The following is a 115343-nucleotide window of genomic DNA, read 5'->3' as shown; positions in this document are numbered from 1 at the left end:
AACGCTCGATTACGCGTGATCTTCGCGTCGTCGTAGCCGCGGACAGCGGCGGCGGCGAGGGCAGGGGAGAGCTGTGGGGACGTGAGGTCGCCAGGCAGCTCGATCTGCAGGGCGGCGAACTCACTCGGCTTCGGATACTCCCGTGCCAGCTGATCTCGCGCCTCGAAGCTGATCAGATCGAGATTACGCAGCTGGCTGACGAGGGCCGTCCACGAGATCTGATACGTTCCCGCGACGCGAATCGCGCGGGTGCGCTCGGAGTCGCCGGGGTGGGCATACCAGAGTCTGCTCACGCCTGTTCGAGGAGCAAGGATATGGACTGCAAGAGATTTCACCATTGTCTCCGAATCGGAGCTGTGACGGTCGTACACGTCTCCGACAAGACGATGCGCGAGCTCGTGAATCGCGGTCATCCGGACCCTGGCGATCGGCTGACTGCCGTTAACCACGGCGGCAGCTGCGGACGCGACTGATCCAGTCTCCGCGCGGTCATCGGATTCGATGTCGACGCATGCACCGTCGCCGTTGTCCTTCCCGTACTGCGCAAAGTAGATGTACATCCCGAACTTCTCGCACGTCGCGCCGACGTTGCTGATCGGCTCGTCACCCATCCCCACGGATCGGCGGGCTTCCCGGGCGATTCGCTCGGCGTCAGCGTGCGTGAGCGGGGGGCTCCATCGGTGGAAGTGCACCATGAAGTTGAGCAGCTTCTTACGCTGCAGGAATCGAACGTCATCGGCCAATAGACTGACGTCTTCATCCAGGTGTTTCGTGATCTCAGGGTCGTACCCTGCGTCGGTCCGGCGGCTGATCAAGGCAGGGACTGGCTCTGCAACGAACCACTGGAGCGGTCGGTTCAGCAGTTCCGCCAGTGCGAACATTTCGACGGCGGTCACTCGACGATCGCCCGACTCGATCCGGCTTACCGCCGTGCGGTCACCGAGATCCAGGTACTTCCGCACATCCTCCTGCGACACGCCTGCTGAAACCCGGGCTTCCTGGATCCGCTTGCCCAGTCCCTTCGCGTCCATGTGTGTGATTTTCGCACACATGCGCCTCCCCATCAACGATGAAGCCCCTGACCAGTCTGATCAGGGGCTTCATCGTCTACTGACTCAGTTCACGCATCACCCGACGGCGTATCCGCGGAACGGACGCTGCTGGGGACCGTCGCCCTCCTTCGGCTGTTCCGTGGCGGGCTGCTGCGGCTGGACCTTCGCGTCGTCACCTTGCGGCACGTACGCGGAGCTCGGGGGCGGGCCCGCGACCGGAGCGTTCGGCTGCTGTGCGTGCTGCCCCGACCCGGCCTGGCTACCGCCGCTGTCCGGCTTGGCCGCGGTGTCGGCCTGCGTCTGCTGCGCCGGGGGAGTGCTCGGCTGCTCACCCGCCTGCGGACCGCCGGGCTCACCAGGAGCGGGAGCACCGGGCGGAGGCTTCGGCTTGCCGTCGTCGCCCAGATCCTGCTGGCCCTGCGGCGGCTGCTGTCCGCCGCTCTGGCCCTGACCGCCGTCGCCCGCGGGCTTGGCGGGCTGGTCGCCACCGACCGCACCCTGTTCGCCGATCGGCTTGCCGGTGGCCGGGTCGACCGCGGGCACCTGGTGCTGATCGTTGGGCCGGGCCTGCCCGTTGTCGTGTGCGGTGAGCGAGTCCCGCTGATCCTGCGTGAGGTCGACCTCCTTCGGCAGATCCGGCAGCGGGGTCTCGTAGATCTTCCCGTTCGCGTCGAGCAGCTCCTGCAGCGGCTTGACCTCGCCGGTACCCATGAGCACCTTGTCGTCGCCGATGTACATGCCCGAGCCCTTCTCGGAGACCACGGTGTCGCCGATCCGGATGTCCTTCTTGTCGACCTCGTCGCCGAGCTCGTCGACGTTGATCCCGGCCTCACGCAGCGCCTCGATCACCGACTTCGGATCGTCGGGTGTGCCGTCCTCCAGGTTCAGCATGACCTCGCCGAGGCGGGCATCGTCGAGCTTGATGGGCAGGTCCGGCGAGACGTCGAGCTTCATCTCGAACGGTCGGCGCGTCAGCTCGGACATCGGGATCGCGCCCTTGTCGACCTTGCCGTCCTTGTTCCGGTCGACCGGCGTACCCGTCGAGTCCAGCTGGTGCTTACGCGGCTGCTCGCCGGTCTTCGGGTCCCCGTTCGGCGATGCCGGAGTGGCCGTGCCGATGGGCGAGCCGGGAGCGGGAGCGTCCTTCTCCGCGGCCTTGCCCGCCGGGGTCTTGTCGAACTGCGGCTTGTCGACGTCCGGCTTCTTCTCCGCCTCCGGCTTGACCCCGTTGAGCAGATCCTGCAGCTGCTTCTGCTGCTGCGGAGTGGTCTGCGCGAGCGGGTTCTGCTGGCCCTGCCCCGTCTGCGGCATCGTCGGCATCTGCGGAGTCTGCGACTGCTGCGGAGTCGCCTGCTGCGGCTGGCTGCCCGCACCCTGCAGAGCCTGCAGGAGCGTGTTCGGGTCGATCTTGCTGCCCGGCTTCTCCTTCGACGGCGATCCGCCGGGAGCCTCCTTGCCGCCGGGGGACGGGGTGCCAATTGGTTTGGGACCCTTGGCAGGGTCTCCGGGCGGCGCGCCACGGTAACGCTCGGCTCTGCCGGTCGGCGTTCCGCCGCCGCGTACCAGTGGGAGCCCGCCGGCCTTGAACTGCGGTCGCATCGATGGCACGGGGCGCAGAGCATTGGTTACCGCGTCGATCGCGAGGACCGCCGCGCCGATGTCCTTGCCATCCAGTGCGATCTGCACCGGAGGTACCTCCGCGAAGACGCTCGAAGTGGCATCCTTCCCCTTGGTGTACCGCTCGTCAGCAGCTTGTGCAATCAGCCGTCGCTGCTCACGGAGCTTGGCGCGGAAGGTCGCGAACAACGCGGCTCCGCCTCTGCCTATTTCCGTGATCCTCGGCGACACCTGTGATGCCAGCGCGATCGCTTCGGTGGCCGAATCCAGCGTCTTTAGGGGCTTCTCCATCTCGCGCTGAATGATCGGTTCGTCGGACCTGCACGCTTCACGGAGTGCGTCCACTGCGACCTGGATCCGCTGCTGCGACTCGACGAGCGACATCGCGGTGTCCCACAAGCGGGGGATGGACCTACCCGTTGGCAGCTGAGCGCCGGCAGGCTTCCATGCGTATGCCGCGGGCACCGCAAAGTGGGCCTGATTCACCTGCTCGATGGCCTTGTCCATCCCCGTGAGTAGGTCGGACTCGATCGGCGTGACCTCGGCGGCGAGATCGCCCTGCAGCCAGATCCTGCCGCTGCCAGGAGGGAGATCGCCGCGCCCGCCGAGGGGACCGTCGTCCGTGGCCCTCGCTGGTGTATCAGGCGGTGCGGGCGGGGAAGCCGGCTTGTCCTTCGAAGTGGCGGGCTTGACGGGCTTCTCCACGGGGTAACCCGCTTCGCGCGCGAGTCGGTCGGGATCAATCGACGTCTTCCCCAGGGCTTCGATGTAGCGCTCGGCTGCACCGCGGTCACCGCCAAGAGCGACAACCGATTCGAGGATCTTGTCACGGTTGTGTCTGAGCTGCGTTGCCGCTTCGGGGCCGGGCGTCCCGCTCGCCCGGTTGTACTTGTACAAAGCAGTATTCAGCTGCTCGCGTGCTTCATCGGGCGTCATGCATACGAGTCAACCTGATGATCTACGCAATCGCCGTGTGTGACGCGGAAAGCTGTTCTTCAGCAGGATGATTCAAGCTGTGTACGATTCAACTGATGGAATCTTGTTGGCAGAGGACAGGATCTGACCTGATCTGATTGTCAACTGGGGCGGTACCGCGAAATCAACCTGAGGAGACCCGCTTCATGCCCGCACCCAACTTGTTCCTGATCTACGTCCGCGATGCGCAAGACGCTACCGGGTTCTACAGCGACCTGTTCGAGATCGAGCCGACCTTCACCAGTCCCCACTACGTGGCTTTCGAGGTAGCCCCCGGCGTCCTGTTCGCGTTGTGGACAGGCGGCGGCGAACACGCGGTCCCGACCACCCCTCGCACGAGCGAAGTCGGGCTGATGGTGCCGGGAGGACGGCCCGCGATTGACAAGATCTTCACGAGCTGGGTCTCGAAGGGAGTCCATGTGGTGGAGGAACCGTTCGACGCCGTCTTCGGCCGAACGTTCGTGATCACGGACCCCGACGGCAACCTCATCCGAGTCTCGCCGGTGGACTGAGCGGGCGGCTACTACTGGAATACCTTGGGAAGCACTCTCTTCCAGTTCCTGAGGTCCCGCTCGTATCTGCGATTTGCCTCTGTGGCCTCGCGCAGCACGGCCGGTTCCACGCCAGCAGCGAGGAGTAGGCGCACCGTAAGCATCCAACGGAGTGAACGGTTCACTGCGTGCATAGTCGCCATGTCCGTGTCGTCGTTGCGAAGCCCGTGAGCGAGGCCGACTCGTTGCGCAGTGACGACCTGCTTCCACCGATTCAAACGGCCGATGCACGATGGAACTGCGGCGAATACTGGTTCTGCCAGGTCGGCCATGCGCGACGGGAATGAGGGCTCGAAGAGATACGTCCCCAGGGCATCGGACAGGATATCGTGCACATCGCTCGGGAGCGTCGCATCAACGAGTCCAGCCAATCCTTGTTCGACTGTCGCGCTAGACAATCTGCGGGCGTCCGGGAACAGGCAACGGTGCAACGTCTCCGCCGCTGTACAGAGACTCAGAGCCTCCGTCTCGACTGTCATGAACTCACCGGCGTATGCGGCGGCGAGGATCTGCGGCACAGGTGACGTCTGCTTGACGATGGCCAGCCAACGACCGATGAAGTCGGGGCCACCCGCGGACGTGACGGCTAGGAGAAGATCCTTCGTGTCGCGTGGAGCAGAAGGATCGACGACGTACCCATAGACGGCCGCTGACCTGTCCTCACCGTCTTCAACCCTCAGGCCCCGTACCGAACACTCCTCGCCCGTGAGGATCGTCAGCAGGCTAGCCATCGGAATCGCGAGGTCGGAAACGACCTCGGGTAGTCGTGCGCCCTGATCCAGGCCGAACCGGACCACCGTGTCAGTGGTGATCTGAACGTCCCGTCGGCCGGGTGGTGACGACCTCACCGCGGGAGCCAGAGTGACGGACCCCTTGTGGGGAATCTCGGTGCTTCCGACTACGGCATCCGGGGGATCGAGGACCCACCGCATCGGAAACAGGCCTTGCTCCGGCAGCTCAGGGTGGACGCTCGGCAGATCCGCGAAGCGATGCAGCCCCGTCACGTCGAGGGTCACCGAGGTGAAGCCGACGTCTTCATCCGGGAACTGGGTGCCCATGAGGCACCACTCAGCGGAGAGGACTTCTCGTCCTGCCTCCTCCCGGCCCGGAGAAGAGAAACCAATCATATTGCGCCGCAGGGAGTCGATCTGCCACAGAGAGACTCCCTGTGGACTGCTGACAACGGTTCCCAAGATCACGGCCTCGTCGGTGATGAGTTCGTCGTTCGACGTTCCTGTGAAGCGCCCTGGGGTCGACTCCGTCCACTTGGTCATGGGGTTGAAGGACGGACTGACTTCGAGTTCGACCCGACCGGGGCGGTAGCGCAAGACTCCGGTCCGAACGACCTGGCTCTTGTCGGGGTCCGTGCCGTCAGGCAGCTTCGGAACGACTACGAACTGGCCGATCGACTCGCTGTCGGTGGTGGGAAACTGGTCAGCCATCGCTCGAATCTAACCTGGCCGGCTCCAAGAGATCGGTCTTACACCAATAGCGGTCACGATGCGTCAGCGGTGGCCCTCAGGAGAAAGGCTCGCAGCGCGTCGGTGATCTCGGTGACGTCGGAATCAAGGTCGAGTGTGTACTTGCCGTACGTGACGACGTTGTCCGTGATCAGCGACGTGTGCTCGAAGATGGTCGCCGCGTCTTCATTTGGTTCGTTCCGCACCCTGCCTAGCGCGCGGTCTTCGATGTGCTCGTACGCATTGCGGATCTCGGTTACCGCAGCTATTCGGGTGCTGACAGCGTCCGGAACGGGCGTAGCCACGCCGATCAGCTTGCTCATCCGAATGCACATGTCCATCGCGCGGCTCAGGGACACTACGGCGAGCTCGACGATCCCGATCATCTCAAAGAGCGCCCTCCGGGTGGCGGGCCAGTGCGTGGGTTCGAAGTCGAGCGCGCTCGCGGCCTGAGTGAAGAGTGACTGTGCTCGGTCAAGTCTGCGCGCGGCGGCAAGCAGGTAGCGCGACCGTTCCTCTGGCACGTCGGGGACCGTCGCAAACCAGGTGAAGAGAACTGGGGTGATCGGCACGTACCCCTCGTTACCTCGCGACTCCAACTCGTTGATCGCGAGCAACTCAGCTACCGGCTCGAATGTCACCTGTCCGCCCGGACGTACATGGACCCTGCGGCCGTCGTCGTGCTCGCCGAAACGTAAGACGCGAGCGTTGTTCGATCCCGGCCCGTCGTCGGGGACCAGGCGTGAGGAGAACATCAGGTTGTCGCCGGTCTCACCTGAGTAGACAGCCGAGTGCGAGATCGGTGTCATCACGACGATCGTCTCGCCGTCATAGACCGGCGACAGTGTCGGCGGTGGGTCGCAGGGATCAGTCTCGCGGACGTACACGGTGTCACCCTCCCGCTCAACGAACATGAGCTCGACCTGCTCGTCGGTGTCGTCCTTCCGGGCGAGCCACGGCAGGTAGGCAACAATCGAGCGCTCATCATCCATGAGGTGATTCTTCCGGATCTGGTCCGCGTTCGAGCGGCGCCGGCTGACTCGGTTCATGCATCGAGGCATCCACGTTGGCAGTGACAGCAGTGAAACCGCGCGTGCCACAAGAGTGACTCAGTTCAGGTACCGCAGGCTCATGCCTCCGCTAGAAGGTGATGAAAGTAGTGAAAGTGGTGAATCGACTCGCCTCGATGCGACCCAGTTTCACCACTTTCACTACTTTCATCACTGCCCTATGTCCTCTCCAGGCGGCGATACTGGCCACGCGCGACCTTCTCCAACCGCCCAGCGGCGACAGCCGCGTTCAGCACGTTGCTGACCGACTTCGCGTCGAGTCCGGTCTGAGCGGCGACTTCGCCTGGTGTGATCGCGCCATCGCTCGAATTGACGATGTCGAGAATGCCCAGGGAACGGCCGCCGAGCTGACCACTAGCCTCCCGCGTAGAAAGAGCCCGCTGAGCGGCGTCAAGCGATCCGCCGTCGAGCGTCCAGAGTCCGTCCGCCGTTGTCAGTGCGACCTCGCGCTCGGTGACGTCTCGCCCCGTGATCGAAAGCTGCCCGGCAGACGTTCCGCGCTTCCGGCTGAGCACCAGGACGAAGTCGGCCGCACCAGCCAGTCCGTGCGTGCCGCTCACCGCGTCGACGAAGTCGCCCCCGGTCCCAGATCCGGATTTCCGTGTGTGGTGCACGATCAGCATCGAACTGCCGGGCAGCCCGTCCACCAGTGCCTTGAGCTCACTCATAGCGTGGTAGTCGTGCTGATACGCGCTCGCCCCCGGACCGGGGCCAGTCCCACGAGTCTTGCCGAGCGTGTCCACGATGATCAGTGGCTGCGCGTCGCGGTGGCGATCCAGCCAGGCGGAGATCGTCGCAGCAGCCATGCCCGGCTGGATCGCGGTCATATAGTCGAACCCGCTGGGCAACGGAGCCTTGCCGTGCAGCTGTCTCATCCGGGTCTGGAGGCGACGGTCTCCGTCCTCAAGCGCCAAGTAGAACACCGGACGCTTCTCGCAGGAAAGGCAGCCGAGTGCTCGTCCACCGGCGGCGACGGCGAGCGCTACGGCGAGTACGAACCACGACTTGCCAGCCTTGGGGGGCCCGACTATAAGCCCGCACCCTTCGGTAACGACTCCGGGCACCAGCTCGACGAGGGGAGCAAACGTCTGCTGATCGAGCCATTCCGCGCTGCGGATACTGGCGAGCAGATCCAGAGCCGCTGAAGGCGTCGGCTGGGTAGTAAAGATGGCCGGGAGCGGAGTGACGGAGGCGAGAGCAGGTCGCGCCGCGGCAGCGGGAACATCGACGCCGCCGACCGCTGCAGCGAGCGGAGCGCGGTTCGGGGTGGATTCCACACGCACGCCGCCAGCCGGGACCACGCCGTCCGGCAAGATCATCGGCTCGGGTTCGGACCAGCGCTTCGGCCACTCGACACCAATCTGCTCGGCGAGCTCGTCCATCGACTCGCGGATCGAATGACCCCGCAGGGCCGCGGCCAGCCGGAGCCGAGAGCAATGGTCGGTATCGAGTCCGAGGTCCGCCTTCATCGTCGAACTCCACACGGCGGCGGCCGATCCCACGGAGGCGCAGTCATGCAGGACCGCGGAGCGCGCGTTTGCCGATCCGGCCCAGCTATAGGTCGGGCAGCCGCACGCATCGGCTCCGCTTGGGCTCAACCGGGCATCGCCGTCGACGACGGCGTCCCACGGAATGCTGTCGACGACGACATCGAACTCGTCAGAGTCCCCGGCCGTCTCACGGGCAGGACGCTCCGCCAGCTTCCCGACCATCGGACCAGCCCCGGCAGGAGCGGGAACACTCGCCTCGAGCAGCCAATCGGGCGCATCCTGGATCATCGGCGCGCCACCGGGATCGAGCGGACTACCCGCGATCGGCGCGTACGAGCGACTGTTCAAGTTGGTCGGGGGGAGGACGGCGAACCGTCGACCCGCAAGCACCTCCAGCGTCCCTCCATCCCCGACCGGAAAGCCCGGAGCGGTATGCAACTCGCGGTCGATACCTGTCGGTACGCGGAGGTACACGTGGCGGCCACCGAACTTCTCGGACTGGCGGTCCTGCGAATTGGCCGTCGCCACCGTCGGCGCGAATCCGAGCTTGACGAGGTAGTCCGTTGCGGCAGCGTCCTCCGCGTCGAGTACCACCAAGCGACTGGCGCCGAGATTCACACCCAGGCCGCCGCCGCGCGCAACCCACTCGGTGGCCGCTTCGGCAGTCATCCGCGGCGCGTCGGGCCACCCTGCCTCAAATGGTGCCTTCGAATCCGGACGGAGCGGCAGCAGGTGGAAATCGAGCTCGAGCAGTCGGTTGACGGTATGCGCTACAGTCATGGTGGTGTTCCTTCGTCTTGGAGAGGATGGGGGGAACGAATCTTGAAGGGGCGGACCCGCGACGGTCCGCCCCTTCGTCCGTTTCAGAGTCCGGCGGCGGCCGCCGTCGCGAGCAGCCGGTCGCGACAGAGCTCGTCGAAAACCGTCGTCGTCGGCATCGTGTCGACGACGCGGAGTGCGAGGTCGAAGAAGCGTCGCCGCTCGGCCGGCGTCAGCCGCAGGAACTCGCGATCACTGAGAAACGGGACCGGTAGGTATGCGAGCTCTACGAGCGGATCGCCGTCGTCGAAACGAACCTGCCATCGCACAGTAAGTATGCTCATCGTGGTGAAGCCTTTCCTAGAGGGGATTTCACGGAGGGGGTGGCCTGCACCGGCCACCCCCTCGTCACGTCGCCGCGGAGAGAACTCCCGCAGCGAGGTCCAGTGCGCACGCGGTCGCCAGTCGCTCGCCCTGATCGGCGGAGTCGTCGGCACCCGACAGCATCCTGTCGGCCAGCGATCGGATCTCGCTCGTGGACATCAGGCGACTCGCTCCCCAATCGCCGTCCGAATCGCGAAGCTCGACCCACGCCGCGCCGTCCGAGACCGATCGAGCGTCCGCGCTCAGCCGCATCAGTGGCCGAGGCAGTGCTGCGAGACAGGCCGCGCGCATTGCGGCGATCTGCTCGGGCGGGTATCCGCCCGCCTCCGCCTGACGCGCGAGCTGGATCTCTGCGCTCGCAAGCTCGAGCGCTATGCGCGTCATCGGAGAGCCGCCACTGCGTGATCGAGGGCCACGGCGGTAGCGAGTAGCTCGGGGCCGCGCTCTGGATCTCGATCGGCCATCGCCAACGCCGTGTCGGCCTGCGCACGGAGCGCATCGAGCGTCATCAGAACCGACGCGCCGTCGTCGCCGTCGCTATCGAGCAGCACGATTCGCGCACCGCCACCTTCCGTCCGCATCAGCCGCATCAGGGGACGCGGGAGGGCGGCGAGACAGGCCGCGCGCATGGCGGCGATCCGCTCGGCCGGATAGCCGGCGGCCTCCAAAAGTCGCGCGTGCCGGATCTCATCAGCGACATCCGTGTCGACTCGCACACGGTCGACCACCGTCGTCGCGCCGTCCTCCGTCACCGTCACGCCACGACGGATCAGAGAGACGGTCCCCGGCTCGGGGGAGTGCAGTTCGGCGGGCCGTGCATCTCCGAGGTCGACGGCGGCGACCGGTTGCGCGAGCGGGATCCGGATCATCGGGTCACCTCCCTGATCAGGCCGCCGTCCGCGCCGACCGGCACGCGGAGACGTCCGCCGATCCGCACTGTGGGGAGATCGCCGGCCTCGGCGAGCTGATACGCGCGGCGGGCGCCGACGGAAAAGAACTCGGCGCCCGCCTCGGGGACCCCTCGATATTTGACCGCCGCATCCTGGTCGCTGACGCGCGGTTCAGGAACCCTTCTGGGTACTCCCATCATTCCTCCATCTGAAATGCGTGAATGAAACGTTGTGAATCAATCAATACACACATTGGAAGGTGGTTGCAAGCGGCATTGGGGGACCGTCTATGCAGGTCAGAGTGGAGTTCAGGGACAATGTAAGTCATGGAAGATGATGTTGAAGTGGGGTCGCGTAGATAGAATTGTGTAAGATTCAATGCCTGATCTACGTGGACCGGCGGGAATGTCACCGCGTGGGTCGCTTCGTTATTCTTTTCGGCGCGGCGTTGTGGATCGTTGGCGCGGCTTGTGGTCACCTTCGAGATTGGTCAACTGATTTGATCGCCGCATGCGGCGAGGCGTTGCTGTAGGTGTTGCCGACCTTGCCGCGTGCGCTCCGCGTCGCCCGATCCGGACGTCTCGTCTGTCGTCCTCTGGCGACCACCCCCAAGTCAGTGGAGGGGGGTCTGTGCGTCCCGGCTGATCGCTAGTCCCGAGCGGCGGGCACTGGGCCGAATTCAGCGCATACAGCTGCTCGGCCCGCGCCCCGGGTCAGCCGGGGACACGTATCCCACACCGAGCCTCTGCTCAGCCGGGGGCGATTGCCCCTCTATGGTCCCCCAACGCGCGTGCGTACGGGGCAGATCGGTAGGTGAGTCAGAATCCCACAACTCGCGCTACACGTGCCGCTACGGCGATCGCTACGAGATGCCCCACGATCCCACACCCCATCCCACAGGACGGGGCACAGGAAGCGCTCCAGTGGCAGCTACAAGTAGGGCCACAGCTGGCGATACGCAGCGGCGAGCGATCCTACAGAGTGTGGGCGCCGGCACGGCATCGGTCCTGGCTCCCCGGTGACGGTCCCCTTGTACGCTCAGCGAGACAAATCGTCCGTCGGCGCGGGAGGCAGCACGGGTATGGGGTCGATCCACGAGGTGATGGAGGCGTTCCGACAGGCACCGTCGAACTCGGAGCGGGGCACAAGGTTCGAGAAGTTGATGGTCCGGTACTTCGAACTCGACCCGCTGTTGAGCCAGCAGTACGACGCGGTGTGGAGGTGGATCGACTGGCCGGGCCGGCAAGGCAAGCCAGACACTGGCATCGACTTGGTCGCCCGCGAACGCGACACCGGCGAGCACACGGCGATCCAGTGCAAGTTCTACGAGCCGACGCACACGCTTCGTAAGGAGGACATCGACTCCTTCTTCACCGCGTCGGGTAAGAACCCGTTCACGAACCGGATCATCATCTCGACGACGGACCGATGGGGAAAGAACGCCGAGGACGCGCTTGAGGACCAGACGATCCCGGTGCAGCGGATCGGCCTCGCAGAGATCGCGGACTCGCCGATCGACTGGGACGTCTCGCTCATTGACGGTGAGGTCGAGGTGGATCTCACCGAGGCTGTCCGACACGAGCCGCGCCCGCACCAGGCCGAGGCGATCGAGAAGGTCTTCGCTGGCTTCGGTGAGGGGCACGATCGCGGCAAGCTGATCATGGCCTGCGGCACCGGCAAGACGTTCACGGCGCTCAAGATTGCGGAGCGCACCGCAGCGGAGAACGGGGGCAGCGCCCGGATCCTGTTCGCGGTCCCGTCGATCTCTCTGCTCAGTCAGACCTTGAGGGAGTGGACCGCACAGACGCAGCTGGACCTGCGAGCGTTCGCGGTCTGCTCGGACACCAAGGTGTCTCGTGCGGCAGAGGACATCAGCAGCTACGACGTCGCTGTTCCGGTGACGACGAACGCTCCGAAACTGGCCGCGGAGATGGCGCACCGCAAGCGAGCGAAGGGCCTCACCGTCGTCTTCACGACTTACCAGTCGCTGCCCGTAGTTGCGCAGGCACAGGAAACCGGGGTCGACCCGTTCGATCTGGTGATCTGCGACGAGGCGCACCGCACCACCGGCGTGACGCTCGAAGGTGCCGATGAATCGAACTTCGTCCGCGTCCATGACGCTGACTACATCCACTCCGCGCGCCGTCTGTACATGACCGCGACACCGCGGATCTTCGACGAGACGGTCAAAACCAAGGCCGACGAGCACTCTGCCGAGATCACGTCGATGGACGACGAGGCCAAGTACGGGCCCGAGTTCCACCGTCTCTCCTTTGGCAACGCCGTTGACCGCGGCCTGCTCACCGACTACAAGGTCCTGGTGCTCACCGTCGACCAGGAGCTGGTCGCGCCCGCCATCCAGAAGCAGTTCGCCGGCCCCGACGGCGACCTGCGGCTCGACGACGCCACCAAGATCGTTGGTGCCTGGAACGGTCTTGCCAAGCGCGCTGGGCGCACACCCGACGGCACCGGATTCACGCCGGGCGAACCGCCCATGCGGCGCGCGGTCGCCTTCGCCAAGGACATCAAGGCCTCGCAGCAGGTCGCGACGATGTTCCCGCTCGTAGTCGACACCTACCGGGAGATGCTCACCGAGTCCATCGACGATGGCCAAGACATCAACACCACGAACCTCGATCTCGGTGTGCAGGTCCGGCACGTTGACGGCACGTACAACGCGCTCGAACGGAACCGGGAGCTGCAGTGGCTTAAGGCGCCGCTGCCCGAGAACGAGTGCCGCATCCTCACCAACGCCCGCTGTCTCTCCGAGGGCGTCGACGTCCCCGCGCTCGACGCGGTGATGTTCCTGCACCCCCGTAACAGCGTCGTCGACGTGGTGCAGTCCGTAGGTCGGGTAATGCGCAAGGCGCCGGGCAAGGACTACGGCTACATCATCCTCCCCGTCGCAGTACCGGCAGGCCTCGCGCCCGACCAGGCTCTCGCAGACAACCGCCGCTTCAAGGTCGTCTGGCAGGTCCTCAACGCCCTCCGCGCGCACGACGACCGGTTCAACGCGATGGTCAACTCCATCGCCTTGAACGCCGCGAACCCCGGCGCCGACACTGGGAAGGGATCGGACCAGCTCCTGGGCGGGCACATCGGTCCCACCAAGGAGAACCCAGAGAGCGTCGGCAATGGCGAGCCCAGCGGCACCAGCGGCGGTGGCGGTGGCAGCGACCCGGACGCGGCCACAGGTGTCGCTGATGAGGACGGCAGTGGCGGCGGGAACCTCGCCGAGCAGATGGCCCTGTTCTCGCTGTCCGAGTGGCAGGAGGCGATCTACACTCGGATCGTCGACAAGGTCGGAACCCGAACCTACTGGGAGGACTGGGCGCACGACGTCGCCGACATAGCCTCCGCCCTGATCACCCGCATCACGTCCCTACTCGACAGTGCAGATCCAGCGATCACGGCCGCATTCGCGAAATTCCACAAGGGCCTGCAGGACAACCTCAACGACTCGATCACGCGCGACGACGCGATCTCGATGCTCGCGCAGCACCTGATCACCGCGCCGGTCTTCGATGCCCTGTTTGCGGGCCATGAGTTCGCGGCACACAACCCGGTCTCCCGCACGATGCAGGCGATGGTGGACCAGCTCGGGGGCGCCGGCCTCGAGGCTGAGACCGAGCACCTCCAGGGCTTCTACGACTCCGTGCGCGTGCGCGCCACGGAGGTCGCCAACGCCGACGGTAAGCAGCAGGTCATCGCCGACCTATACGAGAAGTTCTTCAAGATCGGCTTCGCCAAGCAGGCGGACGCCCTCGGCATCGTGTACACCCCGGTCCAGATCGTCGACTTCATCCTCCGCGCCGCGGACCATGCCTCCCGAGAGTCGTTCGGCCGCGGGCTCACCGACGAGGGTGTGCACATCCTGGACCCGTTTACCGGGACCGGCACCTTCATGACCCGGTTGCTGCAGTCGGGGCTGGTCAAGCCAGAGGACCTGGCGAGGAAGTACGCCAGCGAGCTGCACGCTAACGAGATCATGCTCCTCGCGTACTACATCGCCGCAGTGAACATCGAGAGTACGTTCCACGCTCTGACCGTTACGGAGTACAGCCCGTTCGAAGGGATCGTGTTGACTGACACGTTCCAGATCACCGAAGTCGACGACTCCATGGACACGGAGATGTTCCCGCAGAACAACTCCCGCATTGTCAAACAGCTTGCCGCGCCGATCCACATCATCGTCGGCAACCCGCCTTACTCCGTAGGTCAAGACTCGGCGAACGATCTGAACGCTAACATGGCCTATCCGACGCTCGATGCAAGGATCGCCGACACCTACGCCAAGCGATCGACCGCGACGAACAAGAACAGCCTGTACGACTCATACCTACGCGCTTTCCGTTGGGCCACCGACCGCATTGGAGACCAGGGAGTCGTCGCGTTCGTCTCCAATGGTGGATGGATCGACGGGAACACCCACGACGGGGTGCGCCTGTCGTTCGCGGACGAATACAGCCGCATCTACGTCTACAACCTGCGCGGGAATCAGCGGACGTCTGGAGAACTGTCCCGCCGCGAGGGCGGCAAGGTGTTCGGCTCCGGTAGCCGCAACACCGTCGCCATCCTCATAGGCGTCAAGGACCCTTCGCATGCCGGGCCCTGTGACGTGCAGTATCGCGACATCGGCGACTACCTCACCCGCGAGCAGAAGCTCGACGTCGTTGCAGGCGGTGACCTGGACTCTGTGCCTTGGCAGGCAATCAGTCCCAACGAGCACGGCGACTGGGTCAACCAGCGCAGCGGCGAGTTCACATCGTGGCCTGCGATCGGCGAGAAGGGTAACGGGGTGCGAGTCTTCTCCACCTACTCGGGCGGCCTCAAGACGAACCGTGATGCGTGGTGCTGCAACTTCAGTCGCGACGCGGTCACAAACAACATCGAACGCATGATCTCCTTCTACAACTCGCAGGTCGGTGACTTCGATCTGTGGTGTGACAAGAATCAGGTCGCGAATCGTAAGGCTGCCGTCGACCGATTTATCAACTCCGATCCCCTTAGGATCTCGTGGTCAGGAAGCCTGAAAGCCCAACTCGCTCGCGGTGTGCGGCTGTCACTGCAGACCGGTGCCGTCGTTGAGGCCGGATACCGTCCTTTTCAGCGGCAATGGACCTACTTCGATGCGAGGCTCAACGAGCGTCGCTACCAGCTCCCGCTAATGTTCCCGTCTGATCGTCACGAGAACGTCGGCATCCTGCTTACGGGCCCGGCATCCCATTTCGACTTCACACCGCTGATGACGAACCTCCTTCCGAACCTCCACCTCCTCGATACCGGACAGTTCTTTCCCCGCTGGACGTACGAGCTGGCTGAGCCAGAGGACGGCACTCTTGATCTCGCAGGCGGTTCTGGGGAGATCGACGACTACGGCTACCGCCGCATCGACAACATCGCCGACGGTCTCCTCGACACGTACCAGGCCGCGGTCGGCGATCAGGTCACCAAGGACGACATCTTCTTCTATGTCTATGGCCTGCTTCACGATCCTGTCTACCGCCGGACCTACGCCGCGGATCTGAAGAAGATGCTGCCGCACATCCCCACTCCGGAGAGCGTCGAGCGGTTCGAGCAACTCGCAGTCGCCGGCCGGGCGCTTTCAGACCTCCACGTCGGGTACGAGGAAGTGGAGCCGTACCCGGTCGATGTGCAGCTCAAGCCAGGCGCGAATCCGGACGACCGCGAGACGTGGCGGGTCTCGAAGATGAAGTGGGCCAAGCGGAAGGATCCCGAGACCGGAAAGAGCGTCAACGACGTGACCACGCTGATGTACAGCCCGAAGGTCACCATCACCGGCATTCCGGAGGAAGCTGAGCGGTACATGCTCGGGTCCCGTTCGGCACTGGCCTGGATCATCGACCGATACCAGGTCAGGACCGACAAGGCGTCTGGGATCGTCAACGACCCGAACGACTGGTGCGACGAGCACGATGACGCGCGGTACATCGTTGACCTGATCGCGAAGGTCACCACGGTCGCGGTCGAGACGATGAAGATCGTCGACAGCTTGCGGGAGCAGTGACAGATCGCCATGAAGGTGTCGTTGCCGGAGAAGACCTTGGAGCACTGGGCGTCGCAGTACGTGACGCATCGCTACCGAACCCGTGCAGCGCTATGGTGGCCGACTGCTGGGCAAGATATTGAGGTTGGACGCTATCCCAATCGGTTGGGTAAGGCGATCCAGATCGAGCTCAAGACATGCAAGCACCACCGTACGAAGACGACCAACTACCAAATCGTGCAAATCGACCTTGGGCAGCTGTGTGACTACCTGAGGCGCCCACTGTGGGAACAGCCGTTCTACGCGTTCCCGCGGGCCGCTTGGGTTGGCGACCTTGAGGAGTACACACACCGTCACGGCGGGCCCGCCGTGACGGATCACGCGTACAGGCGAAGCGAGGAATGGTGGTTCGCTCACTGGCTCGTAGTCATGACAGCGCGAGATGTGGCGGCGGTCCTCGATGCCGAGGTTCGAGCTCAGCTTTCGAATCCTCCGCCTCGCGGTTCGTTTGCCCGTGGCCACCGGGTTGAATTGGTCCGCTACGAGGTCCACCACCGCCGGGGACTAGTGCGCACCTCGTGGCGAGATGGATCGAGTCCGACGTATCTTGGCTGGCGCGACTTTTGGTCGAAGCTTGAGACGTGCGGAACTTCGTCATGGCCGCAGGTGGTCTGGCTTCCGGAACCGCCACGCGAAGATTCAGCCCGTGGCATCGGACCCGGGGATGGAATCCCCTACAGCGAAGTGATGCCGTTGATCTGGGACGCCGTTTCGCCGACAGTCGTTGAGCCGAATCAGGGAACCGACGAGCGTATATCTTCGGTCAGGCCGGATGAGGATGACGCAGGTGCTCTGAATGACGTTGTTCCTTACGGCATCGGAGACGACGGAGTGTTCCGGCCTATTGCCACAAGGGAAGGAGTTCCCTCCACGTCGCCCGGAACCGACCGCCGTGTTGGAGTCGCGCTGGACTTCGAGCTGTTGTAGCGGCGTTCCGCCGCGATGGACGCACTGGCCGGTGTGGGCGGTGGTCACAAACGGTCGATTGTGACCGTCGCCAGTGCGACGGCCCGTCCGCGGGTCGAGCTCAGTCACAAACCTGTGTCAAAACGTCCGCATCCCAAGCGCGTTCAGAACTCGTGTTGTGGACATGTTCTGACACAATCGATGCGTGGACACAGACAGAGCTGCCGAGGCAGGGCGTCGGCTCGGGTACGCGCGAGTGTCGACCGATGGTCAGGACGAGGCGCTGCAGATCGCCGCGCTCGACCGAGCGGGAGTTGACGCGCTCTACGTCGACCATGGGGTGAGCGGGGCCGCAACGTCCCGGCCGCGGTTCGACGCGATGCTCGCCGATCTTCGGCCTGGCGACACCGTCATCGTCTACTCGCTCTCACGTCTCGGTCGCGGGATGAAGCACCTCGTCGAGCTCGGGGAGAGGTTCGCCGCGGAGGACATCGGCCTCGTATCACTCACTGAGTCGATTGACACGAGCACCGCGATGGGAAGATTCATGTACGCGATGCTCGCGGCACTCGCTGCCATGGAACGCGACCTTCTCCAAGAACGCACCCGTGCGGGACTTGAGGCTGCACGGGCGAAGGGCAGGTTCGGTGGGCGCCCCGCGAAGCTGACTGCTGATCAGCGACGTCACGTCGTGATGCTGTGCCGTGGAGGAGAACGTCCAGCAGAGGTAGCCGAGACTCTCGGTGTCAGTGAGTCCACCGTCCGTCGCGCGTTGCGGGAGGCTGCGTGACTGAGAACCTTGTTGTTGCTGCAATCGACGTTGGTAGCGTCCGGAACATCGGCTGGTGGCGAATCACTGGCTCGAATGCTGGTGGCGGGCGTGACCTGGACGAGCTCGTTGATCTGCTAGTGGCAGACCTCAACGCCGGCCGTCAGGTGGCGCTCGGAATCGAAGCTCCGGTTTATGTCCCTGCTCCTGTTGCTACTTCGGGCTTGGGACGCGCTCGTGTGGGGGAGGGGAACCGTGCTTGGTGTGCGAGCGCTGGGACCAGCGCGCTTGGGTTCGGGGTGCAGGAGACCAATTACGTGCTGCGGGCGATAGCACGGCACTCTGGTCGACCGGTGCGAGGGGGAATCGATGTCGACGGGTTCCTGGCGGGTGCGCTCGACCTGCTGGTCTGGGAGGCGCTCGTCACCGCTGGGGCGAAGGACCGGCTCGCGCCGGAGCCACACATCGCAGACGCACGCGTGGCCGCGGAGGAGTTCGCAACGCGCGTCGCGACCGGCCGCGTCGAATCCGATCTCGAAGGCGGAGAGGTCTTCAACCTTGCAGCGGCCGCGATCATTGCCGTGGGCATGAGTACGGAGACCTCCATGCTGCGCGCGCCTTGCGTAGTGGTTCGTCCTCCTGCTCTCGCGTAGAGCGGGAATGAGCACGAAATGAGCACACATTCGCGTCAACGCAGGTCATCAACCGTCACACGGCGTCAACAGAATCACCAGGCCGGGGTTGGTATTGCCGCCTTCACGTGGGGGTACGAAAGAGTTCGAGTCTCACCGGGGGCACCACATCGCCGCAGGTAGGCGGCTTGCCGGGCGGCTTCTGTGGCTCGAGTCTTCGCACCGTGATGCTCCGGCACGCCACGGAAGTGCGTGACGTAGACGCAATATGCGTCATTTGGACGTAGCTACGCTAGGATCCGATTGGTGAGCGATCCGCAAGCAATTGACAGCATTTCAGGCGGCTTTCCGATGAAAGTGGCTTCTTTTTCAGAAGATCGAAAGACGTTAACTGTCCGCGCTAAAAATGGGTTCTTTAGTATCCTCAAATGCACATCGGCGGTCCCTGACGAATATTTCGTGGGATGTATCATCTTAGCCAACGACACCGGATTCATCTTGGGCGAGTCGTGGATGTTTGACGACGTCGACGCAAATGAGTCGACGGTAGAGGTTGATCCGACAGCGGAGGTTCACCTTGAACCAGGCGACGGTGGTGAAACTGAAACTCGCGATCCCCGAAATCAGAAATCTGGGAACTTGGCCGTTGTCGTCACGGTCTCGTACGAGAGGCGCAGGATAGATGTGGTTTTCGCCGATGGCAAGTCGGGCTATACGACGACTGAAGGGCTTGACTTCGACTTGCAGCCAGGAGATGTCATCATGCTCGATGAACATGGTGGAATCTCGAAAGAAGATGAAATTCCTTGGCCTGAATCGATTAAGGTTGGTGTCGTGCGCGGTGTGTATCAAGACAAGGTGCTAGTCGATGACGGATTCAATTTTCACCTGATACCGAGTCGAGAATCAAACCCGGCAAATGTTGGGCATACGGTTGCGTTCAGTTCCGCTGTTGGGATTCGATCTGAACTCGAAGAGTTTCCCGTATTTCCCCGGAATAGTGTTGACGAATTTGACATCGAGCGGTATTGCTGGAAGGTTGACCCGGATCAGCGGTTGCGGTTCGAGGATTTCGGTGGATATCCCGAAGTTGTTGCGAGGGCGAGAGAGCTCATTGAGGTGCCGTTGCTCCATGCGGACAAACTAGACAGTATTAACGCCCGGCCGATTCGTGGAGTCTTGTTCACAGGGCCACCGGGCACGGGGAAGACCTACTTGGCCCGGATAATCGCAGATAGATCAGACGCGGCTTTCTATTCCATCAGTGGCCCAGAGATTGTCAGCAAGTGGGTTGGCGATAGCGAAGGCAACCTCCGGAAGATATTCGATGATGCCGCCTCCAAGGATCGCGCAATAATATTCTTCGACGAAATCGATAGTATTGCCGAAGAACGTACTGATAGCTCGCATGAGTCATCGAAGCGAGTGGTGGCACAGTTGCTGACGCTCATTGACGGATTCAGAGAGCATCGAAGCAAGATTCTGGTAATCGCTGCGACGAATCGTCCCGATGAAATAGACCAAGCGCTTCGCCGGCCAGGTCGATTCGATTGGAGTATAGAGTTCGGTATCCCGACTGAGTCCGATCGGAGGGACATTCTTCGTGTCTCCATGGAACGAGTTAGTTTCGTGGATCCTGGTGCGATTCCGGTCGCCGAATTGGCACGTAGAACTGATGGATGGTCGGCAGCTAAACTGACGTCGATTTGGACAGAAGCCGCTATCATAGCAGCCAATGATCAGCGAGGTGCGCTTCATGTCGAAGATGTCGTAGCGGCATACGAACGCATGAGTTGTCGTTAGAGGGAAGAGGGTATGGGGCGATGAGGCGAAACTATTTCGTTCGATCTTGGAGATGGTTAACGAGGTCCAGGTCGCGGGAGGCAAAGCACTCCCTGTTCACCGAGTTTATCTACCTCGACGAGATTAGCGTTGTCAGCTTGCTTGTATCTCGTGAGGGTGAGCTCACTGAGCAAATCCAAGAGGGTAGGGCATATGAGGAGTCTGCGGGGTCGGAACTTGGCGGTGGTATTGCATTGAAGGACTCACCTTCAATCAGCGCGAAGTCTAGTTTCCAATCAAAAAGTAGCCAAACGGTGCAGGCGACTCGCAAAGCAAATATTCAGTCGCAGTTCAGACGGCTAAAAGGGCAGGTTGCTGAAACTGGTCTTGTGTATCCTGCGAAACAGTCTCGAAAGCTGCGGAAAGTCGATGATCTTTTGAAGGACGGCGCAGTTTCACGACCGGTATCTTCCTTGAGCCGTGGAGATCTCTTAGAGCTAGACGTCCGTCTTGAAGCCGATGAATCCTATGCGACAAATTCGGTAATGAGGGAGATCGCCTCGCTGAGTGAGGACATACAGATTCCTGGCTTGGACTCGAGTGACCCGATGATATCTGAGCTGAAGTCGTACACTAAGCTGGTCGACCACTTCATGGCCGGCCTGGTTCCTATACGGTGTAAAGTAATAAATGTTCGACTGCTCGATCGTGAAGGTGAAAAGTATCTCGTCGAATCCGGCTGCGCTGACAGATTTGAACTTGAAACCTCCGAGGTGGAACTGGTGGCAGTGCTCGACAAAGAATGCTTTTGGAAAGATATTCGAAGGGTGCTGTTCTCGAGTGTCAAGGTAACTGTTCTCGGTCGGGTTGTAGTTGGGGGTGTTCGAGATTCTTGGACGCCGGTCAAGCTGTTGGATCTGTTTGCCGACACGGTTCCTGGCGGTGATCAAGTAGTTTCGGCGTTCTCGCAGCTGCGTTTCGGCGACATGACGGGAGGACGGAGTGAGGAAGATCGTGGCGCCAACGCTTTCGTCGTCGCTTTAGAGAAATATGTGGAGCTATGGAGTGCCGCTTCTGATGTTTCAATCTCGGAAGAAGACAGGGCTCTGATCGATCTCACGACTCTCGCTCTTGCCGGCGAGTGGCGGATCGCCGATTCAAGGCGCGAAGCATTCGGCGCTCTAGCGGCGTGTTTGTCGGACGCAGGGGTGACAATCGTTCCTGAGCAGGACGTTGAGGTTCGGCAGGCCGCTATTGATTTTGCAAAGATTTCGGTCTTTGGCGTTCCCGAGCGTGATGACAATGATGCTGACACGCCGAATAATCATGCTGGCGAAGCGGCTCAACTCTTGGAAGTTGATGTTATTGCGATATATTGGTAGACGGCGGATGGCCGATCGGCACAGTTCGAGATTGAGTACTAATGATATCCGCTAGTGAGCGATGAATGTGGTTCGCGAGATTTGGTGGGTGCCGCAGAATTCGTGGGTGAAGATCGATATGGGTACCACGCGTAGGCGCGCGAATCGAGAGCGAGCACCCTAGTTCGATCGGGCGGCGCATTCCGACGTCCCTCGAACCGGCGGAGTGAACGAGCTGGATACGACAGAACCGGCGACTGGGAACAATCCCAACTGACGTTCTAGTATTCAGGTCGCACTTGCCGAAGGTCAGCGCGACGTCGTCAGCGTCGAAGCCGAATGAGTTGTTAAGGGCGCGCTTGTGACTACCCTTGCGTGCCTTGTCGTGCAAAGCGTCGAGGTCCATCTTGGGATTGAAGTTCAGCGTCGGCGGGATGACGCCGTGGCGCTGTGACAGCCCGCCAGCGCAGCGCCGGGGGCGCTGACCGCGTCGATCGAGTAACCCAGTCCCCGTTGGGGGCGTAAATCGCTGGGCCGTTTCCGATATTGGTGGTCTTTGCCTCAGGGATTCCTTCGTGACGCGCGCGTTCGTGATGGAAGTCCGCAGTGGAGCGGGGGTGCGGAGTCCCGGCCGAGAGCGGGCAGAATCCGAGTGTTGCCCGGGGGCACAGCGAAGCTCTACCAGGCGATGTCGCTAACGCTCCACAGCGGCGTGTGCTCGGCGAGACTCTCCCGCGCGTTGTAGGTTTCACCGCTGTGGAATTCGTCCGGGAAGCGCAGCTTGGTCCGGTCCTCAATCGTCGGCAGGCTCATCTGATAGGCGCGGAACTCATCGAGTTCGAGGGCCTCGAGCCGGTCGAGGTTCCGGGTGAGCAGGAACCCTCGGGCCACGAGCTTCCCTCGTCGGCGAACGCGACGACCTTGAAGAACTCGCGGGGGAGCGCGACGCCCCGGTACGTGCGGTCGTCGTCGCCGAAGACGGGTCCGCCGACGGCGCTGACCCTGAGGTTATCCGCTTCGGCATCGGAGAGGAGCGCGTCCGTGGAGACGGGAGGGAAGGGGCATCCTTGGCCTTCTCGGTCGACGGTGCGGCGGGCTTCCGTTTGTTTCGGACATAGCTTCAACGGCAGGCGAAATCGCCGAAGCAGGCGGGGCGAGTGGGTGGGACGGTGGAGGCGGGGGGCATACGATTCGACGTACTCCTGGTGGGGCAACTCACGTAAGCGCTGCATCGTCTAATAGGTCGCGCCACGGATCCCGCGCTCATTGATCGGTCGAGTCATATCGATGGGGCGCCGAATCGGATCTCGGCCCCCCGCCAGCTCACGAGCGTGTGGATCGGGTCGAGTTGTTCGAGTCGCGACGTGTCAGCTTTCGCGGAGTCCTCTGAGGAATGCGGCGAGTACGGGGCGGATCGGCGCACCAGTGTCGACAGCTGTGCGATAGAAGGTCAGTGAGTCCGCAAGACGAATCAATGTGTCGACGTCACTGCTCGACGTGGGGAGCCCGGCGAGGTCCAGTGCGGACGAGATGACGGCATACCCAGTCCGGTGGACCTCAGACCCGGTCGTCAGTTTCGCGTGCAGTGTGGGCGAGTTGTGAAGTTCGAGGATCAATGCGTACCGCGCGCGCATGTCGTCGCGCCGGGAAGCGAGCGATTCGACGAGTGTCGTCAACAGCTCGGCAAGCTCGTCGATCGTGAGGTTGCCGCGATCGGCAAGGCGTGCCAACGACGCTGCGGTGTCATCGGAATCGGTAAGAGTCCGTTCGGCGAGCGTGTTCACGACCAGCGTCAAGAGCGCTTCGCGGGTCCGGGCCACACGGGACGTGGACCCTGGCGGCAACCCTGCGGCAGCGTCGACCGCGCGATGGGTCAGCGCTCGGACTCCCTCTCTGGCGAGGATTCGGATAGCGCTAGCGCTGATCACGTCCCGCCGGCTCGCGATCGCTGGCGAATCTCTGACTTCGTCGGCCACAGCATTCATGCTACAGGTGTAGCCTCAGGCGTAGGCTACACCTGTAGCACGTCGTCGAGGGAGGCTCCGTCATGCATGTCGAGTTCACACCTGATCACGATCTCTTCCCGTTCGAGGCACGGTGGTTCACGACAAGTATGGGCATGATGCACTACGTCGACGAAGGGCGCGGCCCCGTCCTCCTCTTCTGCCACGGAACCCCGACGTGGAGTTTCGTCTATCGCCGGATCATCGGCGCGTTGCGGGGCAGCTATCGCTGTATCGCGGTTGACCACCTCGGGTTCGGGTTGTCGGAGCGGCCTGAAGGATTCGGCTACACCGTCCCCGAGCTCTCGGCGGCCCTCGGAGAACTGGTCGATCATCTGGGATTGGTTGATTTCATTGTGGTCGGACACGATTGGGGCGGTCCGATAGCGCTCGGTGCAGCTGTGGAGCGCTCCGACCGGGTCCGCGGGAGCGTGCTGGCGAACACGACCTATTGGCCGAACACGGCTCTGGCGAAGCGACTCTTCAGTGCGGTCATGAGCTCAGGCTCGATGCAGCGTCGCATCGTCGACAGGAACCTGATGGTCGATCGGATTCTCGTATCTAAGGCGGGGCGGGTACTGACGCCTGCGGAGATCGAGCACTATCGCGCGGTGCAGCCCACACCCGAGGCGCGCCGAGCTCTCGCGGTAATGCCGCGCGAGATCCGTGAAGCGGAGCCGTTTCTCGCGGATCTGGCGACATCGGTTCCTGGGAACCTGGGGAGCAAGCCCGCGCTCGTGATTTGGGGTATGCGCGACAGGGTTTTCAGGCCGAGCGACTACTTTCCGGGGATCGCCCGCGACTTCACAGATGTCGAGTTCGTGGAGGTCGCAGGGGCTGGGCACTTGGTGCAGGAGTTCGCGCCGGAGGAGTTCGCCGCAGCCATCGCCACCCGGTTCCCGGCTTGACCGGAGTCTCCTCCTCTCACCCGATGATCGGGCGTCGGTGACGGGTCTGGCGGTCGAGTTCGGTCTGCATCGCGGTGCGAACCCGGTCGGCGTAGTCGTCGTCGGTTTCGGCCGGGACGGGGTGCATGGCGGGCAGGAAGGTGGTGCGGAGCTTGGTGGGCAGCGGCACGTACGGGAGCAGGCCGACGGTGCCGATGTTGATCCCCCAGGGGATGGAGACGGTGATCGGCAGGCGGTGCAGGCGGAATCGCTCGCGCGCGCCGGTCGCCTCGGCGAGGGCGGCACCGTCGTCGAGGACGATGACGGATTCCCCGCCACCGCTGGTGACCACCGGCACGATCGGGACGCCGGCCTCCCGTGCGAGGCGGGCGAAGCCCGCCCGGCCCGCGAACATCACCGTGTTGCGGTCCTTCCAGGACTTGAAGGCGTCGATGTCGCCGCCGGGGAAGACGAGGACGTGCTTGCCGTCAGTGAGGGCCTCGTCGGCGGTCGCGCGGCCAGCGGACCGGGCGCCGAAGGGTTCGAGGAGCTTTCCGACGCCGAGTTGCCAGGCCACCTGGTGCGTCAGCGCGATCACCGGCCGGTCGTCGCCGCTGGCGCGGTGGGCGATGCCGAACGCCACGACGTTGAGGTCGAAGACGCCGCCGAAGCCGTGATTGGCCACGAACGGCACCGGCTCGTCGGGGATCGGCGCCGCGATGGTGGTCTCGTGCCGGTTGTAGAGCGCGACGGCCGTCTCAAGGGCGCGCGCGATCCGGTCGCTCCAGTCCGTCATCTCCCGATCGCGTTCTTCAGCCGTGGAAGCTGCTTGAGCGGGTTGTGCCGTTCGATCTCCAGACGCTGCTCGGTGGTGAAGGTCTCGCTCAATCCTGGCGCGGGGTCGCGGTCGCCGTGCTGGTCCAGCACCAACGCGGAGAACGGCCAGTCGCTGCCGAAGACGACGTGGTCACGGCTCGTCGCGGCGAGCACGCTGTTCATCGCGGTGGGGGCCGCACTCAGCGCGGTGTCGTAGTACATGCCGGCGACTTGCGACTGGACGTCGAGCAGAGAGATCTTCGGTAGAGGTAGTCGACCGAGGCCGGTTTGCGAGGCGACGCCGATGCGGTGGGTCAGGAACGGGAGGGTGCCGCCGGCGTGGGAGAGCTGGAACCGGATGTTCGGGTAGCGCTTGGTGACACCGGTCGTCATCATCAGCATCGCTGCGCGGGTGGTGTCGAAAGTGAACTCGGCGAGGAAATCCGGCAGCGGCAGGTGCGGTTTGGCGTCGTCGGGGATCGCGGCGGGATGGACGAACACGTAGGCCGAGCGTCGGTTGAGTTCCATCATCAGCGGCTCGAAACGCGGGTCGCCGAGGTAGACGCCGTCGTACGCGCTGAGCAGGGTGACACCGTCGAGGTGCAGTACGTCGAGCGCGTGGGCGAGCTCCGCGATCGACGCGACGATGTTGGGCATCGGCAGGACGGCGAAGCTCCCGAACCGCTTGGGATGGCGCTTGATCAGGTCCGCGGCGTAGGTGTTGCAGTACCGCGCGAGGTCCGCGGCCTCCTTGCCCGGGAGGAACGAGACGCCCGGATCCGAGACGGCGAGTACGCGGGCGGAGATGCCGTAGTAGTCCTGGAAGGCGATGTCGGCCTCGGGTGACCAGGTGGGCGTGGGATAGCCGCCGATGGTGAAGTGGCCGTGCGAGAGCAGCGCCGACCGGTACTCCGGGGGAAGGAAGTGCGCGTGCAGGTCGATCCGGTACTGCCCCTTGGGCGCGGTGAACTGCTTCGCGGGTTCGGCGTTGGCCGAGGAAGCGCCGAGGGCGCCGGCACCGAGAGTCGCTGCGCCGGCGGCGGTCGCAACGCCGGCGAGGAGGTTGCGGCGGTTGATCATCGGGTCGATCCGTTCGTCAGCGGGGAGGTGGCAGGCAGTGGCGGTTCGGGTGCGAAGTCGACGACCGCGGCGCCGATCGTCTCGTCGCCGAGGACGATCCGTGCCTCGACATGGTCGCCCGGGCCGACGGCGACCATGGGGCCGAGTGCTCCGGAGAGGATGACGTGGCCGGCGCGCAGCGGCTCACCGAGATCGCGAGCCGTCTCCGCGAGCCACAGCACCGCGTTGAGCGGGCCGCCCAGGCAGTCCGTCCCGTAGCCGGAGGACGCGGTCTCGCCGTTGACGGTCATCGTCATCCGCACCGACGAGGGATCGACCCCGGCGGGGAGGCGGTCGCCGAGCACGTAGACGCCGGCACTGGCGTTATCGGCGACGGTGTCGGCGTAGCTGATGTCCCACTGTTCCACCCGGCTGTCGACCACCTCGATGGCGGCGTGGCTGCGAGCGACGGCCCGTCGGACCGTCTCGACCGTGAAGTCGCCGACCAGGTCCTCGCCCAGGACGAACGCGATCTCCGCCTCGACCTTCGGCTGCAGCAGCGCCGCCCGTGGGATCGGCCTGCCGGAGTAGTCCATGTCGGCGAACAGCACCCCGAAGTCGGGCCGGTCGACGCCGAGCTGTTGCTGGACGAGGCGGTTGGTCAGGCCGATCTTGTGCCCGACGACGACGCCGCCGCGCTCGATCCGGTCCTGGGTCAGCAGCTGCTGCACGGCGTACGCCGCCGTGACATCGGTGGGACCGATGAGGTCGCGCACCGGCGCGCAGGGGTTGCGACGGTCGGTTGCGGTCAGCAGTCGCCGCGCGGCGGTGGTGATGGTGTCGGTGCTCATGCGGGCCTTCCGGTGGCGATGCGGGTGGGGGAGTCGGCGGGTGTGAGTCGGAGGCGACGCTGCACCTCGCGGGTGAGGTGCGCGGCGTCGTGGCTCGCACCGAAGACGTACTTGTCCGGGCGCAGGACGAGAACCGTGCCCGGGCGGTGACCTGCGCGCCGTAGCCACGAGGTCAGCAGGCCGTCGGTGTCCTCGAGATCGATGAGGCCCGCCTGCCGGCGGCCGTCGCCGATTCGCCCCTGCGGCCGTGCGCCGGAGCGGTAGATCGTCGCGAAGCTCGCGCCGAGGCGCTCCCACGCGGTGGCGCCGTCGCCGAGGCACTCGCGCGGATCGGTCTCGAATCCGATGACGGCCCAACCGATGCCGAGGGCGTCGTCGAGCCGGACCCGATGCCCGTCGTAGCGCCGCACCACGGGCTGCGGCGGCAGCGTGCCCTCGATGCCCCGGACCGGTCGGCGCTCAAGGCCCAGGTACTCACCACGGCGGAAGCGCGGCTTGGGCTTCATGCCGGCTCGGCGCACCCACGCGCCGAGCGCGGGTACATGGATCGCCGTACGCAGTGCGAGGTCACGGGATCGGGCGAGGGCCGGGCTCTGCACGGAGACGAGCGACTTGTTGAAGACCGAGAGGTCGATCATCGCCTTCGCGTGGTGGCGGCGTTCCGACTCGTAGGTGTCGAGGATCGCGGGATCCGCCCCGTGCTGCAGGATGGCCTGGAGCTTCCAGGAGAGGTTGTCAGCGTCGCGGACGCCGGCGTTCATGCCCTGACCGATGAACTGCGGGGTCATGTGCGCGGCGTCGCCGGCGAGCAGGATCCGGCCCTCGCGCCAGCGGTCGGCGACGACCGCGTTGAAGGTGTAGACCAAGCGTCGCGCGACGGTGACCTCGTCCACGTCGACGTACCGTCCGATGAGGCGGCGCACCGTCGTATCGGACTCGAAGTCGTCCTTCTCGTCGTCCTCGGAGAGGTTGAACTCGAACCGGTGATGCCCGCCGGGCTGCGGGCAGCTCACCGTCGGCATGTCGGGGTCGCAGACGAAGTCGAAGTACGGCAGGTGCCGGAACGGGTCGGCGCCGTCCTTGGCGGCGAGGTCGACGACGAGCCACCGCTCGGGGAAGCTCTTGCCGCTCATGTCGATCCCGAGGCGGGTGCGGATGACGCTGCGGCCACCGTCGGCCCCGACGAGGTAGGACGCGCGCACCGTCTCGCGGGTGGCGTCGTCGATCACGTTGTCCTGCTTGCCGTACCCGCTGCCGGTGGACGTCGCGTGGACGACCGTGACGCCGTCGGCGTCCTGATCGAGCTCGATCACCTCGCGGCCCCGTCGGACCTCGACGTTTGGGTATCGGACGAGCGCATCGCCCAGCTTCGTCTCGAGATAGGGCTGATAGAAGAAGTTGGTCACCGGCCACCACAGCGGGCGCTGGGGCTGGCGGAACTGGACGAGCACCTCGCCATCGGAGGTCACCCACTGCACCGCCGAATCGACGTTCATGTCCTCGTGGATCTCGTCGGCGACGCCTGCCGTCTGGAAGACGCGCAGTGCCTCGTCGTCGGTGTACACGGCGCGGGCGTTGCCGTAGAAGTGGGGTTCGCGTTCGAGGACGAGGACGGACAGGCCCCGTCGGCCGAGGAGGTGGGCGAGGGTCAGGCCGGTGGGGCCGAGGCCCACGACGGCGACGTCGTAGTCGTTCACTTCGTGGTTCCGATCGGTGTGCTGAGGGCGGGGACGGCTCGTTCGGGGCGGCGGAGGTTGCGGATCGCGTCGCGGACCTGGGCGAGGTTGTCGCTCAGGTGCACGGTGTCGTGACCCCAGATGCTGATGCCCTGGTAGGTGGTCGGTTGCCATGCCGCCTCGAGCTCGGGCGTGACGACGACGGGGTTCCAGCCGACCTCGAGTTCGAAGCCCGACGGCGTGACGCAGTAGAACGACAGCTCGCGGTCGTTGGTGTGCTGCCCGACCGTCCACGCGATCCGGAAGCCGAGGTCGCGGACCCGCTGGTGCGCAGCGAGCATGTCGTCGAGGTCGGCGACCTCGATGTTGACGTGCTGCGCCCGGGTGCGGATGGGGTCGACGGGCAGGTGGTGCAGGCCCGCGACGGCGATCGAGTGGTGTCGCTCGTTGACCCGCAGGAACCGGATCTTGAGCGTCAATCCGTTGATGTTCTCGTCGATGTAGTCGGAGAGTCGCGAGTCGAAGACGGTGCCGTAGTAGCGGTGGATGCTCGCCGGGTTCCGGGAGGTGATCGCGACGTGTCCCATGCCGGAGGCGCCGGTCACGTAGCCGGAGGTGAGCATGCGCAGCGGCTTCGTCGTGCTCCGCACGGTCGTGAAGATCTCCTGCGCAAGACCTTTCGGGCCGGGAAAGCGCCATAGCCGCTCGACGCCGCGCAGCGCCGCCTCCTCATCGGTGCCTTCGATGATCGGGACGCCGCGATCGCTCACGCGCCGCAGGATCTCGTCGAAGGTCTCGTGATCGTCGATCTGCCAGCCGATCGCCATCAGGTCCTCGGCCGGGCCGCGGCGGATGAGGAAGCGACACTCGTTCTCGTCGAGCCGGAAGCGGAGGGTGTCCGCATCGAGCTCGTCGACGTGCAGCCCGATGGCGTCCGCGCCGAAACGGTGCCACTGCTGCATCTTCCGGGACTCGACGACGAGGTATCCGAGATGGACGGCGCCGAAGACCGCTGTCATGCGTCGCCGCCGAGGAAGGTGCTCGCGAGTTCGTTGAACAGGTCCGCGCGCTCCCACTGCACCCAGTGACCCGTCCGCGCCGCGACGTACAGGTCGCAGTTCGGCATCGTCTTCGCCAGCGCGGGCCCGCCGGCCGGTCGGTTGACCTTGTCGTCGGCACCCCAGATCACCAGGGTCGGGGCCTGCACGTCCGCCAGGCGGCGGTCGCGCGTGAGATCCATGCGCAGGAGCGTGCGCAGGGCGGTGGGGCCGGAGGGCCGGCGCAGCGGAGGGTTCGCCACCACGTCCGGCACGATGCTCGCCTGGTAGCGAAGATCGATGAGGTCGTCCCCGATGGCGGAGGCGTCGTAAACCAGGTACTCGCGGATGAACTCGCTGAGCTTCTCCTTGCTCGGTCCTTCGCCGCCGTAGTAGCCCAGGAGCGCATTGAGCCCCTTCGTCGGGAGCGCGCGGGTGGTGCCGATCCCGCCGGGGCCCATGAGGATCAGCCTGCCGACGCGGTCGGGCCGATCCATCGCGAGCCGCAGGGCCGCCGCCCCACCGTAGGAATTGCCGACGAGGTGCGCCCGCTCGATGTCGAGCGCGTCGAGCAGGCCGCGGACGAACATCGCGAGATCGCCGAACGGATCACTCTGGTCGATGTCCTTGCTCGACCGCCCGTACCCGGGCATATCGGGCACGATCACGCGGAACTTCTCGGCGAGTGCGTCGATGTTGCGCGAGTAGTTCGAGGCGCCCGTCGCGCCCGGGCCGCCGCCGTGCAGAAGGACGACGGGAGTGCCCTCGCCCGCCTCGGTGACGAAGATTCGGCGGCGCCCGACCTCGACGGTGCGCTCGGTTCGCGTGGCGGTGGTGGAAGTCATCCTGGGCCTCTCGCTCGATGAAGTTTCTGACAACATCATCAGAAAGTCTCGGAGCGATGTCAAGCGGTTTCTGATAGATTTATCCAAGAACTTCGCCCGGAAGGAGTCGGCAGACATGACCACCGAGACCGCTGATGCGTCCGCGCGGCGGCCCGACCCGCGCCGGGCCCGCACGCGGAACGCCCTGATCGGCGCCGCCCGGAGGCTCCTCGCGGACGGCCGGTCCGCCGTGAGCGTGCAGGAGATCACCGAGGAGGCCGGCGTGGGCTTCGGCAGCTTCTACAACCACTTCGATACCAAGGAAGAGCTGTTCGCCGAGGCCGTGGCCAGCGTGCTCGACGACTGGGGCGATCTGCGTGACCAGGTCGTCCGCGGCATCGACGATCCCGCAGAGGTGTTCGCAGTGAGCTTCCGCATGGTCGGCCGACTGCAGCGTCACCTGCCGGAACTCGTCCGGGTGATCCTGCACCAGGGCATGTCGGTACTGCTCACAGACCGCGGTCTACGCCCGCGCGCGCTTGCGGACCTTCGCCGCGGTCTCGACGCCGGGCGGTTCACCGTCCCGGACGTCGAGATGGCGCTGATGATGTCGGGCGGAGCGCTTCTCGGGTTGATCCAGCTCCTCGACGCCGACCCGGATCGTGACGACGCCCGGGCCTCCGACGACTACGCCCGGCACGTCCTGCTTCAGCTCGGTGTCGAGCGGGAGGACGCGGACCGCATCGTGGCTCTACCGCTCCCGACGATCGCGCTGCCGGTGTGACGTAGGACGGTCGGGCGGTCGCAAGTGATCGCCGTACCCGGACATCGTCCGGCAAGCACTACCAGGCGATGTCGCCGATGCTCGCCAGCGGTCGGTGGTCGGAGAGGCTCTCCGGCGCCGCGTAGGTGTCGCCGCTGTGGAGCTCGTCCGGGAAGCGCAGCTTGGTGCGTTCCTCGATCGTCGTCAGGCTCACCTGGTAGGCGCGGAACTCGTCGAGATCGAGGGCCTCGAGCCGGTCGAGGTTCTGGGTGAGCAGGAATCCTCGGGCGACGAGCTTCCCGTCGCCGACGAACGTGACGACTTTGAAGAACTCGCGGGGGAGTGCGACGCCGCGATAGGTGCGGTCGTCCTCGCCGAAGACGGGGCCGCCGAAGACGCTGACCTTGAGGTTCTCCGCTTCGGCGTCGGTGAGGACGGCGTTCTCGATGAGCCCCCAGATGCCCTGGCGGGCACTCTGGTTGAAGTCCTCGACCTGCGGGGAGATGTTCGTGTAGTAGAACGAGTCGGTGTTGGCCTGCTCGGCCTCGGACGGGCTGCCCCAGGTGAGGTCTGCTCGGCGGGCGACGTGGCCGCGATCGATCCGGTTGCCGGAGTACAGCTCGTTCCCGACCTGCGTGTCCTCGGGCAGGCGCGGATCCTTGACGAACTTCGAGCCGCTGCGGTCGATGCTCGTGAGGGTGGTGCCGTCGATGTTCCAGGCGACCCAGCGGGTGAGGCGCCGCGATCGGCTCTGCGTCAGCGAGAAGTGCGTGTAGTCGATGACCGGGCTGCCGTCGACCTCGACGGCGTCGTCGGCCAGGCTCGCATCCACCGCGGGTACCGGCACCGCGGTGCTGAGGAAGTCGGGGTCGTACCCGGCGCCGATCCGCGTCGCCGGGGCGGCCTGCGCGGTGGGGGCGCCGGCCGGCGGCGTGAGGGTGATGCCGAGCTTGGTGAACACGGACGTGCCGAGGCAGGCGAGCGCGTGTTCGTCCGGGCTGCCGGTGGCCTCACCGCCGAAGTGCAGGCCGGCGAAGACCCCCGTGGGGCGGCCGTTGGCGGCCTTGAACAGCCAGACGGCGCCGGAGTCGCCGCCCATGCTGATCTCGTTGTCGGGGGCGGGGTTTCTGGGGTCGGGGCCGATCTCGAAGCCGCCGATCTGTTGCTCCCCGACGCTGCCGCCGTAGCTGATCTTGACGACGACGTCGATGCGGCGCACGAGGCCGTGGGTGACGCCGGTGGTGCGGCCGCTCTTGATCACCTTGTCGCCGAGTTCGGGTTCGCCGAGCTCGGTCGGCGCGACGGTCAGCCCGAGCGGTTCCGGGGTGTAGCCGCGGTCCTCGATGGTGGCGACGGCGCAGTCGCCGGCGACCCCGAGGTGGGAGCGGTACAGCACCCCGAGGCGGTTTTCGTCGACCCGATCGTCGTCGTAGGCGCCGGGTTGGACGACGGTGTCGCCGATCGTCCCGCCCGGGCCGTTGAGGACGTGCCAGTTCGACAGGATCAGCGGGGTGCCGTCGGTGCGGTCGTAGACGATCGCACCGATGGTGCCGGCGGAGACCTTGACGTTGCCGACGCTGATGCCGGGGCGGATCGGGTCCAGGCGAGCCTTGGCCTCGGCCGGTGCCGCCTCGGGTTCGGCGACGATCCGGTACGAGAGCTCGTAACTGCGCTCGAGCACATCCGTGGGCACCGCTACGCCGTCGACCTCGACCGACTCCGGCAGCAACGCGGTGCCCAGGCTCTCGAGCGCCTCGGGCGCCACCTTCCGGCGCACGGTGAACTGCACCGCGACGGTATCGGTGGGCTTGCCGTCGACGACCTTGTGCCCGATCCCCACCGAGGTCACGTTCGGGTCGGCGAGGAAGTCGGCGGCGCGGGCGCGCACGAACCTGCGCAGCGCCTCCGTGGAGGCAGAAGGCGCATCCTTGGCCTGCTCGGTCGACGGTGCTGCGGGCTTCCGTTTGTTTCCGGCCATAACTTCAACGGTAGGCGAGAACGTGGAATGCGGCTCGGTGAGAGCGCGACCGGCGATCTACGCCGCGTGCAGGCCGCACCCACCGCGCACCGTCGGAAACGACAGAACCGGCGGCCGGAAGAATCCCGACCGCCGGTCCTGGTGAAGAAGATCAGTACTTGCCGAAGGCGAGCGCCACGTCGTGGCCGCCGAAGCCGAACGAGTTGTTCAGCGCGTACTTGTAGTCGCCCTTGCGCGCCTCGCCGTGCACCACGTCGAGCTCGATCTCGGGGTCCTGGTTGTCCAGGTTGAGGGTCGGCGGGATGACGCCGTCGCGCAGCGACAGCACCGTCAGGGCGGCCTCGAGGGCGCCGACGGCGCCGATCGAGTGGCCCAGCGCGCCCTTCGGGGCGTAGATCGCCGCGTCGGTGCCGACGACCGCGTTGATGGCCTTGGCCTCGGCGGTGTCGCCGATCGGGGTCGCGGTGGCGTGCGCGTTGATGTAGTCGATGTCCTCGCGCTTGAGGCCGGCGGTCTCCATGGCGCGCTTCATGGCGCGAGCGGCGCCGCCGCCCTCCACGTCGGGGGAGACCATGTGGTAGCCGTCGGAGGTGATGCCGGCGCCGAGCAGGCGCGCGATGGGCTTCGCGCCGCGGGCGAGGGCGTGCTCCTCGGTCTCGATGATCATCAGCGTCTGCGCCTCGCCGAAGACGAAGCCGTCGCGGTCCTTGTCGAACGGGCGCGACGCGGCCAGCGGGTCGTCGTTGCGGGTCGAGAGGGCGCGCATCATGGCGAAGGGGGCGATGACGGGGCTGTCGATCTTGCCCTCGATGCCACCACACACGGCGATGTCGGCGTCGCCCATGACGATCTGGCGCCAGGCGTGGGCGATGGCCTCATTGCCGGTCGAGCAGGCCGAGACGGGGGCGATGGCACCGGCGCGGGCGCCGATCTCCAGGGCCGAGACGGCGCAGGCGCCGTTCGGCATGGCCATCTGCACGGTGAACGGCGAGACCTTGCGGACGCCGTGATCGCGCAGCGCGTCGACGGCCTCGACCATCGACTCGCCGCCGCCGAGACCGGTGCCGACGACCGCGGCGAGGCGGTTGTGATCGACGTCCGGGCGGCCCGCGTTGTCCCACAGGCGCTTGGTGATCACGTGCGCGGCCTGCTCCACGTAGGACATGCGGCGCTTGGACACGTGCTGCTTGCTGATGTCGCCCGCGTACTTGCGGTCGGGACGCTCGGGCACCTCGGAGGTGGGATCCTCGAGCAGCTGGCCGCCGAAGCGGACCGGGAGGTCGGCGATGTCGACGCCGATGAAATCCCCCTTGAGCTCGCGAATGCCGCTCTTGCCGGCCAGAAGGCCCGCCCACGTGGACTCGGTGTCGGTGCCGATCGAGGTGGTCATCTCGATCGCGGTGACCACGACGTTGGGGAACTGTCCGCCGAGCGTGCTGAAACTCCGGATGTCTGCCATGACCTCCATGAAACAGGATCGAAACGCGCATTCGGCTGTTCTCAGGTGAGAACTTCACCCCCGTGTCTTGTGGGATCGTCACGAACCGTTCGGTTCACCTTCAGTCGTCCTCGGCGCCGCGGTCGACGCGGAGCACGCCGTCGACGCCGCCGAGCGCGGCCCCGGCCTCGGTGACACCCCTTCCGACCAGCGATAATGCGACGGTGACCGTTCTGTCCCGCCCCGCCTCCTCAGCGGGCCCGTCCACCACCGTGAGCGACGCCACAGTCCAGCCGCGGCGCGAGCACGCTCCCAGGATCTCCCGCAGCACACCGGCCCCGTCGCGGTAGGTGAGCGTGACGCCGCGTTCGGCGGTACCCCGCGCGGCGACCGTCCTCCCCAGCGGGGTGAAGCCGAGGACCGCCACGAAGTGGAGCGCCGTGACCGCGACGGCGAGGACCTCGAGCCCCGCGCCTGCGGCCATGCCGATCGCCGCCGTCTCCCACACCGCCGCCGCCGTGGTCAGGCCGCGGATGGCGCCGCGCCGAGTGATGATCAGCCCCGCGCCGAGGAAGCCGATCCCGGAGACGATCTGCGCTGCGACGCGGGACGGGTCGAGGATGACGGCGCCCGGCGTCAGGACATTGCTGAATCCGTACTTGCTGACCAGGAGGATGAGTGCGGACGTGGTGCCGACGATCGCCTGGGTGCGCAACCCGGCGCTCTTGCCACGGAACTCGCGCTCGAGCCCGACCACGGTGGACAGGCAGAACGCGAGAACCAACTGCTCGATCTGGCGCCAGCCCTGACCGGCGCTGATCCATGAGTCCGCGAGCGTGCTCACACCTCCATGGTGCTCCCGATCTCCGCCGGCGCAACCGCGTCCGGGGCGCGCGCCACGAAGGTGGCCGCCACCGCCGCGATGCCGATGGCGAAGCAGAGGAGTGCGAACGGCAGGTTCCCGACGGGGTCGCCGGCCTCCGTCACACCGTTCTCCGCCCCGAAGAAGGCCGGCAGGGCCGTCGCCCAGAGCAGGGCGAAGACCACCAGATACGCCGCGGCGTACGCCTGGACCAGGCGGTTGCGGTGCGCCGGGATCGACGGTGCGCCGGGCGCGGGGGCCAGGCATCGTCGGATCGCGTACAGGGCCGCCCCGGCCATGAGGGCCAGTTCCAGGGCGTAGACGGTGCCGCGCACCGTATCGCCGGCCAGGCCCAGGATCGTGGCGGGCAGGGGCAGGACGAACGTGCCCACCGACGCCGCCAGGCCGATGACGACGGTGCGCCACACCAGCTGCGGGCCGGTGAATCGCGCGCCCGCGTCCACGTGGCGGCCGACCATGAACTGCACGCACAGCGCCAGCGACATCGGCCACAGCGCCGCGAACACCACCACCGAGCCCATCGGGACGAGGCGAAGAACGGCAGGTTGATCGGATTGTCGGGCGCCCACTCCCACCAGCGCAGCTGCGGGCCGAGGTGATCGAAGATCTCGTAGAAGCACCCGTGCACCAGGCCGACCGTGCACGCCCCGAGGACGATCCCGCACCGTCGGAAGACGCCCAGCATGCGGACGATCTCGAACGACATCGTCGCCATCATCGGATAGATGGCGACGATGTACAGGGGCAGGCGGCCCCAGAGGAACTCGACCGTGAACAGGTTGTGCGCGAACATCGTGTCCACGTAGCCGTCGATGCCGAAGGCGCCGGGGAAGTAGAGCGGCGGCTCGATGACGAACAGGTAGGCGGTCGCGCCGAACCACACCGCGAGGTTCGTCGCGTCCCCGGCGCGCCACCGCCGGAAGGCGTGGATCAGCATGAGGACCGAGCCGACGATGATCGTCAGCTCGAGTACCGGCAGCGTCCAGTTCTCCAGCTGGAACGGGCTGCGTACCGACACGAGGCCGCCGGTGTCGTCGCAGGTGAAGCCCATCCGGCGCGCCAGCGCGTCGAAGGTGGGGGTGCACAGGTCCATCGGTCAGGCCCCGATCGCCGCGTCCGAGGCGTACCAGCGCGTGCAGTCGACGCCGCTGTCGTAGCGGCGCAACCACTCGCCGGCGAGCACCGGCAGGTTCTCGTGCGCCGGGTCGTGCAGCGGCATCTGGCTGCGGATGATGCCCTTCATCGCGACGGCCTGCTCGGCCTTGGGCAATACGTCGAAGGCGCGCGGCATCGCGCCCTTCGTCAGGTGCGGCGCCACCGCCACGAGCACCTTCTGCTTGAGCCGGTAGCGGCCGAACATCGACAGCGCGTCGACCTTCCGGTCCTTCAGCGGCACGTGCTGGTTGAAGCCCGCGCACGCGATGCGGATCACCTTGAGCACGTGCGCGAAGATCGACGGGGCCATCCGCATCCGGTACACCTCGCTGCCCACGATCGCGTTGTAGATGATGAGCGCGGAGCTGCGGTGCTCCACCTCCTCCACGAAGTGCCACAGGAACATCGACGCCACCCGGTCGTCGCCGGGGCGGAACAGCGCCTCCTCGTTGTCGAGCATGAGCTTGAAGACGGGCGTGAAGGTGGCCTCGAGGTCGGCCGTGTACGCCAGCCGGTAGTCGGTCGACGTGGCCTCGGTGAGCAGATCGAACTCGCCGATCACGGCATCGAGCGTGTTCTCCAGGCCCGGGTACTGGGCGATGAGGGCTTGGACGTGCCGACGGTGCGCCGTCGAGTGGTGCCCCTCCTGCTGCATGAACGCCGTCGCCTCCGCGGCGACCTCGGGGTCGGCGAACTCCTTGCGCAGCTGCAGGATCAGCTTGACGATCATCTTCTCGAAGCCGACGGCCAGGAAGGAGACCGCGTTCATCATCGACGAGAACGCGGGATTGTCGGGGTTCCACAGGAAGGGCACGGGCGCCTCGTCGAAGTGGAAGTCCATCTTGCGGGGGTGCAGTTCCGTCATGAGGTGAACATACACATAGAACACGTTCTGTATGGTGAGAACGCGCGAAGCTGTACCCTGGGGCGATGGCACGCAGGGGATGGGGCGGCTCGCCGCCGGCCGGCGATGAGGAGGCCGCGGCGCGGATCGTGGCGACGGCCGTCGAGCTCATCGGCGAGCGTGGCACCACCTCCATCGCGGAGGTGGCCGACGCGCTCGGCGTGATCCGGCAGACCGTCTACCGGTACTTCCCGACGGTCGGCGCCCTGCTCCAGGCCGCGGCGGTCCAGGCCGTCGGCGCCTTCCTCGACCGCCTCGCGGCACACGTACACGGGATCGGCGACCCCGCCGAGGCGGTCGTCGAGGGCATCGTCTTCACGCTCGACGAGGTCCCGCGCACGCCGCACCTGCGGCTCATGCTGGCGGGGGAGCATGCGCATACGGAGGCGATCGCCTCCGAGCAGGCGATGGCGTTCGGGGTGACGATGATCCACCGCTTCGACGTGGACTGGGGCGCGCACGGGTACGACGAGGCGCGACTGCGCGGGCTGGTCGAGTTCCAGCTCCGCATCATGCAATCGTTCTTCATCTCGCCGGGCGACCCCCGCCGCACGCGGGAAAGCCTCCGCGAATTCCTCCGCACCTGGGTCGCTCCGGCGGTCCGGGCGGCGGCATTCAATTAGGTGGATTCACGAATGTTTCGGCGGCCGTGTTAATTCCGCGGAACATCGGCCGCCGATATCCGCGAATGGGGCGGCGCGCCGATCATCGGAGGTCTAGGTTCCTCCTATATCCGTGCCATCGATGGAGGCCCCACAATGAATCGTCGTCTAGTCATGAGCGGCGTGGCGGTGTGTACCGCAACGGTTCTCGTCCTTTCCGGGTGTGGTGAGAAGTCCACGTCGGGTGGAGGTTCCGATTCCTCCAGCGGGAGTGGTTCCGGTGGATTGACCATCGTTCCGGTGGCGCAGATCGACACGTCGGGCAATGAGGTGAAACCCGACGAATCGCGCAAACCCGTTCTTCCCTCCGAATTGGGAACGGCGCCGTGCCCGGACACCACGATCGCCATGGCGGGCGCGCTCCAGGGCGACAATGCGGCGCTCGGTATCAACATTCGCAACGGCGCACAGCTCGCCGTCGATCAGCACAACAAGGCGAACCCCGGCTGCAAGATCATTCTCAAGTCCTTCGACACCGAGGGTGATCCGCAGAAGGCCACGCAGGTGATCCCCTCGGTGATCAACGACGCGTCGATCGTCGGCCTGATCGGCCCCGCGTTCTCGGGTGAGACGAAGGCGACCGGGCCGGTGCTCGCCCAGGCCGGGTTGGTGGCGACGACGGCATCGGCCACCAATCCCGACCTGTCCGGGCAGGGCTGGCGCACCTTCTTCCGTGGCCTGGCCAACGATGCGGTCCAGGGGCCGGCCGTCGCCAAGTACATGGCGGGCAAGCTCGGCTACAAGAAGGTCTGCGTCATCAAGGACGATTCGACCTATGGCGTCGGCCTGGCGAAGACGATCTCGGAGGGCCTCGGCTCCGCGCACGACGCGTCGTGCGACGCGGACGTCAAGGCGAAGGAACGCGATTTCGCGGCGGTGGTGAACAAGGTGTCGCAGGCCAAGCCCGACGCCGTGTTCTACTCCGGGTACTACGCGGAGGCCGCGCCGTTGATCCAGCAACTGCGGAACCAGGGCGTGAAGTCCGTGTTCGTCTCCGCGGACGGCGTGAACGACCCGAAGTTCGTGGAACAGGCCGGATCCGCCGCGAACGACGCCTACCTGTCCTGCCCGTGCGGACCCGCGAAGGATCCGTTCAAGGCCGATTACCGGGCGGCGTTCAACCAGGATCCGGGCGTGTACTCGGTCGAGGCCTACGACCTGGCGACCATCCTCATGAAGGGCATCTCCGAGGGCAAGCGCACCCGCGCCGAGCTGCTCGAGTACGTCAAGACCTACAGCGGAACCGGACTGGCGCGCGACTACCAGTGGGACCCGCGCGGCGAGCTGACGTCGGCGTTGATCTGGATGTACAAGGTCCAGTAGCGACGTGGGATTCGGCGATACGGCGATCCTGGCCTCGTCGATCGACTTCAATCCCCGCGGGTTGATCGACGGCTTCTGGACCCTCACGGTCGAAGGACTCACCTACGGGGCGATCTACGCGCTGGTCGCCGTCGGCTACACCCTGGTCTACGGCGTGCTGAAACTGATCAACTTCGCGCATTCGGAAGTGTTCATGTTCGGCATGTTCGGGCAGTACGTGGTGCTGGTGCTACTGGGCTTCACGCCCAACGGGAACACCTACGACCAGGGCCCGGCGCTCACCCTCGTCTACCTGATGGTGGCGGGGGTGGGGGCCGTGGCCGTCTCCGGCGGCGTGGCTCTGGGGCTCGAACGGGTCGCGTACCGGCCCCTGCGCCGGCGCGGAGCCCGCCCGCTGGTCTTCCTCATCACCGCGATCGGGATGTCCTTCGTCCTGCAGCAGATCGTCCAGTACGTGCTGCCGCAGGTGCCGTTCGACCCGCGGCTCGGCGGCTCGAGCGCGCAGCCGATCATCTCCCTGGTGCGCCCGTCCACCCAGTTCACGGTGTTCGGGGCGCAGATCACCAACGTGACCCTGGTGATCATCGGCGCGGCCCTGGCTCTCGCGGTGCTGGTCGACCTGATGATCAACCGCACCGGGTTCGGCCGCGCCATCCGGGCCGTGGCGCAGGACCCGGACGCGGCGACCCTCATGGGCGTCTCGAAGGAGCGGGTCATCATGCTCACGTTCCTGATCGGCGGAGTCCTCGCCGGCGCCGCCGCCCTGCTGTACACGCTGCGGCTCCCGAGCGGCATCGTCTACAACGGCGGATTCCTGTTGGGCATCAAGGCCTTCTGCGCCGCGGTGCTCGGCGGTATCGGCAACATCCGCGGGGCCCTGCTCGGCGGCCTGATCCTGGGGGTCGCTGAGAACTTCGGCTCCATCCTGTTCGGGAACCAGTGGAAGGACGTCGTGGCCTTCGTGCTGCTCATCGTGGTCCTGATGTTCCGCCCGAGCGGCATCCTCGGCGAGAAACTCGGACGGGCCCGCGCATGACCACCGACACCACAGCGGCACCGTCGAAGCCGCACAAGGGAGTCATCGACCCGCTGCGCGAGTGGTGGGACGGCCTCGCCCGGCCGATGCAGTGGCTCGTCGGGGTCCCCGTGCTCGTCCTGATCGCCCTGCTGCCGGTGCTGCCGATCCCCCTGATCCCGACGACCGCCGTCGACTTCGGCGCTGTCATGGCCCAGGTGGCGATGCTCGCGCTCATCGCGATCGGCCTCAACGTGGTCGTGGGGCAGACGGGCCTGCTCGACCTCGGCTACGTGGGCTTCTACGCCGTGGGCGCGTACACCGTCGCCATCCTCACCAGCCCGTCCAGCCCGCTGTTCGCCGGGCGCAGTCACGGGATCTTCGAGCACACGGGGACCTGGGCCTGGCTGGCGTGCGTGCCGTTGGCGATCGTCATCACGGGCGTCTCCGGGCTGATCCTGGGGACCCCTACGCTGCGCCTGCGCGGCGACTACCTCGCCATCGTGACCCTCGGATTCGGTGAGATCGTCCGGCTCTCCGCGCAGAACTTCACCGACATCACCAACGGCGCCTCGGGCCTGTCCGAGATCGCCTTCCCGCCGGTGGGGAAGGCACCGTCGAACAACAACGAGGGCGTGTTCTCCTCCGGGAACGGCGCGGACCCGCTCAACTCCGGCGTGTGGTGGTACTGGCTCGGCATCGTGCTGGTTCTGATCGTGCTCGTCATCGTGGGCAACCTGGAGCGCTCCCGGGTCGGGCGCGCCTGGGTGGCCATCCGGGACGACGAGGACGCCGCCGAGATCATGGGCGTGCCCACGTTCCGGTTCAAGCTGTGGGCCTTCGTGATCGGCGCGGGTATCGGCGGGATGTCCGGCGCGCTCTACGCCGGTCAGGTGCAGTACGTGGATCCGCAGAACTTCAACGTCATCAACTCGATGCTGTTCCTCTGCGCGGTCGTGCTCGGCGGCCAGGGCAACAAGCTCGGCGTCATCGTCGGGGCGTTCCTCGTGGTCTACCTGCCGGCTCGCGTGCAGGGCGTCCACGTGGGCGGGCAGAGCCTGGGCGACTTCAAGTACCTGTTCTTCGGCATCGCCCTGGTCGTCCTCATGATCTTCCGGCCCCAGGGGCTCTTCCCCGCGCGACAGAAGCTGATCGCCTTCGGGCGCCGCGTGTACCGACGGCAAGGCCGAGGAGGTGCGGCGTGAGCGAAGCCGAATCCGACCCGCTGCGCACCGAGATCGTCGCCGAGGTCGTGGCCCCGAAGCGGGAGGTCGAGGCCGACGTCGGCGACACCCTCATGGCCGTCGACGGGCTGTCCGTCGGGTTCGGCGGCCTCAAGGCGCTCGACGACGTCACGTTCTCCATCCGACGGGGCGAGATCCTCGGCCTGATCGGCCCGAACGGCGCCGGCAAGACCACGTGTTTCAACGCGATCACGGGCGTCTACAGGCCGAGCGCCGGCACCGTCACGTTCGACGGCCGGCCACTGGCCCGCGTCAAGCGCAACCGGATCACCCGCGCCGGTATCGCCCGCACCTTCCAGAACATCCGCCTGTTCAACGAGATGACGGCGCTGGAGAACGTGGTCGTCGGCACCGACGCCCGGCACCGCACCTCCGTCTTCGGCGCCGTGCTGCGGCTGCCCCGGCACTGGGCGGAGGAACTGGACGCCGTCGAGCGCGGCATGGCGCTCCTGGAGTTCGTCGGCATCGGGGACCGGGCGGCGGTCAAGGCCAAGAACCTCTCGTACGGCGATCAGCGGCGGCTCGAGATCGCGCGAGCTCTGGCCACCGAGCCGAAACTCCTGTGCCTCGACGAGCCCGCGGCGGGCTTCAACCCCAGCGAGAAGTCGGCGCTCATGGACCTGATCCGCAAGATCCGCGACGACGGCTACACCGTGCTGCTCATCGAACACGACATGCGGCTCGTGATGGGCGTCTGCGACCGGATCGTGGTGCTCGAGTTCGGCCGCCGGATCGCCGACGGCGCCCCCGCAGCCATCCGCGACGATCCGAAGGTGATCGCCGCCTACCTGGGAGTGCCCGATGACGAACTCTGACCGGCCCGACGGGGCCGCTCCCGTCCTCCGGATCACCGACCTCGCCGTCCGCTACGGCCGGATCCAGGCACTGCACGGCGTGGGCCTCGAGGTCCGGCAGGGCGAGCTGGTGACGCTGCTCGGCGCGAACGGCGCGGGCAAGTCGACGACGATGCGCGCGCTGTCCGGCCTGATCCCCGTGGCGCGGGGGAGCATCGAGTTCGAGGGCCGCGACATCACCGCGATGCCGGCCCACGTCCGGGTGAAGGAGGGCATCGTCCAGGTCCCGGAGGGCCGGCGGATCTTCCCGGGAATGACGGTGCAGGAGAACCTCGACATGGGCTGTCACGGCCGGAGGTTCCCGTCGAAGGCGGAGTACGCGCAGACCCTGGACCGCGTCTTCGAACTCTTCCCACGGCTGCAGGAGCGACGGAAACAGGCCGGCGGCACCATGTCCGGCGGAGAGCAGCAGATGCTCGCGATCGGCCGGGCGCTCATGGCCCGACCGAAGCTGCTGCTGCTCGACGAGCCGTCGATGGGACTCGCGCCGCGCGTGATCGCCCAGATCTTCCGGATCATCGCCGAGATCAACCGCGCGGGCACCACGATCCTGCTGGTCGAACAGAACGCGCAGCAGGCGCTGACCCGCTCGGACCGGGCGTACGTGCTCGAGACCGGGGCCGTCACCGTGACCGGTGGGGGCGCCGAGCTGCTCGCCGACCCGCGGATCCGCGCGGCCTACCTCGGGGTCGCCTGAACCCGCGACCAGCGCTGCAACCCCGCTGCAACTCTTGACTCGTAGTGTTCCAGATCACACCGGCAAGACCCGTCGGTGAAACACGCCGATCCGATTCCGGAAACACGCCGGGAACAGGATCGACCGTGATCAGAAAGGCCCACATGAGTACAGAGCGCCAGGCGCCGAACCAGCTCCACCACGACGGGGTGGACGCCACCATCGAGTCCGACGACTACCTCGCCAAACGCACCCTCCGGTCGGGTTCCGCCGGCTGGGTGCTGCTGGCGGGCCTGGGCGTGAGCTACGTGATCTCCGGCGACTACGCCGGCTGGAACAACGGGCTCGCGCAGGGCGGCTGGGGCGGCCTCGCCATCGCCGCGGTGATCATCGCCGGCATGTACCTCGCGATGGTGCTCGGCATGGCCGAGATGTCCTCGGCGCTGCCCGCGGCCGGCGGCGGCTACACCTTCGCCCGGCGCGCGATGGGCCCCTGGGGCGGCTACGCCACCGGCATCGCGATCCTCATCGAGTACTCGATCGCGCCCGCCGCGATCGCCACCTTCATCGGCGCGTACGTGCAATCCCTGAACCTGTTCGGGATCACCGACGGCTGGTGGGTGTACCTGTTCGTCTACGCGCTCTTCATCGGCATCCACCTCACCGGCGCGGGCGAGGCGCTCAAGGCGATGTTCGTCATCACCGCGATCGCCCTGGTCGGCCTGGTGATCTTCGCGGTCTTCGCCATCGGGAAGTTCGACGCCCACAACCTCACCGACATCGCCGTGACCGACGCCGCGGGCGCGTCCGGCTGGCTGCCGTACGGCTATCTGGGCATCTGGGCCGCCGTGCCCTTCGCGATCTGGTTCTTCCTCGCCATCGAGGGCGTCCCGCTGGCCGCGGAGGAGGCGCGCGAGCCCGAGAAGAACGTCCCCCGCGGCATCATCGTCGCGATGCTGATCCTCGTCGTGACCGGCGCGACGGTGTTCCTCCTCGCCCCCGGCGCCGTCGGCGCGAACGCCATGGCGGCGTCGGGCAACCCGCTCGTGGAGGCGCTCGGCGACGGCACCGCCGCCAAGGTCGTCAACTACATCGGCCTCGCCGGGCTGGTCGCGAGCTTCTTCTCCATCATGTACGCCTACTCGCGGCAGACCTTCGCGCTCTCGCGCGCCGGCTACCTCCCCAAGAGCCTCTCGGTCACCAACGCGCGCAAGGCCCCGGTCCTCGCGCTCATCGTGCCGGGCGTCATCGGCTTCGCCCTCTCGCTCACCGGTGAGGGCGCGATGCTGCTCAACATGGCCGTCTTCGGCGCCGCCGTGAGCTACGTGCTCATGATGATCAGCCACATCGTGCTGCGCAGGCGCGAGCCCGACATGCCGCGCCCGTACCGCACGCCCGGCGGCATCGTCACCACCTCGTTCGCGCTGGTCGTCGCGTGCGCCGCCGTGGTCGCGACCTTCCTCGTCGACCCGACGGCGGCGGGCCTGACCCTCGCCGCGTTCGCGGCTTTCCTCGTCTACTTCGGCGTGTACAGCCGTCACCACCTGGTGGCCAACTCGCCCGACGAGGAGTTCGCCGCGCTCGCCGACGCCGAACGCGATCTCCAGTGAGGCACACCCGCGCGGCGCTGTTCGCCGCGGCGGCCCTGGCGCTCGCCCCGATCGCCGCCTGCACGACGAACGACGCGAAGGGCACGGCCGCCGAGTGCCGCACCCTCGCGCCGGACGCCGGCTGGTACGGCGACAACCACGACCGCCTCCAGAAGCTGATCGCCGAGCGCGGCCACTGCGGCACCGCGCACGACGGCTCTGCTCCCGTCGCCCTGTTCGACTGGGACAACACGGTGGTGCGCAACGACATCGGCTCCGCGACCGCGTACTGGATGATCCGCACCGGCAAGGTCCGGCAGCCCGCGAACGGCGACTGGCGCTCGACCAGCCGCTACCTCGTGCCCGAGGCGGCGCAGGCCCTCGCCGAGGCGTGCCCGACCACGCTCGCGGCACCGGGCGCGCCGCTGCCGACCGATCGCGACGCCCGCTGCGCCGACGCGCTCGTCGCGGTGGTCGACGACGGGGAGATCGGTGGGAAGCCGGCCTTCGCCGGCTACGACCACCGCCGCATGGAGCCCGCCTACGCCTGGGTGGTCCAGCTCATGGCCGGCTACGCCGAGGCCGAGATCGAGGACTTCGCGAAGACCGCTCGCACCGAGGCGCTCGCCGCGCCCGAGGGCGCGAAGCAGCGCGTCGGCAGCACCGAGGTCGCCGCCTGGGTGCGCTACTACAGCCAGATCAAGGACCTCATCGGGACCTTGGTGGCCAACGGCTTCGACGTCCGGATCATCTCCGCCTCCGCGCAGCCGGTCGTCCGGGCCTGGGCACCCGAGGTCGGGCTCGCGCCCGACAAGCTGATCGGGATCCGCCCCGTCGTCACCGACGGCAGGATCGTCCCGCACCTGCGCGGCTGCGGCGACGTCCCCGACGGCGACGACTCGATGATCAACTACATCGACGGCAAGCGCTGCCTGGTCAACCAGGAGGTCCTCGGCATCACCGGAGCTGCGGCCTGGCACCAGGCGCCCGCGGACCGCCGGCAGGTGTTCTCGGCCGGCGACTCGGTCACCGACCTCACCTTCCTCGGCGATGCGACCGGCCTGCGCCTGGTGATCAACCGCAACGTTCCCGAGCTCATGTGCACCGCGTACGCGAACACCGACGGCACGTGGCTGGTCAACCCCATGTTCATCGAGCCGAAGCCGCAGGCGAAGCCCTACGCGTGCGCGACCGCGGGCACCGACGCCGCGGGCGCGAAGGTGCCGGTCCGCGGCGCGGACGGCGCCCCGCTGGGCTCCGTCGCGGATACCGTCTACTAGAAGCCACTCGAACGGAGCAATCATGATCCGCAGCCAATCCGTGCGCGGGGAGACCTTCACCTTCACCTCGATGGCCGACCTGCTGGCGAAGGCCACGCCGCTACGCTCCGGCGACGAGCTCGCCGGCTGCGCGGCCGCCTCCGACGCCGAGCGGGCCGCCGCGAAGTGGGCCCTCGCGGAGGTGCCGCTCGCGGCCCTGCTCGAGGAACTCGTCGTGCCGTACGAGTCCGATGAGGTCACCCGCCTCATCATCGACAGCCACGACCGGGCGGCGTTCGCGCCCATCGCCCACCTCACCGTCGGCGACCTCCGGGATCTCCTCCTGCGGATCGCGGTGGCCGACGATGCCGGTGCGCGGCTCGCCGCACTCGGCCCGGCCCTCACCCCGGAGATGGTGGCGGCGGTCAGCAAGCTGATGCGGAACCAGGACCTCATCGCGGTGGCACGGGCGGTCCGTGTCACCGCCGGGTTCCGCACGACCGTCGGCCTGCCCGGCACGCTCGCCACCCGGCTGCAGCCGAACCACCCGACCGACGATCCGCGGGGCATCGCCGCCGCCACCCTCGACGGCCTGCTGCTCGGCTGCGGCGACGCCGTGATCGGTATCAACCCCGCCACCGACTCGCCGCACGCGACCTCCGACCTGCTGCACCTGCTCGACGAGGTCCGCACCCGCTTCGACATCCCCACCCAGTCGTGCGTGCTCAGCCACGTCACCACCACCCTCGGGCTCATCGAGCAGGGCGCGCCCGTCGACCTGGTCTTCCAGTCGATCGCCGGCACCGAGGGCGCGAACTCCGCGTTCGGCGTCACCATCGGCCTGCTCGACGAGGCCAACGCCGCGGCGCGGGAGCTGGGGCGCGGCACCGTCGGGAACAACGTCATGTACCTGGAGACCGGGCAGGGCTCCGCGCTGTCGTCGGGCACGCACCTCGGCACCGACGGTGCGCCCGTCGACCAGCAGACGCTCGAGACCCGCGCCTACGCGGTGGCCCGGCACCTCGACCCGCTATTGGTGAACACGGTCGTCGGCTTCATCGGGCCCGAGTACCTCTACGACGGTAAGCAGATCACTCGCGCCGGCCTCGAGGACCACTTCTGCGGCAAGCTCCTGGGCCTGCCGATGGGTGTGGACGTCTGCTACACCAACCACGCCGAGGCCGACCAGGACGACATGGACGACCTGCTCACGCTGCTCGCGGTCGCGGGCGTGTCGTTCGTCATCACCGTGCCCGGCGCCGACGACGTGATGCTCGGCTACCAGTCGCTCGCCTTCCACGACGCGCTCTACGTGCGCCGCGCCCTCGGACTGCGGCCCGCGCCGGAGTTCGACGCCTGGCTCGCCCGGCAGGGGATGACCGACGAGGCCGGCGGCCTCCGCGAGGTCGCCGCCGCGTCGTCGCCCCTGCGCGAGCTGGCCTCGGGGGTCTCCCGGTGAGCGCGCCCGAGCGGGCCGACGATCCGTTCTGGGACGCCCTGCGCACCACGACGCAGTCGCGGATCGGGCTGGGGCGCACCGGCGATGCGCTGCCCACGCGGCGCGTCCTCGAGTTCGCCGCCGCACACGCCGCGGCGCGGGACGCGGTCCACCAACCGCTCGACGCCGCCGACCTCGTCGCCCGCGCCCGCGATCTGGGCATCGGGGAACCCGTCGTCGTGACCAGCCGCGCCGCCGACCGCGGCGAGTACCTGCGCCGACCCGATCTGGGCCGGGCGCCCGCCGATCTGTCCGCCCTCCCGACGGTGCCCGACGGTGCCGCCGACGTCGCCCTCGTGCTCGCCGACGGCCTCTCACCCCGCGCGCTCACCGATCACGGCGTCGCGTTGGCCGCGGCGGTCCTCGCCGCCCTGCCGCCCGATGTGACCGTCGCGCCGCCGGTCGTCGCAACCCAGGCCCGCGTGGCGCTGGGGGACCACGTCGCGCGGGCGCTCGGGGCGCGGACCCTGGTGGTCCTCATCGGGGAGCGCCCGGGGTTGTCGGTCGCCGACAGCCTCGGCATCTACCTCACCCACCGCGCCGACCCCGAGGACTTCGGGGCCGGCGTCACGGACGCGCACCGCAACTGCATCTCCAACATCCACCCGCCGGAGGGCCTCGGCTACACCGATGCCGCCCGGATCGCGGCGGGCCTCGTCGTCGGCGCCCGGCGGCTCGGGCGCTCGGGCGTCGACCTCAAGGACACTTCCCGCGCGGAACTGGAAGGCGCTGACCTGCGCGGACTAGACTGAGCGCAGCGGCGGCGAAGGAGAGACCGATGATCGGCAAGCGGATCCAGGACAACATCGAGGCGGTCACCAAGATCGCGGCGGACTCGGTGCGCAAGTCCGGCGAGATCGTCGAGGGCGCCGGCGAGGCGCTGACGGGCGACGTGATGGGCGGTGTCGGCCGCATGGCCACGGGCGCCGCGGACATCGCGACCTCCTCTGCTACCGAAGGCGTCAAGCTCGCCCGGGAGAACCTCGACGCGGCCCGCGAGGCCTCCGACGCCGTCGCCGACAAGGTGACCCGCAGGGACTGATCACTGCGCCGTCCGGCGGTAGCCGCCGGGCGTGAAGCCGAGGACCTTGCGGAAATCCCGGACCAGGTGCGACTGGTCGGCGTAGCCCAGGTCCGCGGCGATGTCGGCGACCGCGGTCTCCGGCTGCGTGCTGAGCAGGTGCGCCGCCTGCTGCAGCCGCCGCCGGTGGATCAGCGCGAGCGGCGTCAGTCCCACGAAGCGGCGGGTCAGGCGCTGTGCCGTCCGGGGCGAGACGCCGATCGTCGCCGCCGCGTCCTCCACAGTGAGGATCGACTCGTCCTCCTCGATCGCCACGACCATCCGGTTGGCGAGCGCGGCGTCGTCGGACACCGTAGGAACCCTTGCGGTGAGCCAGGATTCGACGGCGAGGCACGCCGCGGCGAGGTCGCCCCGGCTCATCGCCGCGGCCACCCCACCGTGCAGGTCCGGGGCGTCGACGGCCGGGTACTCGTTGAGGATCGCGCGGGCGTCGTCGGTCACGGCCGGCGTCGCCGCGGGCCGCAGCAGCGCGCCGACGGCCCATCCGGTGCCGACGAGGTCGCGGTGCGAGCGCTCCGTCGTCGCGCCCGCGAGTCCGACCAGATCGGGTTCGACGACGAGGTTGAGGGCCGGGAAGGCGAGTACGTCCTGCCGGGACGTGCGGCCCGGCGCGACGGCCCACTGCGAGATCCAGAACCAGCGCACGAGCGGGAGCGCGGCGGGGGAGGGCGCCCGGCGTTCGAAGGTGGGGAGCTGCGCCGGATAGAGGATGCCGCGGGGGTTCACGGGTCGATCGTAGGCGCGGGATCTGTCGCGAATGTTCAATCGACGGCGCCCGGCGCGCTCGTAGCGTTACTCGCATGACAGAGAACATCACCGCCGCGAGCGGCGCACACACCACCGACGGGGTCCCGCACTCCTTCTCCTCGCTGACGCCCTTCCTCGCGATCCCGAACGCGAAGGCGGCCATCGACTTCTACGTGTCCGTGTTCGGGGCTCGCTCGTTGGGCGTCACTGAGATGGGCGGCGTCGTCGTGCACGCCGAACTCGACTTCGGGCACGGCCGCCTCCAACTCGGGGAGCCGAACGAGCAATTCGGCCTCATCGCTCCGCCCGGCGGTGACGCCGACTGCTACTCGCTGGGGCTGTACTGCAGCAGCGTCGACGATGTGGTCGCGCGCGCCGAAGCCGCGGGCGCGACCATCCGGGAGCCGGTGGCGAACTTCGTCTCCGGCGACCGGTTCGCCAGCATCCGCGACCCGTACGGCGTGCGCTGGTCGATCATGACCCGCGTCGAGGACCTCAGCGACGAGGAGAGCGCCGCCCGCGTCGAGGAGTGGGCGGCGGCGCAGGGCTGACGCCTAGTCGGCGACCTGCGGCGGGATCGGATCCAAGGGCTGCGGGGCGTCCTGCGGCATCGTCTGGAACCGGACGTCGGCCGACCCCGACGGGGCGGCGTTCGGGTCGTTCGGTGCCAGCCACTTGAACCGGATGGTGATCTGGCCGGGCCCGTTGCTGCCGACGACCGAGGTGAACGCGTCGCCCTTCGGGGTCGGGGTGCCGGCGAACTTCTTGTGGTCGAACAGCAGGATCTGTACGGGCGAACTGCCGGTGCCGCGGTCCGTGTCGAGGCGGACCCAGTTCAGGGTGCAGTCCACCGAACCGCCCATCGCGGTCACCTTCCACGGGACGCCGGGCATCGGCGGCGCGATCGTGCGGATCGCGCTGTCGATGCGGTCCTGCGGGAGTTCGGGGCACGTGACGGGGGCGGCACCGGCGGTACCCGCGCCGACGGCGACGGAGGCGACACCCGTGGCGGCGGCCGCGGCGGAGAGGGCGAGGGCGATCAGAGGCTTGCGCATGGCTTCGTTCCTTCCAGCTCGGGACGTCGACGCGGGCTCCATCGACGGACAATGCTTGTATCGGGTAACGATCACTCGACGTTACCCCGCGGGCGTCACTAACCTTGACGCCATGAGCGAGGAACAGGGCAGCTACGTCACCGAGAACAAGCCGTACGAGCGCGACACCCGGTACATCGAGACCCGCATCACCCGCGACAGCCGCGACGGCTACCCCGTGGAACCGGGCCGGTACCGGCTCGTCGCCTCGTACGCCTGCCCCTGGGCCACGCGCACCATCATCGTGCGCCGCCTGCTGGGCCTCGAGGACGCGATCTCCCTCGGCATCGCCGGCCCCACGCACGACAAGCGCTCGTGGACATTCGACCTCGACCCGGGGGGCCTCGACCCCGTGCTGCAGATCCCGCGGCTGCAGGACGCCTACTTCGCGCGAGTCCCCGACTACCCGAAGGGCATCACGGTCCCCGCGATCGTCGACGTCCCGACCGGCGCAGTGGTCACCAACGACTTCCCGCAGATCACCCTCGACTTCGAGCTGGAATGGGTGGACTTCCACCGCCCCGGCGCCCCGCAGCTCTACCCCGAGGACCTGCGCGGCGAGATCGACGAGGTGAACGAGCTGGTCTACCGCGACGTCAACAACGGTGTGTACCGCTGCGGCTTCGCCGGCTCCCAGGAGTCCTACGACGCCGCGTACGACCAGCTCTTCTCCCGGCTCGACTGGCTCTCCGAGCGCCTCGCCACCCAGCGGTACCTGGTGGGCGACACCATCACCGAGGCCGACGTGCGGCTGTTCACCACGCTCGCCCGGTTCGACCCGGTCTACCACGGCCACTTCAAGTGCAACCGGGAGAAGCTCAGCGAGATGCCGGTGCTGTGGGCGTACGCGCGGGACCTGTTCCAGACCCCGGGCTTCGGCGACTCCACGCACTTCGAGCACATCAAGCGGCACTACTACGAGGTGCACCGCGACATCAACCCGTCGGGCATCGTGCCGAAGGGCCCGGACCTGAAGAACTGGTTCACGGAGCACGGCCGGGAGAAGCTCGGCGGCAGCCCCTTCGGCGCGGGCACCGCGCCCGCGCCGCTACCGATCCCCGCCGGCTGAGACCGCCGCGCACGGGTAGTCGGAGTAGCCCTCGGCGGTCCGCCCGTAGAGCACGTCCTCGCGGATCGGAGCCAGCGGGAGGCCCCGCCGGATCCGCTCCACCAGGTCCGGGTTCGCGATGAACGCGCGGCCGAAGGACACCAGGTCGGCGCCGTCGGCCAGTGCCCGCTCGGCGGCGGGCGCCGACGTGGGAACACGGTTCTCGCCCACGTTCGCGACGACGGTGCCGTCGAAACGCGGCCGGAGGTCGGCGAGCGCGGCGTAGTCGTCGTTGTCCGTGAGGTGCAGGTACATCAGTCCGCGGCGGCCCAGGTCATCGACGAGGCCGCGGTAGAGGTCGGCGGGATCCCGCTCCACCATGGAGAACTGGGGATTCCCGGGCGAGAGCCGGATCGCCGTGCGCGCGGCGCCGACGACGTCGGATACGGCGTCCACCACCTCGAGGGCGAATCGCATGCGATTCTCCGCGGACCCGCCGTAGCGGTCGTCGCGGAGGTTCGTGTTGTCGGCGAGGAACTGGTGGATCAGGTAGCTGTTGGCGCCGTGCAGTTCGACGCCGTCGAAGCCGGCCGCCAGCGCGCGGCGGGCCGACGCCGCGTACTGCCCGACGGCGTCCTCGATCTCGGCGATCGACATCGCCGCGGGGCGCGGCCACGCCGCCTTGGAGCCGTCGATCAGGTGCAGCACGTCGCCGTCGGGCACCGCCGACGGTCCCGCGGGCACCGAGCCGTCGATCCGGGCGGCCGGGTGCCCCTTGCGCCCGCCGTGCATGAGCTGCGCGACGATCCGGCCGCCCTCGGCGTGGACGGCGTCGACGACCCGCGCCCAGGCACGCTGGTGGCGGTCCGTCGCGAGCCCGGGCACCCACGCCTCGCTCTGCCCGGAGGAGTGCGGCCACATCCCCTCGGTGACGATCAGCGCCGCCCCGGCGCGCTGCCGGTAGTAGTCGACGACGTCCGCGGTGGGGGAGCCGTCGGGCTCGGAGCGCAGGCGCGTCATCGGCGCCATGACGATCCGATGCGGGAGGTCGAGGGTGTGGCTGCGGTACGGCGTGAAGAGCGACATGTCCGTACGCTAGAACCTGACACTGATGTGAGGGGCAAGCGATGCGGATCGGCGAACTCGCGGAGCGCACCGGGGTGAGCGTGCGCTCGCTGCGGTACTACGAGGAGAAGGGCCTGCTCGCGGCCACGCGTACCGCCGCCGGGCAACGGGTCTATCCCGAGCGGGCCGTCGATCGGGTGGTGCGCATCCAGGAACTGTTCGCCGCAGGGCTCGCCAGCGGCGTGATCGCCCAGCTGCTGCCGTGCATCCACGACGAGGACGGGTCGCCGAACGAGTCCGCGACGCCGTGGCTCGCCGCCACCCTCCGCGCGGAGCGCGACCGCATCGACGCGGGCATCCGCGACCTCCAGCGGGCGCGCGAGGTGCTCGACGAGGTGATCGACACCGCCGGCGAGGTCACGGGCCCGCGTGCCGCCGCAGGAAATCGATGACGACGTCGGCGGTCCGCTCCGGCTCCTGCTCCGCCGGGTAGTGGCCCGACTCCGGCAGGACCGCGCCGCGGACGTCGGAAGCGACCGGACGCAGCCCTTCCGCGACGGCGGTGCCCATCGCGTACCGTCCGCCGATCGCCAGCGCGGGAGCGGCGATCGGGTGCGCGCGCAGCACTTCCACATCGGCCAGATCGAGCGCGCGCGTGCGGTAGTGCGCGAGGCCGGCGAGGTGAACCTCGGTGGGGCGGTACGCATCCACGTACGCCGCCAGCGCGACCGGATCGAGCCCCGCGGGCCCGGCGCTCTCCCGTAGGAAAGCGCCGTAGAACGCGTCCTCCCGCCCGGGGACGAGGCTCTCGGCGAGTCCCGGTGCCCGGTTGAACGCGCCGTGCCAATCCGGATAGTGCTCGCTGCCGGGCGCAGGGACGGCCACGTCGATCCCGGGCAGGACCTCCTCCTCGACGACGAGCGCGGAGACGGTCTCGGGTGCCGCGGCCGCGAGGTGCACGGCGACGGTGCCTCCCCAGTCGTGGCCGACGACGGCGCACCGCGCGATGCCCGCCGCGGCGAGCCGCGCACTCACCCGGGCCGCCAGCGCGCTCTTGCGGAAGTCGGTGCCGCTGTCGGCACCGGAACCGAAGCCGGGCAGCGTGATCGGGAGTGGATCGAATCCCGCGGCGCGCAGGCGCGGCGCCAGGTGACGCCAATGCAGGTCCGTGACCGGCCATCCGTGCAGCAGGACGACCGGGAGGCCGCCGGTCACGACGCCGCCTCCAGCAGGTGCGCGGCCGCGAGATCCGCGACGGCGAAATCGCGGTCCCGTTCCTCCGTCTCGCCGTCCTCGTCGAACCACGCGGCCGACAGGCCGGCGAAGGCGAGCACCCACCGCAGCAGGCGCTCCCGCGGCACGCCGGACTCCGCGACGACGACGTCGAGCTGGCGCGCGAAGCGAGCGGGATCCGCTGCGGTCGGCAGGTCGGGATTGGTCAGGAGGTTGGCGTAGTCGTAGCCGCGCTCGCCGACGACGCACTTCGGGTCGATGGCGAGCCAACCCCGCTCGCCGAAGTCCAGGACGTTGTCGTGATGCACGTCCCCGTGCAGGACCACCTCGTCGCGCGGGGCCGCGAGCAGCGCCTCGGCCGCCTCCCAGGACCGCCGGTACCGGTGATCCGCGCCGCGGACGGCTGCGAGCGAGGCGAACCACTCCCGCAGCGGGACCAGGTCGGCGTCGGGAGCGCCCGGACGGGGTCGGTGCAGGTGTTCGACTGTGCCGCAGAGGATCCGGGTGGCCTCGTCGTCGCGGCCGCCCAGCGCCATCGCCATGAGGTCGCCGGGACCGGTGGCACGCTCCATCAGCACCGTGTCGCCCTCGTGCGCGAAGACCTCGGCGGCGCCGTCGCCGCCCCACCATCGCAGCACCGCCGCGCCCGCCCGCTCCTCAGGGGTGTTCGCGCGCTTGAGCATCGCGGCGCGGCCCCGCGACCGGACGGGCAGCAGGTCGCTGCCGGGCGTCGCGAAGGGCGCACCGTCGGGGGAGAGGTCCCAGCGCTCGAGGGCCGACCGCCACGGATCGAGTGATTGCACAGCACCCGACCCTACGGGGGCGGATGATGGTCCGATGAGCGACTCCACGAGCGAACCTTCGGTGGCGATGGCGCGGGTGCGGGCGCATGATGAAGCCGTGAGCGACTTCAATCAGGGCATCATCGACGAATTCCGCGCCAACAACGGCACCGTGACGGCCATGGGCTTCGGCCGGGCGCTTGCGCTCGTCCACAGCACGGGCGCCAAATCCGGCGAGCCGCGGGTGAACCCGCTGGCCGCGATCCACGACGACGAGGGCTGGCTGCTGCCGGCCTCCGCGGGCGGCTCGCCGAAGAACCCCGCCTGGTATCACAACCTCAAGGCCCACCCGGACATCGAGATCGAGTACCCGAACGACGAGGGCGGGATCTCCACGGCGCAGGTCACCGCCACCGAGCTGACCGGAGCCGCGCGGGACGAGGCCTGGGCGCGGTTCGTCGCGCGGTCGAGCGGTTTCGCGGAGTACGAGCAGGCCGCGCAGGGCCGCGTGATCCCCGTCTTCCGCTTGACGCCGCGCTGATCCCGCGCGCGACTCAGGCGTGCACCGGCTCCGGTGCAGGCGTGCGGTCGCGCATCACGACGAAGGCCGCGATCGCGGTGACGACCAGCAGTGCGCTGGACACGCCCACGGTCGTGGTGACGGCGTCCACCCAGGCCGAGCGGGCGGCGTCGGCGAGCGCGGCACCGTCGGGCCCGGCGATGCCGTCCGCGACGGACAGTGTGTCGCCGAGCGTGCGCGCCATCCCGTCGTGCCGCGTGAACACCGCGGTGGCGACGGAGCCGAGCACCGCGAGCCCCAGGGCCGTGCCGAGCTCGAAGCTCATCTCCGACATCGCCGAGGCCTGTCCCGCCCGCTCCCGCGGCGCGGCGTCGAGGGCGACCGCCGAGACGAACGTGAACAGCGTGCCGTAGCCGACGCCGGCGACGACGGTCCCGAGCACGTACAGCCACGCGGGGCCGTCGGTGCCGAGCCCGACGAGCAGCAGTTGGCCCGCGGCCGCGAACAGGAGCGCGGCGACGAAGGTGCTGCGCCGTCCGAGGTACTGCTCGATCCACGGCGCGCGCATGGAGAAGTACGCCACCACCGCCGCGGCGGGCAGGCCCAGCAGGGCCGCCGCGAGCACGTCGAAGCCCACGACGGACTGCAGGTAGATGCCCGTGAGATAGGACATCGAGCTCAGCGTCGACACCGCCAGGATGGTGCCGGCGATGGCCATCGTGAAGTACCGGTTGCGGAACAGGTCGAACGGGATCAGCGGATGGGCGGCGCGGCGCTGCTGCACGACGAACGCGATCAGCATGAACGCGCCGGCGGCGCCGACGGCCAGCGTGGTGCCGTCCACGCCGTGCCCCGCCGCCGCCTTCACCGCGTAGACCAGGGGGAAGATCGCGGCCATCGAGAGCGCGACGCCCGCGAGGTCGAAGGGGGTCGAGGTGCCGCTGCGGAACTCGGGGATCAGCAGGGGGCCGGCGACCAGGAAGGCCAGGAAGACGGGCGCGTTGATGAGGAACACCGAGCCCCACCAGAAGTGGTGCAGCAGCACGCCGCCGATGACCGGGCCGACCGCCATGCCGAACGAGAAGGCCGCGGTCCACACGCCGATCGCGACGCCGCGGGCCTTGGGGTCGCGGAAGATGTTGGCGATGAGCGCCAGGCTGGCGGGCAGCAGGGTCGCGCCGCCGACGCCCATGAGCGCACGCGCGGCGATGAGCAGCTCGGGTGACGGCGCGAAGGCGGCGATCACCGAAGCGGTGCCGAAGAGTCCGGCGCCCCAGGTCATCAGGCGGCGGCGCCCCCAACGGTCGCCGAGGTTGCCCATCGTGATGAGCAGGCCGGCCAGCATGAACGGGTAGATGTCGAGGATCCACAACTGCTCGGCCGAGGTCGGATGCAGCGCGGCGGTGAGATGGGGCATCGCCAGGTACAGCACCGACGCGTCCATCGAGACCAGGAACACCGGCAGAAGCAGCGCGGCGAGACCGGCCCAGGCGCGGCGCGGGGTGGTGGACACGAAGAACTCCTCTGAACGATCTCGGCAGGCGCGTACGGCGTACGCAACATGGCTGGGTACACTGTACGCAGCATCGTCGATCACGGTCAACGGAGAAAGGGCGCTGGTGTCCGAGACCACTCTGACCCGCGAGGCCATCGTGGCCGAGGCCGTCCGCCTCGCCGACGAGGGCGGCCTCGAGAAGGTCTCCATGCGCCGGATCGCGGACGCGCTCGGCGCGGGCGCCATGTCGCTGTACCGCCACGTGCCCGACAAGGACACCCTGGTCCGCGACATGGCCGCGGCCGTGGGGGCGGAGTACCTGTACCCGCCGGAGCTGCTGGGCGATCCGGACTGGCGCGCGCGGACGCACATCGCCGCCGAGGCGGATATGCGGCTCTACCTGCACCACCCGTGGGTGCTGCTGGCGCACTCCATGCCGCGTGCCGCGATGGCGCCGTCGGCCGTCTCGTGCTTCCACTGGCTCGTCGAGGCGTTCACCCATCTGACCGGGACGGTCGCGGACTCGGCCGAGCTCACCCTGCACGTGTGGAACCACGTGCAGGGCGCGGGCATCGGCGCCGTGGGCCGCCTGCTGCTGGCCCCGGGCTCCTCGCTCGAGGGTGCGGGCTTCGTCGCCGACCTGGCCGACAACCCCCTCATCGAGGAGTTGCCGCTGCTCAAGGAGCTGGTGGAGGTGGACCGGCCCGACCTCTGTGCGGCGATGCCGCTGCTGCACGCCGGGGTCGACGCGCTGTGCACGGGCTTCGCGGAGCGCTACCGGCGCTGAACCGTCGACGTCCGTTCAGGGCGTTTCCACCGCCGATTCAACCGGATCGGTCAGCGTGACGTCGTGAGCACTGCGAATCGTCGGACCTTCCTCAGAGGCGCCCTCACCGGCGGTATCGTCGCGGGCATGGGCCTGCTCCCGTCGTCGCTGACCGAGGCGCTGGCCGAGCCCGCGCCGCCGGGCGGCCTCGACGGCCTGGAACACGTCATCTTCCTGATGCAGGAGAACCGCTCCTTCGACCACTACTACGGCCGGCTCCGCGGGGTGCGCGGCTTCGCCGACCCGGCCGCCATCCGCCTGCGCTCGGGGCACGACGTCTTCCTCCAGCCCACCCGGTCCGGGCTCACGGTGCCGCCCTTCCCGGTGCGTGGAGCGGCCGAGCGGCAGCGGATGGACGCCGAGAACATCGACGCCCTCGACCACACCTGGAAGGGCGGCCACGCCGCGCTCGCCGACGGCTGGCACGACGGGTGGATCGCCGCGAAGACCGACTCGACGATGGCCTACTACGACCGCGAGGACATCCCGTTCCACTACGCCCTCGCCGACGCCTTCACGATCTGCGACCACTACTACTGCAGCTCACCCACGTCCACCTCGCCGAACCGCAACTTCTTCTTCTCCGGCACCACCGGTTTCGAGCCCGGAACGGGGGAGCGCGCCGTCGAGAACACCGCCTACGACCGCGGCCACCCCGGTTACGACTGGCCGTGCATCGGCGAGATCCTGCAGCGCGCGGGCGTCTCGTGGCAGGTCTACCAGGAGTGGGACAACTTCACGGACAACAACATCGAGTTCTTCCGCCGCTTCAAATCGGTCTCGAAGGCGGTCTTCTCGGACTTCGGCACGGAGATCGACGACTTCTACCAGGGCCTGCGGCACCTACCCGCGGCGGAGGCGGACCGTCGAGCCGCGGAGGTCGACGCCCGCGCTCGGGCCCTCGGCGCCGAGGACCGCGAGCTCTTCTTCCGCGGACTCCGGCGCACCGCCACCGGCACGCTCACCGATCGGATCGCGGCGGACATCGCCGCCGGGACGCTCCCCACCGTCAGCTATGTCGTCGCCTCCGAGCGTGAGTCGGAGCACCCGAGCGGCTCCTCGCCGCGGGCATCGGCGAACCTCGTGCACCGCATCCTCGACGCGCTCGGGCGCAACCCCGCGGTGTGGCGCAGGACCGCGCTGTTCCTGCTCTACGACGAGAACGACGGCTACTTCGACCACGTGCCGCCGCCGCGCCCACCGCGCGCCCGGTCCGACGAGTGGGTCGGGGACCTTCCCCTCGGGCTCGGCGACCGCGTGCCGATGACCATCGTCTCGCCGTGGACCGTCGGCGGGTACGCCGCATCGGAGACGTTCGACCACACGTCGACCCTCCGCTTCCTCGAGCGCTGGCTGGGCATCTCCGTGCCCGCGATCTCCGACTGGCGGCGCACGGTCTGCGGCGATCTCACCAGCGCCTTCGACTTCCGCACGCCCCGGGCTATTCCGCGGCGTACTCAGCCGCGCGCCGTCGGGGAACTGAGCCCGCGGTGGAAGCCGCACGCGCCGGCCGTCGGGCGGCGCCCCGGTCAGGAACCCGGCGAGCGCCCCGCGCGACCCGTGCCCTACGTCCCCGCGGCCACCGCGATCCCCGGGCCCGACGGTGTCCGCCTCCGCCTGTCCAACACGGGAACCCGGAGCGCGCACTTCATCGTCTTCCCCTACCACGCACCGGATTCCGTGCCGCTGCACGCCGACGTGCTCGGTGAGCGCGAGCTCGTGGTGCCCGCGCCGGGCGGACGCTACGACCTGCTGGTCCTCGGCCCGGCGGGCGAGCACTGGGAGTTCGTCAGCGATCCGTCCGCCGCAGGATGAACGCCGCGGTCCCGGCGATCCGCGGGTCGGGGTCGTCGGCGAGGATGCGCAGTGCCGCCCCCGCACCGTCCGTGGGGATCTCCGCGAGCGCCTGCACCGCCCGCTGGCGCACCGCGTAGTCGTCGGCGTCGCGCGCCAGCGCGGCCAGGTCGGCGCTGATGGTCTCCGTGTCGGGGGCTGCGGCGGCGATCGTCCCCAGCGCCTCCGCGGCGTCGACGTCCTTCTCACCCTCGCGCACCATCCGCAGCAGTTGCGGCGCGGCCGCGCCGTCGCCCCGGTCGCCCAGCGCGACGGCTGCGATGACCCGGACGGCGCCGTCGTCGTGCCCGAGCGCGCCCCGCAGTGCGTCGTCCTGACCGGGTGTCTCGGCGAGGGCCTCGGCGGCGCGGCGGCGGGCGGCGGGATCGGGGGAGTCGAGCGCCGCGACGAGGGGCGCGAGGTCCGGGCCGTCGGCCTGCGCGAGCGCCCAGCGCAGGGCTCCCGCCACGTTGGTGCTCTCCTCCTTGAGGAGCGCCTCGGCGAGCGCGCCGGCGGGGGCCCGCCCCGTGAGCGCCGCGTGCTGTCGCTCGGCGGGCGTGGCGCTGGCGAGCTGCGAGAGCAGGCCCACCACGTCGAGGACCTGCTCCCAGTCGGCCGGGCCGGCGGCGGAGACGCGCTCCAGTCGATCCACGAGCTCCGTCTCCAGCCGGATGCGCTCGCGGGCACGCGCGATCACGTCGGCGACCAGCCGGTCGGGGGCGAACGAAGCATCGTCGAGCGCCCGGCCGATCTCCTTGAGCGACAGGCCGAGGGAGCGCAGGCTCTCGACGTGGAAGATGCGGCGGATGTCGTCGTCGGTGTACTCGCGGTACCCCGACGACGACCGCTGCGAGGGGCGGACGAGGCCCAGCGCGTCGTAGTGCCGCAGCATCCGCGCACTCACGCCCGAACGTCGCGCCACTTCGCCGATCCGCATCGCTCTGCCGCTCCCGTCGTCAATCCGCGCGGCCCAGCGCCGCGACCCGCTGAGCCTCGTGCACCGCCCCCGCGAACCCGGAGTCGGGGTCCTCGAGGAGGCGCACCGTCTCGGCGACGTGCTCCCGCGCGGCGTCGGTCGTCACCGCTGCGCCGTCCAGCTCGGCGACGCCTTCGTCGCCGAGCGCGATGATCGCGCGGCTCAGGCTGCGGCGGGTCTCCGCGTCGCCGCGCCCCACCTGCCCGACCAGGGCGCGGGCGGCGGACCGTCGGGCCGCGGCGTCCGGGGCGAGGGCGGCGGACGTGCGCCACGCGGCCTTCGCGACCTCGTCGTCGGCGTCCCCGACGAGCGCCAGGATCGGGCCGAAGGCCGCCGCGGACTCGGCGCCGCCGATCTTCGACAGCGAGTGCAGTGCCTGGCTCCGGGCCTGCGCGACCGGGGAGTCCAGCTCCGCGAGCAGCAGCGGCACCGTCGTAGCCGCCGGTAGCCGCGTCAGCGCCCAGGTGAGCATGTCGCGGACGAAGAAGTCGGGCTCGACCGCGCAGCGAGCGACGAGCGCCGGGGCGGGGACGGTGCCGGGCGCCGTCCCCGCGTCGAGCGCCGCGCGCAGGCGGATCGAGGCGTTCTGATGATCGAGCAGGGTCCGGGCCATCAGGGCCACCTCCTTGAATCGTCGGTGGCTCGATTGCAGACCCTGTCACGATGTCAAGGTCAAGCGCCGCAGGTCAGCGGGTCAATCCTTCTCGACGTCGACCACCTTGGCGCCGTCGGCGGCGCGCTGCACGGCCGCGGCACCGTCGTGCGCGCCCTTGCGCGACGCGTAGGCCTGGCCCGAGGCCACGACCTCACCGTTGCCGGCCTTGAGCCGGAAGCGGAACTTGCCGGCGTTGTCCTCGTACACCTCGAACTTGCCTGCCATGTGGAGCACCTTTCTCGTGGTGATCCCCGTCGTCGGGGCCGGATGCAGCGTATGACGTCGCCCACGGGAATGTGAGGCGAAGCGACCGACACGCCGACCCCGGATCGCCGCGATCCGAACCCGCATCAGCGAGCGCTCAGCCGTTCCCAAGGCGCGTGGCTATCGTGGATCGCAGACGGCAACGACGACAGGGGTGGCAGCGCAGATGGGGATCATGGACCGGGTCCGGGGCGAACTCGTCGACATCATCGAGTGGCTCGAGGACAACCGCTCGACGATGGCGTGGCGGTTCCCCCGCTACAACAACGAGATCAAGAACGGCGCGCAGCTCATCGTCCGCGAGGGCCAGGAGGCACTGTTCGTCTACCGCGGACAGCTCGCCGACCGCTACGGCCCGGGCAACTACCAGCTGGTCTCCGAGAACATGCCGGTCATGTCCACCCTGCAGGGCTGGCCGCACGGTTTCAAGAGTCCGTTCCGCAGCGAGGTCTATTTCGTCAACACCCGCCCGATCACCGACCTGAGGTGGGGCACGGCGAACCCGATCACCATCCGGGACCAGGATTTCGGCATGGTCCAGGTGCGCGCCAACGGCCTCTGCGTCGTGCGCGTCGTCGACTCGCCGACCTTCCTGCGCCAGGTGATCGGCACCGACTCCAACGTCGACTCCGACGAGATCGCGGAGCTGCTGCGGCGCACCATCACCACCGCCTTCTCCGAGATGCTCATCGAGACCGGCGTGGGCGCGATCGACCTGCAGGCCCGTCAGCGCGAGCTCGCCGCGAAGCTGCAGGAGTACGTGCAGTCGAAGGTCAACCAGCAGTACGGGCTCGCGTGCGAGGCCATCGAACTGAACATCTCCCTGCCCGACGAGATCACGCAGGCGATGACCCGAGGCGTCGCGCGCGGCGTGGAGGAGAAGGGCTACTACGGCAACGTCGGCGACATGAACCGCTTCCAGCAGGGGCGCGCCGCCGACGCGATGCTGGGTGCCGCCACCAACGAGGGCGGCGGCGGTGCCGGCGACTTCCTCGGCGCCGGCATGGGCATGGCCATGGGGCAGCAGTTCGCCCAGAACTTCCAGAACCAGCAGGCCCCCGCTCAGGGCGCGCAGCCGGGCCCCGGTGCACAGCAGCCCGGACCGCCGCCGCTGCCCACCGCGCAGGCCTTCCACGTGGAGCAGAACGGCCAGTCGGCCGGCCCGTTCCCGGTGGAGCAGCTGCGCACCATGAACCTGACGCCACAGACCCTCGTCTGGTCGCCCGCGCTCACCGACTGGACCCCGGCCGGGCAGGTGCCCGCCCTGGCGCCGCTGTTCGGACAGACGCCGCCGCCCCTGCCGCCCCGGTCGTAACCATGACCACTCCGCCTCCGCTGCCCGGTCATCCGGGGCGGCCACCGGAGCAGTCGCAGCCGCCGGGCCCGCCCCCACCGCCGTGTCCGCGTCCCGACGCACCTGCGCCCGCTCGTCCCCACCAGCTCGTGCCCGGGGTGCCGTCGGCCAACGACCGCGAGATGCTTCAGGTCACCGAGCAGACCCGGACCTACCCGTGCGGGAACTGCGGCGACGCGCTGGTCTACGACCCCGCGATCGGGAAACTGCGCTCGCCGAGCTGCGGCAGCACCTACCCGGTGCTGCTCGACACGAGCAAGGCGCTGATCCCGCATCCGTTGGGGCCCACGATGAACGCGCTCCACGCCCGCGCAGCGTCGGCGGAGCAGGTGCGCGTCGTCGACCACGAGGTCGTGTGCCAGAACTGCGGCGGTCACACACTGTTCAGCGGCACCCTCACCGCCGTGCGGTGCCCGTACTGCAACACCCCGATCCAGCGCACCGACGTCCAGGTCGCGCCGGCGCGACTGCCCGTCGACGGGATCCTGCCGCTGCGGGTCGGCGAGGACCAGGCGCGGCAGAACATCGAATCCTGGGTCAACAGCCGCTGGTTCGCGCCCCGCGAGTTCAAGAAGTACCGCGTGCTCGGCTCGTTCACCAGCATCTACCTCTCGTACTACAGCTACGACGCCGAGGTGACCACCGACTACTCGGGCTCCCGGGGCGTGCATCGCACCCGCCGCGACCGCGACGGCAACATCGAGACCTACACCGACTGGTGGCCCGTGAGCGGGCGGGTGCACGACAGCATCCGGCAGCTCGCCGAATCGGCGAACACGGGCCTCGACGCCGACCGGGTGCGGGATCTCGAACCCTGGCCCACCGAGCAGTCGGTCACGTACACGCCGGAGTTCGTCGCGGGCCACCTGGCGCGGACGTACGACGGTGACGCGGCGCAGGTCTTCGAGGCGCAGGCACGGCCCCGGATCGAGGGCATCATCGAGCACACGGTGCGCCGCGACATCGGAGGCGACGAGCAGCGGATCAGCCGGATGAACCCGGTGTACCAGTCGATCGACTTCCTCTACCTGCTCATGCCGGTGTGGCTGCTGACGGTCACCTTCGCGAACAAGCCGTTCCAGGTCTTCGTCAACGGCGTGACCGGCGAAGTGCAAGGTCAACGGCCGTGGAGCGCGATCAAGATCGCCTTCGCGGTCACGGTCGGGTTGCTGCTCCTCGGGCTGGCGGTGTACCTGTACATGCAGGTCCGCGGCGGGTAGCCGCCGCGGCGGCGAGGAGGTACGTCATGTCGTGGATCATCGTGGTGCTGCTCGCGGTCGTCGTGCTGGCCGTGCTCGCGGCGACCGGCTTCGCGATCGCGCTGGTGCGCAACAGCCGGCGGCAGCAGCAGGCCGAAGCGGCCATGCCCTTCCCGTCCCGCGCGCCGCTGTCGTGGTCCGGCTCGCACGTCCCCGAGGCGCGCCTGCACCGCCGCATCCGTGCGGCGCTGCGCGCCTTCGAGCAGCCCGCCGGCGCGCTGTCGGCGGCGCAGCTGGATGCACAGGTGACGCTCACCGTCGCCGCGCAGGAGCTCGACGACCGGCTCGTCACGATCGCCGCACTGCCCGAGACGGAGAAGACCCCGGCGATCGAGGCGGCCACCGCGGACGTCGCCGACCTGGAGAAGCGGATCGCCGACACCGTCGTCGTGCGGCCGCAGCTCCCGCCCACGACGACCTGACGAAAGCTGTCGGGGGCGATCACTAGACTGCCGGTGTGACTTCAGCGAACTCCTCGACCAAGCCCACGATGCTGCTGATCGACGGGCACTCGATGGCGTTCCGCGCCTTCTTCGCGCTCCCGCTCGACGGTGGCCGCTTCCGCACCAAGTCGGGGCAGCCGACCAACGCGGTGTACGGCTTCACGTCGATGCTGATCAAGCTGCTCAAGGAGGAGGCGCCCGGCTACGTCGCCGCGGCCTTCGACGTCTCCCGCCAGACCTTCCGTGCCGAGATGTACCCCGAGTACAAGGCGCAGCGCAGCTCCGCCCCGGACGACTTCCGCGGTCAGGTGGACGTGGTCAAGGACGTGCTCGGCGCCATGGGCATCCCCACCATGGCGCAGGAGGGCTACGAGGCGGACGACATCATCGCCACGATGACCACGCAGGCCCAGGAGCAGGGGTTCAAGGTCCTCATCGTCACGGGTGACCGCGACGCGCTGCAGCTCGTCAACGACGACGTCACGGTCCTCTACCCGCGCAAGGGCGTCTCGGACCTCACCCGGTTCACCCCGGAGGAGGTGGAGGCGAAGTACGGCCTCACGCCGGCGCAGTACCCCGACTACGCGGCGCTCCGCGGCGACCCGTCGGACAACCTGCCCGGCATCCCCGGCGTCGGCGAGAAGACGGCCGCCAAGTGGATCCGCGAGTACGGGAACCTCGAAGGATTGGTCACCAACGTCGACAAGGTGAAGGGCAAGGTCGGGGACTCGCTGCGCGAGAACCTCGCGACCGTGCAGCTCAACCGGCAGATCACCGAGATGGTGCGCGACATGACGCTGCCCTACGTCCCGGAGGACCTGGCGCTGCAGCCGTGGAACCGCGAGGCCATCCATCAGCTCTTCGACGATCTCGAGTTCCGGGTGCTGCGCGAGCGCATTTTCACGGAGCTCGCCAGCACGGAGCCGGAGGCCGACGAGGGCTTCGAGATCTCCGGCGGGATCGTCGTGCCGGGCACCGTCGCCGAGTGGCTGGCCGAGCACGGCGCCTCCGGGGCGCGGTCCGGGCTGGGCGTGATCGGCCCGGAGGTCGTGGTCGACGGTGACGCGGAGGCCGTCGTCATCGCCGCTCCCGACGGCGAGGGCGGGTACATCGAGCTCTCCTCGCTGACCCCGCACGACGAGGCCGCGCTCGGCGCGTGGTTGGCCGATGAGGCCCAGCCCAAGGCCGCGCACGAGGCCAAGTGGGCCATGCACGCGCTGTCCAGCCGCGGGTGGACGCTCGGCGGCCTCACCTCGGACACAGCGATCGCGGCGTACCTGGTGCGCCCCGGCCAGCGCACGTTCAACCTGGACGACCTCTCGGTGCGGTACCTGCACCGCGAGCTGCGCGTCGAGGCCGCGGGCGATGATTCGCAGCTCTCGCTCCTCGACGATCCGGACGATTCGGCGGGGGAGAAGGCGCAGCAGGCCATCCTTCGGGCCCGTGCCGTCGCGGATCTGGCGGACGCGCTCGACGGTGAGCTCGACAACATCGAGTCGCGCCCGTTGCTCGCGGAGATGGAGCTGCCCCTGCTCCGCGTGCTCGACGTCATGGAGGCCACCGGCATCGCGGTCGACACCGCGCACCTCGAGTCGCTGCACAGCGAGTTCAGCGAGCGGATCCGCGCCGCCGAGGCCTCGGCCTTCGAGGAGATCGGGGAGCAGATCAACCTCGGCTCGCCGAAGCAGCTGCAGGTGATCCTGTTCGAGAAGCTGGGCCTGCCGAAGACGAAGAAGACGAAGACGGGCTACACCACCGACGCGGCGGCGCTCGAGGCGCTGTACGAGAAGGAGCCGCACCCGTTCCTGCAGCACCTGCTGGAGCACCGCGACGCGACGCGGCTCAAGGTGACGGTCGAGGGGCTGCTCAAGACCGTCGCCTCCGACGGGCGGATCCACTCCACGTTCAATCAGACGGTGGCCGCCACCGGCCGGCTCTCGTCGACCGATCCGAACCTGCAGAACATCCCCGTGCGCACCGAGGCCGGCCGGCAGATCCGCCACGCCTTCGTCGCGGGCGAGGGCTACGAGACGTTGATGACGGCGGACTACAGCCAGATCGAGATGCGGATCATGGCCCACCTGTCCGGCGACGCGGGGCTCATCGAGGCCTTCAACACCGGCGAGGACCTGCACAACTTCGTCGGCTCCAAGGCCTTCGGCGTCCCGATCGACGAGGTCACGCCCGACATGCGCCGCCGTGTCAAGGCGATGTCGTACGGCCTCGCCTACGGGCTCTCGGCCTTCGGCCTCGCCGCGCAGTTGAAGATCTCGCGCGACGAGGCGAAGGACCAGATGGAGGCGTACTTCGCCCGCTTCGGCGGTGTGCGCGACTACCTCCAGGACGTCGTCACCGAGGCGACTCGGAACGAGTACACGGAGACGATCTACGGCCGTCGCCGGTACCTGCCGGACCTCACGTCGACCAACCGGATGCGCCGCGAGGCCGCCGAGCGCATGGCGCTCAACGCGCCCATCCAGGGCAGCGCCGCCGACATCATCAAGGTCGCGATGATCCGGCTGCAGGAGAAGATCGCCGCCGCCGGCCTGCGCTCGCGGATGCTGCTGCAGGTGCACGACGAGCTCGTCCTCGAGGTGGCAGCGGGCGAGCGGGAGCAGCTCGAAGCGCTGGTCCGCGACACGATGGGCGGTGCCGCGGAGCTGTCCGTGCCGCTGGAGGTCTCCGTCGGCTACGGCCGCAGCTGGGACGATGCTGCACACTAGTCATTCGAGTGTGTGACAGTATGGATTGATGTGCGCCGATCCCTGGTGGAAGAACCGGCGCGTCAGCCGTGGCACCGTCGTCACGGGCCTCGCGCTCTGGGGCGTCTCGATGCTGCACTCGTTCCTGCGGCTGAACCTGTGGATCCTCGACCTGGTGATCGTGCCGATCGCGTGGATCTGCTTCGTGCTCGGGTTCGTCCTGGTGCTGACCGGATTCATCAGGGGAGGCGCTGCAGGCCTTCTCGGTGTCGTCATCGTTCCGGTCATGGTCGCCGTGACCGCTGTGATCGGGGCGTGGTGGTGGATCGCGCCGCAGACGTGGTTCTCGGTGCACAGGGGACTGTACGAGCAGGCACGCACCGTCGACATCGGTGACGATTACTACGGGTACCTCCCGGTCCACCTTCGGTTCCTCACCGAGCGCGGGCTCGTCTCGAAGAGCGGAAACGACGGCACGATCTTCTTCCCGCAGTGGACGGGGATCCCGGACGACGCAGGCGGCTACTTCTACAGCCCGTCGGGGAGTCCGAAGGGGCGGGACATGTACGGGATGGGCTGCACTGCTCCGGTGTCGCTGGGCGACGACTGGTGGATGTGCGGGATGCGCTCCTGGTGACGCGCGGGGCGGCTGGGCCACCGCCCCGCGGCGCCGGCGGTCAGTGGTCGGCGCGTCCCTGCACGGCGGAGGAACCGAGGTCGCTCTTGTCCAGCGGGAGTCCCTCCGCGACTGCTTCGATCCACGCGTCGGTGTCGGCCACGGCCGCCCAGTTCGAGTGGAGCAGCACCATGAGCGTCTCGTGGACCTGCTGCGCGGAGGCGCTTCCCGCGGCGTTCGACAGGTTGATCGCGCCGGTGGCGTCGGAGAGCACTTCGACCGCGAGGCCCTCGGGCTCGGCCGCCGCCGCGCTGGCCAGGACACAGTTGTTGGTCATGTAGCCCACCAGGGTCAGCGTGTCGATGGCGTTCTCGCGCAGCCATTCCGGCAGCCCCTTCGAGGTGAGGACGCTCGAGCGCTGCTTCTCGACGTGCGCGGCAACGGCGTCGCTCCGCGCGGCGACGTCCGGGTGCAGGCGCGCTCCGTCCGACCCCTCGGCGAAGACGGGGGCGTCCTCGGGCCAGACATGCGCGACGGTCACCACCGGAACGCCGGCCTTCTGCGCGGCGTCCATCGCGGCGAGGACCCGCTTGAGGGACTCGTCGCGGGGCGGGTACGCCACGGCCAGCGGGCGGTCGTCGTCGAAGTACTCGTTCTGCACGTCGATGACGATGAGGGCGCGACGGGGTGTGGTCATGGGATGTGCTCCTGTGCAGGTGGATCGGATACGCGTGAGGAACCTGACGTTCGCTCGGAATCCATACTCGCGCCGCGCCGCCGGGTAGCGTGAGTGGCAGAATTACTCATCTTCGATGGATTCAGGACAACTATCGTGCGCATCGCAGTCCACGCCTTCGACGGCATCTCGATGTTCCACCTCTCCACGCCCCTGATCGCCTTCGGCGAGGTCGGTCGCCTCGGGCTCGCCGCCGACTGGGACACCGGCATCTGGAGTGCCGACGGCGGCCCCGTCCGCGGGCTGGACGGCGTCACCATCGCGACCGCGGACCGGGCCGCGGCCCGCGCGGCCGACCTCGTCGTCTTCCCCTCCTGGCCGACCGACCTGCCCGAGCCGAGCGACGACCTCCTCCACGAGATCCGCGCCGCGCACGCCCGCGGCGCGATGATCGCCGGGCTCTGCCTGGGAGCCTTCCCCGTCGTCGCGTCGGGCGTCCTCGACGGCCGCACCGCGACCACCCACTGGGCGTCCGAGACCGAACTCGCGCAGCGGTACCCGGGAGTCACCGTGCGGGCCGAGGGCCTCTACGTCGACCACGGCGACGTCCTGACGTCGGCGGGCACCGCGTCGGCCCTGGACGCCTGCCTGCACGTGGTGCGGACGAAGCTCGGATCGACCGCCGCGACCGCACTCGCGCGATACCTCGTGATCGCGCCCCACCGCGACGGCGACCAGGCCCAGTACATCGACCGCCCCCTGCCGGTCGCGGGCGACGGGCCCATCGGCGCCGCGACCACGTGGGCGCTCGCCCACCTGGACGCCCCGCTGACGGTCGACGACCTCGCGGCGCGGGTGAGCATGAGTCCGCGGCACTTCGCGCGGCGATTCCAGGAGACCGTGGGCATGAGCCCCGCCAAATGGGTGCTGAGTCGCCGCCTGGACGAGGCGCGCAGGCTCCTGGAGAACACCGCCTGGAGCATCGACCGGGTCGCCCGGGCGAGCGGCTTCGCCAGCACGGTGACGTTCCGGCAGAACTTCGTTCGCACGTACTCGACCACCCCGACCTCGTACCGGCACCGGTTCACCGAGCAGTCCTGAGCGCGTCCGGAGCTGTGCATCCCGACTGCGAGGTGTGGCAGTCTGGATTCATGCGACGTCGCTCGGGTGAGGTGGGATCCGCGAGATCCGTCCCAGCGGTAACCGCTGGGGGCACTGCACAGTTACACCCTGCGTCCCACGCCGGCGCGTGCGCTCCGCGCACCACACGGCGCTCCGGGACCTTGTTCCAGGTCACCCGAGCGGCGTTCGCATCCCGCGCATGACAGTGGTCGAGATCGCCCGGCGCCTGCCGCGGTCGTGGCGGCACGCCGTCGCCGATCGCGTCGTCCTCCTCACGGAGGAGATGTGGACCGCCGAGACGATCGCCTCGCTCGTCCGTGGCACCGTCCCGGACGAACTGGTGGGGCCGGTCGTCGAGGCGCTCCTGTCCGGTCACCCGCAACCGCCGCTCCAGGTCGACGGGCACGTGCGGCGGCCGAGGACGGCGCCGCTCGTGGCGGCGCTCGATGCGGTGCGCATCGTCGAGACCCTGGACTCCGGCGGGCCCGTCGACGTGCCCGGTCTCGCCCTGCCCGACGTCGCGTCGATCGCGCGGATGCTGGACCTGACGGTGCCGGAGCTCGAGTGGTTCGCCGATCACGGACGGTGGCTGCGGCACGCGCGCCCGCCGCTGCGGCACTACCGAGTGGCGCGGATGGTCAAGCCGGCCGGTGGATTCCGGGTGATCGAGGCGCCCAAACCTCGGCTCGCCGAGGCGCAGCGGCGAATCCTGCGGCGCGTGCTCGACCCCGCCGGCGCGCACCCCGCGGCGCGCGGCTTCCGCCCGGGCGGATCGGTCCTCGCCTACGCCTCGCCCCATGTCGGGAGCCTCTCCGTCGTCCGGCTCGACCTCCGCGACTGCTTCTCGACGGTGGCGGTGCCCCGCGTCCGAAGCGTCTTCCGCCGGCTGGGATACCCGGCGCCGGTGGCGACCGTACTGGCCGACCTGTGCACCGTCGCGACTCCCGCCGATGAACTCCGCGGCTTGGACCCGTGGCGGGCGGCGACGCTCCGGTCGCGGCACCTACCGCAGGGCGCCCCCTCGTCGCCCGCGCTGGTGAACCTCGCGCTGCACCGCCTCGACGCACGCCTGACCGGGCTGGCCCACGCGCAGGGAGCGCGCTACACCCGGTACGGCGACGACCTCGCCTTCTCCGGCGCACGGGATCCCGCGCTGATCGCGGGCGTGGTGCCGAAGATCGTCGCGGCGGAGGGACTCTCGGTGAACCCCCGCAAGACCCGGATCATGCGGGCCGGCGCACGGCAGGAACTCGCGGGCGTCGTGGTCAACGCCCGCGCCCAGGTCCCTCGGGCCGAGTACGACGACCTGCGCGCCCTGCTGCACAATGCGGCCCGGTCCGGCGGCGAGAGCCAGAACCGCGACGGTCACCCCGACTTCCGTGCCTTCGTCTACGGCCGGATCGCTTGGGTCGCGCAGGGTAACGAGCAGCGACGCCTGCGCCTCCTCGCGATGGCCGCGCGCGTGCGGTGGTGAGTGGGCCCCTCGCGTAGCGTTGGTCGCTGTGTTCACCATCGGCTTCGACCTCGACCTCACGCTGATCGACTCGCGCCAGCGCATCCTCACGGCGGCCCAGCGCGCGTTCGCGGACCTCGGGTACACGGTGGACGACGCGCTGCTCCTGCCGCACATGGGCGTGCCCATCGACGACGTCGCGCGCGAGGTGGTGCCGGGGATCGACGCGGATCGGTTCCTCCAGCGCTACCGGTGGCACTACGACACCGACGAGACCACGCCGGTACCCGTCCTGCCGGGCGCGGAGGAGCTCCTGGCAGCCATCCGGGCGGCGGGCGGCGCATCAGTCGTGGTGTCGGCGAAGCAGCAGGCGGCCGCGGACCGGGCCGTCGCCGACGCGGGGCTCGACGTCACCGCGGTCGTCGGCGGGCACTTCGGGGAGCGGAAGGGCGAGGCGCTGCGGCGATTCGGCAACGTCCGCGCCTACCTCGGCGACCACGTGGAGGACGCGTCGGCCGCACGCGCGGCCGGGTGCGCCTTCATCGGCGTCACCACGGGTGAGTTCGACGACGCGGCCCTCCTGCGGGCCGGCGCGGTGCGCACCGTCGGGAATCTGACGCAGGTGATCGACCTGCTCCCGGAGTTCGCGCCTGCCTGATCGGCGTGTGACCTGGACATTTCCCGTCAGGTTTGATATTGCATAACCTATGGGGCAGACAATCGGGGGAGCATCGGACACCGTATATTCGATGAAGGCGCGGAAGATCGAGTGGAACACCTACGGGGACTCACTGGCCCGCCGCCTGGTGACGTTGCGGAAGTCGCGGGGGATGTCGCAGGAGCGACTCGCCGAACTGGCGGGCCTGCATCGCAATCAGATCTCGAACATCGAGCGCAACGTGAGTTCGAACGACGGGGTGTCGGACCCGCACATGTCCACGATGTACCGGCTCGCTGCGGCCCTGGACGTGCCGCCGGCGTGCCTGATGCCGGACATCGACCGCCGGGTGGCCGCCCGATCGCCGGAGCAGGCCTCGGCGAAGGCGATCGCGGCGGTCGAGGCGGCCCTGCGCTCAGCCCTCGAGGAGGGCTGAGCGCGGACGACTACTTGGCCTTCGCGGAACCGCAGGTGCGGTAGGCGTCGGCGACGGCGCGCTGCACGTTCGCCTGCTCGCCGGCCAGGCTCATGGCGCTGCCGGTGCCGCGGAACGCGAGAGCGGCCACGCGGAGCTGGCGGGTCAGCCCGTCCGACGCGGCGATGTCCGCGAACTCCTGCGGTCCGCCCGCGGCCTCCTCGAGGCGCTTGGACAGGCCCGGCGACGACCGGTCGATGGCGGCCCGCAGCTGACCCACCGTGCACGACGTACCGGGCACCGCGCGCGCGGCCGAGGCGCTCGGCTTGGGCGCGGGCTTCGGCGTCGGAGCGGCGGCGGCGAGCGGCGCGCCTGCCAGGGCGATCGCGCCGAGGACGGCGGCGGTGGCGGCGGTGCGGCGGAAGGTCATGCGGGGGTGCCTTTCGGTGGCGGCGTGCGGAGGTGGGGGATCAGTACTTGTCGCAGGTCGCGATGACCTTGGCGATCTTGGCGTCGATGTCGGCGCGGTTGGCCTTGTAGTAGGAGGCCGCGGCCGGGTTGTCCTTGGTCAGCCGGTCGATGATCTTCTGGCGATCCTCGGGCTTGGCGGTGAGCAGCTCGGTCGCCTGGTCACGGCCGCCGGGGGTGGCGTCCATGACCGCGATCGCCTCGGGGGCGATGACCTGAGTCGCGCGCTCGACCTGCGCGACGGTGCACTTGGTGCCGGGCACCTTGTCGGTGGGTGCGGCGGAGGCGGCCGCGGGAACGAAGGCGACGACGCCCGCGAAGGCTGCGACCGCGGCGGCGATGCGGATCCGGTTCATGACTGTCTCCTGTTCGGGGCGGTGACGACTGCCACGCGAGACTACCGGCTCTGCGGGGGTCGCGAAAGCTCGGCGAGGTGCAAAACCAACCCCGCGAGGGCCGACTGAAACCCGGGTAGCGGCTGCCGCTGCCGGTTGCGCCGGAGGCGCCGTCAGCCCTGTTGATCAGGTGTTTCGTCCGGCATGCGCTCGATGCGCTCCGTGTGTCGGCGGATGTGGTGAGTGCAACTCATCAGTGTGGCTTCACGCAGACGAAGATCGCCGTTCCGGGGAAGATCGCGCCGCGCAGCGGGCTCCACTGGCCCCATTCCTGGGTGAACCCCTCGGGCCATTCGGGCTCGATCACGTCCACCACCTGCAGGCCCGCGGCGACGATCTCCCGGATCCGGTCGCCGATGGTCCGGTGGTGTTCGACGTACGTCGGGACGCCGTCGTCATCGGTCTCGACGTACGGGGAGCGATCGAAGTAGGACAGCGTCGCGACGAGGCCGTCCGGTCCCGGGTCGTCGAGGAACATCCAGCGCATCGGGTGGTTGACCGAGAAGACGAACCGGCCGCCGAGGCGCAGCACGCGGTGCGCCTCTGCCATGACACGGGCGGAGTCGGCGACGAACGGGATGGCGCCGAAGGCCGAGCAGACCACGTCGGCGGCACCGTCGGCGATGGGAAGGTTCTCCGCCCCGGCCTGTGCGAGGAGTGGATTGTCCCCGTGGACGTGGGGGAGTCCGCGGCGGAGCATTCCGGCGGAGATGTCGATCCCGACGACGGTCGCGCCGCGTCCGGCGAGCCAGCGGGCGCAGGGGGCGCTGCCGCACCCGATCTCCACGGCGACGGTTCCGGGCCCGACGGTGCCGAGCAGCTCGACGTCCGACTCCCGCAGGCCCTCCGGGCACCACACGAACTCGCCGTCGGCGGTGTCCACGCCGAGGAAGGCAGCGTGCTCGGCGTGGTAGGCCTCGGCGTCCGAGTCCCACCAGGACCGGTTCGCGGCTTCGGAGCCCGCGCTGTCGCGGCGCATGTCCGGTTTGGGGCGATGGGACACGGGAGTGAACCTCTCGACGGCGGGTGCGGAGAGGGCGGTTTGCCCAGGTTGTACGCGGTGGAGTAGCCTGGTCCACGCGTGTGCCCATGCGTGCGCGATCTCGACCCAAACTACTAGCACCCTGTCCGGAGCAACTTACCCAATGCCCACCACCACCGTTACGTCCCCGCAGGTCGCCGTCAACGACATCGGCACCGCGGAGGATTTCCTCGCAGCGATCGACGCCACGATCAAGTACTTCAACGATGGCGACATCGTCGAGGGCACCATCGTCAAGGTCGACCGTGACGAGGTCCTGCTCGACATCGGTTACAAGACCGAGGGCGTCATCCCCTCCCGCGAGCTGAGCATCAAGCACGACGTCGACCCGTCCGAGGTCGTCAACGTCGGCGATGCCGTCGAGGCCCTCGTCCTCACCAAGGAGGACAAGGAAGGCCGCCTGATCCTGTCCAAGAAGCGCGCGCAGTACGAGCGCGCCTGGGGCACGATCGAGGAGCTCAAGGAGAAGGACGAGGCCGTCAAGGGCACCGTCATCGAGGTGGTCAAGGGTGGTCTCATCCTGGACATCGGCCTCCGCGGCTTCCTCCCGGCCTCGCTGGTCGAGATGCGTCGCGTGCGCGACCTCCAGCCGTACATCGGCAAGGAGATCGAGGCGAAGATCATCGAGCTCGACAAGAACCGCAACAACGTGGTCCTGTCGCGCCGTGCGTGGCTCGAGCAGACCCAGTCCGAGGTCCGCAGCGAGTTCCTGCACCAGCTCCAGAAGGGCCAGGTCCGCAAGGGCGTCGTGTCCTCCATCGTCAACTTCGGTGCCTTCGTGGACCTGGGCGGCGTCGACGGCCTCGTGCACGTCTCCGAGCTGTCCTGGAAGCACATCGATCACCCGTCCGAGGTGGTCACCGTGGGCGACGAGGTCACCGTCGAGGTCCTCGACGTCGACCTGGACCGCGAGCGCGTCTCGCTGTCGCTCAAGGCGACCCAGGAGGATCCGTGGCGCCAGTTCGCCCGGACCCACGCCATCGGCCAGATCGTGCCCGGCAAGGTCACCAAGCTCGTCCCGTTCGGCGCGTTCGTCCGCGTCGAGGAGGGCATCGAGGGCCTCGTCCACATCTCGGAGCTGGCCGAGCGCCACGTCGAGGTCCCGGACCAGGTCGTCTCGGTCGGCGACGACGCCATGGTGCGCGTCATCGACATCGACCTCGAGCGTCGTCGCATCTCGCTGAGCCTCAAGCAGGCCAACGAGGACTACACCGAGGAGTTCGACCCGTCGAAGTACGGCATGGCCGACAGCTACGACGAGAACGGCGAGTACATCTTCCCCGAGGGCTTCGATCCCGAGACCAACGAGTGGCTCGAGGGCTTCGAGAAGCAGCGCGAGGAGTGGGAGGGTCGCTACGCCGAGGCGGAGCGTCGCCACAAGATGCACACCGCGCAGATGGAGAAGTTCGCGGCCGACGAGGCCGCCGAGGCCGCTGCCGGCGGTCCGGCCGCGGGTGGCGCGAACTACTCGAGCGAGTCGGCGTCCGCCGATCGTGGCGGCAACGAGGCCCCGCAGAGCACCGGCGGTTCGCTGGCCAGCGACGCGCAGCTCGCCGCTCTCCGCGAGAAGCTGTCGGGCAACGCCTGATCCGCTTCACCGCACCGACGAGAACGCCCCGCATCCTTCGCAGGATGCGGGGCGTTCCCCGTTTCCGGGGCTCCTAGTTGAGGCGCTCGCCCGTGTCCGGGTGGAACAGGTGCACTGCGGGCTCCACCTGCGCGAGCCGCACGCCGTCGCCGATCCGGGCCGCGGTGCGTCGCGGGCACCGCGCCACGAGCGTGACCGGGGCGCCGTCGACGCCGGACACGTCGGGGTCCTCCACGCGGGCGTAGACGAAGGTGTCGCTGCCGAGGTCCTCGAGGATCGCGACGGACCCGGCCACGCCGCTGTCGGGTCCGGCGAGACCGAGGCTCTCGGGCCGGATACCGACGGTGACGCGGTCCAGTCCGGAGGTCCGGACGGCCGCCTGCGCCTCCGCGTCCAGGTCGACGGTGCCGCCCGCCACCCTGATCGCCCCGTCGCGGACGGGCGCCGTGAAGAGGTTCATCGCCGGCGAGCCGATGAAGCCGGCCACGAAGGCGTTCCTGGGGCGGTCGTAGAGCTCGGCCGGCGTCGCGAACTGCTGCAGCACTCCGAACTTGAGCACCGCGACCCGGTCGCCCATCGTCATCGCCTCGACCTGGTCGTGCGTGACGTACACCGTGGTCGTTCCCAGGCGCCGCTGCAATGCGGCGATCTGCGTGCGGGTCTGCACCCGTAGCTTGGCGTCGAGGTTCGACAGCGGCTCGTCCATGCAGAAGACCTGCGGCTCGCGGACGATCGCACGGCCCATGGCCACGCGCTGCCGCTGACCGCCGGAGAGGCGCGCCGGCTTGCGGTCGAGGTAATCGGTGAGGTCGAGCAGCTTCGCCGCCTCGGCGACCTTCTGCTTGCGCTCGTCGAGCGGGACGCCGCGCATCTTCAGCGCGAAGCCCATGTTCTCGCCGACCGTCTTGTTCGGGTACAGCGCGTAGTTCTGGAAGACCATTGCGATGTCGCGGTCCTTGGGCGCGACGCCCACCATGCTGCGGCCCCCGATGGAGATGGCGCCGGAGTCGATCTCCTCCAGGCCGGCGAGCATGCGCAGCGCGGTCGACTTGCCGGAGCCGGACGGCCCGACCAGCACGACGAACTCGCCGTCGGCGATGTCGAGGTCGAGGGAGTCGACGGCGAGGGTCTCGGCGCCGGGGTAGACGCAGCACGCCTTGTCGTACGTGATGGAAGCCATGGTTCCTCCTGGGGCTTATGAGGGTCGAAGTGGGTGCGGCTACTTGATGGCGCCGAAGGACAGGCCGCGGACCAGCTTGTTCTGGGCGATCCACCCGCAGATGACCACGGGGAGGGCGGCCAGCACGGAGGCGGCGGAGAGCTTGGCCCAGAACAGGCCCTGCCCGGACATGAATCCGGTGAGGGCCACCGGCATGGTCTGGGCGTTGACCGCGGTGAGGTTCACCGCGAAGAAGAACTCGTTCCACGAGAAGATCACGCAGATCAGGGCGGTGGCGGCGATGCCGGGGGAGATGATCGGGAGGATCACCTCGCGCACCGAGGTCCACAGGCCGGCGCCGTCCATCCCGGCGGCCTCGAGCAGTTCGCTCGGTACCTCGAGGAAGAAGGACCGCATCATCCACACGGCGATGGGCAGGTTCATCGCGGTGTAGAGGATGACCAGCGTCCAGATGTTGTCGAGCATCCCGATCCGGCCGACGATGACGTACAGAGGGATGATCGCCGCCACGATCGGCAGCATCTTGGTGCTGATGAAGAAGAACAGCGCGTCCTGCGTCTTGCGGACCGGCCGCAGTGACAGGGCGAACGCCGCGGGCACGCCGAGCACCAGTACGAGGGTCGTCGAGATGACCGTCGCGAAGACCGAGTTGAGCAGCGGGACGCCGATGCCGGAGTCGAAGACGGCCTTGAACTGGTCCAGGGTGGGCATGAAGAACACGGTGGGCGGACGCGTCGCCGCGTCGCTCTCCTGCTTGAACGCGGTCAGCACCATCCACAGCACGGGGAAGAAGAAGCCGATGGCGATGATCCAGGTGAGCGCGGTCAGCGCGCCACCCTTGGGGTCCCGCCGACGGCGGGGAACGATGGTCGTGGACATCAGGCTGCTTCCTCTCCGGCGCCGAAGCTCTTGAAGATCAGGCGGATCGCGAGCGTCGAGACGACGATCGTGCCGATCACGGTGACGACGCCCATGGCCGCGGCCTGGCCGATGTCGAAGCCGAGGAAGGCACGCTGATAGATGTAGAACGGCAGGTTGGAGCTGGCGACGCCCGGCCCGCCCGAGGTCATCATGTAGACCGCGTCGAAGGTGTTGACCAGGTAGATCGCGCCCAGGACCGCGCCGAGTTCGATGAAGCGCCGCAGGTGCGGCAGTGTCAGCTCGCGGAACAGGCGCACGCTGGTGGCACCGTCGACCCGCGCGGCCTCCTGCACGTCCCGGGGCATCGACTGCAGGCCCGCGAGGATGAGCAACATCATGAACGGGGTCCACTGCCAGACGAGTTCGGCGACGACGGAGGCGAGCGGGTACTCGCTGAGCCAGTCGACGTGGATGCCGAGCGGACTGAGCACCCACGCGAGCAGGCCGTTGGTGGGGGAGAGCAGGCTCGTCTTCCACAGCAGCGCGGCGGCGACGGGGGTGACCAGGAACGGGGTGATGAGCAGCGTGCGAACGACGCCGCGGCCCAGGAACTTCCGATCCAGCAGGAGCGCCAGGATCAGGCCGAGGATCACCGACAGAACGACGGTGCCGACGATGAGCAGCACGGTGTTGAGCGTGACCGTCCAGAACTGGGTGTCCCGGAAGACCTCGACGTAGTTGTTGAGCCAGTTGAACTTCCGCGATCCGGGCCGCACGAGGTTCCACGACTGGGTGGAGTAGTAGAGCGTCACCAGGAACGGGATCTGGGTGACGATCACCATGAAGATCAGCGCGGGCAGCAGCGGCCCGCGCCGGCGCCACGCCTCCGCGCGGGTGATCCGGTCGCGCTTGGAGCGCAGGGTCGTCGCCGGCCGCGCTGCGGTCGGCGTGCTGGTGGTGGTCATCGTGCTGCTCCCGTCCGGTCCTGGCTGTCGCGATAGCTCTTCCCGACGACTTCGGCGTACTTCTGCGACTGGGCCAGGGCGTCGTCGACGGAGATCTGTCCCGCGATCGCGGCGCTGATCTGCTGGCTGACCCGGGTGCCGAGGTCCTGGAACTCGGGGATGGCGAGGAACTGGATGCCGGTGTAGGGCACGGGGTCCAGCGTCGGCCGCGACTGGTCGGCGGCCAGCATCGAGTCGAGGGTCTGCTTGGCGAACGTCGAGGACAACTCCTTGTAGGCGGGCAACTCGTACGTCGAGAGGCGGCTGCCCGGAGGGACCCGGCTCGGCCCCAGCTTGTCGGCGACGCCCGCGATGTACTGCTTGCTCGTCATCCAGGAGACGAACTTCCACGCGTCGCCGGCCCGCGTGCTCTTCGCCGGGATGCCGAGCGACCAGGTGTAGAGCCAGCCGTTGCCGGACTTGGCCATCTTCGGCGCGGGGAGGTACCCGACCTGCCCGGCGATCTTCGAGGTCTCGGGGCTCTCCAGCGAGGAGACGGCCGCCGTGGAGTCGTACCACATGGCGGCCTGGCCCTGCGCCAACAGGTTTCCGCATTCCTGGAAACCGGTGGAAGCGGCGCCGGCCTCACCGTAGTTCCGGACGGTGTCGACGTAGAACGTCACCGCGTCGCGCATCTGCGGCGAATCGAACTGCGGGTTCCACTGCTCGTCGAACCAGCGGCCGCCGTAGGCGTTGATCACCGTGTTCAGCGGTGCGAGCACCTCGCCCCAGCCGGGCTTGCCGCGCAGGCAGATCCCCGCCACGTCGCGCGAGTGCAGCTTGCGCGCCGCGTCGGCGACCTCGGGCCAGGTGGGTTCGGCCGGCAGCGTGATGCCCGCCTGCGCGAACATCTGCTTGTTGTACATGAGGAACGAGGACTCGCCGTAGAAGGGGACGGAGTACATCCGGTTCTGGTACGAGAGTGCTTCGCGCAGGGTGGGGATGAAGTCGCCCGGGTCGTACGACGGGTCGCGGTCCATCAGCGTGGACAGGTCGGTGAGCCAGCCGTTCTGCGCCCACATCCGGGTCTCGTAGTTACTGATCATCACCACGTCGAACTCGCCGCCGCCGGTGGAGACCGAGGCGGTGATCTTGGCTCGCGCCTCGTTCTCCGAGAGCGTGATGAACTTGAGCTTCACGCCGGGGTTGGCGCGTTCGAACTCGGGGGCAAGGCCCACCGCGTCCGTCATCTGCGAGTTCGACACCATGGCGACGGTGACGGCGGAATCGCCCCCATCGGTGAAGACACCCGCTCCGGAGCAGCCTGCGAGCAGTGCCGTCACGGCGGCGAGGCCACCGGCGGCCGCGGCGCGGCGTCGTGCGGATCTGCGGATCACGGTCATCCCTTCTGTTCGGCGAGCAGCCACTGCGCGGTGGGGCGGTCCGTGACCAGGGCGGTCGCGAAGCCGCCCCGCAGGGCGCCCAGGATCGATTCCCGGCGGTGCTCGCCGCCGGAGGTGAGAATCGCTGTGGGGCAGCGCCGGATGTCCTCCAGCGGTACCGAGACGGTGCGCTCGACGAGCGACGACGCGACGGGCGCACCGTCGAGCCCGTAGAAGCGCCCGCCGATCTCGCCGACGGCCCCGAGCTCCTGCAGTTCGCCGAGGACCTCGGTGTCGATGTACGCGCCCTCGAAGAGCGTGGTCGAGGTGGAGACGGAGCCGACGCCGAAGAGCATCACCTCCGCGGAACGCGCGGCCGCCAGCGCCTGGGAGACGATGGAGTCGCGCTCCAGGGCCCGCACCGTGTCGGGATCGGCGAACAGTGGCGCCACGAGGCGGACCGGGCGGGCGCCGAGGCGCTCGGAGAAGCGGCCGAGGGCGTGGTCGACACCGGTGTGGTACTCGACGGAGGTCATCGAGCCGTCCATCTGCACCACCCGGGCGCAGGCGGCACCGCCGCTCAGCGCGTCCGCGACCGCCACCTGCTCGGGTCCCCAGGTGAAGCCGAAGGTGTCCGTCGGCTGGAGGCGGCGGGCGAGCAGGGAGGCACCGGCGCGGCCCAGGGCGGCGTCGCCCGAGGGCGTCCCGTCGGCGTCCTCGGCGATGATCAGCGCCTCGGTGAGACCGAAGGCGGCCTCCAGGTCGCGCTCGAGATCGGGGTGGATGGAGTCCGCGAGGTGCGCGGGGGCCGCGACGGTGACGGTGACCAGTCCCTGCGCACGGGCCCGGGCGACGAGGCGTCCGGCCGTGGGCCGCGAGACCCCCAGCCGCTCCGCGATCTGCGCCTGGGTGAGGCCCTCGAGGTGGTACATGGTGGCCGCGCGCACCAGCAGGCGCAGATCGTGGCCGGGTTCCCCGGGAGTGCGCTGCGGTGATGTCACGCGATGCTCCGTCGATAGCGTGAGCAAATGCTCACTAGCGGTGATTCTGCTCACTACGCTAACATCGGTGGTGTGACCCAGGCAACAGTTTCGAAGGAAATGCGCGCCAGCGTGCTGCACCCCGGGGGACGGATGGCCGTCGAATCGAGGCCCGTCCCGGCACCCGACCCCGGCGACGTGCTGGTCGAGGTCGCGGCCGTCGGCGTGTGCGGCTCCGATACCCACTACCTGCGCCACGGACGGATCGGCGAGTTCGTGGTGACCGACCCGATCGTGCTCGGGCACGAGGCGTCCGGGCGGATCGTGGCGGTCGGCGAGGGCGTCCCCGCCGAGCGGATCGGGGAGCGCGTCTCCATCGAGCCGCAGCGCCCCGACCCGCACAGCCCGGAGACGCTCCGCGGCGAGTACAACCTCTGCCCGGCCATGCGGTTCTACGCCACCCCGCCGGTCGACGGAGCGCTGGCCGAATACGTGACCATCGGATCGGCGTTCGCGCATGCGGTCCCGGACTCGGTGTCCGACGAGGCGGCGGCGCTGTTCGAGCCGCTCTCCGTGGGGATCGCCGCCATGCGGAAGGCCGCCGTCGGCCTCGGAGGCTCGGTGCTCATCGCCGGCGCGGGGCCGATCGGCCTGCTCTGCGCGCAGGTCGCGCGAGCCTCGGGGCTCACGCGGATCGTGGTGACCGACCCCGATCCCGTGCGGCGCACGGCGGCGGAGCGATTCGGCGCCACGCGCACCGCCGCCCCGGGGGTGGACGCGCCCGCCGTGGGGGACGGGTTCGACGCCTTCGTCGACGCGTCCGGCGCGACGCCCGCGATCCGCGCGGGCATCCCCGCCGTCCGCCCGGGCGGACGGATCGTGCTGGTCGGCATGGGCGCCGACGATCTGGAGCTCCCCGTCTCGCTGATCCAGGCGAGGGAGCTCGTGCTCACCGGCGTGTTCCGCTACGCGAACACCTGGCCGACGGCCATCGCGCTCGCGGCCGACGGCCGTGTCGACCTCGACGGCATGGTCACCGGGCGCTTCCCGCTCGACCGCGCCGAGGACGCGCTCAACGCCGACCGCGCACCGGGCAGTATCAAGGCCGTCGTCCATCCCGGCCGCGCCGGCACCGAACCGCACATCGAGGAGCTGTGATGACCGCACCGATCGACCTGACCCCGGCCGCCCTGCCCGCGATCGCGGGCGCGTCCGTGCCCGCCTACGACCGCGCCGCAGTGCGCCCCGGCATCGTCCATTTCGGCGTCGGCGGCTTCCACCGCGCACACCAGGCCGTCTACGTCGAGCGGCTGCTCAGCGCCGGTCCCGATGCCGCGGGCTGGGGCATCTGCGGCGTCGGGCTGCGGCCCGCCGACGCCGCGATGCGCGACGCGCTCGTGCCGCAGGGCGGGCTCTACACGCTCACCCTCAAGCATCCCGACGGTGCCGTGGAGACCTCCGTCGTCGGGGCGATCGTCGACTACCTGTACGCCCCCGACGATCCCGAGGCGGTGATCGACAGGCTCGCGGCGCCCGAGACCCGCATCGTCTCCCTCACGATCACCGAGGGCGGCTACAACTTCTCCGCGACCACCGGTGACTTCGACGCCGACGACCCCGGCGTGCGGCACGATCTGGAGCCGGGCGCAGCGCCGCACACCGTCTTCGGCTACGTCATCGAGGCGCTGCGCCGCCGGCGCGACCGCGGCGTCCCGGCCTTCACCGTCATGTCGTGCGACAACATCGAGGGCAACGGCCACGTCGCGCAGCGCACCTTCACGGCGTTCGCCCGCTTGTCCGACCCCGCACTCGCGGACTGGATCGCCGAGCACGTCCGCTTCCCCAATTCGATGGTGGACCGGATCACGCCCGCGACGCCCTCGGGGCTGCGGGCCGAGGTCTCCGCGCGGACGGGCATCGACGACCGTTGGCCGGTCGTCGCGGAGCCCTATACGCAATGGGTGCTCGAGGACGCCTTCGGCGCGGGCCGCCCGCGGTTCGAGGACGCCGGCGTGCAGGTGGTCGACGACGTCGCGCCCTACGAGCTCATGAAGCTGCGCCTGCTCAACGCCGGACACCAGGCGCTGGGGCACTTCGCCCGCCTGCTGGGCTACGAGTACGTCCACGACGCCGCGGCCGACCCGGATGTGCGGGAACTGCTCCGCCGGTACATGCAGGAGGAGGCGCGGCCCACGCTGCGCCCCGTCCCCGGCATCGATCTCGACGACTACATCGACACCCTGCTCGACCGGTTCTCCAATCCCGCCATCGCGGACACGGTGGCGCGGCTGTGCCAGGACGCCTCCGACCGCATCCCGAAATGGCTCGTGCCCGTGATCGTCTCGCGCCTCGACGCCGGCGCCGCGGCGCCGCTCGCGGCCGCCGTCGTCGCCGCGTGGACCCGGGGCTGCGAGGGCTTCGACGATGCCGGCGCCCCGATCGTGCAGGGCGACCGCGAGGCGGACGCGCTCGCGCGGCGCGCCGTCGACTCGCGTACGGAGCCATTGGCCTTCGTCGCGGTGCCGGACCTCTTCGGTGATCTCGCGGATCGTCCGGGGTTCACCGACCCCTACCTCGCCGCGCTGACCGCGTTGCGTGAGAGCGGCGCCCGCGCCGTCCTGCGGGAACTCCTCGCGCGCTGAGCCGGTCGGGCGCTCAGGGCCGGTCGAGCACCAGCGCGGCCGCCTCGAGGTAGCGCGCGTAGACCTCCGGGGTGGGGGCGGCCGCCCGGGACTCGGCGACCGGCCGCGCCCACTCCGGCGCCGGGCCGTCGCCCCGCAGGGCCCACGCCGCCTGCCGCGCGGCGCCGCGGGCGACGTACTCGCCGTCCGCGGGGAAGTCCACAGCGCGGCCGAAGATCGCGGGCGCGATGTCGCGTACCGCGCCGGAACGGCCGCCGCCACCCACCACCAGGATCCGCTCCACCGCCGTGCCCTGCTCGGCGATCGCGTCCAGGCAGAACTGCAGCGAGCAGAGCAGGCCCTCGACGGCCGCGCGCGCGATGTTCTCGCGGGTGAGGTTCGTGCCGGTCACGCCCTGCAGGGAGCCGGTGGCGTTCGGCAGGTTGGGCGAGCGCTCCCCGGCGAAGAACGGGACCAGGACCAGGCCCTCCGCGCCGGCCGGGGCGGCCAGCGCCAGCCGCGCGAACTCCGCGAGGTCGGCCCCCAGCATCCGTGCGGTCGCCGCGAGGACCGGGGCGCCGTTGAGGGTGCAGACCAGCGGCAGCTGGTGCCCCGTCGCATCGGCGAAGCCCGCGACGACGCCGGACGGATCCCGCGGCGCCGTCGCCGTGACCGCGCTGACCACCCCCGACGTCCCGAGGGAGACGATGCAGTCCCCGGGCCGGGCGTCGAGCCCGAGTGCGGCACCGGCGTTGTCGCCCGCGCCGGCGCCGAGCGGCGTGCCGCGGCGGAGCGGGCCGTCGTCCACGGTCACCGGCGTCGACTCCGCGGGGCCGAGTACGCGGGGGAGGGCGGGCCTGCGCCCGCGCAGTGCGAGTTCGAGGAGGTCCGTGCGGTACTCGCCGGTCGCGGCGCTGAAGTAGCCGGTGCCGGAGGCGTCCGAGCGATCCGTCGCGAGGGTGTCGAGCCCGCCCCCGCCGAGCCGCCACGTCAGCCAGTCGTGCGGGAGGCAGACCGCGGCCGCCGCGTCGGCGTGCGCGGGTTCCGCGTCGGCGAGCCAGCGCAGCTTCGCGGCGGTGACGGCGGCGACCGGGACGACGCCCACCGCGTCGGCCCACCGGTCCGGTCCGCCGAGGTCCGCGATGAGCTGCTCCGCGGCGGCGGCCGACCGGGTGTCGTTCCACAGCAGGGCGTCCCGCACCACGGAGCCGGTGCGGTCCAGGCACACCATGCCGTGCTGCTGCGCCCCCACGGAGGCGGCGGCCACGTCGTCGAGGCCGCCGGCGGCCCGCGCCGCCGCGGCGAACGCGTCGAGCCATGCGGCCGGCGCGACCTCCGTCCCCGGCGGGTGCGGAGCGGAGCCGGACCGCACGACCTCACCCGAATCCGCGTCGCACACCACGACCTTGCACGACTGGGTGGACGAATCGATTCCGGCGACGAGGGGCATGGCCGCGATCCTCCCAGACCGGCGGGCGGTCCATGCACGTATCGCCATGGTGATCTTTGACAATGATTTTCATCAACGATTACACCTGTCGTCATGCCCAAGCACCTGCACCTCGCCGCGCCCCTCCTTGCCGCCGCCCTGTTGGCCGCCGGATGCGGCTCCTCCCAGCCGGATCCGGCACCGTCGTCGACGACCGCCTCCGGTTCCGACGCCGACGCTCCGGGCGGCGCGACGGAACAGCGCCGCGCGGCGCCGCGCCTCGCGGTGACCTACGAGGGCGGCGTACAGATCCTCGACGCCGGCACTCTCGAGCGCGTCGCGGACTTCCCGGGGCAGGGGTACCTGCGGGTGAACCCCGCCGGCGACGGCCGGCACGCCTTCCTCTCGGAGGGCGACGGCTTCCGCCTCCTCGACCTCGGTTCCTGGTCCGTGCCCCACGGCGATCACCAGCACTTCTACACCGCGGCGCCCCGGCGCACCGACATCACGATCCAGGCGCCCGAGCCCGGCCACGTGGTCCGCCACGACGGCCGCACGGTGCTCTTCTCCGACGGCACCGGTGCCGTCACGTCGATCGCCTCGGACAAGGTCGGCGACCCGAACGCGCCCCGCGCGACCTACACCGCGCCGAAGCCGCACCACGGCGTCGCCGTCGAGCGGGCGGACGGGTCGATGCTCATCACCCTCGGCGACGAGAAGACCCGCACCGGCGTCGCGATCCTCGACAAGGACCGGAAGGAAATCGCCCGCAACGAGCAGTGCCCCGGTGTGCACGGCGAGGGTGCCGCCGAGGGCGGCGCGGTGCTCTTCGGCTGCGAGGACGGTGTGCTCATCGTGCGCGGCAACGACATCGTCAAGACCGCGGCCCCCACGCCCGGCTACGCGCGCACCGGCAACGTCGCCGCCACCGAGGCGCACGCCGTCGTCCTCGGCGACTACAAGGTGGACAAGGCCGCGAAGCCCGAGCGGCCCACCCGGGTCAGCCTCATCGACACCCGCACCGGCGCGGTCAAGCTCGTCGACCTGCCCGCCTCCTACAGCTTCCGCTCACTGGCGCGGGGGCAGTTCGGTGAGGCGCTGGTGCTCGGCACCGACGGCGTGCTCCGCGTCCTCGACCCGAACACCGGCACCACGATCCGCGAGGTGAAGGTCACGGCGCCGTGGACCGAGGACGCGAACTGGCAGGAGCCGCGCCCCGCGGTGTTCACGATGGGATCCACCGCCTACGTCACCGATCCCACGGCCAAGTCCATCGTCGCGATCGACGTCCCCACCGGCAAGGAACTGCGGCGCGGGTCGCTCGAGCACACCCCCGACGAGGTGTCGGGCGTCACCGGGGTCGGCACCACTCACTAGTCTGGGGGCATGTTGCGGATCGGGCTCACGGGCGGCATCGGCGCGGGCAAGTCGACGGTGGCGAAGGAACTCGCCGCCCTCGGCGCCGCGATCGTGGACGGCGACAAGATCGCCCGCGAGGTGGTGGAGCCCGGGACGCCGGGGCTCGCCGCCCTCGTCGAGGCGTTCGGCGAGGGCATCCTCGCCGACGACGGCAGCCTCAACCGGCCCGCCCTCGCGGCGATCGCCTTCTCCGACGACGAGTCCCGGGCGAAGCTCAACGCGATCACGCACCCGCTCGTCGGCGCCCGATCGGCGGAGCTGATCGAGGCGGCCGGGCCGGACGCCGTGATCGTGCAGGACATCCCGCTCCTCGTGGAGAACAAGGTGGCGCCGATGTTCCACCTCGTGATCATCGTGTGGGTGGACGCGGAGGAGCGGGTCCGCCGGCTCGTCGGCTCGCGCGGCATGGCCGAGGACGACGCCCGCGCCCGCATCGCCGCCCAGGCCACCGACGAACAGCGGCGCGCCGTCGCCGACGTCTGGCTCGAGAACACGGGCACGGAGGACGCGACGCGCGCCGCCGTCCGCGCGCTGTGGGCGGACCGCATCGCGCCGTTCGCCGCGAACGTCGCCGCGCACCGCCCGGCCGACGGCGCCCCGCTCGTGGCCGACGCCGCCTACGACGAACGGCTCGTCGGGCGGCTGTGGGTCACCCTCGGCGCCGACGCCTCCTCGGTCACGGCCGACGGTGCCGAGGCCGCCGTCGTGCTCGCCGACGGCGTTACGGTCGACGCGGTCGCGGACAGGCTCGCGGACGCGGGCTTCGCGCCCACCGAGCCCGGCGAGTTCGCGAGCTCCGACCCGGGGCGCGCGGCGACGGTGCGGGTCGAGCGTCAGGCCGGGGCGGACACCGCGTAGTAGTCCCGCACGCGCAGCGCGGCCAGCGGCGTCCACCGCGGGGCCGGCCGGTCGTCGTCCGCCTCGTCCGGGGGAGTCGACGCGCCATAGGTCTGGATCGTCAACGCGGTCACGGGTTCGTGGTCGACGAGCGTCGCCAGCGCGTACGCCGCGGCGAGGACGTGGACGCACATCGTGCTGCGCGCGGTGCAGGAGCAGTCGGCGTCGTCCAGGACCGGTGCGGGGCGCAGCCCACGGGCGATCAGCGCCGCGTGGACCGCGTCGTCGGGCTCGGTGCGCGACCCCAGTTCCTCGCGGAGCGCCGACGCGACCGCCGGCGCCATCGGGGCGAATTCGAGATGCGCCACGGAGGCACTCGCACCGCTGTGCACGAGCGCGGTGACCCGGCCGCCGTCGAACTGCAGGGTGACGCCGCCGTTGCGGGCGAGCATCCGGGCCCGCGGCGCGTGCGTGTTCGGGGTGCTCGCCGAGATCGGCTCCGCGATGCGGACGAGGTCGGCGCCCCAGGTGGTGAAACCGAAGGGGTTCGTGGCCATGTCAGTTCTCCCGGTTCCGGCGCAGGACGTCCATCAGGCGCTCGTCGTCGAGCGCGGCCAGCTCGGTCACGATCGATCCGTCGTCGGCGTGGACCCCGAGAAGCGCCTTGCGACGGTGCATCTCGTCGATGTGCTCCTCGATGGTGGTCGCGGTCGTCAGCGTGGTGACGGTGACCGGCCGGTCCTGGCCGATGCGGTGCGCCCGGTCGGTGGCCTGTGCCTCCACCGCGGGGTTCCACCAGCGGTCGTAGTGCAGCACTTCGCTCGCTCGGGTGAGGGTGAGTCCCGTGCCGCCGGCCTTGAGGCTCATCACGAGGATCCCCGGGCCCGTGCCCGCCTGGAAGGCGTCGGCGATAGCGGACCGCTCGGCGACCGGCATCCCGCCGTGGAAGAACGGGACGGGCTCGTCGACCAGCGCGGAGGCGGCCGCGGCCAGCATCTCGCCCGTCTCGCGGTACTGCGTGAACACGAGGGTCGGACGGTGCGCCGCGACGTTCGCCTCGAGGATCTCCATCGCCACGTCGAGCTTGCCGGACCTGCCCCGTTCCGGCGACGGTGCGGCACCGTCGATCAGGCCGGGGTGGTTGCAGATCTGCTTGAGCCCGGTGAGCACCGCGAGCAGGCGGCCGTGCCGCTCCAGCCCGCTGCCGAAGCCGTCGTCCGCGGCGCGGGCGAGGCAGGCGTCGTAGCGGCGTGCCTGCTCATCGCTGAGGTCGCACAGCACCGGGTTGTCGATCTTCGGCGGGAGCGCCCCGGCGGCGCGGTCCTTGGTGCGCGCCAGCATCACCGGCGCGACAGCGGCCCGCAGGCGCCGCAGGGCACCGTCGTCCCCGGACTCCACGGCGCGGGTGAACCGGCGACGGAACACCGCCTTGACCGGAAACATCCGCGGGGCGACGACCCGCAGGATCGCCCACAGGTCGTCGAGTGAGTTCTCGATCGGGGTACCGGTGAGGGCGATGCGATTGGCGGCCTCGAGTTCCCGTGCGGCGCGCGAGACCTGGGTCCGAGGGTTCTTCAGGGTGTGCGCCTCGTCGAAGACGACGGCCGTCCAGCGCGTCGCCGCGAGGTCCGCCGCGGAGAGGCGGAGCCGGGCGTACGAGACGACGGTGACCTCGTCGAGGAGTGCCGGCGCGAACCGCGCGATCTCCCGCCGCCAGTTGGTGGCGAGGCTCGTGGGGCAGACCACGAGGAACGGGCCCTGCCCGAGCCGCGTGAGCGCCGCGATCGCCTGCAGGGTCTTGCCGAGACCCATCTCGTCGGCGAGCAGTGCGCCGCCGTGGTCGTGCAGTGTCCGGAGCAGCCACGCGACGCCGGCGGCCTGGTAGGGCCGCGGTTTCGCGTCGAGGGTGCCGTCGAGGGACGCCGCCGTCGCGGCGGTGTCGGCGAAGGCGGTGGTCGCGTAGGTGGCGGAGGTGACGGCCGTGCCCGTCGGGTCCGGCTCGGCGTGGGCCGCGATCGGCAGCGGCGCCTCCTCGCCCCGGCCCCGCGCCGTCCAGGCGGCGAGCGAGGCCGAGGGGCGGGCGCCGCCGGGCAGCGCCGTGACGTCGACGACGTCGCAGCGCACGTCCGCGACGGCGAGGGCACCGTCGACCGGGACGACGAGCGGGAGCACCGTCGCGCGGGCGGGGTCGTCGAGCCGGTTGGAGGACCAGAGGGCGAACTGATGGAGGTCGGGGAGATACGTGGCTTCGAGGCTCAGGGCGCGTCCTTCGCGGGAGTCGAATAGAGTACGTTGTACGGAGTACTCGAACAGTGTACACAGTACGGAGAAAGATGTCGATGAATCCCGAGGATGAGGGCCGCGAGCTGGTCAGGCTGCTGTGGCGGTCGGAGGCGGGGGAGCAGGCCCGGGGGCGCAAGGGGCCCAAGCAGCGGCTCACGGTCGACGAGGTGGTCGCGTCCGCGATCGAGCTCGCCGACGCGGAGGGACTTCCTGCGGTCACCATGCGGGCGCTCGCCGGGCGCCTGGGCGTCGGGCCGATGAGCGTGTACACGTACGTGCCGACCCGCGACGTTCTGGTGGCGCTGATGGTCGACGCGGTCGCGGCGGCGCAGCCCCTCGTCGAGCCTCTGGACACTCTCCGCGACTCCCTCGCCGCCGCGGTCCGCGCTCGCCGCGACGAGTACCTCGCGCACACGTGGCTGCTCGACGCGCCGTCGTGGCGCGATGTGCTGGGGCCCGGGAAGATCGGGCAGTACGAGGCCCAGCTCGCGCTGCTGGAGGACGTGCCGATCAGCGACCTCGAACGCGACTGGCTGATAGTGCTGCTCGAGAGCTTCGCCGCGGGTGCGGCCCGCAGCTCCGGGGCGCGCGGCGCGGCGTCGCGACCGATGACCGACGCGCAGTGGTGGGAGGTCGTCGGCCCGGAGCTTTCCACTCTGATGCCGCCGGGGAAGTACCCGATCGCGGGGCGCGTCGGCACCGTCGTCGGCGAGCACTACAGCGGCCCAGGCGACCCCGACGCGGGATTCGAGCTGGGCCTGCAGGTGCTGCTCGACGGGCTGGAATCGCGGATCCCCGGCCTGCGGGGCGGGTAGCGCTCAGCGCCAGGTGATCGGCGCACCCTCGTCGGCCAGCCACGCGTCCACGCTGTGCCCGTGTGCCGCCGTGCCCGCGACGGCCCGGACCGCCGCCTGCAGCGCCCGCTCGGCGACGGTCGCACTGAGCAGGTCGGCAGCGGCGGCGGCGAGCAGCTCGTCGACGTCGATCAGCTCGATCGGGCGGCCCGGGTGCTCGACGAGGTCGAGGTACCAGTCCTCGGTGTGCCAGAGGTTCCCGTCGCGCCGTACCCGCGCGACGTCGAGGTACACGCGCTGATCGCGCTCGTGGCCGGGCGTGAAGTGGAAGATCGTCGCGCGCAGGTCGAACGCGGGCAGCAGCCAGGATTCGATCGCATCGAACTTCGGGTGATCCGCGCGGCGGAAGACGTACAGCCCGAACGGCGTCTCCCGGAACTCCTCCACCTCGCGGACGAAGCCCTTGGGATCGGTGTTCGTCATGGCCGGCGGGTCGAAGACCTCGCGCTTCGGCGGGTGCACGGCGCCGTCGTCGGTCGCGGCGTCGGAGGCGAGGCGCAGCACCAGCGTCACCTCGGTGTTCCCGCGCGGCCGCCCGGCGACGGCACCGGAGGGGCGGAAGCCGTGGCGGCGCAGCAGCGCGCCGAGCGCGTCGTCGTGGGTGCGGACCAGGATCCCGTCGAGGCCGGACGCGCGCTCCCGCGCAGCGGAGAGCAGCGCGGGCACCGCGTCCTCCGCCGCGTCGAGCACCGTCAGGTCCATCCAGCCGCCGGCCACCGCGCCGATCGCGGCCGCCCCGTCGACGGTGAGCTCGAACGTTTCTTCCACCTGCATGTCCCCACGATACGATGCCCGCCGTGCCCCGCTACCTGCTTCTTCCAGCCCCCGCCGCCAACCGCGTCTACGCCGAGGCCGCCGCGTCGATGGTGCGCGCCGAGCTGACGGTGCTCAGCCGCGGCGCGCTCGCCGGGCGGGTCGGTCCCGTCGAGACCGCGACCGTCGCGGGGGTCGAGTACCTCGCCTTCGAGGCCGACGCGCTGACCGAGCGCGACCTCGGCTTCCTCGGTCTGGCGTCCGCGTTCTACGCACTCTTCGAAGCCGACGGCGAGCTCCTGCGGCCCGTCGCCGTGCCGTCGCCGGAGAAGTACCCGTCCGACCTGCTGACCATCCTGAAGTACCAGGGCAAGACGAATGAGCAGTTCACGCGGCTCGTGCTCAACGTGACCGCGGCGTCGACCGTGCGGCCCGACGGGGTGCTCGACGGGACGCTACGCGTCCTCGACCCGGTGTGCGGCCGCGGCACCACGCTGAGCCAGGCCGTGATGTACGGCCTGGACACGGTGGGGATCGACATCGACACCAAGGACATCGAGCTCTACAGCTCGTTCTTCACCACGTGGCTCAAGGACCATCGCTTCAAACACGCCGCCGCTACCACGCCGGTCCGGCGCGAGAAGTCGGTGATCGCGAAGAAGTACGAGGCCGCGTTCGCCGCGGAGAAGGCCGACTACCTGGCGGGGCAGAAGCAGACGCTCACCTGCTACGCCGCGGACACCCTCCTGACCTCGCAGCTGGTCAAGCCGGGCACCGTCGACGTGGTGGTCGGCGATCTGCCCTACGGCGTGCAGCACGGCAGCCGTGGCCCGCGCGGCCTGGTGCGCAACCCGCTCGAACTGCTGGAGGCCGCGCTCCCCGGCTGGGCGACCCGCCTGCGTACCGGCGGCGCGATGGGGCTCGCGTGGAACACCCGGGTCGCGCCCCGGGCGCGGGTCGCGGAGGTTCTGGAGTCCGCCGGCCTGACGGTGCTCGACGGTCCCGGCTACGACGACCTGCGGCACCGGGTGGACCGGGCGATCACGCGGGACGTCGTCGTCGCGCGTAGGGACTGAGCGACCGCCGCTCACGGAAAACTTGTCGGTGGGTCGGCCTACCCTGGACCCATGGCATTCGCGGCAGAGCAACCGGTGGTGGCGCACTCCGAGCACCGGCCCATCGGGGAGATCGAGCGGGCCCCGGCGGAGTTCACGGTGGTCAGCGAGTACGAGCCGGCGGGCGACCAGCCCACGGCCATCGCCGACCTCGAGCGCAGGCTGCGCTCGGGCGAGCGCGATGTGGTGCTGCTGGGCGCCACCGGCACCGGCAAGTCGGCCACCACGGCCTGGCTGATCGAGAAGGTGCAGCGGCCCACGCTGATCATGGCGCCGAACAAGACGCTCGCCGCGCAGCTCGCCAACGAACTCCGGGCGATGTTGCCGCACAACGCGGTCGAGTACTTCGTCTCCTACTACGACTACTACCAGCCCGAGGCGTACATCGCGCAGTCCGATACGTACATCGAGAAGGACTCGTCGATCAACGACGACGTGGAGCGGCTGCGGCACTCCGCCACCTCGTCGCTGCTGTCGCGGCGCGACGTCGTGGTGGTCGCGTCCGTCTCGTGCATCTACGGCCTCGGCACGCCGCAGAGCTACCTCGACCGCTCGGTACAGCTCGAGGTCGGCATGGAGGTCGACCGGGACGCGCTGCTGCGCCTGCTCGTCGACGTGCAGTACTCGCGCAACGACACGGCGTTCACCCGCGGCTCGTTCCGGGTCCGCGGCGACACGGTGGAGATCATCCCGTCCTACGAGGAGCTCGCGATCCGGATCGAGTTCTTCGGCGACGAGATCGAGGCCCTGTACTACCTGCACCCGCTGACGGGCGACATCGTGCGGCAGGTCCAGGACCTGCGCATCTTCCCGGCGACGCACTACGTCGCGGGGCCCGAGCGGATGGCCCGCGCCATCGAGGGCATCGAGGCGGAGCTCGAGGAGCGGCTGGCGGAGTTCGAGCGGCAGGGGAAGCTGCTCGAGGCCCAGCGGCTGCGGATGCGCACGCAGTACGACGTGGAGATGATGCGGCAGGTGGGGTTCTGCTCCGGCATCGAGAACTACAGCCGCCACATCGACGGCCGCGAAGCGGGCTCCGCGCCGGCCACCCTCATCGACTACTTCCCGGAGGACTTCCTCCTGGTGATCGACGAGTCGCACGTGACCGTCCCGCAGATCGGCGCGATGTTCGAGGGCGACGCCTCCCGCAAGCGCAACCTCGTGGACTTCGGCTTCCGGCTCCCTTCCGCCGTCGACAACCGTCCGCTCACCTGGGAGGAGTTCACCGGTCGCATCGGGCAGACCGTCTACCTCTCGGCCACGCCCGGTCAGTACGAGCTGGGGCAGACCGGCGGTGAGTTCGTGGAGCAGGTCATCCGCCCCACCGGCCTCGTGGACCCGCAGGTGGTGATCAAGCCGACCAAGGGGCAGATCGACGACCTCATCCACGAGATCCGCGACCGTACCGAGCGCGACGAGCGCGTGCTCGTCACCACGCTCACCAAGAAGATGGCGGAGGACCTCACGGACTACCTCCTGGAGGCGGGCATCCGGGTCCGCTACCTGCACAGCGACATCGACACCCTGCGCCGGGTGGAGCTGCTGCGGCAGTTGCGCCTCGGCGAGTACGACGTGCTGGTCGGCATCAATCTGCTCCGCGAGGGCCTCGACCTGCCGGAGGTCTCGCTGGTGGCGATCCTCGACGCCGACAAGGAGGGCTTCCTCCGGTCCACGACCTCGCTGATCCAGACGATCGGCCGCGCGGCGCGCAACGTCTCGGGCGAGGTGCACATGTACGCCGACAAGGTGACCGAGTCGATGCGCGTGGCGATCGAGGAGACCGAGCGCCGTCGCGAGAAGCAGATCGCCTACAACACCGAGATGGGCGTCGATCCGAAGCCGCTGCGCAAGAAGATCGCCGACATCCTCGACCAGGTGTACACGGAGGCGGACGACACGGAGCAGGCCATCGGCGGCTCCGGCCGCAACGCCACCCGCGGCCGTCGCGCTCAGGGCGAGCTGCGGTCGGCGTCCGCGGTGAGCGCCGGGATGTACGAGGGCGAGGACGTGAAATCGATGCCGAGGGCCGAGCTCGCGGACCTGATCTCCGAACTCACCGACCAGATGATGAATGCCGCGCGGGAACTGCAATTCGAGCTCGCGGGCCGGATCCGGGACGAGATCGCCGACCTGAAGAAGGAGCTCCGAGAAATGGACGCGGCCGGTTTGCAATGACCGGCGAATCGCAGCACAGGGGCCTGCCCGGTGTGTTCCCCGCCGCAAACTGCCTGTTCCCGGGAAGGATGGGGCTATTGTGTCGGAGAAGTAATGCTAGGGCATTCCCGTGGCAGACCTCCGCTGGAGAAACGTAGAGAAAGAGGAGACTCGATGAGTGGCTACAGCACGATCGTCGTCGGCACCGACGGCTCGGAGTCGTCGCTGCGCGCCGTGGAGCGCGCCGCTGCGCTGTCCGGCGACGGCAAGCTGGTGATCGCCTGCGCCTTCCTGCCGAGCGAGGGCGCCGATCCCGCTGCCGCCGACATCCTGGGCGCCGACGCGTACCAGCTGCAGGGCGCGAACCCCGTCAACGACATGCTCCGCACGGCCGAGGGCCGCGCGGTGCAGGCCGGCGCCGCCAACATCGAGAAGCGGGCCATCAAGGGTCAGCCCGTCGATGCGCTGCTCGACCTGGTCAAGTCGCTCCCGGAGCCGGCCCTGCTGGTCGTGGGCAACAAGGGAATGAACTCCTTGACCGGACGCCTGCTGGGCTCGGTGCCCTCGGACGCCGCCCGTAAGACGTCCGTGGACATCCTGATCGTCCACACCACGTAGGAGCGTCACACATCCAGAGCGCGCAGCGCGCGCGGCAGCGACCCGGACGTGACCACGGTCAACGTCTGGGTCGCTCGCGTCAGGGCCACGTACAGGTCCCGGAGCCCCCGGTCGAACTCCACCTCGGCGGGCTCGCCGACGATCAGCCCAGGCTCCACCACGATGACGTGGTCGAACTCCAGGCCCTTGGAGTCGCGGACGCTCATCACCCGCACGGACGGCGAGGTCAGCCGCCGCAGCGGGGCCACCAGACTCGACGGTGCCAGCACCGCCGTCAGCCGTTCGTCGTCGCGCGGTAGGAGCTCGCGCACCGCCTCGGCCAGCGGCCGCGCACCGTCGATCCGGACCAGGCGCGGCGGCTCCGCGCCCGCGCGTACGGACGCCGGCGGCGAGAGGGCGGGGTCGATCTCCGCCAGCACGTCCGCCGCGAGATCCATGATCTCCTTGGGCGTGCGGTAGTTCACCGTCAGCTCGGACACCGTGAACCGGCCGGGCACGTACGGGTCGAGGGCTTCGCCCCAGCTCGTCATTCCCGCCGCGTCGCCGGTCTGCGCGGTGTCGCCGACCAGGGTCATCCACCGGTTCGGGCTGCGGCGCATCAGCATTCGCCAGGCCATCGCCGAAAGTTCCTGCGCCTCATCGACGATGACATGACCGAAGGTCCACGTCCGGTCGTCGCGCGCGCGGTCGGCGGTGGAGTTGAACTCGCGCACCGTCTGCCGCTGCGCGAGTTGCTCGGCGTCGATGAGGTCGTAGGCCATGAGGATCTCGGCGTCGAACTCGTCGTCCAGATCCTGTGGCGCCGAACCGGTCAGGATGTCGAGGGCCTCCTGCGCCTCCTCGAGTCGCTGCCGCCACTGGCGCTCCGCCTCGTCGGCGTCCGCGTCGTCGTCGCCCAGGAACTCGGCGATCTCATCGAGCAGCGGGGCGTCGGCGGGGGAGAAGGCGGGCTTGCCGTCCGAGCCCGTCGTCGCTGCCCGGCGGAGTTCGGCACGTTCGGCGTCCGTGAGGTCGGGTGCGGCCTCGGCGAGCCGGTCCTCGTCGCGCAGCAGCTCCGTGAGCACCCGCTGCGGCGTCAGCGCCGGCCACAACTGATCGAGCGCGCCGAGCACCTCGCGGTCCTGCGCCAGCTCGTCGCGGATGTCGGAGATGTCGGTGCGCGAGAGCAGCATCGTGTTGTCCACGACCGACGACCCGATCGTCGCCGCGTGCTGGGCGGCGAGAGCGTCGAGCGCGGATTGCCGGAAGATCGCGCGGGCCGTGTTGTGCGGCCGCCGCGACGACCGGGCACGGCCGCGGGCCCGGGTGGCGAGCTTCTTATCGAGCGTCAGCGGGTAGCCGTCGAACTTCAGCACGATCGGCTCGTCGGGCACCGTCTGCCAGCCGCGGACCGCCTGCTTCATGACCTCTACCATGGCGGTCGAGCCCTTGAGCCGAGCTGACGCCGCGGTGTCCTCCAGTGTCGCGACGACGCCGGGGAACAGGTCGCCGATGGTGCTCAGGAGGACGCCCGTCTCGCCGAGACTGGGGAGCACCTGGCTGATGTAGTTGAGGAAGGTCTCGTTGGGGCCGACGATGAGCACGCCCGTGCGGGAGAGGTTCTGCCGGTACGTGTACAGGAGGTAGGCGGCGCGGTGCAGCGCGACGGCCGTCTTGCCGGTGCCCGGCCCGCCCTGCACCACGAGCACGCCGCGGTGCTCGGACCGGATGATCGTGTCCTGCTCGCGCTGGATCGTCTCCACGATGTCGGCCATGTGCCCGGTGCGCGCCCGGTTCAGGGCATCCACCAGCGCGGACTCCCCGGCGACGTTGGAGCCCAGGCCCTGCCCGGCGTCGGCACCGTCGAATCCCTCGCCGGTGAGGGTGAGGCGCTCGGCGACCACCCCCGTGAGGTCCCGGCCGCGGGTGCGGACGTGGCGGCGCACCGCGACGCCCTCCGGCTGCGCGGGAGTGGCCAGGTAGAACGGGCGGGCGAGCGGCGCGCGCCAGTCCAGCAGGAGCGTGCTGAGGTCCTCGTCGTCGTCGAGGACGCCGATCCGGCCGATGCGACGCACCGCGTCGGTCGATCCCTCGTCGGCGTCGGTCATGTCGAGGCGGCCGAAGTAGAGGTTCTGCTCGGCGGCGTCGTACTTCGCGATGTCGTCGGTGTAGAGCTGGTGATAGGAGTCCCGCTCGGAGATCTCCTGCGGGTTCTCGCCGACCTCTTGCAGGTTGTCGGCCCGGCGCCGGTTCGCGGTGCTGCGCATGGCGTCGATCCGGGCGTACACGCGATCGAGGTGGGCCTGCTCCTCGGCGAGCAGGGGATCGACGGCGTCGGTGGTCACGGGGCTCCTCGTGGACGGCAGCGATGAATCAGACCGTCCATTGTCCACGATCCGCGGACTCCGCGCTGTGACCCGCCCCGCTCGCCCGTGGTCGAACGGGCGTCATCGGCGAATGATCGCCTTCACCATCAGGAATCCCATGATCGCGAGGTAGATCAGGAGCAGGATTCCGAACAGCCGGCCCGTGCCGTCGTCCCGATCGATGAACGCGATTCCGACGAGCGGGAGGCCCACGAAGACGAGAACGAACATCATGGTCGCGGCGCGTCGGGTGCGACGGTTGTCCGGCGGGGGCGTCTCGACGGCGCCGGAACGGAGGCGCTCGCGGGCGCTGGCCTCCTTGGCCGGGGGCTCGACGTCGTTCCAGTCCGAGGTCATCGTGGTACCTCCGGGTAGTCGGGAAGATCGATGCCGTTGATCGCGCGCTCGATGACGGCCATGTCCCAGTCCTCCGGTGACGTCGCGGGCGCCTCGCCGGGGGCGGGGACGGTGCGGCTCGCCGCGTTCCACTGACCGACCTGCTGGTTCGCTTCGACCATCGGGCGCAGCAGGCGCTCGTACGCGGCGAACGCCGGTGCCGGTCGCCAGTCCGCGTCGGCGAGCTCCCCGGCGAGCACATAGGCACCGACCAGAGCGAGGCTCGTGCCCTGCCCCGACATCGGAGACGAGCAGAACGCCGCGTCGCCGAGGAGGGCGACGCGGCCCGCGTACCAACCGTCCATGACCACCTGCGCGACGGCGTCGAGGTAGAAGTCGTCGGCGGCGTCGGCGTGCGCGAGGATCCGCGGGGTGAGCCACCCGAGGCCCGCCATCTTGGTGCGGAGCAGTTCCCTCTGGGTGCCGGGGTCCCGGTCCGCGAGTTCGGCCTCGGTGGCGGCGAAGGAGAACAGTGCCATCCCGAGCGCGGCGTCGCGGATCGGGCGCAGGCCCGCCGAGCGGCCCGGCACCACGCAGTCGAGCAGCCAGCGGTCGAGGCCGAACTCGTTGGGGACGGTGTAGAAGGCCATCGCGTGCCCGAGATGCCGCAGGTAGCGTTCGTGCGGGCCGAAGGCGAGCGCCCTGACGGAGGAGTGCAGGCCGTCCGCCTCGATCACCAGCTCGAACCGGCGGTCCGCGCCGCTCACGAAGGTGACGTCGACCCCGGCCTCGTCCTGCGTGAGCCCCGTGACCCGGTCGCCGAACCGGTACTCCACCCGGTCGCGGGTGGCCGCGTGGAGCACCCCGGAGAGGTCGCCGCGCAGGATCTCGATGTCTGCGATGAAGCCGTCGCCGCCGTCGTCCTCCGCGCTGAAGGTCTGGACGACGGTGCCGTCCTCGTCCACGAACCGCGCGCCCGCGGTCTCGGTGCGCGCCGCGCGGACGGCCTCGTCGAGCCCCATGCGGCGGATCACCTCCCGCGCGACCCCGCGGGCGTCCACCGCCTGCCCGCCCGGTCGCAGGCCGGGTGCCCGCTCGACGACGGTGACCTCGGCGCCGTACTGCGCGAGCCAGTGCGCGAGCGCGGGTCCGGCGATGCTCGCGCCGGCGATCAACACCCTGGGGCCGGTCATCGGGTCTCCTCGATCGTTCGCGGAAACAATGGTGTCGATCATTGTTGCGCGGATGCGCCGTGGGCGGCGGTGAAGCGCGCCTTCTTCTCCCGGTTGCCGCAGGTGTTCATCTCGCACCAGCGGCGGGTGCGGCTGCGGCTGGTATCGAAGAAGGCCGCACGGCAGGTGGGGGAGGCGCACAGCGCCCACCGTCCTGCACGTTCGCCGCTCAGGACGGCGATCGCGTCCTGGGCTATCACGCCGAGGGCGTCGTCCACCGCCGTCTCCCGCGACAATCGCCACCGACGCTCGCGGTGCGGGGTCAGTGCCGCAGCGGCGCGCCCCCTCGCGCTGTGCGCGTTGATGACGCGGACCGCGTGCTGCGGGACGGGCTCGTCGTCGGCGGCGGCGGTCGCCGCCCGGTGGATGGCCTCGCGCAGCTCCACCGCGCGGGAGAGGTCCTCGTCGGTGCAGGGGCCGGTGGTCAGTCCGACGACCCCGAACCAGTCGGCGAGGCGCTGTGGCGTGGGGATCCGTTCGACCGGCTCGCCGGCGCGCTCCGTGAGCGTCGCGGTGAAGCTCGTCGCGAGCACACTGCCGAGGCGGAAGTCGGGGAGCCGTGCCATGGAACCACCATAGCCGGTTGCGGCTCGGTGCTTGCGATGCTAGAACCGTCATAGCTGGTTCAGAACGAAGCCGGGTTCCGGGCAACCGTGCAGGAGGTCGGCCATGTCCCGCTCCGAGGGCATCACATCGTTCGACGCCCGCGTCAGCGACGCCGAGCTCACGGAACTCCGTTCCCGGCTGGGAGCGGCTCGACTACCCGAGCGGGAGACCGTCGACTGCGGCGCCGCGGGACGCAGACGATGGGACCAGGGCGTTCCACTCGCCGACCTCGTCGACGTCGTGCACTACTGGCGCACCCGGTACGACTGGCGTTCGTTCGAGGACCGCCTGCGCCGGATCGGCCAGTTCCGCACGGTCGTCGACGGTCTCGGGATCCACTTCCTCCACCGGCGTTCGCCCCGCGCGGACGCGACGCCCCTGATCATGACCCACGGCTGGCCGGGGAGCGTCGCGGAGTTCGTCGACGTCGTGGACGAGCTGGCGGACCCGGCCGACGACAGGGCACCGGCCTTCCACGTGGTGGCCCCGTCGCTCCCCGGATTCGGTTTCAGCGACAAACCGTCCAGCACCGGGTGGGGGACGGAGAGGATCGCCGCCGCATGGGTCGAGCTGATGGGCCGACTCGGCTACTCGCGGTTCCTGGCGCACGGAGGCGACTGGGGCGGGAACATCACGACGGTGCTCGCGGGTCGCTTTCCGGGCCGCGTCCTCGGCATCCACACGACCTTCGCGGAAGGGCCGCCCGGCCTGACGACGGAGGGGCTGAGCCAGGTCGAACGCGCGTGGGCCGCGGAGACAGCGGACTTCTGGGCGAACCGCGCGGGCTACGCCAAGCAGCAGGCGACCCGGCCGCAGACCATCGGATACGCGCTCGTCGACTCCCCGGTGGGTCTCCTCGCGTGGATCCTCGACAAGTTCGCCGAATGGTCGGACACCGAGGCCGGCCCGTTCGAGACCATCTCCCGCGACCGGATCCTGGACGACGTCACGCTGTACTGGCTCACCCGGTCGGGCGCCTCCGCCGCGCGCATCTACGCCGAGAGCCATGCCTCCCTCGACCCGTCGCTCCGCGTCGATGTGCCCGCGGCGATCACGATCTACCCCCGCGACATCGAGAAGTACCCGCGTCCGTGGTCGGAGCAGCGGTACCGGCGCATCGTGCGGTGGCGGTCGCCGGACCGCGGGGGCCACTTCCCGTCGCTCGAGGTGCCCGACCTGTTCGTCGCGGACCTGCGCGAGGGCTTGGCGGCGGTCCTGCTCGCGCGCTGAGCGCCCGATTCGAGTACGGCGGTGCGGGATTCGGGTACTCGGCTACTCGTGTGCCGGGCCCGCGCCGCTCGTAGCGTCTCTCGGACCATTCCCCGCTCTCCGAGAAAGAAGCCGATCGTGGACGATCTGTTCCGTTTCGTACTGCTGCGCCCCGCCGACGCTCCGGATTCCACGGAGATCAAGACGCTCGATCCGCCGTCCCTCGACGGAACGCGAGGCGCCGGTGTCGCCCGCCGCCGGGCGGCCCAACTGCTCCGCCGGGACGATGCCCTCCGGCGCACCGACGACCTCGCGTACGCGAGCGCCGCCCTCGCCGTCGCCGCCGAACTGGCAGGGGGCGCCCGCCCCGCGGCGGCCGTCCGTTCCGTCGTCGAGGCGCTCACCGGAATTCCGGTGGCCGAGATCGTGGCCGACGACGCCTTCACCCGCGACGAGGGCCGGCTCGCCGACGTGCTGGTGGCGACGAAGCTGGTCTCGGACTCCTCCGGCACCGATGCGCGGGCCCTCGCCACCGCTGCCCGCGGCTACGACGCCCTCCGCGCGCTCGCCGAGGGAGCGGACCCCGTCGCCCTACGGCCCCTGTCCATGCCGACCTGGGGCGACCACGACCGTGACTCCGGCGAGCGCGAACCGGCGGCGCAGATCGATCGACCGCACGCGGGACCCGCCGCGCCCGCCGCGCCCACCGCGCCACCGGCGAAGGACCCGGATCCGGCGAACGCGGCCGAGGTGGAGCGTCTGGACGCCGCTCTGGCCGAGCTCGGCCGCCTGCGGGCGGGTGACTTCCTCATCGAGCGGGACGCGCCGCCTCACGGCCCCGCGACGGGGGACGTCCGGGAGGCGCGCGCCGCGCGGCCCGAGGCTCGTGAGGGCCGGGAACCGACGCGGGAACAGCCCAATCAGCCGGCCCCGCGGTCCGCGGAGCTGCGGGCGCCGTGGCAGCTCTCGGAGACGACGGTCGGGCGGATCTCGCCCGCGGTGCGCGCGACGATCGCGAACCTGGACCTGGATCTGGGCACCGACGCGCTGCCGTCGGTGATGCGCCGGATCCACGATGCGCGTACCGAACTGCTCACCGCCGCCGACGCCCGCATGAGCGTCGCCTCGGAGGCGATCGTCGCCATCGGATCGTCCTTCCTCGGCACCGCGGCGGCCTCCGACTACGTCGGACCGCCGGCCACGTCGATGCCCACCGGACACGGCACCATCCGGCCCGTCGGGATCGGGGACCTGCTCCTCGTCCGCCAGCACGTGTTGCGCTACGAGGGCGGCGAGGTCGGCCACATCGAGAACGTCCTCAAGACGGAGCGGCTGAACCGCGAGACCCGCCGCCTGGATCGCACAGAGACGACGGTCCTCACCGAGTCGGAGACCACCCGGGAGGACGAGCGCGACGTCCAGTCGACCGACCGGTTCTCCCTCAAGCGGGAGACCAGCCAGACGCTCAAGCAGGACACCGAGTTCAAGGCCGGCGTCTCCGTCGACGCGAAGTACGGCCCGTTCGTCGAGGTCAAGGCCAACGCCGACTTCAGCACGAAGAGCTCCAGCGAGGAATCCGCGAAGCAGGCGTCCGAGTTCAGCAAGGACGTCGTCGCGCGGTCCGTGAGCAAGGTGATCGAGCGGGTCCTCGAACGCCGATCGACCACGACGATCAACGAGTTCGAGGAGAAGTACAGCCACGGCTTCGACAACACGACGGGCGGCGGCAACGTCAGCGGCGTCTACCAGTGGGTCGACAAGGTGATGCAGGCGCAGGTCTACAACTACGGCAAGCGGTTGCTGTTCGACGTGACGGTGCCGGAGCCGGGGACCGCGTTCATCACGGCCCAGAACGCGAACGCCGCGGAGGGCGAGAAGCTGACCAAGCCCGTCCCGTTCACCCTCACCGCGGACCAGATCACCGAGGCCAACTACACGGCGTGGGCGCACCGCTACGACGTGACCGGGCTGGAGGCGCCGCCCCCGCCGGTGCGGACGGTGTCCAAGGCGTTCGACGCCGTCGTCAACCAGTCGCCGTACGAGAGCAGCAAATCCCAGGACCTCGCCATCGACGACGGCTACGTCGCGAAGTACGCGCTCTTCCAGTGCGGCTTCTGGTACTACCCGAACTCGGCCGCGTGGCACGTCATGATCGGCAGCAACTGGGTCGACGCGATCAACGGCGTCGGCTACGTCGACATGGCGGGCGAGGTCGGGTCGGTCTCGGTCGCGTACTTCGGTCACGGCATGCGGAACCTGGCCGCCACCGTCGAGATCTTCTGCGAGCGGACCCCGCGCGCCTACAAGGTGTGGCAGCTCAAGGCGCACGCGGCGATCACGCAGGGCTACCTGGCGAAGGTGCAGGCCTACGAGTCGGCGCTCGCGGAGGCCGCGGCCAAGGCCGGCGTGGTGATCGCGGGCCGCAACCCCGCGTGGAACCAGCGGATCACGAGTACCGAGCTGCGGAAGCAGTGCCTCACGATGATCACCGCGCAGCACTTCGACTCGTTCGGCGCGCTGTCCCTCTCCGGCGAGGGGTATCCCCAGCCGCACCTGGCCCGCGCCGCCGCGCAGATGCCGTACGTGCGGTTCTTCGAGCAGGCCTTCGAGTGGGAGCACCTGGTCCACTTCTTCTACCCGTACTTCTGGGGGTGGAAGCCCGGCTGGTCGCACCGGATGCTGCTGGACGATGTGGACCCGCTGTTCGCGGACTTCCTCCGGGCCGGCGCCGCGCGCGTGGTGTTCCCGGTCCGCCCCGGATTCGAGGCGGCGGTGCTCCACTACCTGGAGACCGGCGAGATCTGGGCCGGCGGACCGGCACCGGACGTCACCGATCCGCTGTACGTCCCGATCATCAAGGAGATCCAGGAGGCCACCGGGGCGCCCGGCAACGAGGTGCCGCAGGGGGAGCCGTGGCTCGTGCACCTCCCCACCACGCTCGCCAAGCTCCGTCCGAACGACGACCTGCCGTCGTGGACGAAGGTCGGCGACGACTGGCAGCCGGTCGTCTGAGCGGGCGGGAGCGCCGAGATGAAACAGGTCCTCCTGGTCGCGGGCGTCGACTACGAGTTCAAGGGCGTCGACTTCCGGGAACTGGCGGACAACCGTCGCCGGTTCCTGGAGCGCCGCAACACCTCCCGGGCCGACCTTCGCTTCGTGACGATGGACGTCCGCGCGGGGGAGGTCGAGGTCCGCGACATCACGTTCCCCGGTGGCACGCGCACCGAGTCCGTCACCAGCACGAAGCCTTTCACCCCGGTGACGCGCGCGAGCTACACGACGGCCGGCGGACACACGCGGTTCAAGCCCGGCCAGTGGACCGTGATGGGTATGCCCGAGGTGTATCGGCGGGTACAGGACATCGGCGCCGCCGCCCCCGGCTCACTGACCGAGCTGAGCATCTTCAGCCACGGCTGGATGGGCGGCCCGATCCTGGTCAACAGCGACGACGACCGCACCATCGAGCTGACCATCCCGAACCTGTTCGGCGCACCGTCGACGATGACGGTGCCGCTGACGGGCACGATGCGGGACCCCGACGACAAGGACGCCAGGCCTCGGCTGGACTTCCAGCCGCCGACGACCGACGCGGCCCAGCTCGACCTCCTCCGCAAGGCGTTCGCCTCGGACGGGGTTTCGTGGTTGTGGGGCTGTGCCTTCCCGAAGGTGGTGCATCACACGCTGTGGGCCGTGGAACAGGCGAAGGGCTACTCGGGAACCAGTCTCGGGGGCGACGTGGTGCTGCAGCTGGACGCGGTGGTGGACGAGGACGTCCAGCTGCTCAATCAGCTCCTGACCGGGGTCACGGGGTTCACCCCGTTCCCGCCGCGCAGTTCGACGGTGGCGATCGCCTTCAAGCTCGTCAGGCACGCCTTCTGCCGCGCCAACCAGGCGTCGTACGCCGCCGCGCTCGCGGACGCGACCGGGGCGGCGGTGCACGCCGCGCCGCTCGGCACGTACTCGGAGTACGACGTCGGCGGGGACAAGCTGATGAACGTGTACCGGGGCTTCACCGCGCACTTCACGTTCTACAAGAACCACCTCGGCTTCACCCTCGACCCCGAGGGGCGGCGGTACGCGGTCTACCGGCCGGGGCTGAGCTGTCCCGCCCCGTGAGCGGGCTCTCGGGACGGTTCACCGCCGATCGGTCCGGCCGCGCAGCACACTGGTGACATGACACGGTGGGTGCTGCACGTCGACATGGACCAGTTCCTGGCCGCGATCGAGATGCAGCGTCGCCCCGAGCTGGTGGGCCGCCCCGTGGTCGTCGGCGGACGCGGCGACCCGACCGAACGGGCCGTGGTGTCGACGGCGTCGTACGAGGCCCGCGCGTTCGGCATCCGGTCCGGCATGCCGCTGCGCACCGCGGCCAAACGGTGTCCCGACGCCGTCTTCCTGCCCGTGGACTTCCCGGCCTACGAACGGGTGTCCGCCGAGGTGGTGGGCACGCTGCGGGGGCTCCCCGACGCGGCCGTGCAGGTCCTGGGGTGGGACGAGGCGTTCGTCGGGCTGGACACCGAGGACCCGGCCGCGGCGGCCGCCGCCATCCAGCGCGCGGTGCTCGGCGCGACCGGCCTGCACTGCTCGATCGGGATCGGTGACACCACCGTCCGTGCGAAGAACGCCACCGACCTCGGGAAGCCCCGGGGAACGTTCCAGCTCACGCGCGAGAACTGGCTCGCAGTGATGGGCGGCAGGCCCGTGCGCGACCTGTGGGGGATCGGATCGCGCCTGTCCCAGCGCATGGCAGGACTGAGCATCATCACCGTCGCGGATCTCGCTGCGGCGGACGAGGCCGCCCTGGTCGCGGAATTCGGACCGCGCACCGGGCCCTACCTACTCGGGTTGGGGCGCGGCGCGGGGCCCGACCGGGTGGACGAGACACCGTGGGTCGCTCGCGCCCACGGGCACGAACGGACCTTCCAGGAGGATCTCGCGACTCTCGAGCAGGTCCGCGGCGCGTTGGACGAGCTCGCGGGCGCAGTCGCGGGGGACCTGCGGGCGGAGGCCCGGCCGTGCATGCGGGTGCACCTGAAGGTGAGGTTCGCACCCTTCTTCACCGTCAATCGCGTGCGGAAGCTGCCCGAGCCGACCTTCGATCCGGCGACCATCGCCGACACTGCCGAGGCGCTGTACCGAGCCCTCGACGACGACCGCCCGGTGCGGCTGCTGGGCGTGCGCGGCGAGATGGTGCCGCCGGAGGGCGGCTACCCCTGATCGACTACCAGCCCCGCTCGCGCCATTCGGCGAGGTGGGGGCGCTCGGCGCCGAGGGTGGTGCCCTTGCCGTGGCCGGGGTGCACGACGGTGTCGTCGTCGAACCGGTCGAAGAGCTTGGTGGTCACGTCGGTGTACAGGCGGTCGAAGTCCTCGGGCGAGCCGGTCTTGCCGACGCCGCCCGGGAACAGGCTGTCGCCGGTGAACAGGTGGACGGGCGCGCCGTCGAACTCCGGACGCAGGGCGAGCGCGATCGAGCCGGGCGTGTGGCCGACCAGCTCGATGACGTCGAACGTGAGGTCGCCCACGGTGAGCACCTCGCCGTCGGCGAGCGTGCGGTCGGTGGGCGCGTCGATGCCCTCGGCGTCGTTGACGCCGGCCGCCGCGGGCACGCCGAGTCCCGCGCGGACGTCGGCCAGTGCGTACCAATGGTCCAGGTGGCGGTGGGTGGTGACGATGACCTCGACGCCGCCGGTCTCCCGCGCGACCTCGAGGATCCGCTCGGCCTCGTTGGCGGCGTCGATGAGGAGCGTGCGCCCGGCGGAATCACTCACCAGGTACACGTTGTTGTCCATACCGCCGACGGAAATCTGCTTGATCGTGGTGGTCACGGTCCCGACGCTACCGCGCGGCGAAAACTTGTCAGTGCGGTTGCCTAGCATTGACGCGGGCCCGCGCTGTGGGCCTGCAATGAGTCTGATGAGGGGATCACGGTGGTCGATCGTTTGATCGTGCGCGGAGCGCGCGAGCACAACCTGCGGGGTATCGATGTGGATCTCCCGCGCGACAGCCTGATCGTGTTCACGGGGCTCTCGGGCTCCGGCAAGTCCAGCCTCGCCTTCGACACGATCTTCGCGGAGGGGCAGCGGCGGTACGTCGAGTCGTTGTCGGCGTACGCGCGCCAGTTCCTCGGGCAGATGGACAAGCCCGACGTCGACTTCATCGAGGGCCTCTCGCCCGCGGTGTCGATCGACCAGAAGTCGACCAACCGGAACCCGCGGTCGACCGTCGGCACCATCACCGAGGTGTACGACTACCTGCGCCTGCTGTACGCGCGGGCCGGCACGCCGCACTGTCCCGAGTGCGGTTCGGTGATCGCGCGGCAGACGCCGCAGCAGATCGTCGACCAAGTGCTCGACATGGAGCAGGGCACGCGGTTCCAGGTGCTCGCGCCCGTCGTCCGCACCCGCAAGGGCGAGTTCGTCGACCTGTTCAACCAGCTGCAGACGCAGGGCTACTCCCGCGCCCGGATCGACGGCGTGGTGTACCAGCTCGCGGAGCCGCCGAAGCTGAAGAAGCAGGAGAAGCACGACATCGAGGTCGTGATCGACCGCCTGGCCGTGAAGGCGACGGCCAAGCAGCGGCTCACCGACTCGATCGAGACGGCCCTGCGGCTGGCCGACGGCATCGTCGTGCTCGATTTCGTGGACCGGGAGGAGAACGATCCCGAGCGCGAGCGGCGCTTCTCCGAGAAGATGGCCTGCCCCAACGGGCACCCCATCGCGGTCGACGATCTCGAGCCCCGCTCGTTCTCCTTCAACTCGCCGTACGGCGCGTGCCCGGAGTGCGACGGCCTCGGCGTCCGCAAGGAGGTCGACCCGGAGCTCGTCGTGCCCGACCCGCTGCTCTCGCTCGCCGACGGTGCCATCGCCCCCTGGTCGTCGGGGCAGAGCGCGGAGTACTTCCTGCGCCTGCTCTCCGGCCTCGGCGATGCGATGGGCTTCGACCTGGACACCCCGTGGAAGGACCTGCCGGCGAAGGCCCGCAAGGCCGTCATCGAGGGCTCCGAGCATCAGGTGCACGTGAAGTACCGCAACCGGTACGGCCGCACCCGCTCGTACTATGCCGAGTTCGAGGGCGTGATGCCCTTCCTGCACCGCCGCCTCGAGTCCACCGAGTCGGAGCAGATGAAGGAGCGGTACGAGGGCTACATGCGCGACGTGCCGTGTCCTGCGTGTTCGGGCGCGCGGTTGCGGCCCGAGATCCTCGCCGTGACGCTCGACCATCCGCGGTTCGGCGAGAAGTCGATCGCGGACGTCGCGTCGATGTCCGTGGGGGAGTGCTCCGACTACCTCTCCGACCTCAAGCTGGGCGCGCGCGAGGCGGCGATCGCCGGGCGCGTGCTCAAGGAGGTGCAGGCCCGCATCGCGTTCCTGCTGGACGTGGGCCTGGAGTACCTCTCCTTGTCGCGCGCCGCGGGCTCGCTGTCGGGCGGCGAGGCGCAGCGCATCCGGCTCGCCACGCAGATCGGCTCCGGCCTCGCGGGCGTGCTCTACGTGCTCGACGAGCCGTCGATCGGCCTGCACCAGCGCGACAACCGCCGGCTCATCGACACCCTCGTGCGGCTGCGCGACCTGGGAAACACGCTCATCGTCGTCGAGCACGACGAGGACACGATCCGCACCGCGGACTGGGTCGTCGACATCGGTCCGTACGCGGGCGAGCACGGCGGCAAGGTCGTGCACAGCGGGACGTACAAGGCGCTGCTCAAGAACAAGGACTCGCTGACCGGCGCCTACCTGTCGGGGCGTCGCGCGCTGCCGGTGCCCGCGGTGCGGCGGCCGATCGACAAGAAGCGGCAGCTCAAGGTCGTCGGCGCTCGCGAGCACAACCTGCAGAACATCGACGTGGCCTTCCCGCTGGGCGTGCTGACGGCGGTGACGGGCGTGTCGGGGTCGGGCAAGTCGACCCTGGTCAACGACATCCTCGCGACGGTGCTGGCGAACAAGCTCAACGGGGCGCGCCAGGTCCCGGGGCGGCACAGCCGCGTGACCGGGCTCGACGGCCTCGACAAACTCGTGCAGGTCGACCAGTCGCCGATCGGCCGGACGCCGCGGTCCAACCCGGCCACCTACACGGGCGTGTTCGACAAGATCCGCACGCTGTTCGCCGCCACCACCGAGGCGAAGGTCCGCGGCTACCAGCCCGGACGGTTCTCGTTCAACGTCAAGGGCGGCCGGTGCGAGGCGTGCTCGGGTGACGGCACGATCAAGATCGAGATGAACTTCCTGCCGGACGTCTACGTCCCCTGCGAGGTGTGCCACGGCGCGCGGTACAACCGCGAGACGCTGGAAGTGCACTACAAGGGCAAGAACATCGCCGAGGTGCTCGACATGCCGATCGAGGAGGCCGCCGAGTTCTTCGAGGCGGTCACGTCGATCCACCGCTACCTCAAGACCCTCGTCGAGGTCGGCCTCGGCTACGTCCGGCTGGGCCAGCCCGCGACCACGCTGTCGGGCGGCGAGGCGCAGCGCGTCAAGCTCGCGGCGGAGCTGCAGAAGCGGTCCAACGGCCGCACCGTCTACATCCTCGACGAGCCCACGACGGGTCTGCACTTCGAGGACATCGCGAAGTTGCTGCAGGTGATCGACGGGCTCGTCGACAAGGGCAACTCGGTGCTCGTCATCGAGCACAACCTCGACGTGATCAAGACCGCGGATTGGATCGTCGACATGGGCCCCGAGGGCGGTAGTGGGGGCGGCACCGTCGTCGCGCAGGGCACCCCCGAGGACGTGGCCGCGGTGCCGGATTCCTACACAGGGACCTTCCTCAAGGAGGCTCTGTCGACGTAGGGGAGTCGCGGCCCTGGGGATGCGGCTGTGGACGGACGGTGGATCGCCTGGGGACGCCTGTGGAGCGCGATCCACAGCATCTTGTGTAAATTGCACGCGTGTGACACTAGATGTAGTATTGAGGGCATGAGCAGCAACGTGATCGTCTACACCAAGCCCGCGTGCGTGCAGTGCACGGCGACCTACCGTGCGCTCGACAAGGCGGGCGTCGAGTACACCTCGGTCGACATCAGCCTCGACGAGGAGGCGCGGGAGTACGTCCTGGCGCTCGGCTACCTGCAGGCGCCGGTCGTCGTGGTCGACGGTGTCGACCACTGGTCGGGCTTCCGGCCCGACCGCATCAAGACGCTGGCGTCCGCGCCGGCGGCGGTCGCCGGCGCGTAGCGCGCCACCTCAGAAGGCCGAACGGGCCCTCAGCCGCGGGGATGCGGCTGAGGGCCCGTTCGTTTCGGCCGTGGAGGGTTGTTCGGTGGTCGGTTCAGCGGTGCGGGTAGCAGTGGCCCGGAACCCAGCGTCCCGGGATCCAGCGACCCTGCTCGTACCAGCCCGGGTTCCACCGCGGCTGCACCCAGTAGCCGGGATGCCAGCCCCACCGGTCCACCCAGCCGGGCCGCCAGTAGCCGCCCTGCCAGTAGCCCGGGTGCCAGCGGCCCTGGGTCCAGTAGCCGCCCACCCAGCGTCCGGGCTCGCACCATCCGTGCCCGGGGTGCGAGACCGCGGGGGTCGGGGCGGCGGCCGCCGTGGTGGCGGTCATCGTCCCCAGAGGTGCCATTACTCCAGCAGCGACCAGTACGCCGGCCGCAAGCGTTCTCATCCTTGTCATGCCGTGACGGTACGCCTGGTGTGACCTGGAACACTAGACCTATTTACACAGGTCAGGGTGTTTTTGGGGGATAACCCTGAGGGTTAGCTGTACACCGGTCCCGTGTACTTCTCGCCCGGACCGTGGCCCGGTTCGTCAGGGTAACTACTGTATTCACGGAAGGCGAGCTGGAGCGACTTCAGGCCGTCGCGGTACGGGCCCGCGTGCGGACCCAGGTACTCGACGGACGCCGTGGTCAGGCCGGCCAGCGCGGTGATGAGGCGCCGCGCCTCGTCGAGGTCGAAGTGCGGGCTCTCGCGGGGGTCGAAGGCGCTGGCCTCGTCGCCGTCCGCGCCGGTGAGGCCGAGCTTCTCCGCCGCGGCGCTCATCAGCAGCATCCAGGCGCTGGAGATGACCTCGATCGACGGCGAGTCCGCGACCAGGCGTTCCAGGGTGTCAGGCTCGGGGGACGAATTCGGATTCTCACTCACGACTGCTACACTGTCATGTGCGACCGCTCCGGCTCTGTCCGGGGCAGCAAGTGGAGTCCACTCCCACCACGTCGACCTCCGGTCGGCTGGTCCGGTCGCCGCCGCGGATTCCGTGAGGAATTTCCGCTGCGGTCTCCTCGTTGGAGGAGGGGTCGATCGTCGGCGTACGCCGTCGGGGGCCCGAATCGGTCGGTGTGGGCCCCGTCAGGCGAAAAGCCTGGTCGGGGCCTTTTCGCTGCGTGGGACTTGGGTGGGCCTCGTCGGCTGCGCGGCGGTCTACGAGTGAAGACCGCTCGCACCACGACACGAGCACCTATTCAAGGAGGCCCCATCAGCACTGAGACACGCACCAACGGTCAGATCCGCGTTCCCGAGGTCCGACTCGTCGGCCCCGGCGGCGAGCAGGTCGGGATCGTGCGAGTTGAAGATGCGCTCAAGCTGGCGTACGAGGCGGATCTCGACCTGGTCGAGGTGGCGCCGAACGCCCGCCCGCCCGTGTGCAAGATCATGGATTACGGCAAGTTCAAGTACGAGGCGGCGCAGAAGCTGCGCGAGTCGCGGAAGAACCAGCAGCTGACCGTGATCAAGGAGCAGAAGCTCCGCCCGAAGATCGATGACCACGACTACGAGACCAAGAAGGGTCACGTCGTCCGGTTCCTGGAGCAGGGCTCCAAGGTGAAGGTCACGATCATGTTCCGCGGCCGCGAGCAGTCGCGTCCGGAACTGGGTTTCCGTCTGCTGCAGCGCCTGGGCGCCGACGTCGCCGAGTACGGCTTCGTCGAGACGTCGGCGAAGCAGGACGGGCGCAACATGACCATGGTTCTCGCCCCGCACAAGGGCGCGAAGACCCGCGCCAAGGCGCAGCAGGACAAGGAAGCCCCGGTGGCGCGGCCCGCCGCGCCCGAGGCTCCGGCCGAGTAGCGACGCACGTCGCGCACGGCAGTAGAACGAGACAGAGAGACGAACACATGCCGAAGAACAAGTCCCACAGCGGTACCTCGAAGCGCTTCAAGATCTCGGGGAGTGGCAAGGTCCTGCGCCAGAAGGCCGGCCGCCGCCACCTGCTCGAGCACAAGAGCTCGCGCGTGACCCGTCGCCTCGACGGTGTGGCCGAGGTCGCGCCCGCCGACGTGCGTCGCATCAAGAAGCTGCTCGGCAAGTAAGCCGCTCCCGGTACCCGCTAGAACTTTTCATCACGTAAGGACGAAGACCTATGGCACGCGTCAAGCGCGCAGTGAACGCTCAGAAGAAGCGTCGTTCCATCCTCGAGGCCTCGAAGGGCTACCGCGGTCAGCGGTCGCGCCTCTACCGCAAGGCCAAGGAGCAGCAGCTCCACTCGCTCACCTACGCGTACCGCGACCGTCGTGCGCGCAAGGGCGACTTCCGCAAGCTGTGGATCACGCGTATCAACGCCGCCGCGCGGGCCAACGACCTGACCTACAACCGCCTGATCCAGGGTCTGAACCTGGCCGGCGTCGAGGTCGACCGCAAGAACCTCGCCGAGATCGCCGTCTCCGATCCGGCCGCCTTCACCGCGCTCGTCGAGGTCGCCCGCAAGGCGCTCCCCGCCGACGTGAACGCGCCCGTCGCGTAACTTGACGCAGCACTCGCAACGACCCGCGGACCAGCTCTTCACGGAGCGGACCCCGCGGGTCGTTGCCGCGTCCAAGCTCCTTCGCGCCGCGGGCCGCCGCAAGGCCGGGCGGTTCCTCGCGGAGGGCTCCAACGCCGTCACCTCCGCGCTCGCCGCGGGCCTCGTCGACGAGCTCTTCGTCACCGAGGAAGGGGCCGAGCGGTACCCCGAGCTGCTCACCGGCGGCGAGGCCTACGTGACGGAGCGTGCCATGCGGGGCCTGTCGGACACCGTCACCCCGCCCGGCATCGTGGCCGTCTGCCGGGCCCTGCCTGAGGCTCGCGTGCCCGACGGTGCGCGGCTGGTCGCCGTACCCGTCGACGTCGCGGAGCCCGGCAACGCCGGCACCGTCATCCGCGTGGCCGATGCGGTCGGCGCGGATGCCGTGCTCCTCGCCGGCGACGCCGTCGACCCGATGAACGGCAAGGTCGTGCGCGCCTCCGCCGGCTCCGTCTTCCACCTGCCCGTCGTGCAGGAGCGCGACGCCGCCGCGGCGATCGCGCAGCTCAAGGACTCGGACCTGACGGTGCTCGCGACCGCCGCCGACGGGGAGGTCTCGCTCGACGACGCCGACGAGCTGCTCGCCGGCCCCACCGCCTGGCTGTTCGGCAACGAGGCCCACGGCCTGCCGCGCGCCCTGCAGGCCCTTGCCGACCACCGCATCGCCATTCCCATCCGGGGCCGCGCCGAGTCCCTCAACCTCGCCACCGCCGCGTCGATCTGCCTCTACGCCAGCTCCCGCGTGCAGAATCGGGGATAGGTTCTCACCGATTCCGGGTAGGACTACTCATCCCTAACGGCGCCCGCGCCGGAAGCATGGTGACCATGAGATTGCTGCCCGCCCGCGCCGCCGTCCTCGACGGCACCCCGGACACCCGCGACCGCGCGATCGACGTCGCCCGCCTCGCGAGCCTGCTCGTCGTCATGTTCGGCCACTGCGTGCTCCTGCTCGCTACTGTCACCCCGTCGGGCGTGTGGGTGGGCAATACCCTCGGCGCGCAGCCGTCCCTGCAGCCGATCACCTGGGTGCTGCAGGTGATGCCGCTGTTCTTCCTCGCGGGCGCGGCCTCGTCCGCCTACGGACTGAAGCCGGGGACCGCGTGGGGCGGGTGGCTGCTAGGACGGGCGCAGCGGCTCGCCCGCCCGGTGTTCTGGTACCTGGCGTTCTGGTCGCTCGCGCTGGGCGCGACGCGGCTGATCCTGGGGGAATCGAGCGCCGAGCGCCTCGGCGGTGAGTCCGTCGCGCTGCTGTGGTTCATCGGCGTGTACCTGCTGGTCCTGGCGTTCGTGCCCGCGCTGATGCGGTGCGGCGCCGCAGCGCTCGGTGGGATCGTCGTGCTGCTGCTGGCCGCCTCCGCGCTGGTCGACGGTGCGCGCCTCGCCACGGGCGCGATCGAGTGGGGCTTCCCGAACTTCCTGGTCGTGTGGCTGATCCCCGTGGTCATCGGCGTGGCATACGCGCGCCGGATGATTCCGGCCCGGTTCGCGCTGGCGGCCGCCGCGGTAGCGTTCGTCGCGGCCGTCGCCGCGGTCGTGGTCGGCCCGTACGACGTGCCGCTCGTCGTGACCGGGGCCGAGACCTTCTCGAACACCACGCCGCCCACGTTCCTCCTGGGACTGCACTGCGTGTGGGTGAGCCTGCTCTTCGTCGCGGCGGCGCCCGCTATCGGCCGGTGGGCCCGGAGCCCGCGGGTCTGGTACCCGGTGGCGGTGGGCAACGGCGGCGCGATGACGCTCTACCTGTGGCACATCCCCGCGATCGCCGTCGCGGCCTTCGCGCTGCACGCCGTGGGCGTCGACGCGGTCGACCCGGCCCAATCGGGATTCTGGGGCCTGATGGCGCTGCGCGCCGCGGTCTTCGCGGTCGTGATGTTCGCGCTGTTCGTCCTGCTCTCGCCGCTGGAGCACCGACGGATCCCGTGGTGGGACGCCCGCGTCACGGCCCGCGGTGCACGAGGCGCCCTCGCGGGCGGTCTCGTGTGCGTCGCCGGGGTGGCGGTGCTGCTCATGGCGAAGGAGGGACTCGGCTCATCGACGGGGTGGTGGGCGCTCGTCGCGTTCGTGGGGGCGCTCGGCACGGCGAGGGCGGTCGCCGGTGCGGCTCAGGCGGACGTGCGCGCGCCCCGCGCCGCCGTGGCCGACGGCGCGCCGGCACCGTCGGACTCCTGAACCACGCGTTCGCCGCCGGGAACTCCGACCGTGGGGCCGGCCGCCACGATCGACGGCTGAGCGGGCGCGCCGGGGAGGAGGACGTTGAACAGCAGGTTGAGGACCACCGCCACGATCGCCGCCGCGCTGATGCCCGAGTGGAAGATCACCACGAACCAGGCGGGGAAGGCGTGCCAGAAGTCGGTGGAGACCACGGGGATGAGCCCGAAGGCGATCGCCGCCGCGACGATGAGCAGATTGTTGTTGCCCTGGTAGTCGACCTTGGCGAGAGTGCGGATCCCACTGGCCGCGACGGTGCCGAACAACACGATCCCGGCGCCCCCGAGCACCGGC

104 protein-coding genes and 1 pseudogene (2 of these 105 cut by a window edge) are annotated in these 115343 nt (G+C 69.2%); 54 read left to right on the top strand and 51 right to left on the bottom strand.

Translation table 11 applies throughout. The annotated features are described in order from the left end of the window. On the bottom strand, window positions 1–1031 hold the 5' portion of the coding sequence (locus tag BLW32_RS17505; protein WP_068739930.1) for a helix-turn-helix domain-containing protein. It extends 88 nt beyond the left edge of the window; the window shows 1031 of its 1119 coding nt (coding positions 1–1031); the start codon lies at window positions 1029–1031; the stop codon falls past the left edge of the window. Between the two features lie 96 nt (window positions 1032–1127). Further along, a complete protein-coding gene (locus tag BLW32_RS17500) occupies window positions 1128–2738 on the bottom strand; it encodes a hypothetical protein (protein ID WP_068739928.1) in 1611 nt (536 codons plus the stop codon). 1052 nt (window positions 2739–3790) lie between these two features. Between BLW32_RS17500 and BLW32_RS17495 the strand changes: the two genes are divergently transcribed. Continuing rightward, window positions 3791–4156 (top strand): VOC family protein, encoded by a 366-nt coding sequence (locus tag BLW32_RS17495; RefSeq protein WP_068739926.1) that lies wholly within the window; start codon window positions 3791–3793, stop codon window positions 4154–4156. 11 nt (window positions 4157–4167) lie between these two features. Here the strand turns inward: BLW32_RS17495 and BLW32_RS17490 are convergent, their stop codons facing one another. The 6 genes from BLW32_RS17490 to BLW32_RS17465 all read right to left on the bottom strand — a co-directional run bounded on the left by BLW32_RS17490 (window position 4168) and on the right by BLW32_RS17465 (window position 10116). Continuing rightward, entirely contained in the window at window positions 4168–5637 is a 1470-nt protein-coding gene (locus BLW32_RS17490; protein ID WP_068739924.1) for an ApeA N-terminal domain 1-containing protein, read from the bottom strand. A gap of 53 nt (window positions 5638–5690) precedes the next feature. Then, entirely contained in the window at window positions 5691–6647 is a 957-nt protein-coding gene (locus BLW32_RS17485) for a hypothetical protein (protein WP_074850664.1), read from the bottom strand. Between the two features lie 236 nt (window positions 6648–6883). Then, window positions 6884–8995: an AAA family ATPase gene (locus tag BLW32_RS17480; protein WP_074850662.1), complete on the bottom strand. Its 2112-nt coding sequence runs from the start codon at window positions 8993–8995 to the stop codon at window positions 6884–6886. Window positions 8996–9078: 83 nt separating this feature from the next. Beyond that, the gene (locus BLW32_RS17475; protein WP_139286239.1) at window positions 9079–9375 is read right to left on the bottom strand and encodes a hypothetical protein; all 297 of its coding nucleotides are present in this window, start codon (window positions 9373–9375) and stop codon (window positions 9079–9081) included. Window positions 9376–9382: 7 nt separating this feature from the next. Then, a complete protein-coding gene (locus tag BLW32_RS28370; RefSeq protein ID WP_302847106.1) occupies window positions 9383–9517 on the bottom strand; it encodes a hypothetical protein in 135 nt (44 codons plus the stop codon). Window positions 9518–9738: 221 nt separating this feature from the next. After that, the gene (locus tag BLW32_RS17465; RefSeq protein ID WP_139286238.1) at window positions 9739–10116 is read right to left on the bottom strand and encodes a hypothetical protein; all 378 of its coding nucleotides are present in this window, start codon (window positions 10114–10116) and stop codon (window positions 9739–9741) included. A 1213-nt stretch (window positions 10117–11329) separates the two neighbouring features. Here BLW32_RS17465 and BLW32_RS17455 point away from each other — a divergent pair. The 5 genes from BLW32_RS17455 to BLW32_RS27195 all read left to right on the top strand — a co-directional run bounded on the left by BLW32_RS17455 (window position 11330) and on the right by BLW32_RS27195 (window position 21786). Continuing rightward, window positions 11330–16276, top strand: coding sequence for a DEAD/DEAH box helicase (locus BLW32_RS17455; protein ID WP_068739912.1), 4947 nt, complete (start codon window positions 11330–11332; stop codon window positions 16274–16276). Between the two features lie 1150 nt (window positions 16277–17426). Further along, entirely contained in the window at window positions 17427–18011 is a 585-nt protein-coding gene (locus BLW32_RS17450) for a recombinase family protein (RefSeq protein WP_082791201.1), read from the top strand. After that, a complete protein-coding gene (locus BLW32_RS27200; protein WP_139286237.1) occupies window positions 18008–18643 on the top strand; it encodes a hypothetical protein in 636 nt (211 codons plus the stop codon). The genes BLW32_RS17450 and BLW32_RS27200 overlap by 4 nt, the downstream gene beginning before the upstream one ends. 285 nt (window positions 18644–18928) lie before the next feature. Further along, a complete protein-coding gene (locus BLW32_RS26775; RefSeq protein ID WP_139286236.1) occupies window positions 18929–20425 on the top strand; it encodes an ATP-binding protein in 1497 nt (498 codons plus the stop codon). A 20-nt stretch (window positions 20426–20445) separates the two neighbouring features. Beyond that, a complete protein-coding gene (locus BLW32_RS27195) occupies window positions 20446–21786 on the top strand; it encodes a DUF6414 family protein (protein ID WP_437441751.1) in 1341 nt (446 codons plus the stop codon). Between the two features lie 657 nt (window positions 21787–22443). Here BLW32_RS27195 and BLW32_RS17435 read toward each other — a convergent pair. Continuing rightward, window positions 22444–22656, bottom strand: a complete 213-nt coding sequence (locus BLW32_RS17435; RefSeq protein ID WP_068739909.1) for a hypothetical protein — start codon at window positions 22654–22656, stop codon at window positions 22444–22446. Between the two features lie 476 nt (window positions 22657–23132). Further along, window positions 23133–23741, bottom strand: coding sequence for a TetR/AcrR family transcriptional regulator (locus tag BLW32_RS17430; RefSeq protein ID WP_231857299.1), 609 nt, complete (start codon window positions 23739–23741; stop codon window positions 23133–23135). Between the two features lie 71 nt (window positions 23742–23812). Here BLW32_RS17430 and BLW32_RS17425 point away from each other — a divergent pair, with 71 nt between their 5' ends. Continuing rightward, a complete protein-coding gene (locus BLW32_RS17425; protein WP_068739904.1) occupies window positions 23813–24676 on the top strand; it encodes an alpha/beta fold hydrolase in 864 nt (287 codons plus the stop codon). Between the two features lie 16 nt (window positions 24677–24692). Here the strand turns inward: BLW32_RS17425 and BLW32_RS17420 are convergent, their stop codons facing one another. The 6 genes from BLW32_RS17420 to BLW32_RS17395 are packed head-to-tail and all read right to left on the bottom strand — an operon-like array spanning window position 24693 to window position 30939. Further along, the gene (locus BLW32_RS17420; RefSeq protein WP_068739902.1) at window positions 24693–25451 is read right to left on the bottom strand and encodes a 1-acyl-sn-glycerol-3-phosphate acyltransferase; all 759 of its coding nucleotides are present in this window, start codon (window positions 25449–25451) and stop codon (window positions 24693–24695) included. Further along, complete coding sequence (locus BLW32_RS17415) at window positions 25448–26551, bottom strand: amidohydrolase family protein (RefSeq protein WP_068739900.1); 1104 nt, start codon at window positions 26549–26551, stop codon at window positions 25448–25450. The genes BLW32_RS17420 and BLW32_RS17415 overlap by 4 nt, the downstream gene beginning before the upstream one ends. Then, window positions 26548–27381 (bottom strand): 2-keto-4-pentenoate hydratase, encoded by an 834-nt coding sequence (locus tag BLW32_RS17410; protein ID WP_068739898.1) that lies wholly within the window; start codon window positions 27379–27381, stop codon window positions 26548–26550. Before BLW32_RS17410 ends, BLW32_RS17415 begins: the two co-directional genes overlap by 4 nt. Continuing rightward, a complete protein-coding gene (mhpA, locus tag BLW32_RS17405; protein ID WP_068739896.1) occupies window positions 27378–29078 on the bottom strand; it encodes a bifunctional 3-(3-hydroxy-phenyl)propionate/3-hydroxycinnamic acid hydroxylase MhpA in 1701 nt (566 codons plus the stop codon). Before mhpA ends, BLW32_RS17410 begins: the two co-directional genes overlap by 4 nt. After that, complete coding sequence (locus BLW32_RS17400) at window positions 29075–30076, bottom strand: VOC family protein (RefSeq protein WP_068739894.1); 1002 nt, start codon at window positions 30074–30076, stop codon at window positions 29075–29077. Before BLW32_RS17400 ends, mhpA begins: the two co-directional genes overlap by 4 nt. Further along, the gene (locus BLW32_RS17395) at window positions 30073–30939 is read right to left on the bottom strand and encodes an alpha/beta fold hydrolase (RefSeq protein ID WP_068739892.1); all 867 of its coding nucleotides are present in this window, start codon (window positions 30937–30939) and stop codon (window positions 30073–30075) included. The genes BLW32_RS17400 and BLW32_RS17395 overlap by 4 nt, the downstream gene beginning before the upstream one ends. Before the next feature lie 115 nt (window positions 30940–31054). Here BLW32_RS17395 and BLW32_RS17390 point away from each other — a divergent pair, with 115 nt between their 5' ends. Further along, complete coding sequence (locus tag BLW32_RS17390; RefSeq protein ID WP_068739890.1) at window positions 31055–31702, top strand: TetR/AcrR family transcriptional regulator; 648 nt, start codon at window positions 31055–31057, stop codon at window positions 31700–31702. Window positions 31703–31760: 58 nt separating this feature from the next. On the opposite strand, the gene BLW32_RS17385 is transcribed toward BLW32_RS17390, so the two are convergent. The 5 genes and pseudogenes from BLW32_RS17385 to BLW32_RS17365 all read right to left on the bottom strand — a co-directional run bounded on the left by BLW32_RS17385 (window position 31761) and on the right by BLW32_RS17365 (window position 38000). Further along, window positions 31761–33659: a DNA/RNA non-specific endonuclease gene (locus tag BLW32_RS17385; RefSeq protein WP_068739888.1), complete on the bottom strand. Its 1899-nt coding sequence runs from the start codon at window positions 33657–33659 to the stop codon at window positions 31761–31763. 151 nt (window positions 33660–33810) lie between these two features. Further along, the gene (locus tag BLW32_RS17380; protein ID WP_068520640.1) at window positions 33811–35118 is read right to left on the bottom strand and encodes a KasA/KasB family beta-ketoacyl-ACP synthase; all 1308 of its coding nucleotides are present in this window, start codon (window positions 35116–35118) and stop codon (window positions 33811–33813) included. A gap of 100 nt (window positions 35119–35218) precedes the next feature. Then, complete coding sequence (locus tag BLW32_RS17375; RefSeq protein ID WP_068739886.1) at window positions 35219–35941, bottom strand: MgtC/SapB family protein; 723 nt, start codon at window positions 35939–35941, stop codon at window positions 35219–35221. Next, a pseudogene (locus tag BLW32_RS28200) lies at window positions 35938–37073 on the bottom strand (hypothetical protein). Before BLW32_RS28200 ends, BLW32_RS17375 begins: the two are co-directional and overlap by 4 nt. A 3-nt stretch (window positions 37074–37076) precedes the next feature. Further along, window positions 37077–38000 carry a metal-dependent hydrolase gene (locus BLW32_RS17365; protein ID WP_068520632.1) on the bottom strand — a complete coding sequence of 308 codons (924 nt, stop codon included), beginning with the start codon at window positions 37998–38000 and terminating at the stop codon, window positions 37077–37079. Window positions 38001–38065: 65 nt separating this feature from the next. Between BLW32_RS17365 and BLW32_RS17360 the strand changes: the two genes are divergently transcribed. The 11 genes from BLW32_RS17360 (at window position 38066) to BLW32_RS17310 (ending at window position 49201) form a co-directional block, all read left to right on the top strand. After that, window positions 38066–38662 (top strand): TetR/AcrR family transcriptional regulator, encoded by a 597-nt coding sequence (locus BLW32_RS17360; RefSeq protein ID WP_068739884.1) that lies wholly within the window; start codon window positions 38066–38068, stop codon window positions 38660–38662. A 135-nt stretch (window positions 38663–38797) separates the two neighbouring features. Beyond that, the gene (locus tag BLW32_RS17355) at window positions 38798–40024 is read left to right on the top strand and encodes a branched-chain amino acid ABC transporter substrate-binding protein (RefSeq protein WP_068739882.1); all 1227 of its coding nucleotides are present in this window, start codon (window positions 38798–38800) and stop codon (window positions 40022–40024) included. A gap of 4 nt (window positions 40025–40028) precedes the next feature. Then, window positions 40029–41060, top strand: a complete 1032-nt coding sequence (locus BLW32_RS17350; RefSeq protein ID WP_068739881.1) for a branched-chain amino acid ABC transporter permease — start codon at window positions 40029–40031, stop codon at window positions 41058–41060. Next, window positions 41057–42244, top strand: a complete 1188-nt coding sequence (locus BLW32_RS17345) for a branched-chain amino acid ABC transporter permease (protein ID WP_068739878.1) — start codon at window positions 41057–41059, stop codon at window positions 42242–42244. The genes BLW32_RS17350 and BLW32_RS17345 overlap by 4 nt, the downstream gene beginning before the upstream one ends. Further along, a complete protein-coding gene (locus BLW32_RS17340; RefSeq protein ID WP_068739876.1) occupies window positions 42241–43098 on the top strand; it encodes an ABC transporter ATP-binding protein in 858 nt (285 codons plus the stop codon). Before BLW32_RS17345 ends, BLW32_RS17340 begins: the two co-directional genes overlap by 4 nt. Continuing rightward, entirely contained in the window at window positions 43085–43834 is a 750-nt protein-coding gene (locus BLW32_RS17335; protein ID WP_068739874.1) for an ABC transporter ATP-binding protein, read from the top strand. Before BLW32_RS17340 ends, BLW32_RS17335 begins: the two co-directional genes overlap by 14 nt. Window positions 43835–43977: 143 nt before the next feature. Then, complete coding sequence (gene eat, locus BLW32_RS17330; protein ID WP_082791199.1) at window positions 43978–45423, top strand: ethanolamine permease; 1446 nt, start codon at window positions 43978–43980, stop codon at window positions 45421–45423. Further along, window positions 45420–46682: an HAD family hydrolase gene (locus BLW32_RS17325; protein WP_068739871.1), complete on the top strand. Its 1263-nt coding sequence runs from the start codon at window positions 45420–45422 to the stop codon at window positions 46680–46682. Before eat ends, BLW32_RS17325 begins: the two co-directional genes overlap by 4 nt. A gap of 22 nt (window positions 46683–46704) precedes the next feature. Further along, window positions 46705–48120 (top strand): ethanolamine ammonia-lyase subunit EutB, encoded by a 1416-nt coding sequence (locus BLW32_RS17320; protein ID WP_068520612.1) that lies wholly within the window; start codon window positions 46705–46707, stop codon window positions 48118–48120. Then, window positions 48117–48911 (top strand): ethanolamine ammonia-lyase subunit EutC, encoded by a 795-nt coding sequence (gene eutC, locus BLW32_RS17315; RefSeq protein WP_068739869.1) that lies wholly within the window; start codon window positions 48117–48119, stop codon window positions 48909–48911. The genes BLW32_RS17320 and eutC overlap by 4 nt, the downstream gene beginning before the upstream one ends. Before the next feature lie 26 nt (window positions 48912–48937). Next, window positions 48938–49201 carry an Rv1893 family protein gene (locus BLW32_RS17310; protein ID WP_068520606.1) on the top strand — a complete coding sequence of 88 codons (264 nt, stop codon included), beginning with the start codon at window positions 48938–48940 and terminating at the stop codon, window positions 49199–49201. Here the strand turns inward: BLW32_RS17310 and BLW32_RS17305 are convergent, their stop codons facing one another. Continuing rightward, window positions 49202–49966 (bottom strand): helix-turn-helix transcriptional regulator, encoded by a 765-nt coding sequence (locus BLW32_RS17305; protein WP_225535799.1) that lies wholly within the window; start codon window positions 49964–49966, stop codon window positions 49202–49204. A 74-nt stretch (window positions 49967–50040) separates the two neighbouring features. On the opposite strand from BLW32_RS17305, the gene BLW32_RS17300 reads away from it, so the two are divergent. Beyond that, window positions 50041–50538 (top strand): VOC family protein, encoded by a 498-nt coding sequence (locus BLW32_RS17300; RefSeq protein ID WP_068520604.1) that lies wholly within the window; start codon window positions 50041–50043, stop codon window positions 50536–50538. Between the two features lie 3 nt (window positions 50539–50541). Here the strand turns inward: BLW32_RS17300 and BLW32_RS17295 are convergent, their stop codons facing one another. Next, the gene (locus BLW32_RS17295) at window positions 50542–51042 is read right to left on the bottom strand and encodes an LppP/LprE family lipoprotein (RefSeq protein ID WP_068520600.1); all 501 of its coding nucleotides are present in this window, start codon (window positions 51040–51042) and stop codon (window positions 50542–50544) included. A gap of 112 nt (window positions 51043–51154) precedes the next feature. Here BLW32_RS17295 and BLW32_RS17290 point away from each other — a divergent pair, with 112 nt between their 5' ends. Beyond that, a complete protein-coding gene (locus BLW32_RS17290) occupies window positions 51155–52150 on the top strand; it encodes a glutathione S-transferase family protein (protein WP_068739867.1) in 996 nt (331 codons plus the stop codon). Here the strand turns inward: BLW32_RS17290 and BLW32_RS17285 are convergent. After that, window positions 52130–53215, bottom strand: coding sequence for an alkene reductase (locus BLW32_RS17285; protein WP_068739866.1), 1086 nt, complete (start codon window positions 53213–53215; stop codon window positions 52130–52132). The two genes, BLW32_RS17290 and BLW32_RS17285, sit on opposite strands and share 21 nt — an antisense overlap. Before the next feature lie 41 nt (window positions 53216–53256). On the opposite strand from BLW32_RS17285, the gene BLW32_RS17280 reads away from it, so the two are divergent. Continuing rightward, complete coding sequence (locus BLW32_RS17280; protein WP_068739864.1) at window positions 53257–53646, top strand: MerR family transcriptional regulator; 390 nt, start codon at window positions 53257–53259, stop codon at window positions 53644–53646. Here the strand turns inward: BLW32_RS17280 and BLW32_RS17275 are convergent. Both BLW32_RS17275 and BLW32_RS17270 read right to left on the bottom strand, forming a co-directional pair. Beyond that, on the bottom strand, window positions 53612–54409 hold the full coding sequence (locus BLW32_RS17275) for an alpha/beta fold hydrolase (RefSeq protein WP_068739862.1): 798 nt from the start codon (window positions 54407–54409) through the stop codon (window positions 53612–53614). The genes BLW32_RS17280 and BLW32_RS17275 overlap by 35 nt on opposite strands. Further along, window positions 54406–55230: an aminoglycoside phosphotransferase family protein gene (locus BLW32_RS17270; protein ID WP_068739859.1), complete on the bottom strand. Its 825-nt coding sequence runs from the start codon at window positions 55228–55230 to the stop codon at window positions 54406–54408. The genes BLW32_RS17275 and BLW32_RS17270 overlap by 4 nt, the downstream gene beginning before the upstream one ends. Before the next feature lie 97 nt (window positions 55231–55327). On the opposite strand from BLW32_RS17270, the gene BLW32_RS17265 reads away from it, so the two are divergent. Continuing rightward, window positions 55328–55750, top strand: a complete 423-nt coding sequence (locus BLW32_RS17265; RefSeq protein WP_068739857.1) for a nitroreductase/quinone reductase family protein — start codon at window positions 55328–55330, stop codon at window positions 55748–55750. 13 nt (window positions 55751–55763) lie between these two features. On the opposite strand, the gene BLW32_RS17260 is transcribed toward BLW32_RS17265, so the two are convergent. Next, window positions 55764–57242, bottom strand: a complete 1479-nt coding sequence (locus tag BLW32_RS17260) for an MFS transporter (RefSeq protein WP_068739855.1) — start codon at window positions 57240–57242, stop codon at window positions 55764–55766. Between the two features lie 106 nt (window positions 57243–57348). Here BLW32_RS17260 and BLW32_RS17255 point away from each other — a divergent pair, with 106 nt between their 5' ends. Together BLW32_RS17255 and BLW32_RS17250 are read left to right on the top strand one after the other, a co-directional pair. Then, window positions 57349–58011, top strand: coding sequence for a TetR/AcrR family transcriptional regulator (locus tag BLW32_RS17255; RefSeq protein ID WP_068520581.1), 663 nt, complete (start codon window positions 57349–57351; stop codon window positions 58009–58011). A 63-nt stretch (window positions 58012–58074) separates the two neighbouring features. Beyond that, window positions 58075–59865 (top strand): phosphocholine-specific phospholipase C, encoded by a 1791-nt coding sequence (locus BLW32_RS17250; RefSeq protein WP_068739853.1) that lies wholly within the window; start codon window positions 58075–58077, stop codon window positions 59863–59865. Here BLW32_RS17250 and BLW32_RS17245 read toward each other — a convergent pair. The 3 genes from BLW32_RS17245 to BLW32_RS17235 all read right to left on the bottom strand — a co-directional run bounded on the left by BLW32_RS17245 (window position 59840) and on the right by BLW32_RS17235 (window position 61739). Beyond that, complete coding sequence (locus tag BLW32_RS17245; RefSeq protein ID WP_068739851.1) at window positions 59840–60820, bottom strand: MerR family transcriptional regulator; 981 nt, start codon at window positions 60818–60820, stop codon at window positions 59840–59842. The two genes, BLW32_RS17250 and BLW32_RS17245, sit on opposite strands and share 26 nt — an antisense overlap. Window positions 60821–60839: 19 nt before the next feature. After that, on the bottom strand, window positions 60840–61472 hold the full coding sequence (locus BLW32_RS17240; protein ID WP_068739961.1) for a HEAT repeat domain-containing protein: 633 nt from the start codon (window positions 61470–61472) through the stop codon (window positions 60840–60842). Between the two features lie 81 nt (window positions 61473–61553). Beyond that, window positions 61554–61739 carry a YegP family protein gene (locus BLW32_RS17235; RefSeq protein WP_068739849.1) on the bottom strand — a complete coding sequence of 62 codons (186 nt, stop codon included), beginning with the start codon at window positions 61737–61739 and terminating at the stop codon, window positions 61554–61556. A gap of 193 nt (window positions 61740–61932) precedes the next feature. Here BLW32_RS17235 and BLW32_RS17230 point away from each other — a divergent pair, with 193 nt between their 5' ends. The 5 genes from BLW32_RS17230 (at window position 61933) to BLW32_RS17210 (ending at window position 68173) form a co-directional block, all read left to right on the top strand. Further along, window positions 61933–63093: an SPFH domain-containing protein gene (locus tag BLW32_RS17230; RefSeq protein ID WP_231857296.1), complete on the top strand. Its 1161-nt coding sequence runs from the start codon at window positions 61933–61935 to the stop codon at window positions 63091–63093. A gap of 161 nt (window positions 63094–63254) precedes the next feature. After that, window positions 63255–64352: a TFIIB-type zinc ribbon-containing protein gene (locus tag BLW32_RS17225; RefSeq protein WP_231857295.1), complete on the top strand. Its 1098-nt coding sequence runs from the start codon at window positions 63255–63257 to the stop codon at window positions 64350–64352. Between the two features lie 26 nt (window positions 64353–64378). Further along, complete coding sequence (locus tag BLW32_RS17220; protein WP_068520563.1) at window positions 64379–64813, top strand: hypothetical protein; 435 nt, start codon at window positions 64379–64381, stop codon at window positions 64811–64813. Window positions 64814–64881: 68 nt separating this feature from the next. Continuing rightward, entirely contained in the window at window positions 64882–67557 is a 2676-nt protein-coding gene (gene polA, locus BLW32_RS17215) for a DNA polymerase I (protein WP_231857301.1), read from the top strand. A 28-nt stretch (window positions 67558–67585) separates the two neighbouring features. Then, window positions 67586–68173 carry a hypothetical protein gene (locus BLW32_RS17210; RefSeq protein ID WP_068739843.1) on the top strand — a complete coding sequence of 196 codons (588 nt, stop codon included), beginning with the start codon at window positions 67586–67588 and terminating at the stop codon, window positions 68171–68173. 40 nt (window positions 68174–68213) lie between these two features. Here the strand turns inward: BLW32_RS17210 and BLW32_RS17205 are convergent, their stop codons facing one another. Beyond that, window positions 68214–68849 carry an isochorismatase family protein gene (locus tag BLW32_RS17205; protein WP_068739841.1) on the bottom strand — a complete coding sequence of 212 codons (636 nt, stop codon included), beginning with the start codon at window positions 68847–68849 and terminating at the stop codon, window positions 68214–68216. A gap of 135 nt (window positions 68850–68984) precedes the next feature. On the opposite strand from BLW32_RS17205, the gene BLW32_RS17200 reads away from it, so the two are divergent. The 4 genes from BLW32_RS17200 (at window position 68985) to BLW32_RS17185 (ending at window position 72497) form a co-directional block, all read left to right on the top strand. Continuing rightward, the gene (locus BLW32_RS17200) at window positions 68985–69929 is read left to right on the top strand and encodes a GlxA family transcriptional regulator (protein WP_068739839.1); all 945 of its coding nucleotides are present in this window, start codon (window positions 68985–68987) and stop codon (window positions 69927–69929) included. A 220-nt stretch (window positions 69930–70149) separates the two neighbouring features. After that, window positions 70150–71424: a reverse transcriptase family protein gene (locus BLW32_RS17195; RefSeq protein WP_074850656.1), complete on the top strand. Its 1275-nt coding sequence runs from the start codon at window positions 70150–70152 to the stop codon at window positions 71422–71424. A 28-nt stretch (window positions 71425–71452) separates the two neighbouring features. Beyond that, window positions 71453–72061, top strand: a complete 609-nt coding sequence (locus tag BLW32_RS17190; RefSeq protein ID WP_068739837.1) for an HAD family hydrolase — start codon at window positions 71453–71455, stop codon at window positions 72059–72061. Window positions 72062–72152: 91 nt separating this feature from the next. Next, window positions 72153–72497 (top strand): helix-turn-helix domain-containing protein, encoded by a 345-nt coding sequence (locus BLW32_RS17185; protein ID WP_068520550.1) that lies wholly within the window; start codon window positions 72153–72155, stop codon window positions 72495–72497. 10 nt (window positions 72498–72507) lie between these two features. Here the strand turns inward: BLW32_RS17185 and BLW32_RS17180 are convergent, their stop codons facing one another. From BLW32_RS17180 to BLW32_RS17170, 3 genes are all read right to left on the bottom strand, one after another. Continuing rightward, on the bottom strand, window positions 72508–72906 hold the full coding sequence (locus tag BLW32_RS17180; protein WP_068520547.1) for a hemophore-related protein: 399 nt from the start codon (window positions 72904–72906) through the stop codon (window positions 72508–72510). A 40-nt stretch (window positions 72907–72946) separates the two neighbouring features. Then, the gene (locus BLW32_RS17175) at window positions 72947–73300 is read right to left on the bottom strand and encodes a hemophore-related protein (protein ID WP_068520545.1); all 354 of its coding nucleotides are present in this window, start codon (window positions 73298–73300) and stop codon (window positions 72947–72949) included. A gap of 232 nt (window positions 73301–73532) precedes the next feature. Continuing rightward, window positions 73533–74318: a class I SAM-dependent methyltransferase gene (locus tag BLW32_RS17170; protein WP_082791195.1), complete on the bottom strand. Its 786-nt coding sequence runs from the start codon at window positions 74316–74318 to the stop codon at window positions 73533–73535. A 166-nt stretch (window positions 74319–74484) separates the two neighbouring features. On the opposite strand from BLW32_RS17170, the gene rpsA reads away from it, so the two are divergent. Next, window positions 74485–75969 (top strand): 30S ribosomal protein S1, encoded by a 1485-nt coding sequence (gene rpsA / locus BLW32_RS17165; RefSeq protein WP_068739833.1) that lies wholly within the window; start codon window positions 74485–74487, stop codon window positions 75967–75969. 73 nt (window positions 75970–76042) lie between these two features. Here the strand turns inward: rpsA and BLW32_RS17160 are convergent, their stop codons facing one another. The 5 genes from BLW32_RS17160 to BLW32_RS17140 are packed head-to-tail and all read right to left on the bottom strand — an operon-like array spanning window position 76043 to window position 81337. Beyond that, window positions 76043–77149 (bottom strand): ABC transporter ATP-binding protein, encoded by a 1107-nt coding sequence (locus BLW32_RS17160; protein WP_068520539.1) that lies wholly within the window; start codon window positions 77147–77149, stop codon window positions 76043–76045. Window positions 77150–77188: 39 nt separating this feature from the next. Beyond that, entirely contained in the window at window positions 77189–78028 is an 840-nt protein-coding gene (locus BLW32_RS17155) for a carbohydrate ABC transporter permease (protein WP_068739831.1), read from the bottom strand. Then, on the bottom strand, window positions 78028–78975 hold the full coding sequence (locus tag BLW32_RS17150; protein ID WP_068739829.1) for a carbohydrate ABC transporter permease: 948 nt from the start codon (window positions 78973–78975) through the stop codon (window positions 78028–78030). Before BLW32_RS17150 ends, BLW32_RS17155 begins: the two co-directional genes overlap by 1 nt. Continuing rightward, window positions 78972–80357 (bottom strand): ABC transporter substrate-binding protein, encoded by a 1386-nt coding sequence (locus tag BLW32_RS17145; RefSeq protein WP_068739827.1) that lies wholly within the window; start codon window positions 80355–80357, stop codon window positions 78972–78974. The genes BLW32_RS17150 and BLW32_RS17145 overlap by 4 nt, the downstream gene beginning before the upstream one ends. Continuing rightward, the gene (locus BLW32_RS17140; RefSeq protein WP_139286234.1) at window positions 80354–81337 is read right to left on the bottom strand and encodes a sugar-binding transcriptional regulator; all 984 of its coding nucleotides are present in this window, start codon (window positions 81335–81337) and stop codon (window positions 80354–80356) included. The genes BLW32_RS17145 and BLW32_RS17140 overlap by 4 nt, the downstream gene beginning before the upstream one ends. Before the next feature lie 99 nt (window positions 81338–81436). Between BLW32_RS17140 and BLW32_RS17135 the strand changes: the two genes are divergently transcribed. Both BLW32_RS17135 and BLW32_RS17130 read left to right on the top strand, forming a co-directional pair. After that, window positions 81437–82474 (top strand): NAD(P)-dependent alcohol dehydrogenase, encoded by a 1038-nt coding sequence (locus tag BLW32_RS17135; protein WP_068739823.1) that lies wholly within the window; start codon window positions 81437–81439, stop codon window positions 82472–82474. Continuing rightward, the gene (locus tag BLW32_RS17130) at window positions 82474–83958 is read left to right on the top strand and encodes a mannitol dehydrogenase family protein (RefSeq protein WP_068739821.1); all 1485 of its coding nucleotides are present in this window, start codon (window positions 82474–82476) and stop codon (window positions 83956–83958) included. Before BLW32_RS17135 ends, BLW32_RS17130 begins: the two co-directional genes overlap by 1 nt. A 13-nt stretch (window positions 83959–83971) precedes the next feature. Here BLW32_RS17130 and BLW32_RS17125 read toward each other — a convergent pair whose 3' ends face one another. Beyond that, window positions 83972–85387, bottom strand: a complete 1416-nt coding sequence (locus tag BLW32_RS17125) for an FGGY family carbohydrate kinase (protein ID WP_068739819.1) — start codon at window positions 85385–85387, stop codon at window positions 83972–83974. A gap of 93 nt (window positions 85388–85480) precedes the next feature. Between BLW32_RS17125 and aztD the strand changes: the two genes are divergently transcribed. Further along, window positions 85481–86743 (top strand): zinc metallochaperone AztD, encoded by a 1263-nt coding sequence (gene aztD / locus BLW32_RS17120; protein ID WP_068520521.1) that lies wholly within the window; start codon window positions 85481–85483, stop codon window positions 86741–86743. A gap of 9 nt (window positions 86744–86752) precedes the next feature. Further along, entirely contained in the window at window positions 86753–87643 is an 891-nt protein-coding gene (gene coaE, locus BLW32_RS17115) for a dephospho-CoA kinase (protein WP_068739817.1), read from the top strand. Here the strand turns inward: coaE and BLW32_RS17110 are convergent. Together BLW32_RS17110 and BLW32_RS17105 are read right to left on the bottom strand one after the other, a co-directional pair. Then, window positions 87619–88179: an SWIM zinc finger family protein gene (locus BLW32_RS17110; RefSeq protein WP_068739815.1), complete on the bottom strand. Its 561-nt coding sequence runs from the start codon at window positions 88177–88179 to the stop codon at window positions 87619–87621. The two genes, coaE and BLW32_RS17110, sit on opposite strands and share 25 nt — an antisense overlap. A gap of 1 nt (window position 88180) precedes the next feature. Next, window positions 88181–89794 (bottom strand): DEAD/DEAH box helicase, encoded by a 1614-nt coding sequence (locus tag BLW32_RS17105; protein ID WP_139286233.1) that lies wholly within the window; start codon window positions 89792–89794, stop codon window positions 88181–88183. Between the two features lie 167 nt (window positions 89795–89961). On the opposite strand from BLW32_RS17105, the gene BLW32_RS17100 reads away from it, so the two are divergent. After that, window positions 89962–90720: a TetR/AcrR family transcriptional regulator gene (locus BLW32_RS17100; protein ID WP_068739957.1), complete on the top strand. Its 759-nt coding sequence runs from the start codon at window positions 89962–89964 to the stop codon at window positions 90718–90720. Between the two features lie 3 nt (window positions 90721–90723). Here BLW32_RS17100 and BLW32_RS17095 read toward each other — a convergent pair whose 3' ends face one another. Continuing rightward, entirely contained in the window at window positions 90724–91182 is a 459-nt protein-coding gene (locus BLW32_RS17095; RefSeq protein ID WP_082791203.1) for a ribonuclease FAU-1 family protein, read from the bottom strand. Window positions 91183–91556: 374 nt separating this feature from the next. Here BLW32_RS17095 and BLW32_RS17090 point away from each other — a divergent pair, with 374 nt between their 5' ends. The 3 genes from BLW32_RS17090 (at window position 91557) to BLW32_RS17080 (ending at window position 95399) form a co-directional block, all read left to right on the top strand. Beyond that, window positions 91557–92588: a TRM11 family SAM-dependent methyltransferase gene (locus BLW32_RS17090; protein ID WP_068739953.1), complete on the top strand. Its 1032-nt coding sequence runs from the start codon at window positions 91557–91559 to the stop codon at window positions 92586–92588. Between the two features lie 51 nt (window positions 92589–92639). Further along, window positions 92640–94802, top strand: coding sequence for an excinuclease ABC subunit UvrB (gene uvrB / locus BLW32_RS17085; RefSeq protein WP_068739811.1), 2163 nt, complete (start codon window positions 92640–92642; stop codon window positions 94800–94802). A 153-nt stretch (window positions 94803–94955) separates the two neighbouring features. After that, complete coding sequence (locus BLW32_RS17080) at window positions 94956–95399, top strand: universal stress protein (protein WP_068520509.1); 444 nt, start codon at window positions 94956–94958, stop codon at window positions 95397–95399. Between the two features lie 5 nt (window positions 95400–95404). On the opposite strand, the gene BLW32_RS17075 is transcribed toward BLW32_RS17080, so the two are convergent. From BLW32_RS17075 to BLW32_RS17060, 4 genes are all read right to left on the bottom strand, one after another. Continuing rightward, entirely contained in the window at window positions 95405–97723 is a 2319-nt protein-coding gene (locus tag BLW32_RS17075) for a HelD family protein (protein ID WP_068739809.1), read from the bottom strand. 102 nt (window positions 97724–97825) lie between these two features. After that, the gene (locus BLW32_RS17070; protein ID WP_068520505.1) at window positions 97826–98101 is read right to left on the bottom strand and encodes a hypothetical protein; all 276 of its coding nucleotides are present in this window, start codon (window positions 98099–98101) and stop codon (window positions 97826–97828) included. Next, window positions 98098–99273, bottom strand: a complete 1176-nt coding sequence (locus BLW32_RS17065; protein WP_068739807.1) for an FAD-dependent monooxygenase — start codon at window positions 99271–99273, stop codon at window positions 98098–98100. The genes BLW32_RS17070 and BLW32_RS17065 overlap by 4 nt, the downstream gene beginning before the upstream one ends. Before the next feature lie 38 nt (window positions 99274–99311). After that, entirely contained in the window at window positions 99312–99878 is a 567-nt protein-coding gene (locus BLW32_RS17060; protein ID WP_068739806.1) for a CGNR zinc finger domain-containing protein, read from the bottom strand. 103 nt (window positions 99879–99981) lie between these two features. On the opposite strand from BLW32_RS17060, the gene BLW32_RS17055 reads away from it, so the two are divergent. From BLW32_RS17055 to BLW32_RS17040, 4 genes are all read left to right on the top strand, one after another. Then, window positions 99982–101148 carry an epoxide hydrolase family protein gene (locus BLW32_RS17055; RefSeq protein ID WP_068739804.1) on the top strand — a complete coding sequence of 389 codons (1167 nt, stop codon included), beginning with the start codon at window positions 99982–99984 and terminating at the stop codon, window positions 101146–101148. A gap of 117 nt (window positions 101149–101265) precedes the next feature. Beyond that, on the top strand, window positions 101266–104139 hold the full coding sequence (locus BLW32_RS17050) for a hypothetical protein (RefSeq protein WP_068739802.1): 2874 nt from the start codon (window positions 101266–101268) through the stop codon (window positions 104137–104139). Window positions 104140–104157: 18 nt separating this feature from the next. Continuing rightward, complete coding sequence (locus BLW32_RS17045; protein ID WP_068739800.1) at window positions 104158–105243, top strand: hypothetical protein; 1086 nt, start codon at window positions 104158–104160, stop codon at window positions 105241–105243. A 57-nt stretch (window positions 105244–105300) separates the two neighbouring features. Further along, window positions 105301–106344: a DNA polymerase IV gene (locus BLW32_RS17040; RefSeq protein WP_068739798.1), complete on the top strand. Its 1044-nt coding sequence runs from the start codon at window positions 105301–105303 to the stop codon at window positions 106342–106344. 4 nt (window positions 106345–106348) lie between these two features. On the opposite strand, the gene BLW32_RS17035 is transcribed toward BLW32_RS17040, so the two are convergent. Next, window positions 106349–107005, bottom strand: coding sequence for an MBL fold metallo-hydrolase (locus BLW32_RS17035; RefSeq protein ID WP_068739796.1), 657 nt, complete (start codon window positions 107003–107005; stop codon window positions 106349–106351). A 51-nt stretch (window positions 107006–107056) separates the two neighbouring features. Between BLW32_RS17035 and uvrA the strand changes: the two genes are divergently transcribed. Together uvrA and nrdH are read left to right on the top strand one after the other, a co-directional pair. Then, window positions 107057–109915 (top strand): excinuclease ABC subunit UvrA, encoded by a 2859-nt coding sequence (gene uvrA / locus BLW32_RS17030; protein WP_068739795.1) that lies wholly within the window; start codon window positions 107057–107059, stop codon window positions 109913–109915. Window positions 109916–110041: 126 nt separating this feature from the next. Continuing rightward, the gene (gene nrdH, locus BLW32_RS17025; protein WP_068520481.1) at window positions 110042–110299 is read left to right on the top strand and encodes a glutaredoxin-like protein NrdH; all 258 of its coding nucleotides are present in this window, start codon (window positions 110042–110044) and stop codon (window positions 110297–110299) included. 94 nt (window positions 110300–110393) lie between these two features. Here the strand turns inward: nrdH and BLW32_RS17020 are convergent, their stop codons facing one another. Together BLW32_RS17020 and BLW32_RS17015 are read right to left on the bottom strand one after the other, a co-directional pair. Further along, window positions 110394–110669 (bottom strand): hypothetical protein, encoded by a 276-nt coding sequence (locus BLW32_RS17020; RefSeq protein WP_068520479.1) that lies wholly within the window; start codon window positions 110667–110669, stop codon window positions 110394–110396. Window positions 110670–110821: 152 nt separating this feature from the next. After that, window positions 110822–111208, bottom strand: coding sequence for a recombinase RecA (locus BLW32_RS17015; RefSeq protein ID WP_068520477.1), 387 nt, complete (start codon window positions 111206–111208; stop codon window positions 110822–110824). 282 nt (window positions 111209–111490) lie between these two features. On the opposite strand from BLW32_RS17015, the gene infC reads away from it, so the two are divergent. From infC to BLW32_RS16990, 5 genes are read left to right on the top strand one after another with little or no spacing between them, the layout of a single operon-like run. Further along, window positions 111491–112129 carry a translation initiation factor IF-3 gene (gene infC, locus BLW32_RS17010; protein ID WP_074850652.1) on the top strand — a complete coding sequence of 213 codons (639 nt, stop codon included), beginning with the start codon at window positions 111491–111493 and terminating at the stop codon, window positions 112127–112129. 47 nt (window positions 112130–112176) lie between these two features. Continuing rightward, entirely contained in the window at window positions 112177–112371 is a 195-nt protein-coding gene (gene rpmI, locus BLW32_RS17005; protein ID WP_068520473.1) for a 50S ribosomal protein L35, read from the top strand. Window positions 112372–112421: 50 nt separating this feature from the next. Further along, window positions 112422–112802, top strand: a complete 381-nt coding sequence (gene rplT / locus BLW32_RS17000; protein ID WP_068520470.1) for a 50S ribosomal protein L20 — start codon at window positions 112422–112424, stop codon at window positions 112800–112802. A gap of 1 nt (window position 112803) precedes the next feature. Then, window positions 112804–113601, top strand: coding sequence for a TrmH family RNA methyltransferase (locus BLW32_RS16995; RefSeq protein WP_068739793.1), 798 nt, complete (start codon window positions 112804–112806; stop codon window positions 113599–113601). A gap of 56 nt (window positions 113602–113657) precedes the next feature. Continuing rightward, on the top strand, window positions 113658–115010 hold the full coding sequence (locus BLW32_RS16990) for an acyltransferase family protein (RefSeq protein WP_068739791.1): 1353 nt from the start codon (window positions 113658–113660) through the stop codon (window positions 115008–115010). On the opposite strand, the gene BLW32_RS16985 is transcribed toward BLW32_RS16990, so the two are convergent. Continuing rightward, a protein-coding gene (locus BLW32_RS16985; protein WP_068739789.1) for a nucleobase:cation symporter-2 family protein crosses the window boundary here: on the bottom strand, window positions 114944–115343 show its end. Its footprint extends 1082 nt past the window's final position; 400 of the gene's 1482 nt are visible here — the last part of the coding sequence; its start codon lies off the right edge, out of view; the stop codon is at window positions 114944–114946. The genes BLW32_RS16990 and BLW32_RS16985 overlap by 67 nt on opposite strands.

It is taken from the genome of Tsukamurella tyrosinosolvens (genome assembly GCF_900104775.1).
Classification (GTDB): Bacteria; Actinomycetota; Actinomycetes; order Mycobacteriales; family Mycobacteriaceae; genus Tsukamurella; species Tsukamurella tyrosinosolvens.
This window is presented reverse-complemented; position numbering and strand designations above follow the sequence as displayed.

Bases quoted from the DNA above. Each gene is read 5' to 3' on its own strand.
- BLW32_RS17495 (WP_068739926.1), top strand. From the start codon at position 3,791: ATGCCCGCACCCAACTTGTTCCTGATCTACGTCCGCGATGCGCAAGAC.
- BLW32_RS17490 (WP_068739924.1), bottom strand. From the start codon at position 5,637: ATGGCTGACCAGTTTCCCACCACCGACAGCGAGTCGATCGGCCAGTTC.
- BLW32_RS17485 (WP_074850664.1), bottom strand. From the start codon at position 6,647: ATGGATGATGAGCGCTCGATTGTTGCCTACCTGCCGTGGCTCGCCCGG.
- BLW32_RS17480 (WP_074850662.1), bottom strand. From the start codon at position 8,995: ATGACTGTAGCGCATACCGTCAACCGACTGCTCGAGCTCGATTTCCAC.
- BLW32_RS28370 (WP_302847106.1), bottom strand. From the start codon at position 9,517: ATGTCCACGAGCGAGATCCGATCGCTGGCCGACAGGATGCTGTCGGGT.
- BLW32_RS17455 (WP_068739912.1), top strand. From the start codon at position 11,330: ATGGGGTCGATCCACGAGGTGATGGAGGCGTTCCGACAGGCACCGTCG.
- BLW32_RS27195 (WP_437441751.1), top strand. From the start codon at position 20,446: ATGAGGCGAAACTATTTCGTTCGATCTTGGAGATGGTTAACGAGGTCC.
- BLW32_RS17425 (WP_068739904.1), top strand. From the start codon at position 23,813: ATGCATGTCGAGTTCACACCTGATCACGATCTCTTCCCGTTCGAGGCA.
- BLW32_RS17420 (WP_068739902.1), bottom strand. From the start codon at position 25,451: ATGACGGACTGGAGCGACCGGATCGCGCGCGCCCTTGAGACGGCCGTC.
- BLW32_RS17415 (WP_068739900.1), bottom strand. From the start codon at position 26,551: ATGATCAACCGCCGCAACCTCCTCGCCGGCGTTGCGACCGCCGCCGGC.
- BLW32_RS17410 (WP_068739898.1), bottom strand. From the start codon at position 27,381: ATGAGCACCGACACCATCACCACCGCCGCGCGGCGACTGCTGACCGCA.
- BLW32_RS17400 (WP_068739894.1), bottom strand. From the start codon at position 30,076: ATGACAGCGGTCTTCGGCGCCGTCCATCTCGGATACCTCGTCGTCGAG.
- BLW32_RS17395 (WP_068739892.1), bottom strand. From the start codon at position 30,939: ATGACTTCCACCACCGCCACGCGAACCGAGCGCACCGTCGAGGTCGGG.
- BLW32_RS17390 (WP_068739890.1), top strand. From the start codon at position 31,055: ATGACCACCGAGACCGCTGATGCGTCCGCGCGGCGGCCCGACCCGCGC.
- BLW32_RS17385 (WP_068739888.1), bottom strand. From the start codon at position 33,659: ATGGCCGGAAACAAACGGAAGCCCGCAGCACCGTCGACCGAGCAGGCC.
- BLW32_RS17380 (WP_068520640.1), bottom strand. From the start codon at position 35,118: ATGGCAGACATCCGGAGTTTCAGCACGCTCGGCGGACAGTTCCCCAAC.
- BLW32_RS17365 (WP_068520632.1), bottom strand. From the start codon at position 38,000: ATGACGGAACTGCACCCCCGCAAGATGGACTTCCACTTCGACGAGGCG.
- BLW32_RS17360 (WP_068739884.1), top strand. From the start codon at position 38,066: ATGGCACGCAGGGGATGGGGCGGCTCGCCGCCGGCCGGCGATGAGGAG.
- BLW32_RS17355 (WP_068739882.1), top strand. From the start codon at position 38,798: ATGAATCGTCGTCTAGTCATGAGCGGCGTGGCGGTGTGTACCGCAACG.
- BLW32_RS17345 (WP_068739878.1), top strand. From the start codon at position 41,057: ATGACCACCGACACCACAGCGGCACCGTCGAAGCCGCACAAGGGAGTC.
- BLW32_RS17335 (WP_068739874.1), top strand. From the start codon at position 43,085: ATGACGAACTCTGACCGGCCCGACGGGGCCGCTCCCGTCCTCCGGATC.
- eat (WP_082791199.1), top strand. From the start codon at position 43,978: ATGAGTACAGAGCGCCAGGCGCCGAACCAGCTCCACCACGACGGGGTG.
- BLW32_RS17320 (WP_068520612.1), top strand. From the start codon at position 46,705: ATGATCCGCAGCCAATCCGTGCGCGGGGAGACCTTCACCTTCACCTCG.
- BLW32_RS17310 (WP_068520606.1), top strand. From the start codon at position 48,938: ATGATCGGCAAGCGGATCCAGGACAACATCGAGGCGGTCACCAAGATC.
- BLW32_RS17300 (WP_068520604.1), top strand. From the start codon at position 50,041: ATGACAGAGAACATCACCGCCGCGAGCGGCGCACACACCACCGACGGG.
- BLW32_RS17295 (WP_068520600.1), bottom strand. From the start codon at position 51,042: ATGCGCAAGCCTCTGATCGCCCTCGCCCTCTCCGCCGCGGCCGCCGCC.
- BLW32_RS17290 (WP_068739867.1), top strand. From the start codon at position 51,155: ATGAGCGAGGAACAGGGCAGCTACGTCACCGAGAACAAGCCGTACGAG.
- BLW32_RS17285 (WP_068739866.1), bottom strand. From the start codon at position 53,215: ATGTCGCTCTTCACGCCGTACCGCAGCCACACCCTCGACCTCCCGCAT.
- BLW32_RS17280 (WP_068739864.1), top strand. From the start codon at position 53,257: ATGCGGATCGGCGAACTCGCGGAGCGCACCGGGGTGAGCGTGCGCTCG.
- BLW32_RS17245 (WP_068739851.1), bottom strand. From the start codon at position 60,820: ATGCGGATCGGCGAAGTGGCGCGACGTTCGGGCGTGAGTGCGCGGATG.
- BLW32_RS17240 (WP_068739961.1), bottom strand. From the start codon at position 61,472: ATGGCCCGGACCCTGCTCGATCATCAGAACGCCTCGATCCGCCTGCGC.
- BLW32_RS17235 (WP_068739849.1), bottom strand. From the start codon at position 61,739: ATGGCAGGCAAGTTCGAGGTGTACGAGGACAACGCCGGCAAGTTCCGC.
- BLW32_RS17225 (WP_231857295.1), top strand. From the start codon at position 63,255: ATGCTTCAGGTCACCGAGCAGACCCGGACCTACCCGTGCGGGAACTGC.
- BLW32_RS17220 (WP_068520563.1), top strand. From the start codon at position 64,379: ATGTCGTGGATCATCGTGGTGCTGCTCGCGGTCGTCGTGCTGGCCGTG.
- polA (WP_231857301.1), top strand. From the start codon at position 64,882: ATGCTGCTGATCGACGGGCACTCGATGGCGTTCCGCGCCTTCTTCGCG.
- BLW32_RS17210 (WP_068739843.1), top strand. From the start codon at position 67,586: ATGTGCGCCGATCCCTGGTGGAAGAACCGGCGCGTCAGCCGTGGCACC.
- BLW32_RS17205 (WP_068739841.1), bottom strand. From the start codon at position 68,849: ATGACCACACCCCGTCGCGCCCTCATCGTCATCGACGTGCAGAACGAG.
- BLW32_RS17195 (WP_074850656.1), top strand. From the start codon at position 70,150: ATGACAGTGGTCGAGATCGCCCGGCGCCTGCCGCGGTCGTGGCGGCAC.
- BLW32_RS17185 (WP_068520550.1), top strand. From the start codon at position 72,153: ATGAAGGCGCGGAAGATCGAGTGGAACACCTACGGGGACTCACTGGCC.
- BLW32_RS17180 (WP_068520547.1), bottom strand. From the start codon at position 72,906: ATGACCTTCCGCCGCACCGCCGCCACCGCCGCCGTCCTCGGCGCGATC.
- BLW32_RS17175 (WP_068520545.1), bottom strand. From the start codon at position 73,300: ATGAACCGGATCCGCATCGCCGCCGCGGTCGCAGCCTTCGCGGGCGTC.
- BLW32_RS17170 (WP_082791195.1), bottom strand. From the start codon at position 74,318: ATGCGCCGCGACAGCGCGGGCTCCGAAGCCGCGAACCGGTCCTGGTGG.
- rpsA (WP_068739833.1), top strand. From the start codon at position 74,485: ATGCCCACCACCACCGTTACGTCCCCGCAGGTCGCCGTCAACGACATC.
- BLW32_RS17160 (WP_068520539.1), bottom strand. From the start codon at position 77,149: ATGGCTTCCATCACGTACGACAAGGCGTGCTGCGTCTACCCCGGCGCC.
- BLW32_RS17155 (WP_068739831.1), bottom strand. From the start codon at position 78,028: ATGTCCACGACCATCGTTCCCCGCCGTCGGCGGGACCCCAAGGGTGGC.
- BLW32_RS17150 (WP_068739829.1), bottom strand. From the start codon at position 78,975: ATGACCACCACCAGCACGCCGACCGCAGCGCGGCCGGCGACGACCCTG.
- BLW32_RS17145 (WP_068739827.1), bottom strand. From the start codon at position 80,357: ATGACCGTGATCCGCAGATCCGCACGACGCCGCGCCGCGGCCGCCGGT.
- BLW32_RS17135 (WP_068739823.1), top strand. From the start codon at position 81,437: ATGCGCGCCAGCGTGCTGCACCCCGGGGGACGGATGGCCGTCGAATCG.
- BLW32_RS17130 (WP_068739821.1), top strand. From the start codon at position 82,474: ATGACCGCACCGATCGACCTGACCCCGGCCGCCCTGCCCGCGATCGCG.
- BLW32_RS17125 (WP_068739819.1), bottom strand. From the start codon at position 85,387: ATGCCCCTCGTCGCCGGAATCGATTCGTCCACCCAGTCGTGCAAGGTC.
- aztD (WP_068520521.1), top strand. From the start codon at position 85,481: ATGCCCAAGCACCTGCACCTCGCCGCGCCCCTCCTTGCCGCCGCCCTG.
- coaE (WP_068739817.1), top strand. From the start codon at position 86,753: ATGTTGCGGATCGGGCTCACGGGCGGCATCGGCGCGGGCAAGTCGACG.
- BLW32_RS17110 (WP_068739815.1), bottom strand. From the start codon at position 88,179: ATGGCCACGAACCCCTTCGGTTTCACCACCTGGGGCGCCGACCTCGTC.
- BLW32_RS17100 (WP_068739957.1), top strand. From the start codon at position 89,962: ATGAATCCCGAGGATGAGGGCCGCGAGCTGGTCAGGCTGCTGTGGCGG.
- BLW32_RS17095 (WP_082791203.1), bottom strand. From the start codon at position 91,182: ATGACGAACACCGATCCCAAGGGCTTCGTCCGCGAGGTGGAGGAGTTC.
- uvrB (WP_068739811.1), top strand. From the start codon at position 92,640: ATGGCATTCGCGGCAGAGCAACCGGTGGTGGCGCACTCCGAGCACCGG.
- BLW32_RS17080 (WP_068520509.1), top strand. From the start codon at position 94,956: ATGAGTGGCTACAGCACGATCGTCGTCGGCACCGACGGCTCGGAGTCG.
- BLW32_RS17070 (WP_068520505.1), bottom strand. From the start codon at position 98,101: ATGACCTCGGACTGGAACGACGTCGAGCCCCCGGCCAAGGAGGCCAGC.
- BLW32_RS17065 (WP_068739807.1), bottom strand. From the start codon at position 99,273: ATGACCGGCCCCAGGGTGTTGATCGCCGGCGCGAGCATCGCCGGACCC.
- BLW32_RS17060 (WP_068739806.1), bottom strand. From the start codon at position 99,878: ATGGCACGGCTCCCCGACTTCCGCCTCGGCAGTGTGCTCGCGACGAGC.
- BLW32_RS17055 (WP_068739804.1), top strand. From the start codon at position 99,982: ATGTCCCGCTCCGAGGGCATCACATCGTTCGACGCCCGCGTCAGCGAC.
- BLW32_RS17045 (WP_068739800.1), top strand. From the start codon at position 104,158: ATGAAACAGGTCCTCCTGGTCGCGGGCGTCGACTACGAGTTCAAGGGC.
- BLW32_RS17040 (WP_068739798.1), top strand. From the start codon at position 105,301: ATGACACGGTGGGTGCTGCACGTCGACATGGACCAGTTCCTGGCCGCG.
- BLW32_RS17035 (WP_068739796.1), bottom strand. From the start codon at position 107,005: ATGCTAGGCAACCGCACTGACAAGTTTTCGCCGCGCGGTAGCGTCGGG.
- nrdH (WP_068520481.1), top strand. From the start codon at position 110,042: ATGAGCAGCAACGTGATCGTCTACACCAAGCCCGCGTGCGTGCAGTGC.
- BLW32_RS17020 (WP_068520479.1), bottom strand. From the start codon at position 110,669: ATGACCGCCACCACGGCGGCCGCCGCCCCGACCCCCGCGGTCTCGCAC.
- rpmI (WP_068520473.1), top strand. From the start codon at position 112,177: ATGCCGAAGAACAAGTCCCACAGCGGTACCTCGAAGCGCTTCAAGATC.
- rplT (WP_068520470.1), top strand. From the start codon at position 112,422: ATGGCACGCGTCAAGCGCGCAGTGAACGCTCAGAAGAAGCGTCGTTCC.
- BLW32_RS16990 (WP_068739791.1), top strand. From the start codon at position 113,658: ATGGTGACCATGAGATTGCTGCCCGCCCGCGCCGCCGTCCTCGACGGC.